The organism is Amycolatopsis sp. WQ 127309, assembly GCF_023023025.1.
Lineage (GTDB): Bacteria > Actinomycetota > Actinomycetes > Mycobacteriales > Pseudonocardiaceae > Amycolatopsis.
In genome coordinates this window covers 1,078,534-1,193,084 of record NZ_CP095481.1, presented here as the reverse complement: position 1 = coordinate 1,193,084, position 114,551 = coordinate 1,078,534, and the positions used below count along the sequence as shown (strand labels likewise).

General features: G+C 71.4%; 101 protein-coding genes and 1 pseudogene (2 of these 102 only partly in view). 57 read left to right on the top strand and 45 right to left on the bottom strand.

Annotated elements, in window-relative coordinates; all coding sequences use genetic code 11:
* Positions 1–2,039, top strand: partial view of a glycosyltransferase family 2 protein gene (locus MUY22_RS04995; protein WP_247057537.1) — the 3' portion only. It extends 1,240 nt beyond the left edge of the window; 2,039 of the gene's 3,279 nt are visible here — the last part of the coding sequence; its start codon lies beyond the left edge, outside the window; the stop codon is at positions 2,037–2,039.
* A 778-nt stretch (positions 2,040–2,817) separates the two neighbouring features.
* Here MUY22_RS04995 and MUY22_RS04990 read toward each other — a convergent pair.
* On the bottom strand, positions 2,818–3,282 hold the full coding sequence (locus MUY22_RS04990) for a metallopeptidase family protein (protein ID WP_247057535.1): 465 nt from the start codon (positions 3,280–3,282) through the stop codon (positions 2,818–2,820).
* A gap of 79 nt (positions 3,283–3,361) precedes the next feature.
* Here MUY22_RS04990 and MUY22_RS04985 point away from each other — a divergent pair, with 79 nt between their 5' ends.
* The 5 genes from MUY22_RS04985 to manA all read left to right on the top strand — a co-directional run bounded on the left by MUY22_RS04985 (position 3,362) and on the right by manA (position 7,830).
* Positions 3,362–3,718, top strand: a complete 357-nt coding sequence (locus tag MUY22_RS04985) for a DUF3499 domain-containing protein (RefSeq protein WP_247057533.1) — start codon at positions 3,362–3,364, stop codon at positions 3,716–3,718.
* Positions 3,719–3,798: 80 nt separating this feature from the next.
* On the top strand, positions 3,799–5,154 hold the full coding sequence (locus MUY22_RS04980; RefSeq protein WP_247057531.1) for a phosphomannomutase/phosphoglucomutase: 1,356 nt from the start codon (positions 3,799–3,801) through the stop codon (positions 5,152–5,154).
* A gap of 89 nt (positions 5,155–5,243) precedes the next feature.
* Positions 5,244–5,468, top strand: coding sequence for a Trm112 family protein (locus MUY22_RS04975; RefSeq protein ID WP_247057529.1), 225 nt, complete (start codon positions 5,244–5,246; stop codon positions 5,466–5,468).
* Positions 5,452–6,546: a hypothetical protein gene (locus tag MUY22_RS04970; protein WP_247057526.1), complete on the top strand. Its 1,095-nt coding sequence runs from the start codon at positions 5,452–5,454 to the stop codon at positions 6,544–6,546. Before MUY22_RS04975 ends, MUY22_RS04970 begins: the two co-directional genes overlap by 17 nt.
* A 54-nt stretch (positions 6,547–6,600) precedes the next feature.
* Complete coding sequence (gene manA, locus MUY22_RS04965; protein ID WP_247063646.1) at positions 6,601–7,830, top strand: mannose-6-phosphate isomerase, class I; 1,230 nt, start codon at positions 6,601–6,603, stop codon at positions 7,828–7,830.
* Between the two features lie 1,228 nt (positions 7,831–9,058).
* On the opposite strand, the gene MUY22_RS04960 is transcribed toward manA, so the two are convergent.
* Positions 9,059–12,010, bottom strand: coding sequence for a BTAD domain-containing putative transcriptional regulator (locus MUY22_RS04960; protein WP_247057525.1), 2,952 nt, complete (start codon positions 12,008–12,010; stop codon positions 9,059–9,061).
* A gap of 237 nt (positions 12,011–12,247) precedes the next feature.
* Here MUY22_RS04960 and MUY22_RS04955 point away from each other — a divergent pair, with 237 nt between their 5' ends.
* From MUY22_RS04955 to MUY22_RS04945, 3 genes are all read left to right on the top strand, one after another.
* A complete protein-coding gene (locus MUY22_RS04955; RefSeq protein WP_247057523.1) occupies positions 12,248–13,165 on the top strand; it encodes a cation diffusion facilitator family transporter in 918 nt (305 codons plus the stop codon).
* 81 nt (positions 13,166–13,246) lie between these two features.
* Positions 13,247–14,782 carry an amino acid permease gene (locus MUY22_RS04950; protein WP_247057521.1) on the top strand — a complete coding sequence of 512 codons (1,536 nt, stop codon included), beginning with the start codon at positions 13,247–13,249 and terminating at the stop codon, positions 14,780–14,782.
* Between the two features lie 269 nt (positions 14,783–15,051).
* Positions 15,052–15,726, top strand: coding sequence for an LPXTG cell wall anchor domain-containing protein (locus tag MUY22_RS04945; RefSeq protein ID WP_247057519.1), 675 nt, complete (start codon positions 15,052–15,054; stop codon positions 15,724–15,726).
* 66 nt (positions 15,727–15,792) lie between these two features.
* Here the strand turns inward: MUY22_RS04945 and MUY22_RS04940 are convergent, their stop codons facing one another.
* Positions 15,793–18,051, bottom strand: coding sequence for a hypothetical protein (locus MUY22_RS04940; RefSeq protein WP_247063644.1), 2,259 nt, complete (start codon positions 18,049–18,051; stop codon positions 15,793–15,795).
* Positions 18,052–18,156: 105 nt separating this feature from the next.
* Between MUY22_RS04940 and ahcY the strand changes: the two genes are divergently transcribed.
* From ahcY to MUY22_RS04925, 3 genes are all read left to right on the top strand, one after another.
* A complete protein-coding gene (ahcY, locus tag MUY22_RS04935) occupies positions 18,157–19,629 on the top strand; it encodes an adenosylhomocysteinase (RefSeq protein WP_247057517.1) in 1,473 nt (490 codons plus the stop codon).
* A 103-nt stretch (positions 19,630–19,732) separates the two neighbouring features.
* Positions 19,733–20,005 carry a toxin-antitoxin system HicB family antitoxin gene (locus MUY22_RS04930; RefSeq protein ID WP_247057514.1) on the top strand — a complete coding sequence of 91 codons (273 nt, stop codon included), beginning with the start codon at positions 19,733–19,735 and terminating at the stop codon, positions 20,003–20,005.
* Positions 20,002–20,421, top strand: a complete 420-nt coding sequence (locus MUY22_RS04925; RefSeq protein WP_247057512.1) for a type II toxin-antitoxin system VapC family toxin — start codon at positions 20,002–20,004, stop codon at positions 20,419–20,421. Before MUY22_RS04930 ends, MUY22_RS04925 begins: the two co-directional genes overlap by 4 nt.
* A 65-nt stretch (positions 20,422–20,486) precedes the next feature.
* Here the strand turns inward: MUY22_RS04925 and MUY22_RS04920 are convergent, their stop codons facing one another.
* The 3 genes from MUY22_RS04920 to MUY22_RS04910 form a co-directional block, all read right to left on the bottom strand.
* On the bottom strand, positions 20,487–22,073 hold the full coding sequence (locus MUY22_RS04920) for an ABC transporter substrate-binding protein (RefSeq protein ID WP_247057510.1): 1,587 nt from the start codon (positions 22,071–22,073) through the stop codon (positions 20,487–20,489).
* A 28-nt stretch (positions 22,074–22,101) separates the two neighbouring features.
* Positions 22,102–23,961, bottom strand: coding sequence for a hypothetical protein (locus MUY22_RS04915; protein WP_247057508.1), 1,860 nt, complete (start codon positions 23,959–23,961; stop codon positions 22,102–22,104).
* Positions 23,962–24,131: 170 nt separating this feature from the next.
* Entirely contained in the window at positions 24,132–25,130 is a 999-nt protein-coding gene (locus tag MUY22_RS04910) for a hypothetical protein (protein WP_247057506.1), read from the bottom strand.
* Between the two features lie 247 nt (positions 25,131–25,377).
* On the opposite strand from MUY22_RS04910, the gene MUY22_RS04905 reads away from it, so the two are divergent.
* From MUY22_RS04905 to MUY22_RS04895, 3 genes are all read left to right on the top strand, one after another.
* Entirely contained in the window at positions 25,378–25,950 is a 573-nt protein-coding gene (locus MUY22_RS04905; RefSeq protein WP_247057504.1) for a papain-like cysteine protease family protein, read from the top strand.
* The gene (locus MUY22_RS04900; RefSeq protein WP_247057501.1) at positions 25,947–26,714 is read left to right on the top strand and encodes a hypothetical protein; all 768 of its coding nucleotides are present in this window, start codon (positions 25,947–25,949) and stop codon (positions 26,712–26,714) included. Before MUY22_RS04905 ends, MUY22_RS04900 begins: the two co-directional genes overlap by 4 nt.
* A gap of 71 nt (positions 26,715–26,785) precedes the next feature.
* Positions 26,786–27,427: a dTMP kinase gene (locus MUY22_RS04895; RefSeq protein ID WP_247057499.1), complete on the top strand. Its 642-nt coding sequence runs from the start codon at positions 26,786–26,788 to the stop codon at positions 27,425–27,427.
* Positions 27,428–27,500: 73 nt separating this feature from the next.
* On the opposite strand, the pseudogene MUY22_RS04890 reads toward MUY22_RS04895, so the two are convergent.
* From MUY22_RS04890 to MUY22_RS04875, 4 genes and pseudogenes are all read right to left on the bottom strand, one after another.
* Positions 27,501–27,662: pseudogene (locus tag MUY22_RS04890) on the bottom strand (DDE-type integrase/transposase/recombinase); the annotation flags it as partial.
* Positions 27,663–27,754: 92 nt separating this feature from the next.
* Entirely contained in the window at positions 27,755–28,882 is a 1,128-nt protein-coding gene (solA, locus tag MUY22_RS04885) for an N-methyl-L-tryptophan oxidase (RefSeq protein WP_247057497.1), read from the bottom strand.
* Complete coding sequence (locus MUY22_RS04880) at positions 28,879–31,068, bottom strand: FAD-dependent oxidoreductase (protein ID WP_247057495.1); 2,190 nt, start codon at positions 31,066–31,068, stop codon at positions 28,879–28,881. Before MUY22_RS04880 ends, solA begins: the two co-directional genes overlap by 4 nt.
* A 63-nt stretch (positions 31,069–31,131) precedes the next feature.
* Entirely contained in the window at positions 31,132–31,605 is a 474-nt protein-coding gene (locus MUY22_RS04875; protein WP_247057493.1) for a hypothetical protein, read from the bottom strand.
* Positions 31,606–31,669: 64 nt separating this feature from the next.
* Between MUY22_RS04875 and MUY22_RS04870 the strand changes: the two genes are divergently transcribed.
* Positions 31,670–32,632 (top strand): YafY family protein, encoded by a 963-nt coding sequence (locus tag MUY22_RS04870; protein ID WP_247057491.1) that lies wholly within the window; start codon positions 31,670–31,672, stop codon positions 32,630–32,632.
* On the opposite strand, the gene MUY22_RS04865 is transcribed toward MUY22_RS04870, so the two are convergent.
* Positions 32,629–33,414: an IclR family transcriptional regulator gene (locus MUY22_RS04865; protein ID WP_247057489.1), complete on the bottom strand. Its 786-nt coding sequence runs from the start codon at positions 33,412–33,414 to the stop codon at positions 32,629–32,631. The genes MUY22_RS04870 and MUY22_RS04865 overlap by 4 nt on opposite strands.
* A gap of 164 nt (positions 33,415–33,578) precedes the next feature.
* On the opposite strand from MUY22_RS04865, the gene MUY22_RS04860 reads away from it, so the two are divergent.
* From MUY22_RS04860 to MUY22_RS04820, 8 genes are all read left to right on the top strand, one after another.
* Positions 33,579–33,896 carry a bifunctional 3-phenylpropionate/cinnamic acid dioxygenase ferredoxin subunit gene (locus MUY22_RS04860; RefSeq protein ID WP_247057487.1) on the top strand — a complete coding sequence of 106 codons (318 nt, stop codon included), beginning with the start codon at positions 33,579–33,581 and terminating at the stop codon, positions 33,894–33,896.
* Positions 33,897–34,074: 178 nt separating this feature from the next.
* On the top strand, positions 34,075–34,752 hold the full coding sequence (gene mtrA, locus MUY22_RS04855) for an MtrAB system response regulator MtrA (protein WP_005150760.1): 678 nt from the start codon (positions 34,075–34,077) through the stop codon (positions 34,750–34,752).
* 7 nt (positions 34,753–34,759) lie between these two features.
* Positions 34,760–36,484: an MtrAB system histidine kinase MtrB gene (mtrB, locus tag MUY22_RS04850; protein ID WP_247057486.1), complete on the top strand. Its 1,725-nt coding sequence runs from the start codon at positions 34,760–34,762 to the stop codon at positions 36,482–36,484.
* Positions 36,481–38,193, top strand: coding sequence for an LpqB family beta-propeller domain-containing protein (locus MUY22_RS04845; protein WP_247057483.1), 1,713 nt, complete (start codon positions 36,481–36,483; stop codon positions 38,191–38,193). The genes mtrB and MUY22_RS04845 overlap by 4 nt, the downstream gene beginning before the upstream one ends.
* Positions 38,194–39,163: 970 nt before the next feature.
* Positions 39,164–39,415, top strand: a complete 252-nt coding sequence (locus MUY22_RS04840) for a hypothetical protein (RefSeq protein ID WP_371827582.1) — start codon at positions 39,164–39,166, stop codon at positions 39,413–39,415.
* A gap of 1,515 nt (positions 39,416–40,930) precedes the next feature.
* Positions 40,931–41,620 (top strand): ribosome hibernation-promoting factor, HPF/YfiA family, encoded by a 690-nt coding sequence (gene hpf, locus MUY22_RS04830; protein WP_247057481.1) that lies wholly within the window; start codon positions 40,931–40,933, stop codon positions 41,618–41,620.
* A 206-nt stretch (positions 41,621–41,826) separates the two neighbouring features.
* The gene (gene secA / locus MUY22_RS04825; protein ID WP_247057479.1) at positions 41,827–44,712 is read left to right on the top strand and encodes a preprotein translocase subunit SecA; all 2,886 of its coding nucleotides are present in this window, start codon (positions 41,827–41,829) and stop codon (positions 44,710–44,712) included.
* 326 nt (positions 44,713–45,038) lie between these two features.
* Positions 45,039–45,977: a cytochrome P450 gene (locus tag MUY22_RS04820; RefSeq protein WP_247057477.1), complete on the top strand. Its 939-nt coding sequence runs from the start codon at positions 45,039–45,041 to the stop codon at positions 45,975–45,977.
* Positions 45,978–46,256: 279 nt separating this feature from the next.
* Here the strand turns inward: MUY22_RS04820 and MUY22_RS04815 are convergent, their stop codons facing one another.
* Complete coding sequence (locus MUY22_RS04815; protein ID WP_247057475.1) at positions 46,257–46,718, bottom strand: Rv3235 family protein; 462 nt, start codon at positions 46,716–46,718, stop codon at positions 46,257–46,259.
* Between the two features lie 211 nt (positions 46,719–46,929).
* Here MUY22_RS04815 and MUY22_RS04810 point away from each other — a divergent pair, with 211 nt between their 5' ends.
* On the top strand, positions 46,930–47,304 hold the full coding sequence (locus MUY22_RS04810; protein ID WP_247063642.1) for an HAD-IA family hydrolase: 375 nt from the start codon (positions 46,930–46,932) through the stop codon (positions 47,302–47,304).
* A 4-nt stretch (positions 47,305–47,308) separates the two neighbouring features.
* On the opposite strand, the gene MUY22_RS04805 is transcribed toward MUY22_RS04810, so the two are convergent.
* A complete protein-coding gene (locus MUY22_RS04805; protein WP_247057473.1) occupies positions 47,309–48,070 on the bottom strand; it encodes an RNA methyltransferase in 762 nt (253 codons plus the stop codon).
* A gap of 34 nt (positions 48,071–48,104) precedes the next feature.
* Between MUY22_RS04805 and MUY22_RS04800 the strand changes: the two genes are divergently transcribed.
* Positions 48,105–49,511: a wax ester/triacylglycerol synthase family O-acyltransferase gene (locus MUY22_RS04800; RefSeq protein ID WP_247057470.1), complete on the top strand. Its 1,407-nt coding sequence runs from the start codon at positions 48,105–48,107 to the stop codon at positions 49,509–49,511.
* Entirely contained in the window at positions 49,508–49,999 is a 492-nt protein-coding gene (locus MUY22_RS04795) for a hypothetical protein (RefSeq protein ID WP_247057468.1), read from the top strand. Before MUY22_RS04800 ends, MUY22_RS04795 begins: the two co-directional genes overlap by 4 nt.
* Before the next feature lie 463 nt (positions 50,000–50,462).
* Here the strand turns inward: MUY22_RS04795 and MUY22_RS04790 are convergent, their stop codons facing one another.
* From MUY22_RS04790 to rsgA, 4 genes are all read right to left on the bottom strand, one after another.
* Positions 50,463–51,326, bottom strand: coding sequence for an NAD(P)-dependent oxidoreductase (locus tag MUY22_RS04790; protein WP_247057466.1), 864 nt, complete (start codon positions 51,324–51,326; stop codon positions 50,463–50,465).
* 51 nt (positions 51,327–51,377) lie between these two features.
* Entirely contained in the window at positions 51,378–52,163 is a 786-nt protein-coding gene (locus tag MUY22_RS04785; protein WP_247057464.1) for a hypothetical protein, read from the bottom strand.
* Positions 52,164–52,232: 69 nt separating this feature from the next.
* Complete coding sequence (locus MUY22_RS04780) at positions 52,233–53,120, bottom strand: hypothetical protein (protein ID WP_247057462.1); 888 nt, start codon at positions 53,118–53,120, stop codon at positions 52,233–52,235.
* Between the two features lie 102 nt (positions 53,121–53,222).
* Positions 53,223–54,245: a ribosome small subunit-dependent GTPase A gene (gene rsgA / locus MUY22_RS04775; RefSeq protein ID WP_247057460.1), complete on the bottom strand. Its 1,023-nt coding sequence runs from the start codon at positions 54,243–54,245 to the stop codon at positions 53,223–53,225.
* A gap of 114 nt (positions 54,246–54,359) precedes the next feature.
* On the opposite strand from rsgA, the gene MUY22_RS04770 reads away from it, so the two are divergent.
* The 3 genes from MUY22_RS04770 (at position 54,360) to MUY22_RS04760 (ending at position 56,053) form a co-directional block, all read left to right on the top strand.
* Entirely contained in the window at positions 54,360–55,118 is a 759-nt protein-coding gene (locus MUY22_RS04770) for an SOS response-associated peptidase (RefSeq protein ID WP_247057459.1), read from the top strand.
* Positions 55,115–55,723 (top strand): alpha/beta family hydrolase, encoded by a 609-nt coding sequence (locus MUY22_RS04765; protein ID WP_247057457.1) that lies wholly within the window; start codon positions 55,115–55,117, stop codon positions 55,721–55,723. Before MUY22_RS04770 ends, MUY22_RS04765 begins: the two co-directional genes overlap by 4 nt.
* Positions 55,724–55,810: 87 nt before the next feature.
* Positions 55,811–56,053 (top strand): hypothetical protein, encoded by a 243-nt coding sequence (locus MUY22_RS04760; RefSeq protein ID WP_247057455.1) that lies wholly within the window; start codon positions 55,811–55,813, stop codon positions 56,051–56,053.
* Positions 56,054–56,057: 4 nt separating this feature from the next.
* Here the strand turns inward: MUY22_RS04760 and ybaK are convergent, their stop codons facing one another.
* Positions 56,058–56,534: a Cys-tRNA(Pro) deacylase gene (gene ybaK / locus MUY22_RS04755; RefSeq protein WP_247057453.1), complete on the bottom strand. Its 477-nt coding sequence runs from the start codon at positions 56,532–56,534 to the stop codon at positions 56,058–56,060.
* Positions 56,535–56,728: 194 nt separating this feature from the next.
* Here ybaK and MUY22_RS04750 point away from each other — a divergent pair, with 194 nt between their 5' ends.
* On the top strand, positions 56,729–57,364 hold the full coding sequence (locus tag MUY22_RS04750; RefSeq protein WP_247057451.1) for a sigma-70 family RNA polymerase sigma factor: 636 nt from the start codon (positions 56,729–56,731) through the stop codon (positions 57,362–57,364).
* Positions 57,361–57,681 (top strand): mycothiol system anti-sigma-R factor, encoded by a 321-nt coding sequence (gene rsrA / locus MUY22_RS04745; protein WP_247057449.1) that lies wholly within the window; start codon positions 57,361–57,363, stop codon positions 57,679–57,681. The genes MUY22_RS04750 and rsrA overlap by 4 nt, the downstream gene beginning before the upstream one ends.
* 67 nt (positions 57,682–57,748) lie before the next feature.
* On the opposite strand, the gene MUY22_RS49695 is transcribed toward rsrA, so the two are convergent.
* A complete protein-coding gene (locus MUY22_RS49695; protein WP_371827656.1) occupies positions 57,749–57,823 on the bottom strand; it encodes a 50S ribosomal protein bL37 in 75 nt (24 codons plus the stop codon).
* Positions 57,824–57,961: 138 nt separating this feature from the next.
* On the opposite strand from MUY22_RS49695, the gene MUY22_RS04740 reads away from it, so the two are divergent.
* Positions 57,962–58,174 carry a biotin/lipoyl-binding carrier protein gene (locus tag MUY22_RS04740; protein WP_247057447.1) on the top strand — a complete coding sequence of 71 codons (213 nt, stop codon included), beginning with the start codon at positions 57,962–57,964 and terminating at the stop codon, positions 58,172–58,174.
* Between the two features lie 2 nt (positions 58,175–58,176).
* Entirely contained in the window at positions 58,177–59,697 is a 1,521-nt protein-coding gene (locus MUY22_RS04735) for a sensor histidine kinase (RefSeq protein WP_247057445.1), read from the top strand.
* Between the two features lie 417 nt (positions 59,698–60,114).
* Here MUY22_RS04735 and MUY22_RS04730 read toward each other — a convergent pair whose 3' ends face one another.
* Together MUY22_RS04730 and MUY22_RS04725 are read right to left on the bottom strand one after the other, a co-directional pair.
* Positions 60,115–60,369: a WhiB family transcriptional regulator gene (locus tag MUY22_RS04730; protein WP_247057443.1), complete on the bottom strand. Its 255-nt coding sequence runs from the start codon at positions 60,367–60,369 to the stop codon at positions 60,115–60,117.
* 274 nt (positions 60,370–60,643) lie between these two features.
* Complete coding sequence (locus MUY22_RS04725) at positions 60,644–61,570, bottom strand: diacylglycerol kinase family protein (RefSeq protein ID WP_247057441.1); 927 nt, start codon at positions 61,568–61,570, stop codon at positions 60,644–60,646.
* A gap of 334 nt (positions 61,571–61,904) precedes the next feature.
* On the opposite strand from MUY22_RS04725, the gene MUY22_RS04720 reads away from it, so the two are divergent.
* Positions 61,905–62,375, top strand: a complete 471-nt coding sequence (locus MUY22_RS04720) for a hypothetical protein (RefSeq protein WP_247057439.1) — start codon at positions 61,905–61,907, stop codon at positions 62,373–62,375.
* 247 nt (positions 62,376–62,622) lie between these two features.
* Here MUY22_RS04720 and MUY22_RS04715 read toward each other — a convergent pair whose 3' ends face one another.
* Positions 62,623–63,105: a GNAT family N-acetyltransferase gene (locus tag MUY22_RS04715; protein ID WP_247057436.1), complete on the bottom strand. Its 483-nt coding sequence runs from the start codon at positions 63,103–63,105 to the stop codon at positions 62,623–62,625.
* A 1-nt stretch (position 63,106) separates the two neighbouring features.
* On the bottom strand, positions 63,107–63,697 hold the full coding sequence (locus MUY22_RS04710) for an acid phosphatase (RefSeq protein WP_247057434.1): 591 nt from the start codon (positions 63,695–63,697) through the stop codon (positions 63,107–63,109).
* 79 nt (positions 63,698–63,776) lie between these two features.
* On the opposite strand from MUY22_RS04710, the gene MUY22_RS04705 reads away from it, so the two are divergent.
* Positions 63,777–64,250 carry a hotdog fold domain-containing protein gene (locus tag MUY22_RS04705; RefSeq protein ID WP_247057432.1) on the top strand — a complete coding sequence of 158 codons (474 nt, stop codon included), beginning with the start codon at positions 63,777–63,779 and terminating at the stop codon, positions 64,248–64,250.
* 9 nt (positions 64,251–64,259) lie between these two features.
* Here MUY22_RS04705 and MUY22_RS04700 read toward each other — a convergent pair whose 3' ends face one another.
* The 4 genes from MUY22_RS04700 to MUY22_RS04685 all read right to left on the bottom strand — a co-directional run bounded on the left by MUY22_RS04700 (position 64,260) and on the right by MUY22_RS04685 (position 66,587).
* Positions 64,260–64,937, bottom strand: coding sequence for a hypothetical protein (locus tag MUY22_RS04700; protein WP_247057430.1), 678 nt, complete (start codon positions 64,935–64,937; stop codon positions 64,260–64,262).
* Between the two features lie 88 nt (positions 64,938–65,025).
* The gene (locus tag MUY22_RS04695) at positions 65,026–65,460 is read right to left on the bottom strand and encodes a MarR family winged helix-turn-helix transcriptional regulator (RefSeq protein WP_247057428.1); all 435 of its coding nucleotides are present in this window, start codon (positions 65,458–65,460) and stop codon (positions 65,026–65,028) included.
* The gene (locus MUY22_RS04690; RefSeq protein WP_247057426.1) at positions 65,457–65,915 is read right to left on the bottom strand and encodes an SRPBCC family protein; all 459 of its coding nucleotides are present in this window, start codon (positions 65,913–65,915) and stop codon (positions 65,457–65,459) included. The genes MUY22_RS04695 and MUY22_RS04690 overlap by 4 nt, the downstream gene beginning before the upstream one ends.
* Before the next feature lie 66 nt (positions 65,916–65,981).
* Complete coding sequence (locus MUY22_RS04685; protein WP_247057423.1) at positions 65,982–66,587, bottom strand: dTDP-4-dehydrorhamnose 3,5-epimerase family protein; 606 nt, start codon at positions 66,585–66,587, stop codon at positions 65,982–65,984.
* 370 nt (positions 66,588–66,957) lie between these two features.
* Between MUY22_RS04685 and MUY22_RS04680 the strand changes: the two genes are divergently transcribed.
* The gene (locus tag MUY22_RS04680) at positions 66,958–68,139 is read left to right on the top strand and encodes an NADP-dependent malic enzyme (RefSeq protein ID WP_247057421.1); all 1,182 of its coding nucleotides are present in this window, start codon (positions 66,958–66,960) and stop codon (positions 68,137–68,139) included.
* Positions 68,140–68,191: 52 nt separating this feature from the next.
* Here MUY22_RS04680 and MUY22_RS04675 read toward each other — a convergent pair whose 3' ends face one another.
* Complete coding sequence (locus tag MUY22_RS04675) at positions 68,192–69,604, bottom strand: bis-aminopropyl spermidine synthase family protein (protein ID WP_247057419.1); 1,413 nt, start codon at positions 69,602–69,604, stop codon at positions 68,192–68,194.
* A gap of 267 nt (positions 69,605–69,871) precedes the next feature.
* Here MUY22_RS04675 and MUY22_RS04670 point away from each other — a divergent pair, with 267 nt between their 5' ends.
* The 4 genes from MUY22_RS04670 to MUY22_RS04655 are packed head-to-tail and all read left to right on the top strand — an operon-like array spanning position 69,872 to position 73,210.
* Positions 69,872–70,957 carry an ABC transporter ATP-binding protein gene (locus MUY22_RS04670; RefSeq protein ID WP_247057417.1) on the top strand — a complete coding sequence of 362 codons (1,086 nt, stop codon included), beginning with the start codon at positions 69,872–69,874 and terminating at the stop codon, positions 70,955–70,957.
* Positions 70,954–71,637: an ABC transporter permease gene (locus tag MUY22_RS04665; protein ID WP_247057415.1), complete on the top strand. Its 684-nt coding sequence runs from the start codon at positions 70,954–70,956 to the stop codon at positions 71,635–71,637. The genes MUY22_RS04670 and MUY22_RS04665 overlap by 4 nt, the downstream gene beginning before the upstream one ends.
* Positions 71,634–72,326 (top strand): ABC transporter permease, encoded by a 693-nt coding sequence (locus MUY22_RS04660; protein WP_247057413.1) that lies wholly within the window; start codon positions 71,634–71,636, stop codon positions 72,324–72,326. Before MUY22_RS04665 ends, MUY22_RS04660 begins: the two co-directional genes overlap by 4 nt.
* Positions 72,323–73,210 carry an ABC transporter substrate-binding protein gene (locus MUY22_RS04655; protein WP_247057411.1) on the top strand — a complete coding sequence of 296 codons (888 nt, stop codon included), beginning with the start codon at positions 72,323–72,325 and terminating at the stop codon, positions 73,208–73,210. The genes MUY22_RS04660 and MUY22_RS04655 overlap by 4 nt, the downstream gene beginning before the upstream one ends.
* Here MUY22_RS04655 and MUY22_RS04650 read toward each other — a convergent pair.
* Together MUY22_RS04650 and MUY22_RS04645 are read right to left on the bottom strand one after the other, a co-directional pair.
* Positions 73,200–74,498: an erythromycin esterase family protein gene (locus MUY22_RS04650; RefSeq protein WP_247057409.1), complete on the bottom strand. Its 1,299-nt coding sequence runs from the start codon at positions 74,496–74,498 to the stop codon at positions 73,200–73,202. The genes MUY22_RS04655 and MUY22_RS04650 overlap by 11 nt on opposite strands.
* An 82-nt stretch (positions 74,499–74,580) precedes the next feature.
* Entirely contained in the window at positions 74,581–75,198 is a 618-nt protein-coding gene (locus MUY22_RS04645) for a LysE family translocator (RefSeq protein ID WP_247057407.1), read from the bottom strand.
* Positions 75,199–75,344: 146 nt separating this feature from the next.
* Here MUY22_RS04645 and MUY22_RS04640 point away from each other — a divergent pair, with 146 nt between their 5' ends.
* From MUY22_RS04640 to MUY22_RS04630, 3 genes are read left to right on the top strand one after another with little or no spacing between them, the layout of a single operon-like run.
* Positions 75,345–75,536, top strand: coding sequence for a hypothetical protein (locus MUY22_RS04640; RefSeq protein WP_247057405.1), 192 nt, complete (start codon positions 75,345–75,347; stop codon positions 75,534–75,536).
* A gap of 1 nt (position 75,537) precedes the next feature.
* Complete coding sequence (locus MUY22_RS04635) at positions 75,538–76,572, top strand: hypothetical protein (RefSeq protein WP_247057403.1); 1,035 nt, start codon at positions 75,538–75,540, stop codon at positions 76,570–76,572.
* Positions 76,520–77,089, top strand: coding sequence for a hypothetical protein (locus MUY22_RS04630; protein ID WP_247057400.1), 570 nt, complete (start codon positions 76,520–76,522; stop codon positions 77,087–77,089). The genes MUY22_RS04635 and MUY22_RS04630 overlap by 53 nt, the downstream gene beginning before the upstream one ends.
* A gap of 12 nt (positions 77,090–77,101) precedes the next feature.
* On the opposite strand, the gene MUY22_RS04625 is transcribed toward MUY22_RS04630, so the two are convergent.
* Both MUY22_RS04625 and MUY22_RS04620 read right to left on the bottom strand, forming a co-directional pair.
* Positions 77,102–78,079 carry an LLM class flavin-dependent oxidoreductase gene (locus MUY22_RS04625; RefSeq protein ID WP_247057398.1) on the bottom strand — a complete coding sequence of 326 codons (978 nt, stop codon included), beginning with the start codon at positions 78,077–78,079 and terminating at the stop codon, positions 77,102–77,104.
* A 17-nt stretch (positions 78,080–78,096) separates the two neighbouring features.
* Positions 78,097–78,615, bottom strand: a complete 519-nt coding sequence (locus MUY22_RS04620) for a GNAT family N-acetyltransferase (protein ID WP_247057396.1) — start codon at positions 78,613–78,615, stop codon at positions 78,097–78,099.
* A gap of 202 nt (positions 78,616–78,817) precedes the next feature.
* Here MUY22_RS04620 and MUY22_RS04615 point away from each other — a divergent pair, with 202 nt between their 5' ends.
* Positions 78,818–80,323: a S8 family serine peptidase gene (locus tag MUY22_RS04615; protein ID WP_371827655.1), complete on the top strand. Its 1,506-nt coding sequence runs from the start codon at positions 78,818–78,820 to the stop codon at positions 80,321–80,323.
* A gap of 66 nt (positions 80,324–80,389) precedes the next feature.
* On the opposite strand, the gene MUY22_RS04610 is transcribed toward MUY22_RS04615, so the two are convergent.
* From MUY22_RS04610 to ald, 6 genes are all read right to left on the bottom strand, one after another.
* The gene (locus MUY22_RS04610; RefSeq protein ID WP_247057394.1) at positions 80,390–84,133 is read right to left on the bottom strand and encodes a multifunctional oxoglutarate decarboxylase/oxoglutarate dehydrogenase thiamine pyrophosphate-binding subunit/dihydrolipoyllysine-residue succinyltransferase subunit; all 3,744 of its coding nucleotides are present in this window, start codon (positions 84,131–84,133) and stop codon (positions 80,390–80,392) included.
* A 237-nt stretch (positions 84,134–84,370) separates the two neighbouring features.
* Complete coding sequence (locus MUY22_RS04605; RefSeq protein WP_247057393.1) at positions 84,371–84,976, bottom strand: DUF4291 domain-containing protein; 606 nt, start codon at positions 84,974–84,976, stop codon at positions 84,371–84,373.
* Positions 84,977–85,158: 182 nt separating this feature from the next.
* Positions 85,159–88,908, bottom strand: a complete 3,750-nt coding sequence (locus MUY22_RS04600) for an ABC transporter ATP-binding protein (RefSeq protein WP_247057391.1) — start codon at positions 88,906–88,908, stop codon at positions 85,159–85,161.
* Positions 88,909–89,004: 96 nt separating this feature from the next.
* Positions 89,005–89,886 (bottom strand): ABC transporter permease subunit, encoded by an 882-nt coding sequence (locus tag MUY22_RS04595; RefSeq protein WP_247057389.1) that lies wholly within the window; start codon positions 89,884–89,886, stop codon positions 89,005–89,007.
* Positions 89,886–90,983, bottom strand: coding sequence for an ABC transporter ATP-binding protein (locus MUY22_RS04590; protein ID WP_247057388.1), 1,098 nt, complete (start codon positions 90,981–90,983; stop codon positions 89,886–89,888). Before MUY22_RS04590 ends, MUY22_RS04595 begins: the two co-directional genes overlap by 1 nt.
* Positions 90,984–91,491: 508 nt before the next feature.
* Entirely contained in the window at positions 91,492–92,607 is a 1,116-nt protein-coding gene (gene ald, locus MUY22_RS04585) for an alanine dehydrogenase (RefSeq protein WP_247057385.1), read from the bottom strand.
* A gap of 172 nt (positions 92,608–92,779) precedes the next feature.
* On the opposite strand from ald, the gene MUY22_RS04580 reads away from it, so the two are divergent.
* On the top strand, positions 92,780–93,715 hold the full coding sequence (locus tag MUY22_RS04580; protein WP_247057384.1) for a zinc-binding dehydrogenase: 936 nt from the start codon (positions 92,780–92,782) through the stop codon (positions 93,713–93,715).
* A gap of 66 nt (positions 93,716–93,781) precedes the next feature.
* On the opposite strand, the gene MUY22_RS04575 is transcribed toward MUY22_RS04580, so the two are convergent.
* Together MUY22_RS04575 and MUY22_RS04570 are read right to left on the bottom strand one after the other, a co-directional pair.
* Entirely contained in the window at positions 93,782–94,681 is a 900-nt protein-coding gene (locus MUY22_RS04575) for a zinc metalloprotease (RefSeq protein WP_247057381.1), read from the bottom strand.
* Positions 94,682–94,829: 148 nt separating this feature from the next.
* Positions 94,830–96,380, bottom strand: a complete 1,551-nt coding sequence (locus MUY22_RS04570; RefSeq protein WP_247057379.1) for a CdaR family transcriptional regulator — start codon at positions 96,378–96,380, stop codon at positions 94,830–94,832.
* 50 nt (positions 96,381–96,430) lie between these two features.
* On the opposite strand from MUY22_RS04570, the gene MUY22_RS04565 reads away from it, so the two are divergent.
* A complete protein-coding gene (locus MUY22_RS04565; protein WP_247057377.1) occupies positions 96,431–97,051 on the top strand; it encodes a class I SAM-dependent methyltransferase in 621 nt (206 codons plus the stop codon).
* 56 nt (positions 97,052–97,107) lie between these two features.
* Here MUY22_RS04565 and rdmE read toward each other — a convergent pair whose 3' ends face one another.
* A complete protein-coding gene (rdmE, locus tag MUY22_RS04560) occupies positions 97,108–98,631 on the bottom strand; it encodes an aklavinone 12-hydroxylase RdmE (protein WP_247057375.1) in 1,524 nt (507 codons plus the stop codon).
* A 190-nt stretch (positions 98,632–98,821) separates the two neighbouring features.
* Here rdmE and MUY22_RS04555 point away from each other — a divergent pair, with 190 nt between their 5' ends.
* Both MUY22_RS04555 and MUY22_RS04550 read left to right on the top strand, forming a co-directional pair.
* Positions 98,822–100,132 (top strand): bifunctional o-acetylhomoserine/o-acetylserine sulfhydrylase, encoded by a 1,311-nt coding sequence (locus MUY22_RS04555; RefSeq protein WP_247057373.1) that lies wholly within the window; start codon positions 98,822–98,824, stop codon positions 100,130–100,132.
* Complete coding sequence (locus tag MUY22_RS04550) at positions 100,129–101,244, top strand: homoserine O-acetyltransferase (RefSeq protein ID WP_247057371.1); 1,116 nt, start codon at positions 100,129–100,131, stop codon at positions 101,242–101,244. Before MUY22_RS04555 ends, MUY22_RS04550 begins: the two co-directional genes overlap by 4 nt.
* Here the strand turns inward: MUY22_RS04550 and MUY22_RS04545 are convergent.
* On the bottom strand, positions 101,241–101,459 hold the full coding sequence (locus MUY22_RS04545; protein ID WP_247057370.1) for a hypothetical protein: 219 nt from the start codon (positions 101,457–101,459) through the stop codon (positions 101,241–101,243). The two genes, MUY22_RS04550 and MUY22_RS04545, sit on opposite strands and share 4 nt — an antisense overlap.
* Before the next feature lie 11 nt (positions 101,460–101,470).
* Positions 101,471–102,349, bottom strand: a complete 879-nt coding sequence (locus tag MUY22_RS04540) for a diiron oxygenase (RefSeq protein WP_247057368.1) — start codon at positions 102,347–102,349, stop codon at positions 101,471–101,473.
* A gap of 79 nt (positions 102,350–102,428) precedes the next feature.
* Here MUY22_RS04540 and MUY22_RS04535 point away from each other — a divergent pair, with 79 nt between their 5' ends.
* Positions 102,429–103,058 carry a TetR/AcrR family transcriptional regulator gene (locus tag MUY22_RS04535; protein WP_247057366.1) on the top strand — a complete coding sequence of 210 codons (630 nt, stop codon included), beginning with the start codon at positions 102,429–102,431 and terminating at the stop codon, positions 103,056–103,058.
* A gap of 73 nt (positions 103,059–103,131) precedes the next feature.
* On the opposite strand, the gene MUY22_RS04530 is transcribed toward MUY22_RS04535, so the two are convergent.
* Together MUY22_RS04530 and MUY22_RS04525 are read right to left on the bottom strand one after the other, a co-directional pair.
* Positions 103,132–103,638 (bottom strand): hypothetical protein, encoded by a 507-nt coding sequence (locus MUY22_RS04530; RefSeq protein WP_247057363.1) that lies wholly within the window; start codon positions 103,636–103,638, stop codon positions 103,132–103,134.
* Positions 103,639–103,684: 46 nt separating this feature from the next.
* Positions 103,685–104,275: a TetR/AcrR family transcriptional regulator gene (locus MUY22_RS04525; RefSeq protein ID WP_247057361.1), complete on the bottom strand. Its 591-nt coding sequence runs from the start codon at positions 104,273–104,275 to the stop codon at positions 103,685–103,687.
* Positions 104,276–104,468: 193 nt separating this feature from the next.
* Here MUY22_RS04525 and MUY22_RS04520 point away from each other — a divergent pair, with 193 nt between their 5' ends.
* The 7 genes from MUY22_RS04520 to MUY22_RS04490 all read left to right on the top strand — a co-directional run.
* Positions 104,469–107,819: a hypothetical protein gene (locus tag MUY22_RS04520; protein WP_247057359.1), complete on the top strand. Its 3,351-nt coding sequence runs from the start codon at positions 104,469–104,471 to the stop codon at positions 107,817–107,819.
* Between the two features lie 128 nt (positions 107,820–107,947).
* A complete protein-coding gene (locus tag MUY22_RS04515; protein ID WP_371827581.1) occupies positions 107,948–108,760 on the top strand; it encodes an SGNH/GDSL hydrolase family protein in 813 nt (270 codons plus the stop codon).
* Between the two features lie 137 nt (positions 108,761–108,897).
* A complete protein-coding gene (locus MUY22_RS04510) occupies positions 108,898–110,511 on the top strand; it encodes a carboxyl transferase domain-containing protein (protein ID WP_247057357.1) in 1,614 nt (537 codons plus the stop codon).
* A gap of 2 nt (positions 110,512–110,513) precedes the next feature.
* Complete coding sequence (locus tag MUY22_RS04505; RefSeq protein ID WP_247057355.1) at positions 110,514–112,499, top strand: acetyl-CoA carboxylase biotin carboxylase subunit; 1,986 nt, start codon at positions 110,514–110,516, stop codon at positions 112,497–112,499.
* A complete protein-coding gene (locus tag MUY22_RS04500) occupies positions 112,496–113,650 on the top strand; it encodes an acyl-CoA dehydrogenase family protein (RefSeq protein WP_247057353.1) in 1,155 nt (384 codons plus the stop codon). The genes MUY22_RS04505 and MUY22_RS04500 overlap by 4 nt, the downstream gene beginning before the upstream one ends.
* 58 nt (positions 113,651–113,708) lie before the next feature.
* Positions 113,709–114,221 carry a GNAT family N-acetyltransferase gene (locus MUY22_RS04495; RefSeq protein WP_247057350.1) on the top strand — a complete coding sequence of 171 codons (513 nt, stop codon included), beginning with the start codon at positions 113,709–113,711 and terminating at the stop codon, positions 114,219–114,221.
* Between the two features lie 59 nt (positions 114,222–114,280).
* On the top strand, positions 114,281–114,551 hold the start of the coding sequence (locus tag MUY22_RS04490) for an SDR family oxidoreductase (RefSeq protein ID WP_247057348.1). 575 nt of this gene lie beyond the right edge of the window; only the first 271 of its 846 coding nucleotides appear in the window; it begins with the start codon at positions 114,281–114,283; its stop codon lies beyond the right edge, outside the window.

Below are 114,551 nucleotides of genomic sequence, written 5' to 3'. Positions count from 1 at the left end.
GGCGGCCGGGCACGCTCGTCGCCGTCACGCTGCCGGAAACCGTGGCGCCGGAACCGGAAACTGCGGAAACCACCGAAGAGATCACCCCGGCGCCCGAGCCGGAGATCGTCTTCGTCGAGGTGAACCGCCGCCGGGTGCTGGGCGCGACGATCTTCGCGCCGCCGGTGGTGCTGCTGGTCGTGATGACGGCGCTGGGGCTGTTCGTCAACCGCGCCCGGCTCGGGCTCGACCTGTTCGGAGGCAAGCTCCTCCCGGTCGGCGGCCTGGGGGAGCTGTGGACGTCGTACCTCACGCCGTGGCACGCGATCGCGGGCGGCACGGGCGCGCCCGCGTCGGCGACCGTGCCGGTGCTGGGCACGCTCGGCGCGGTGTTCGCGCCGATCGGCGGCCCGGCCGCGCTGGTCGCGATCCTCTTGCTCGGGGACATCCCGCTGGCGGCGCTGAGCGCGTACGTCGCGACGCGGCGGCTTCGCGTGCGCCGGTGGGTCCGCGCGGTCGTCGCCGCGACGTACGCGCTGCTGCCGGCCGCGACGGCGGCGGTGGCGCAGGGCCGGCTCGACGTCGTCGTGGTGCACCTGGTGCTGCCGCTCGTCGCGGCGGGCATCGCCGGGCTGCTGGTCCGCGCGGACCAGCGGTGGCTGCACGTGTCGGCGCTCTCGGCGTTCGGCGTCGCGCTGCTCGGCGCGTTCTCGCCGCTGGCGCACGGGCTCGCGCTCGCCGGGCTGCTGATCGGGTTCGTGGTGCTGCCCGCACCGACCGGGCTGGCGCGGCGGATCGCGTCGGTCGGGATCGTCGTCCTGCTGCCGCTGGCGCTGCTGCTGCCGTGGCCGACGGTGTTGCTGAAGCACCCGGAACTGCTCGTGCAGGGACTGGGCGGCGCGGCTTCGGTCGTGTCCGGCACGGATCTGGCCGGGCTCGACCCGGGCGGGCCGGGCGCGTGGCCGATCGGCGTCGCGGTGATCGCGGCGGCGCTGGTGGCGATCGTCGTGCGGCCGACGAAGCTCGCCGCGGGCGGGCTCGCGCTGGGGGTGCTGGGCGTGGGCGGCCTGGTGCTGGTCCGGCTCGTCACGGCGACCCCGATGCAGGGCGGCGCCGCGGCGCACGGCTACGCAGGGGTGCCGCTGCTGATCGTCGGCGCGGGGCTGCTGTGGGTCGTGCTCGGTTCGTGGCAGCGCGGCGGTGCGGCCGGCGTGCCGTCGACGTGGCTGCCGAAGGTGTCGGCGATCGCCGGGGTCGTGGTGTTCCTGGCGCTGGCCGCCGGCGCGCTGGCCGTCGGCGGCCAGGGACCCCTGCGCGCCGGCGGGCGTCCTGCGCTCGCACCGGAGGTCACGGCGGAGCTGGGCGCGTCGGGCCGGTCGGTGCTGGACCTGGCGCCGGACGCGACCCGCCAGATCAGCGGCCGCCTGCCCCGCTACGGCGACGACGAGCTGGCCCCGACCCCCACCACCCCGGCCCGGCTCGCGACGTGGCGCCGTGACCTGGGCCAAGGCGACGCGGCTGCGGTGCAGCGCACTTTCGCCGCCGCGGCGGCGGCGGGCGTGGAGTACGTGGTGCTCCCGCCGGGCGTGGACCCGCAGGCGTACCCACCGCTGGCGAAGGACATGGTCTCGATAGCGGCCCCGACCTCCGACGGCCGTGGTGTGCTGCGCCTGTTGTCACCGGCGGGCCAGGTGATCCTGATCTCCCCGGAGCAGGCGAAAGCGGCGGTCACGGGCGGCGGCGCCCCCGGGAACGCCCCGGGCGTGGCCCCGGTCCAGGCGGGCCTCCCGGACGTCCGGGTCCGGGTGTCGGAGGGCCCGACGGGCCGGTTGCTGGTGCTGGCGGCGGAGCAGGAAGCGGGCTGGAAGGCCTCGGTGGGCGGCAAGAGCGTCCCGATCGTCCCGGCGTGGGGGCACCAGGTAGCGGTGTCGGTCCCGCCGACGACGTCGGAGGTGACGGTGGAGTACCCGGGCACGGAACGGAACCTGCTGCTGCTGGCCCAGCTGGCGGCGGTGCTGTTCACCCTGCTGACGGCGGTCCCGGCCCGGCGCCGCAGCTGAGCTTGCTGCCCTGGGCGGCGCTGCTTTCTCGGGGACGAACGGCCCGTTGGCGTTGTTTCGGGCGCGGGTGGCCCGTTGGCGCTGCTTGAGGCATGAGCGGTGCGGTGGGTGTGGTTGCGGGCGCGGGTGGCCCGTTGGCGCTGTTTCGGGCGCGAGTGGGCCGTTCGCGCTGCTTCAGGCATGAGCGGCCCGTTAGGTATGGGCGCAGTTGCGAGTGGGCCGTTCGTGCTGTTTCGGACATGAGTGGCCCGTTCGTGCGGGCGTGGTCGCGGGCACGAACGGTCCGTTCGTGCTGATTCGGGCGCGAGTGGGCCGTTGGCTACGGATGTGCTTGTCGCCGCGAACGGTCCCTTCGCGGCGAGATGGATGCGAGTGGCCCGTTCGCGCGGCGCCGATGCGGGGGCGGCGATGCGATCGCGGGAGCCGTTGGCGTGGCGTGGAGGTGGGCACGAGAGGGCCGTTGGTGTCGTGATGGGTGCGACTGGCCCGTTCGCGCGATGCGGTGATGTCGACGTGAACGGCCCGTTCGCGTCGAGAAGGTCGCGAGTGGGCCGTTCGTGCGGCGCGGTGAGGTGGGCACGACTGGCCCGTTCGTACCCGAACAAGCACGACTGGCCCGTTCGTGCGGCGCGGTGAGGTGAGCGCGACTGGCCCGTTCGTGCCGAGATGGGCGCGACTGGCCCGTTCGCGCAGCCGAACCACAGGCACGACCGTCCCGTTCGTACCCGAACAAGCACGACTGGCCCGTTCGCGCGGCCGAACCACGAGCAGGCCCGGCCTACTCGCCTTCGATGACGTCCGGTTCCACGCCGAGGTACCCCGCCACCTGCTCCACCAGCACGTCGTGCACCAGCTCGGCCAGCTCCGACGGGTCCTTCGCGCGCGCCTCCAGCGGCCGCCGGTACAGCACGATCCGCGCCCGCGTCGGCATCCCCGTGCGGTCCACCCCCGCCGGGACCAGCCGCGACAGCGGCACCGCGCCGTCGTGCAGGATTCCGTCCGCGGGGGCGTGGCCGTTCTCGCGGACCTCGGGCACGTCGTCGACCGCCACGTCCAGCTTCGTCAGCTCGTGGCGCCAGCGCGCTTCGATCGGCTCCAGCGCGTCGAGCACCAGCGCGTCGAACCGCTCCGCGCGGCTCGCGGCGGCGGGCAGGGTCGCGGGATAGAGCGTCCCGCGCAGGCCCCGGCCGTGCCGGTCCCGTCGCAGGCGCCGCCGTTGTCGGTAGTCACGAGCCGTCGCCACCCCGGAAGTCTATGCGGTCGGCGCGTCTCAGCGCGTGTCGCTCCTACGTCCTTGCGGCGACGCGCTATCGTTTCCGATCGTGCGGAGCGTACGGAAGTGTTCGCGTACCGGCTGTCTCGAGCCGGCTGTGGCCACGCTGACGTATGCCTACAGCGACTCCACCGCCGTCGTCGGCCCGCTGGCCACCGCCTCCGAGCCCCACTCGTACGACCTCTGCGAAGCCCACGCGCTGCGGCTGACCGTCCCCAAGGGCTGGGAAGTCGTCCGGCACGAAGGCGCTTTCGCCGCTCCGGACCCGTCGGCCGACGAGCTGACCGCGCTGGCCGAGGCCGTACGCGAGGCCGGCCGGTCCGACAAGCCCGCGCCGCCGGTCACCGAGCCCGAGGGCCCCTCCGGGCGCCGCGGCCACCTCCGGGTCCTGCCCGGCCGCGCCTGAGCGCGTAACCCACCTCCGGCGCCGGTAGGCTTTCCGCGCGGCGCAGCGGGCGCCGGGACGACTATTCGCGGGGAGACGGCGTGCCAGACCTTTCGGGCATCGTGAAGGCCTACGACATTCGCGGCGTGGTCGGCGAGCAGCTCGACGCGGACCTCGTCCGCGACTTCGGTGCCGCGTTCGCGCTGCTCATCAAGCCCGAGGCCCCCGCGGTGGTGATCGGCTACGACATGCGCGACTCGTCGCCGGGGCTGTCCGCGGCCTTCGCCGAGGGTGTCACCTCGCAGGGCCTCGACGTCGTCAGCATCGGCCTGGCGAGCACCGACCAGCTGTACTTCGCGTCGGGTTCGCTGAACCTGCCGGGCGCGATGTTCACCGCCAGCCACAACCCGGCCAAGTACAACGGCATCAAGATGTGCCGCGCCGGCGCGTCGCCGGTCGGCCAGGACACCGGGCTCGCCGAGATCCGGGACACCGTCGAGCAGGGCGTGCCCGGCTTCGAGGGCCAGCGCGGCACCGTGTCGGAGCGGGACGTCCTCGCCGACTACGCCGCCTACCTGCGCAACCTCGTCGACCTGTCCGGCAACCGGCCGCTGAAGATCGTGGTCGACGCCGGCAACGGCATGGGCGGGCACACCGTCCCGACCGTCTTCGACGGCCTGCCGATCGACGTCGTGCCGATGTACTTCGAGCTCGACGGCAGCTTCCCGAACCACGAGGCCAACCCGCTGGACCCGGCGAACATCGTCGACCTGCAGGCGAAGGTGCGCGAGGTCGGCGCGGACGCCGGTGTGGCCTTCGACGGCGACGCCGACCGCTGCTTCATCGTCGACGAGCGCGGCGAGCCGGTTTCGCCGAGCGCGATCACGGCGCTGGTCGCCGTGCGCGAGCTGGCGAAGGACCCGGGCGGCACGATCATCCACAACCTGATCACGTCCAAGGGCGTGCCGGAGATCGTCGCCGAGCACGGCGGCAAGCCGGTCCGCACCCGGGTCGGGCACTCGTTCATCAAGGCCGAGATGGCCCGCACCGGCGCGATCTTCGGCGGCGAGCACTCGGCGCACTACTACTTCCGCGACTTCTGGCGCGCCGACACCGGCATGCTGGCGGCGCTGCACGTGCTCGCCGCGCTCGGCGAGCAGGACGGCCCGCTGTCCGACCTGACCAGCGCGTACTCGCGCTACGCGGCGTCGGGTGAGATCAACTCCACGGTCGACGACCAGGTCGCCAGGATGATGGCCGTGAAGGACGCGTTCGGCGTCAAGTCCGGCGTCGAGATCGACGAGCTGGACGGCCTCACCGTGCAGCTGCCGGGCGGCGCGTGGTTCAACCTCCGCCCGTCGAACACCGAGCCGCTGCTCCGGCTGAACGTCGAGGCCGCCAACGCCGAGGCGGTGCAGGCCCTGGTGGAAGACGTCCTCGCGATCATCCGCAGCTGATCCCGTCCCGGGGGTGAAGAGCCGTCAGGACCGAACTGTGTCCGAAACTGTGCTCTTCACCCCACCTCATCGCGTGGTATGGAGGAACCATGGCCCTCACGCTCGACGTCCAGCTCCTCGAGATCCTGGCGTGCCCGTCGCCCGATCACGCCCCGCTGCGTCCCGGGACGCCGGGCGACCCGGAGGCCGACGCCCTGACCTGTACCGAGTGCGGCCGGGTGTACCCGGTCCGTGACGGGATCCCGGTGCTGCTGCTCGATGAAGCGACCGGTGGCCCCGCTGAAAGCGAAGCGTCCGATGCCGACGGTGCTTGACGACTCGCTGCTCGACGACCCCGCGCGCCTGGCCGAAGCCGACAGCGCGGGGTTGCTCCGCGCCGCCGCGATGGCGGGCGCCCAGGTGCGGGCGACCACCGAGCTCGCGGCCGAACTGGACCTGGCCGAGCGGCTCGACGTGGGCCGGCCGCGCGCCGTCGTGCTGATCGACCGGCCGGGCGTCAGCCGCACGCTCACGCGGCTGCTGGCGGCGCTGCTGGCGCCGTCGTGCCCGGTGCCGGTGGTCGTCGCCGAGGTGGTGCCGAGCTGGATCGGCGCGCTCGACGTCGTCTTCGCGCACACCGACGACCCGGGTGACCGCGAACTCGCCGCCTCGCTGGAGCGGGCCGCGCGCTTCGGCGCGTCGGTGGTGCTCTCCGCGCCGGCGGAAGGCCCGGTGGCCGCCGCCGTCGCGGGCAAGGGCGTGCTGCTGGCGCCGCGGATCCCGGTGCCGCCGGAGCTGGCGTTCCCGCGCGGCCTGGCCGCCGGGCTGCTCACGGCGAACGCGCTGGGCCTGCTGGTCGCCGACGTCCAGGTGCTGGCCGACCAGCTCGACCTGGAAGCCGAGAAGGACTACCTGGCCCGCGACTCGTTCGCGAACCCGGCCAAGGCGCTCGCGCTGCGGGTCGCCGACCGCGTGCCGCTCCTGTGGGGGCTGGACCCGGTCGCCGTCGCCGTCGGCGAACACGCTGCGCACGCGTTCGCGGCCCACGCTGCTACCGTCTGTGACGTCGAGGATTTCCGTCAGGCGCTGGCGCGCCCCGCGTTGCGGCGGGCGGCGCAATCGAGTGGCGCGGAGCGTGACATCTTCGCCGATCCGGACGATCCATCAGGTGACATCCCCACCCGGGTGCTGCTCCTCTCGGTGCGAACCGGTCCGGCCACGGACGCGGCGCGCTTCCAAGCCGAGGATCTGCTGCCGGGTGCGGACGTCATCGCCCCGGCCGAGGAGTTCGAGGCGGACGAAATCGTGCGGGCCGCGGTGCTGGCGCTGCGGTTCGAACTGGCGGCGGTCTATCTCGGGCTGGCGGCGGGCAGCATCGGCGGCGCGGGCCGCTTCGAGCCCGTGACGGCGTGAGACCCGCCGAGCACCGGCCCCGGCCGGTGCCGAAGGAGTGGAGTTGAGGTGACAGTGGAGCTGCTGCGCAACGCGGTGCGGCCCTACGCCTGGGGATCGCGGACGGCGATCCCCGAGCTGCTGGGCCGCCCGATCCCCGCGCCGCACCCCGAGGCCGAGCTGTGGATGGGTGCCCACCCGGGTGACCCGTCGCACGTCATCGGTCCCGACGGGACCGAGCGGAACCTGCTGGAGCTGGTCGAAGCCGACCCGCTGAACCAGCTCGGCGAGCGCTGCGCGACGCGGTGGGGCGGGCGGCTGCCGTTCCTGCTGAAGATCCTCGCCGCGGAGGAGCCGCTGTCGATGCAGGCGCACCCGTCGGCGGCGCAGGCCGCGGAGGGGCACGCCCGCGAGGAGAGGCTGGGCATCCCGCGGGACGCGCCGAACCGCAACTACCCGGACCCGACGGCGAAGCCGGAGCTGGTCTGCGCGCTGACGGAGTTCCACGCGCTGGCCGGGTTCCGCGAGCCGGGGCGCACGGTCAAGCTGCTGAAGGCGATCGAGACGCCGGGGCTGGCGAAGTACACCGGCCTGCTCGAGGCGCAGCCGGACCCGTCGGGCCTGCGGGCGCTGTTCACGACGTGGATCACGCTGCCGCAGTCGTCGCTCGACGCGCTGCTGCCGGAGGTGCTCGACGCGTGCGTCCGGCACCTCAGGGAGCACGGCGAGTTCACGGCCGAGTGCCGGACGATCCTGGAGCTGGGCGAGACGCACCCGCGGGACGCGGGCGTGCTGGCGGCGTTGCTGCTGAACCGCCTGACGCTGCGCGCCGGCGAGGCGATCTACCTGCCGGCCGGCAACCTGCACCTGTACCTGCACGGCACGGCCGTGGAGATCCTGGCGAACTCGGACAACATCCTCCGCTGCGGTTTGACGCCGAAGCACGTGGACGTCCCGGAGCTGCTGCGGGTGGTCGACTTCGCCTGCGGCGAGATGCCGGTCCAATGCGGCGACGGCGCCGACCGCCTGGCGGTCTACCGCACGGACGCGCCGGAGTTCGAGCTGTCGCGCGTCGAGTGGTCTCCGGGTCAGGACGACGAGCTGACGGTCGACAGCATCGGCCCGCAGATCCTGCTGTGCACGGCAGGTGACCTCCTGGTGACAGCGGACGACGGCGAGAAGGTGGAGCTGCGCCGAGGCCAGTCGGTCTGGCTGCCGGCTGCGGACCCACCGGTGCGGATCCGACCGCTCGACGGGACGGGCGCCCAGCTGTTCCGCGCGACGGCGGGAAACTGCGAGGACTGATTTCGCCGGAAAGCCACCAGGATCCCGTGGTCCTGGTGGCTTTTTCGTGTGCGGGGTGGGGCGTGCGTTCTGTGTGCGTTCCGTGTGGCGGGGTTCGCCAGTATCGGTTGTAGGGGTGGTCCTGGAGCCTCGTGCTGTCGATTTCCGGGGAGGGAGCGGGAGGTCTCGGACGCTGCTGGGGGTGACGCCGGTCGGTTGCCCGGCGTCGGTGAGCGGGGTCTTGCGTTCTGGCGGGGGCGTGGTCGCGCGGGGAGGCGTGGCTGCGGTCGGGAGGCCAGCAGGGGGCGGGTCGCGTGGGGAGGCGTGGCTGAGGTCGGGAGACCGGCGGGGGGCGGGTCGCGTGGGGAGGCGTGGCTGAGGTCGGGAGACCGGCGGGGAGTGCGGGTCGCGTGGGGAGGCGGCGTGGCTGCGGCTTGCCGGGTCGGATGGTGCTGCAAGGGAGTGCGGGGCGCGCGGGGACGTGCGGCCGCGGGGTTGCAGGGGTGGTGAAGGCTGCGGGTCGTGCGGGGAGGTACGGCTGCAGGTTGCGGGGCATGGGGAACCGCGGCCGCGGGTTGCCAGGTCGAGTGGTGTCGCGAGGGCCCAAGTCGCACGGGGAGGTGCGGCTGCGGTGGCGCGGGGCCGGGTGGTGCTGTGAGGCCCAGCGCGGCGCGGGTAGACAAGGCTGAGGTTGTCGGCTGAGGCGGGCGTTGTTCGGTTCCGCTGAGTGGCGGCGGGCTCGGCTGAGTGGTGTCGTGCCGTGTGTCAGTCGTGCGGGGAGGTGAGGCTGCGGTTGCCCGGCTCGGATGGCGCCGCTAAGTGTCGCCGGGGGGCCTTGCCCTGGTGTCGTGCGGGTGGGCGTGGTCACGCGGGGAGGCGTGCCTGCGGTTGCCCGGCGGGGGTGGTGTCGCGAGGGGGCGACACCACCCCGCTTCGGCCCTTCCGCAGCGGGGTGAAAGCTCCGCAGGCCTGTGAAAGTCCAGTAGGCGCGAAAGCCGCCGCGTGTGAAGGCTCCGCAGCACGTGAAGTCCTCACGGGTGCAAAGGCTCCGCAGCACCATGTGAAAGTCCCCACGGTACGAAAGCTCCGCAGGGCGTGAGAGCTCGTGGGTGTGAAGTTCCGTTGGGCATGAAAGCTCGTGGGCGCGAAAGCTCCGCTGGGCGTAAAGCTCCGCTGGTGCGAAAGTCCCGCAGAGCCGAAGGCTCTGCGGCTGCGGCTGCGGCTTGCGGGTCCGGCGCCGACTCGTCCGTCAGACTGGCTCGGTGAGTGCCAGCAAAGCCCGCCGGAGGGTTGCTGCGCTTGCGTCGCGTGGTTCGGTCAATGCTGCCGCCTCTGTGGCTGCTTCTGCCGCCGCTGGCTTGTCGCCCGTCGCCTCGTAGGCGCGGTGCAGGACCAGCCATGTGAGGCTCGTTGCGGGGCGGCCGCCCATCTCGCGGAACTCGTCCAGGCACGCTTGCAGCACCGGGATCGCTTGGGGCGCAAGGCCTTCGCCGATCCAGCTTGCCGCGATTGCTCGGGTGCACGACAGCTCGCGTGGCCGTTCGTCCAGCTCCCGGGCCAGGTCGCGAGCCGCCTCGAAGGCCTCTACCGACCGTCGTCGCTCGCCTCGGGACGCTTCGATCGCTCCCAGCGTGCGCAGGGACTTCGCGAGCGACGATCGGGCCGGTGTTGTCCGCAGCAGCGTCACCGATTCCGTGATTGCCGATGCGGCTTCAGCGGGCCGTCCGCTGAGAAGCAGCGACCACGCGACGCCGTGCAGGGCGATTCCCAGCTCTCGTGGCTCGGCGGATTTTCGGGCCAGCGCAACAGTTTCCTCGTCGACGGCCAGGGCGTCGACGACCCGGCCCAGGCGGTGCAAGGCGGCCGACTCCGCGGCTCGGACCCAGCTCAGTTCGGCCGCGTCACCGTCCACAGTGAACAGTTCGCGTGCGTGCGCGGCGGTGTGCAAGGCCTCTTCCGCACGGCCCAGCCCGATCAGGCAGTGCGCCAGGTTGGCCGACACCCAGGCGTGGGTGCGGCGATCACCGTGCTCCTCCAGCTTCTTCGCGCATTCGCGGTAGCCCGCCGCGGCGTCCTCGTACTGGCCGCGGGCGTGGCGCAGCAGCGTCAGGTTGGCCTCGGCGATCGCCGCCAGCGGGCGGTCTTCGCCCGCGGCCGCCAGCACCGTCTCGTACCCCGCGCGCATGTCGGCGTAGTGCCCCTGCAGGTACAGGTACCCGCTGAGGCGGTCGAGCAGGAGCAGCGCGTCGTGCCGGCGGCCCAGCCCGCACAGCGTGCCGACCAGCAGCAGGAGGTTTGCGCGTTCGGCGGCGAACCAGCGTTCCGGCCGGGCCAGCAGCCGCTCGACGAGCTCGGGTGGCAACGGCTGCGGGGGTGCTTCCCGGGCCAGCGCCGGCATCGGCACGGTGCGCGGCAGCCGCGCCGCCGCTGTGTCGGCCAGGGCGAGCGTGGCCGCCAGCACCGTGCGCAGGCCGCCGCCGTCCGGGGCGTCGAGCTCTGTCGCGTAGAGGCGCACGAGGTCGTGCAAGCGGTAACGGCCTTCGCCGGTCTCGTCCGGGCCGCCGGACTCCAGCAGGCTGGCCTCGACGAGCTCTTCGACGGCTTCGTCGGCCCCCGGGTCGTCGATCAGCGCGGTGACCGCCCAGGCGGGCAGGTCGAGGTTGGTGCAGCGGCCGATCAGCCGGAACGCGCGCCGCGTGAGCGGGCGGAGGCCGTCGTAGCTGAGCGCGATGCTGCCGCGGACGCCCAGGTCGCTGACCGTCAGCTCGTCGAGCCGGCGGACCTCGTCCTCGAGCCGGTCGGCCAGCTCGGCGAGCCGCAGGTGCGGGCGGATGGCCAGTCTGCTGCCCGCGATCCGCAGCGCCAGCGGCAGGTGGTCGCAGGCCGCGATGATGCGCGCGGCGTCGGCGGGCTCCCGCGCCACGCGGCCGCCCGCGAGCCGGGTCAGCAGGCTCATCGCGTCGGCGTCCGGCAGCGGCCCGAGCGGCAGCCGGTGCGCGCCGGCCAGGCCGCTGAGCCGGCGCCGGCTCGTCACCAGGACGGCGCAGCCCGGCGTGCCCGGCAGCAGCGTCCGGACGTGCTCGGGGTCGGTGGCGTCGTCGAGCACCACCAGCACCCGGCGGTCGGTGAGCCGGCCGCGGAACACCGCCGCGCGGGCGCGGACGTCGTCCGGGATGGCCGGGCCGGTGACGCCGAGCGCGCGCAGCAGGTCGGCCAGGACGTCACCGAGGTCACGCGGGCCGGACGGGACGTACAGCTGGCCGTCCGGGAACCGCGCCCGCAGCCGGTGGGCGGCGCGCACGGCCAGGGTGCTCTTGCCCGCGCCCGGCTCGCCGCTCAGCACCGCGACGGGAACGCCGTCACCGCTGCCCAGCACTCCGGTGAGTTCCGCGAGTTCGGCGTCGCGGCCGGTGAAGTCCGCGACGTCCGGCGGCAGCTGGCACACCGGCCAGACCGGGGCGGGCAGCCGCGGCACCGGATCCTCGCCGCGCAGCACGGCCGCGTGCACCCGGCGGGCTTCGGCGCCCGGTTCGACGCCCAGCTCCTCGATCAGCGTGGTCCGCAGCCGCCGGTAGATCTCGAGCGAATCGCCCTGCCGGCCGGCCCGGTGCAGCGCGGTCATCAGCTGCGCGGCCAGCCGTTCGCGCAGCGGGTGCTCGGTGATCATCGCCTGCAGCTCGCCGGTCAGCTCGCCGTGCCGCCCGGCGGTCAGCTCGGCGTCGACGCAGTCCTCGAAGACGGCGAGCCGTTCGGACTCCAGCCGCGCGACGTCGGCCTCGAGCCGCGGCACGGGCAGCCCGGCCAGCACCGGCCCCCGCCACTGCGCGAGCGCCCGCCGGTAGTGCTTCGACGCGGCGACGGCGTCCCCGGCCCGCTTCCCCTCGGCAGCGGCCGCCCGGAACGCCAGCAGGTCCAGCTCGTGCGGCTCGGCCCGCAGCCGGTACCCGAGCGGCCCGTGCTCGACGCGCAGGCCGTCGATCCGCTCGCGCAGCCGCGAGAGGTAGGTGTGCAGGTTCGAGGCGTACGACTTCGGCGGCCGCTCGGGCCACAGCGCTTCGACCAGCACGTCGACGTGGACGTGCTGGTTGGCGTTCAGCAGCAGCACGGCCAGCAGCGTGCGCTGCCGGGCTCCGCGCAGCACCGGCCACTGGCCCGGCGGGCTTTCGATCGCGAGCGCACCGAGCACGGCGAAGTACGCCATGTCACCTTCCTGGACGGGCGAGCAGGGAGGGCCACGGTAGCGGAGGACACCGACAGAATCGGGCGCGATGCTGCCCGGGACAGGGAGCCGTCCAGGCTCCGGCCCCGACGGCATCCGCCGGGCCGCGCACCCCCGGCCGCCGCCATCGCCTGAGTGAAATCACGGCCGGTGGGGACCCTCCGGCGGCTCGCCTATTACGCTCCACCCGGACATTCAGGACCTACCCGGGGAGCGGTCGTGTCAGCTGGAGGCGGAACCAAGGCGATCCTCGCCGCGCTGGGAGCCAATGCCGGGATCGCGGCCGCGAAGTTCGTGGGCTTCCTCGTCACCGGGTCGTCGTCGATGCTGGCCGAGTCGGTGCACTCGCTGGCCGACACCACGAACCAGGGCCTGCTGCTGCTCGGCCAGAAGACGTCGAAGCGCGCGGCGGACAAGGATCACCCCTTCGGCTACGGCCGCGACCGGTACTTCTACTCCTTCATCGTCGCGCTGCTGCTCTTCACCCTCGGCTCGGCCTTCGCGATCTACGAGGGCATCCACAAGATCGGCGAGCCGGAGCCGCTGTCGTCGCCGATCGTCGCGGTGATCATCCTGCTCGTCGCGGTGGGTCTCGAGGGCTACAGCTTCTACACCGCCGTCGGCGAGTCGAAGAAGATCAAGGGTGACGTCAGCTGGTGGGGCTTCATCCGCCAGGCCAAGGAGCCGGAGCTGCCGGTCGTCCTGCTGGAGGACGCCGGCGCGCTGCTCGGTCTCGTCCTCGCGCTGCTCGGCGTCGGGCTTTCGGTGGTCACCGGCAACCCGGTCTGGGACGGCGTCGGCACCCTCGCCATCGGCCTGCTGCTCGGCGTCATCGCGATCATCCTGATCGTCGAGATGAAGAGCCTGCTCATCGGCGAAGGCGCCAACCCCGGGGTCCTCGCGACGATCGTCGACGAGCTGGCCGCGGGCAAGGTCGAGCGCGTCATCCACATCCGCACCCAGTACCTCGGGCCGGACGAGCTGCTCGTCGCGGCGAAGCTCGCGCTGGTGCCCGGCCTCGACACCGCCGAGGTGGCCACCGCCATCGACGACGCCGAGGCGCGCGTGCGTTCGAAGGTGCCGGTCGCGAAGCTCATCTACCTCGAGCCGGACCTGGACCGCAGCCTCGCGAGGTAGCGCTTTCAGCGAGCCGACCACGGCGTGACCCGTTAGGGTGACCTACTGCGAAACACCCAGGCCAGCCGCAGGAGGTCAACCGTGCCCGGAACGGGATTGTGGCGCACCAAATCCATCGAGCAGTCCATTTCGGACACCGACGAACCGGACACCAAGCTCCGGCGGAACCTGAGCGCCTGGGACCTCACGGTCTTCGGTGTCGCCGTCGTCATCGGCGCGGGCATCTTCACGCTCACGGCGCGCGCGGCCGGTGACTACGCCGGCCCGTCGGTCTCGCTCGCGTTCGTGTTCGCCGCGATCGCGTGCGCGCTGGCGGCGCTCTGCTACGCCGAGTTCGCCTCGACCGTGCCGGTCGCGGGCAGCGCGTACACGTTCTCCTACGCCACGTTCGGCGAGTTCATGGCGTGGATCATCGGCTGGGACCTGATCCTGGAGCTCGCCGTCGGCGCCGCCGCGGTGTCCAAGGGCTGGTCGGTGTACCTCGAAACCGTGCTGAGCTACCTGTTCGGCAAGGGCGCCAAGACGACGTTCGACATCGGCAGCGTCACGGTCGACTGGGGCGCGCTGGTCGTCGTGGCGATCCTGACGACGCTGCTGGCCGTCGGCACCAAGCTGTCCTCGCGGGTCTCGATGGTGATCACCGGCATCAAGGTCGCCGTGGTGCTGTTCGTGATCATCCTCGGCATCTTCTACATCAAGGGCGCCAACTACACGCCGTACATCCCGCCGGGCTCGACCGGCGGTGCGGGCGAGACCGGCGTCGACCAGTCGCTCTTCTCGCTGATCGCGGGCGGCGCGAGCAGCTCGTACGGCGTCTTCGGCCTGCTGGCCGGCGCCTCGCTGGTGTTCTTCGCGTTCATCGGGTTCGATATCGTGGCGACCACCGCCGAGGAGACGAAGAACCCGCAGAAGTCCGTGCCGCGCGGCATCTTCGGCTCGCTGATCATCGTCACCGTGCTCTACGTCGCGGTCTCGCTCGTGGTCGTCGGCATGACGTCCTACAAGGACCTGGCCACCTCGGCCGGCGACGGCAGCCACAAGACGCTCGCCACGGCGTTCTCCGCCAACGGCGTCGACTGGGCGGCCAACCTCATCTCCTTCGGCGCGCTGGCCGGCCTGACCACCGTCGTCATGGTGCTGATGCTCGGCCAGGTCCGGATCATCTACGCCATGTCCCGCGACGGCCTGATGCCACGCAGCCTGGCGAAGACCGGCGGGCACGGGACGCCGAAGCGCGCGACGATCATCGTCGGCGGCCTGGTCGCCCTCGCGGCGACGTTCTTCCCGGCGGACAAGCTGGAGGAGATGGTCAACGTCGGCACGCTCTTCGCGTTCGTGCTGGTGTCGGCGGGCGTCCTGATCCTGCGCCGGACGCGCCCGGACCTGCCGCGGGCGTTCAAGGTGCCGCTGGTGCCGCTCATCCCGATCCTGGCCATCCTGGCCTGCCTCTGGCTGATGCTGAACCTGACCGTGCTGACCTGGCTGCGGTTCATCGTGTGGATGGTGATCGGCGTGGTCATCTACTTCGCCTACAGCCGCCGGCACTCGTTGCTCGGCAAGCGTCAGGCCGACGGTGTCGAAGGCGTCGAATCGCCGGCCAAGCCCTCCGGGAGCTGATTCACCCACTCTTTCGTGGTGCGCCCCGCCGACCTGCTTTCCGCAGGTCGGCGGGGTTTTTTGCGGACCGGGGCAGAACGGACGTCACGAGACGATCTTGCTTTTGGTGCCCGAAAGGGGACCCCGTGTAGTGAGCCGAGTGACGTGCGATACCTTTCGATCCTTCGTGTGCCACTGACGGGTGAGTTACAGCAGTGTGATTTCACGCTCAGTGGTGCCGCGATCACAATTTTTCCAAGGTGTCCCCCCGCCTGGCACAGGAGTTCTGAATGCGTAGTCGTACCCTCCGCGGCTCGGCCGCGATCATCGCGCTCACCGCCGCCGCCCTCATCGGCACCGCCGGTTCCGCGCTGGCCTGCCACAGTGACGACAACCGCCCGCACCCGACGCCCGGCAAGGCCACGCCGTGCGCCGAGGGCACCGACCTCGGCCAGGGCGACGTCGTCGCCAAGATCACGAACAACCGCCTGGCCATCACCAAGGTCAACGAAGGCGTCACGGTCAAGCGCATCGTCGTCATCGGTGGCGACGACGGCTTCAACGACTACACCCCGGGCGCCCGCGGCCTGGACAAGAACGCGCCGTGGACCGACCTGCGCGCGCCGTTCAGCCGCAACGGCCACCAGGCCGGCATCGACAAGTGGTACCTCTGTGGCACCAAGACCGTCACCAAGCCGACCGAGACCACCACGGCCCCGACCCGGCCCACCAAGCCGACCGAGTCCACGAAGCCGAGCGCCCCGGCGACCTCGGACACCTCGGTCTCGCCGACCAGCTCGACCGCTCCGGCCGTCGTGCCCGCGGGCAACGAGTCCGGCACCGGCGGCGGCCTGGCCAACACCGGTTTCGACAACATGTGGCTCGTGTGGATCGCCGCGCTGCTGATCCTCGGCGGTGGCGGCCTGCTCGCGCTGCTGAAGTTCCGCCGCAAGGCTTCCGAGTGAAGCTGAACTAGCCCGAAAGTTCCGCGAAGGCCCCCTTACCGGCTCAAGATGCCGGGAAGGGGGCCTTCACGGCTTTCCGGGGAAGTCCGGGAAGAGCAGCCCCTGTACGCCGCCGTTCGGTTTGCCGAGCCCGGCCGCCATCGCGACGGCGTGGTCCCACTCCGCGTCGACGACGTAGTCCTGGTGCCTGAGCACCCCCGGCGCCCAGCGGTGCCGGCCGGTCGGGCCGCGCAGCGGGTCTGGCAGCCAGTGGTCGCCGCCCAGGATGAGGACGCCGTTCTCGTCGGCCTTCGCCTTCAACGGGCCGCAGCCGCCTTCGGCCAGGAAGCCGACGCCGTACAGCTTCCGGTCGGAGACCTCGTGCCGCCACGTCGTCACGCCGCCGCCGAAGATGTCCGTGCCGCGGCACAACGCCCGCCACCGGCCGTCGAGGCTTTCGAAGAGCTGCTCCAGCGACTCCTGCGGCAGCAACGCGGGGAACGCCCGCTGGTAGCCCCACTGCAGCGGTGACCCGGCGGTCAGCACGCCGACGCGTTCGCGGTCGGTCTCCGGCAGCTCCGCCGCGAGCCGCGCGGCGGCCATCACCGTGAGCAGGCTGCCGAGGTTGTAGCCGGACAGCACCACCCGCGTCCCCGGCTCCTTGAGGTGCTCGCGCACGCGCGCGGCCAGTTCGGGGACGACCTTCAGCGCGTAGCACGGTGGCACGGTCGGGTGCGCCGCCCGCGGCCAGAAGCAGACGAGGTCGGCGAGCGCGCCGAGGTGCCGGCTGCGCTGCGGGGTGCGCGCGGCCGTGTAGACGACGCGCAGCAGCCCCGCCGCCAGCGCGCCGAGCGCGACGACGCCGATCGCCGACAGCGGCCCGAACCAGCCGGGGACCAGGCCGAACCCGAACCGCAGCACCAGCAGCGCCGCGCCGCCCGCCGACATCGCGGACGCCACGGTGAGGGCCAGGTGGTGCAGGTGCCGCCGTTCCCACGCCGACCGCGCCCACGCCGCCGCGGCCTGGGCCTCCTGCTGGGCGTCGTGCTCCATCAGCCCGACGATCGCCGGGATGCCCCGCCGCAGCCGGCGCACCGGGACGGCGACCGCGAAACCCAGCAGGGACAGCACCGCCGCGAGCGCCAGCCCGGCGCCCCACAGGACCGTGACCAGCAAGTACGTGTCGGGTACCTGCAGGAGGCCGGCCCCGGAAAGGCGTCGGACGGCTTCCGCGAGCCCGGCGCCGAACCCGCCGCCGAGCAGCCCGGCGAGCGCGAGCACCGGCGCGGCCGCCCAGCCGCCCGCCCACGGCCGCAGCCGGCGCGGCTTGTGCTTCCAGGTGGGCCGGGCCAGCAGCGCGGCCGGCGCCAGGAACAGCGCGAACAGCACGGTGACCGCGACCAGCGCCGCGCCGAGACCCTCGACGACGCCGTTGGTGCCCGGCAGCCGGCCCGGGCCGGGGCGCAGCCGCACCGCCGCGGCGACGACCAGCAGCACGGCGAATCCGATCAGGCCGCGGCGGGCGATCCGGCCCGTGTCCGTGCCGATCGCCGCGGCGACGACGGCGGCGAGCACCAGCGCCAGCGTGGCGATCCAGACGACCAGGTCGAAGACGGCCCCCGGCACCCGGAACGGCCCGCCGAGCAGCAGCAGCGCGACCGACGCGAGCGCGGCGACGGTGTGCAGCCCGCGCAGCGCCGGCGTCCCGGAGCCGGTGCGCATCCGCAGCGGGCCTTCGACGCGGTCGCTCTCGGCGTGCACCGCCCAGCTCGCCGACGAGATCCGGTGCAGCACGAAGATCACCACGAGCAGCGGGAGGACGCCGACCACGATCCGCGCGGGCAGCGTGCGGAGGTCGTCCGGGATCGCGGGCAGGCAGCCCGAGCCGGGGGCCAGGCACTGCGCGGCGAACAGGTCGAGCGCGATCGCCGCGAGCTGGCCCATCAGCAGCATGGTGAGCAGCAGGGCCGCGACGCGCAGCAGGCCGCGGCACACCGCGCCGAGCAGGCGGGGGAGGCGGCGGCCGGGCGGGACCGCCGGCAGCATCCAGAACGCGACGTTGGCCAGGGAGAACGGGAACAGCAGGGCCCAGGTCGCCTTCGCGGCGCCCCCCGACGTCATGCCGTGCCAAAGGTAGCCCTCGAGGGTCCGCGGGATCGACCGGCCCAGTGCCGGCAGCACCGGTCCCGGCGCCGGTCGTCGCAGCCGGTCCGCCGGGCGGATCACGCGGCCCAGCCCGTCGCCGGCGACGTCGACGGTCGCGACCGCGTCGAGCAGGGTCTCGCCGCTGGTGCCCACGAGGCCGGCGACGCGGATTTCGACGACGCGGGTGTCCGGGCCGGGCATGGGCACGGTGAAGGCCTCCTGAGCTGCTGCGAATCGCTTTCTAGGGAAGGTCGAGCGGACAACGGTAGTGTTCGGTAGTCATCGAGTCTTGGAGGAATCGCCACTATGACCCCCGAAAGCGTTGCCAAGCGGCACGAGACCCGCAACGGCATCGAGTTCGCCGTCGCCGACCTCGATGCCGCCGAGTTCGGCCGCAAGGAGATCCGCCTCGCCGAGCACGAGATGCCCGGACTGATGGCGCTGCGGCGCGAGTACGCGGAGGTCTACCCCCTGCGCGGGGCGCGGGTCTCCGGTTCCCTGCACATGACCGTCCAGACCGCCGTGCTCATCGAGACGCTGGTGTCGCTGGGTGCCGAGGTGCGCTGGGCGTCCTGCAACATCTTCTCGACGCAGGACCACGCGGCCGCCGCCGTCGTCCTCGGCCCGAACGGCACGGCCGAGGAGCCCAAGGGCGTCCCGGTCTTCGCCTGGAAGGGCGAGTCGCTCGAGGAGTACTGGTGGTGCACCGAGCGGATGCTCACCTGGGACGGCGAGGGTCCCAACATGATCCTCGACGACGGTGGCGACGCCACCATGCTCGTCCACAAGGGCACCGAGTTCGAGAAGTCGGGTGTCGTGCCGGCCCCGGACGAGAACACCTCGGACGAGTTCCGCGTGTTCCTCGAGCTGCTGAAGGCGTCGGTCGCTTCGGACACCGGCAAGTGGACGAAGATCGGCGAGGGCATCCGCGGCGTCACCGAGGAGACCACCACCGGCGTGCTGCGGCTGTACCAGCTGGCCGCGGCCGGTGAGCTGCTGTTCCCGGCGATCAACGTCAACGACGCCGTGACGAAGTCGAAGTTCGACAACCGCTACGGCATCCGCCACTCGCTGATCGACGGCATCAACCGCGGCACCGACGTCCTCATCGGCGGCAAGGTCGCGGTCGTCTGCGGTTACGGCGACGTCGGCAAGGGCGCGGCGGAGTCGCTGCGCGGCCAGGGTGCCCGCGTGATCGTCACCGAGATCGACCCGATCTGCGCGCTGCAGGCGGCGATGGACGGCTACCAGGTCCAGACGCTGAAGAACGCGCTGCCCAACGCCGACATCGTGATCACGACGACCGGCAACAAGGACGTCGTGCTGGTCGAGGACATGGCCAAGATGAAGCACCAGGCGATCCTGGGCAACATCGGCCACTTCGACAACGAGCTCGACATGGCGGGCCTGCAGCGCTACCCGGGCATCCGGCGGATCACCATCAAGCCGCAGGTCGACGAGTGGATCTTCCCGAACGGCAACACGATCATCGTGCTGTCCGAGGGTCGCCTGCTCAACCTGGGCAACGCGACCGGCCACCCGTCGTTCGTGATGTCGAACAGCTTCTCCAACCAGGTGATCGCGCAGGTCGAGCTGTTCACCAAGCACGAGGAGTACGACAAGGAGGTCTTCCGCCTCCCCAAGAAGCTCGACGAGAAGGTCGCGAAGATCCACCTCGACGCGCTCGGCGGCGAGCTGACCAAGCTCACCAAGGAGCAGGCCGAGTACATCGACGTCGACGTCGAAGGCCCGTTCAAGGCGGACCACTACCGCTACTGAGCCTTTTCGCAGGTCAGGCCGCCCCGGACGTGTCCGGGGCGGCCTTTCTGTTACGTGGCTCGAACAGTGATAGCACGAATGGGTGGCGCGCTATCATGGTGGGGTGAAGCAGCTGATCACCCGGATCGACGACGAGCTGCACGCTCGGCTGAAGGCGAGAGCCGAAGCCGAGGGGCGCAGCATGAACGACCTGGTCACCGAGGCCCTGCGGGTCGTGGTGGCGCAGGGGGAAAGCCCGCTGGAACGACGCGATCGCCTCATCGCCGAAGGCAAGCTGCTCGCCTTCGAGCCGGAGGGCGAGGCGCCGGGGCACGACAAGCTGGAGGAGCTCTCGCGCGGCTGGGGTCCGATCCGCTGGAACAGGGGTGAACGGTGACGATCTTCTACGCTGACCCGACCGCCTTGTTCGCGGCCTATCTCGCCGACGAGCCCGGCCACGCTGAGCTGCGAGAACTGCTCCTCGATGGCGGGCACTTCGTCCTGACCAGCGAACTCACCCGGCTGGAACTGGCCGACGCGATCACCGCGGCCAAGCCCGGCATGACAGATCTCCTCCACCGGTTCGACGAGGATTCGCGGACGGTGCTGGGAGTCGTCCCGCTGAATCCGCGTGTCTTCGCCGCGGCTCGACGGACGGTGATCGGGAGCCCGGTGTCCACGCTCGGCGCGATCCACATCGCGGTCGCGATGCACGACACGGCGGAACTGACCGGCGGCGCGCCGGTGACCTTCGTGACCCGGGACGACCGCCAGGCGGAGGCAGCCAAGGCCAACGGGTTCGAGGTGCTGTGAGCGGCGGACCCGCGTAGCTCGTGTCCCGCCGGCGGGAAACCGGCGGCGCGTCCCCGGCGGCCCGGTCAGCAGGTCGCCGGGTCTCCCGGGCCCGCCGGCACGCTTGTCGTGCGGGCCGGGCGGGATCCGGTCGCCGGTGGCAGGGGGCAGACCCGGACCACGGGCGGGCCGGCGTCGGCCCGGTTGCCGCTGTTGTCGAACGTGATCATGCCGCCCGCGCCGCGGACCGCTTGGCCCGCCGCGGAGAAGCCGCTGATCGCCGTGTTCACCTGGCTGCGCTGGACCGGTTTCGCGGCCGGGAGGGTGCGCAGCGCTTCGGACACCGTGACCGTCGAGTCGTAGGCGTTGACCGCCCAGCCGTCGTCGATGTCCGCCAGGTCGAACCCGGCGGCGGTGAACGACTCCTCCAGATCGGCGAACCCGGGGTTGTCCGGGCGCTTCTTGTCGGCGCCCGAGACGAGCGTCGTGAGCAGGCGCACCCGGCCGGCGGCGAAGCTCGCCGACCGCAGGGCGCGGACCCGCAGGTCCTCCAGCATCGGGTTGTCCTCGACCGCGCGGAGCCGCTGGCCGTCCGAGGTGCTCACCACGGCCACCGACGTCGCCGCGCACTGGCCGCTGCCGAACGCCTCGTCGAGGCTGAACAGGAGCCGGGCCAGGTCGCTGCCGCGGGCGATGTACACGACGGTGACGTCCTTGGCCGTGCCGCAGATCCGCTTCGCCGTCTGCAGCACCGTGCTGGACTCGTCGGCGTCGAACTTCACCTCGGTGACGTCGCCGCCGAACCGGCGCTGCACCATCGGCAGCGCGGTGCAGGTGTACGGGTCGGAACCGCCGGTGGGCACCATGACGAAGTCCGGCCGCGCGGTCACGACGGCGGCGAGCCGGTCGATCTGCACCCGGTTGCGGTAAGCGACGCGGTAGAAGTAGTCCCGCCCGATCCCGCGCTGGTAGGTGATGTCCGGGTCGCACGAGTCGAACTGCGGCTGGTCCTCGCGCGAGCCGGTCTGGTCGAAGCCCTCCGCGGTGATCACGTCGGACACCATCGGGATCTTCGCGCCGGCGAACAGGTCCGCGGTCCGGGCCGCCTGTTCCTGGCTCAGGCCCATCCCGACGACCGCGACGACGTCCGGCCGGTCGGCGAGCGCTTGGGCGACGTCGAGTCCTTCGCTGTCGGGGCCGTACGCGCCGATGTTCGCGACCACCAGCCGCATCGGGTGCACGCAGCCGGTGCCGTTGGCGTGGCGCTGCCCCGCCGCCATGCCTTCGAGCTCGTGCACCGCGCGGCCGCCCGTGTAGCGGTCGGACATGGTCACCAGCACGCCGACGGTGACCGGCGTGCCGTCCGGGTCGCAGCTGTCGGCGGCCGCGTCGTTCTGGTGGTCGATCGTCTGCAGCACCGGGGCGAACCGGTCGAGGCCGAAGGCGTACGAGCCGTCGGACAACCCGACGCACTCGCCGGCGGCGGACCAGGCGGCGGTACCGGGCCAGCCGTCGTTGCAGGTGGCCAGCCGGCCGAGGTCCTGCCGGAAGACGACGACGCCGGTGGCGGTGACGGCCAGCAGGACCACGAGCCCGAGCCGGAGCCAGTCGATCCACAGTTTCGGGAAGCGGTCGGCACGGGGCACGACCACCCAGCGGTAGCGCGAGGGCAAGGTGGGGTCCTTCCGGGAGGTGGGGTGGTCAGCGCCGGGGCCACATGAGGAACGGCGGCCGCTCGTCGCCGTACCCGGCCAGGTGGGTGAGGCTGTGCGAGGCGAGGGTCTGCAGGGTCGTGCGGTTCCACGCGGAGGTGAGGCACGGGTCGTGGAGTGCGGGGAACACGCCGAGCAGCACGACGATGTGGTCCACCGGGGTCGCGGGCTGCTTCGGACCGCAGACGGCCGCGAAGTCCCGTTCCCGGGGGTCCGGGGTGGCGGTGACCTCGTCGAGCAGGGTCAGCCAGTCCGCGGCCCGCAGCTCCCGCAGGAGGCCGGCCAGCTCCTTGGCCACGACCTCCTTGCCGCTCAGCAGCCTTTCGTGGTGCAGCCGGCCGGCCCGGTCGTCGGGCCCGGCGCGGTCCCGCAGCTTCCGGAACACCGCCGTCCAGCCGGTCGCCGGGTCGTCGCGGGCGGCGAGGAGCCGCAGGCCGACGTACCGGGCCAGCGGGTGCAGGCGGCCGCCGTCCGCTCCCGGCGGCGACCACAACGTCGGTGACGTGAACACGGGGGAGCCGATGCCGATCGGGTGCGGCAGCAGCGGGAGCAGCCCTTCGGCTTCGTGCCGATCACGGGCGCCCGACAGGGTCACGAGCGCCTCGAACTGGGGCTCGTCGACGTCCTTGCGCGCGCTCAGGCCGCGGGCGAACGGTTCCAGCAGCCGGTGCTCGATCGGGACGTCGCCCGGTCCGCGGCGGCGCAGCAGGCCGTCGAGGTCGTCGGCCAGCTCGGGCGCGGCGACGAGCGCGCGCAGGACGATGCCCGTCCCCTCCGGGTGGCCGTGGGTGAGGTGGTGGGTGATCAAGCCGTACCGGCGTCCGCCACCCCAGTCGAAGCTCTGGGCCAGCAGGCAGACCTCCTCCTCGCCGAGGTCGGCGGCCGGCACCCGCACCCACGGCCGGGCCGGGTCGGCCCCACCCGCCCAGCCGGTGTCCGCGGTGAGCACGTCGGCCAGCGCGCCGGCGGAGGCGACGGCCACGTTCACCGGGTCCGGCAGGCCGGCGCGCGTGGCGGCCAGCCCGGCCCGGACGCGGATCAGCGAGCCGATGAAGGCCGACGGGCCGGGCAGGTCGGCGTCGTCGATGAGCACGAGCGCGTTCGGTGCGGTGCCGCGGGCCGATTCCCAGCTGTGCCGCAGGTCCGCGAGCAGGGCCGCGACCAGCAGGTCGGTCACTCCTTCGCGCAGGTCGGCACGGTCACTGCGGGCCCGGTTGCTGAGGTCGATCAGGATCTGGGCGGCGTTGTAGCGGAAGCCCTTGTCCTGGTGGCCGAACCAGGCCACGAGGCCGTCCCAGTCGATCTGCCGTTGCCAGGCCCGCTTGCGCAGGGCCGCCAGGACGCCCGCGGCCACCTGCTTCGCGATCGCGGAGGTGACCGCGGCGACGGGTGGGGCGGCCTGGTTCGCGGCCAGCTCTCCACCGGCGGCCACCAGGCCGACGACGAACTTGGTCACCGCGGCGGGCTCGCTGTACGCGGCCAGCACCACCTTCAGCCGGCTCAGCGCCGCGGCCGCGGTCAGCCCGGAGAAGTCTTCGCTGAGGACGATCTGCGCGATCACCGTGCGCGGGAACTTGACGTCGTAACCGCGGATTCCCGGGGTGAGACCGAGCATTACGGCGGTGAGGACGCCGCGCACAGCGGAATCCGCGGGTTCGCCGTTGTCGTGCGGTTGAACCAGTGCTGTCGGCGTCTTTTCCCGGTATTCCTCCAGCGTTTTCCGCAACGCCGTGGAACGGCCGGAGCCGCCGGTTCCTTCGAGGACCAGAACCGGCGACGGCGCTCTTCCGGTGTCGGTGACCTGTGCTTCCACCAGTGCGCCGAGTGTGGTGGAGAGGTTTTCTGGCACTTTTCTCCTTGCCGTCCAGTCTCCCCCGACTGGAAGGCAATACCTTAAACGCCGATCCCGGGACCCGTCCCGGAGTTGTTGTGCTCAAACACACTCTTCACCCATTCGAGTGAAATCGTGCACTCGCAGGGTAATCACATTCCGATCAATTCAGCGGGGCGTTGCGCCAATCAGTTCCACTCCACCGCGACCCCGGCCAAACCCGGACCCGCGTCGTTGAAGAACGCGCTGCTCACGCCGCCCATGTCGCACGCCAGTTCCTCCGCCACCACCGGCAGGGCGTCGTCGCGGGCGCGGACCTGGCGGGTGCAGCGGGCCGGGAGGGCGTTGCGGTCGAACCTCAGCTGGACCAGGTAGCTCGCGCAGCGGTCGCGCAGCATCCGGTAGTAGCCCGGCGACGCCGAACCCGAGTCGTCGCGGACCTCGAAGCAGAACACGTGGATGTCGCCCTCGGCGAGCTTGCGGTCGAACAGCAGCTCCGTCGCCATCGTGTCCGCGTCCGGGTTGCGGCGCATCCGGCCGACCCGGCAGCCCTCGTCCGTGATCAGCTCGACGTCGTCGATCCGGCAGCCCGGATCGCCGTTGTACACCGTCAGGTAGCGGTCCGGGCCGTGCCGGCGCGCTCGCGTCACCAGGCGGGTGCGGAGGCTGACCTGGCGGTGCTCGGCGTCGAACGTGATCGTGTCGTGGACCGACAGCAGTTCGAGGTCGCCGTTGTAGTGGTTCGACGACGGGTACGCGCCGAGCTCGGCGAGCAGGTCCTCGACGATCGATCCCATGTCACCGGAACGGAGGTCGTGGAACGACGCCGCCGGCTGGTGGCCGCGGCGGACCAGTCGCGGGCCGATCAGCACCACGAGGGCGTCCGCGGGCAGCTGGAGGACCGATTCCAGGGCCCGGACCGCCGGCAGCGCCTTGGGTACCTCGGGCTGACGCAACCCGCGTTGCCAGTAACTCAGCGTCGACTGTCCGATTTGGACCCCGCGCAGCGCGAGGTGCGCGCGCAACCGGGCGAGCGAGAGGCCGCGGTAGGCGATCGCGAGTCTCAAGGCATGGTGGAATTCGCCGGTCCGGAGCGCTTCGGTCAGCTCTTTCGGCAGTTCGGCGACCGATGCCCGGGTCGCCCGGGCGCCATCGATGATCAGTGGAAGGTTCCCGTCTTGTGCCACCGCTCGTCCCTTCACCCGACCAGTGTGTGCGCTGGGCGTGAACACCGCGGAACGTTCACGTTAGCAGCGTAGAGTGGGCGTGCCGACCCCCGTTCAGGGTGGTTGGCCACGTGATGGTGACTGTTCCGCGTTCCGGCTACCCCCCGGAACGGTCCGTTCCTCCAGATGGCGTTCTTGCTCCGGGTGATGGCGTTGTTCACCGTGGTGACCACCGCTGGTTCGCCCACGTTCGAGCAGGAGGCCGTCCGTGCTGGTGAAGTCGAGCAGAGTCCACACCGCACTGGCGGTGAGCCTGGCGCTGTGCCTGGTCGTGCCGGCCACCGCCGCCGCGTCCGGCGCGCCGTCGAGCGTCCGGAACCAGATCTCGATGCAGGCGCAGCAGCGGACCCAGTGGTGCTGGGCGGCGTCGGGCAACACCATCGCGGCCTACCACGGCGTCACCGTCAGCCAGGCGCGCTTCTGCCAGCTGGCGCACGACACGACAGGGACCGACTGCGCGAACCTGCCGGGCACGCTCGCCGACCCGCAACGCGCCTTCGCCCGGCTCGGGTTCACCTCGCCCGGCCGCTACCTCGACAGCCGCATCCCCTACGCCTCGATCCGGACGCAGACCGCCGCGAACCGGCCGGTCGAGACCCGGGTCGGCTACCGCTCAGGTGGCGGCCACACGCACGTCCTCTACGGCTACGACACCAGCGGCGACTGGGTGTACTGGGGTGATCCGGGGCCGGCCAAGCGCTACAACTGGTCGACCTACGGGTACTACACGCAGAACTCGTCCTTCACCTGGACGCACACGCTCACGGGGATCACCCGATGAGCAGGCGGGCGCTGGTGCTCGCCGTACTGACCGGCGCGGCGCTGCTGATGACGGCACCGGTGTCAGGCGCGGCCCAGGCCGCCGGCACCAGCAGCGCCGACGCCGCGGCGGCCCGGAGCGCGGCCGCCGCGCCCGGGCTCCAGGACACCCTGGTCCGGTTCTTCGCCCAGGCGCCCGGCGCGTCGGCCACGCCGGTCTCGGTGCGGATCGCGCCGGACGCCTACCCGGTCTACGACCTGTCCCCGGACTTCGTCGTCGGCACGCCGGGTGCGGCGCCGGGCGCGTTCTCCTACTTCGCCGTGCCCGTCCAGGCTTCCGACGGCCGGACCGCGACGCTCTGGTCGGTCCGCGGCGACGACGGCGCCTGGCAGGTCGGCAACATCGCCTCGGGCGACGTCGAGACGTCGTTCGCCCGCAAGCTGCCCGCCGGCGCCCAGCTGCTGCACGAACCGCAGGTCGACGCCTGGTACGCGGTCGGCGACGGCCGCGTCACGCCGCTCGCCGGCGGCGCCGCGCTGAGCGTCGCCGACTACCAGCGGGCGGTCGGGGCGAAGTACGCGGACAAGCTCCCCGGCTCGGCCTACGACCGCGACGGCGAGGCCGGCGGTTACGGCGCCACGGGCTCGGTGATGCCCCGCGGCGACGGCGGCCCGGCACCGTCCAGCAACGACACCGGCTGGGTCCCGCTCCTGATCCTGGCCGGCGTCCTCCTGGTCAGCGGCGCGGGTTACTACGTGCTGCACCTGCGGCGGACGACCGCCTAGCCGTACCGGCGGGCTCGGCGTCGATCCCCTTCCACCGAGCCCGCCGGTCCACCACCGTTACTGTGACGCCCATGGGGCGACTGGTGGTCATCGAAGGACTCGACGGAGCGGGCAAGCGCACGCTGACCGACGGGTTGACGAACGCGTTGCGCGCCAAGGGCGCGAGCGTCGCGAAGCTGGCTTTCCCGCGGTACGGCGAGAGCGTGCACGCGGACCTCGTCAAGGAGGCGCTGCACCGCGGGCACGGCGACCTCGCCGACTCGGTGTACGGCATGGCCGTGCTCTACGCGCTGGACCGCAGCGGTGCCGCGGACGAGATCCGCGCCTTGCGCGGCGCGCACGACGTCGTCCTGCTCGACCGGTACGTCGCTTCGAACGCCGCGTACGCGGCCGCGCGCTTGGGGCAGGACGCGGCCGGCGAGGTCGTGAAGTGGGTGTGGGAGCTGGAGGTCGACCGCTTCGGCCTGCCGCACCCGGACGCGCACCTGCTGCTGCGGGTCGCCGCGTCGGTCGCGGCGGAACGCGCCGAACGCCGAGCGGCGGCCGAGACCGACCGCGAGCGCGACGCCTTCGAGACCGACGACGGCCTCCAGCGGCGCTGCGCGGCGGTGTACGACGAGCTGGCCGCCGCGGCCTGGTTCTCGCCGTGGCACGTCCTGGACGGCGTCGCGGGCGTCGACCTCGAAGCGCTCGCCGAGACCCTGCTCGCCTAGGTGTGATGTCCGGGGAGGGTTGACCAGCCGGGTGATGGGTGGCTTGCCTCCGACGGATGAGTGGGGTCGGTGGTGATTGTCTGGGGCCGGCAGGCCGGGTCCGTTTCGGAGCGATCCCCAGCTCGGCGCAGGTATCGCGCCAGGCGTGGGAGCGGTAGGCCGAACCGTTGTCCGAGGGCACGCGTTGGACGGTCACGCCATGGCTGATGAACCAGGCGACGGCGCGCTGCAGTCCCGCGGCGGCGGCGGTGGCGGCGGACCCATTCCATGGTCACTACAGCTAGGCGCTGTCCGGTGAGACAGCGAGCTTGACTTGCAGGATCACACCTAGAGCAGGCGCGCCGGGTCGAACTGCGTGATCGGGTGCGCGGTCGTCCCGTCGACGACCAGGTCCGCGACGATCTCGCCGACCACCGGCGCGAACTTGAAGCCGTGGCCGGAGAAGCCGCACGCCAGCAGCACCCGCTCCTCGGCCGGGTGCGGGGCCAGCACGAAGCTCTCGTCGGCGGTGTCGGTGTACATGCACGTCACCGCGCGGAGGAACGCACCGGGCAGCGTCGGCAGGTGGCGTTTGACGACCGTGGCGATCTCGTGGACCTCGGTGTCGGTCACCGTCCGGTCGAGGCCGTCGGGTGTGCGCGGCCGGCCGCCGCTGTGGAACGCGACCTTCACGCCGTCGCCCGTCGCGTTGTGCGCGGGGAAGCCGTAGAACGTGTAGCCGTCGCCTTCCCAGATGTAGACCGGGTGCCGGCGGAACGGCTCGACCCCGCCCGAGGGCGCGAACCAGAACTGCACCTGCCGCCGCACGGTGAACGCGACGCCGAGGTCGCGCAGCAGCTCGCCGGCCCACGCGCCGGGGCACAGCACCAGCCGGTCGGCCGTGTAGTAGTTGTGCGACGTCCCGACGCGCACGCCGCCGGCCGTGGTGCTCCAGGTGAACACCTTCTCCTCGTGGTGCAGTTCGGCGCCGCACCGCGCGGCGAGCTGCAGGTGCGCGGCGACGCTGCCCTCGGGTGACACCAGCCCGGCACCCGGCTCGTACAGCGCGACCTCGTCGGGCGCCGGAGACGTCGTCGGGTACCGGCGGCGCAGCTCACCGGCGTCGAGCAGTTCGTGCGGGATGCCGAAGGCGCGAGCCGAGGCGACGCTCCCGGTGATCGTCCGCGACGCCGCCGTGCCGACCATCAGCCCGCCGCAGCGGGTGAACAGCCGGCGTCCGCTGTCGCGCTCGAGGCCGTCCCACAGTTCGTGGGCCCGCAGCAGGAGCGGGACGTACTCGGGGCCTTCGAGGTAGGCCTGGCGCGTGATCCGCGAACCGCCGTGGCTCGACCCGAGGTGGTGCACCGGTGCGAACTGGTCGAGGCCGAGCACCCGTTGCCCGCGTTGCGCCAGCCGGTACGCGGCGGCGCTGCCCATACCGCCGAGGCCGAGCACGATCACGTCGTAGTGCGTCATGTGACCCTCCCGGGAACGCGCGTGCCGAAGTACTCGATCTCCACCCGTGTCCCCGGCACGCTGTACTCCACCGGGAGCCAGGCGTAGGCGATCGATTCGTCCCCGCTGGTGACGTACCCGGCCGCGCGGCCCTCGACGTACACCGGCTCCTTGCCCAGCACGACGCCGTCGACGCGCAACCGGGTCAGCCGGCGGCCGGTGACGGCGTCGCCGCGGCCGGCGAGCGCGTCGCGGCCGAGGAAGTAACCCTTGTCCAGCCGGACGGCGGATCCGAGCCCGGCCTCGTACGGATCGTGCTCGGTGGTGACGTCGACGCCCGGCACGCGCACCCCGGCCGCCAGCCGCAGGCTCGTGTACGCCTGGTGCCCGGCGGCGACGATCCCGCGCGCCCGCAGGGTGTCCCACAGCCGGCGGCCCACATCCGCCGTGGCGTGCATTTCCCAGCCGGGAAAGCCCACAGTGGACAGTCGCAACGCGACGACCGGGACGTCGTCCACGTAGGTCTCCTCGGCCGAACAGTCCGTTGTGGACAGTTCCGGTAGGACGTCGTCGGCGTGCGGTCCCCAGACCCCGACGCAGCAGGTGCCGGGCGTGGTCTCGTGCAGCTGCACGGCGCCGTCGCCCGGCAGGTGGCGCCGCAGCCAGTCGAAGTCCGCCCGGCCGGTGGCGCCGACGTGGAACCGCTCGTCGCCGAGCCGGGCCACGGTCACCTGGCCGCGCACCCCGCCGTCCTCGCTCAGCAGCAGCGTGCGGGTGACCGAGCCCGGCGGCCCGGCCAGGTCGCCGGTCGTCATGGCCTGCAGGAACGGCAGCGCGCCCGGGCCGGTGACCGCCAGCCGCGGCCCGGCGGTCAGGTCGAACATCGCGACGCGCTCGCGAGCCGCGAGCGCCTCCGCGCTCCCGATCGGCGACCAGTGCCGCGCGGCCCAGCCGGTGCGCGCCGAGGCGCCGGGCAGGTCCGCGTTGGCCTGGTACCACTGCGGCCGCGCCCACCCGCCCGACGGCAGGAAGTGCGCGCCCAGCCCGGTTTGCCGCTCGGCGAAGGGACTGCTGCGCAGCGGTGCTTCCCGGGGATCCAGCGGGTGCACGATCTCGTGGACCTCCGCGAACCGGCGGCCCCGCACCGAAACGCGGTCGAAGCGGGCCAGGTCGCAGCCGTGGACGGCCAGCACCGGCTGCCCGTCGACCAGCCAGCGCGCCAGCTCGCGCGCGACCCCGGCGGAGTGCTCGTCCCGGACGGCTTCGGCAACCCAGAAGCCTTCGAGGTCCGGGTGCTCGCCCAGCAGCGGCTGCCCGTCCGGCGTGCCCGGGAGCGTCACGGTGGTGACGGTCTCGGCCTTGGCGTCGCGGAGCGCGGGCAGCAGCGCGGCCGCCGCCTCCCACGCCGCGTCGAACTCGTCCGAGCCGGCGTCGAGCGCGCCGATGCCGAGCCGGTCGACGTGCTCGCGGACGTAGAGCGCGCGGTCGTGGTGGCGCAGCACGGGTTTACCCGCCTGCGCGTGGTCGTCGTTGTGCCCGGCCAGCTCCGCCAGCGGCGACGTCCGCGCGTACCGGTGCGGCAGCGGCACGTGCGGCACCGCCAGGCCGACGAGCCCGCCGGCGCCGGCGCACGACACGACGACGTCGGCGCGCAGCCGCCCGGAAGCCGTGACGACGCCGGTGACGCGCCCGCCGGCGCGGTCGATCGCGACGACGTCGTCGTCGAGGAACTTCGCGCCCCGCCCGGCGGCCCGCCGGGCCTGGGCTTCGGCCGCGTGCCCGGCGTGCAGGAGGCCGTCGCCCGGGACGTGGAACCCGCCCAGGACGCGGGTTTCGTCGAGGAGCGGGTGCAGGTCGGCGCACTCGTGGGGCGCGCGCAGGAAGCCGCGCACGCCCCACGACGTGGCCCAGCCGCGACGCCGCTTCAGGTCCGCGAGCCGCTCGGGCGTCGTCGCGAGCTCCAGGCTGCCCACCGGGTTGAAGCACCACTGGCCGTCGAGCGTGAGGCCGCTGCACTTCGCGGCGGTGTACTTCGCGAACTCCGTCAGCGTGCGGTCCGCGTCGGTGCGGAACACGAGCCCGGGGGTGTCGGGCCGCTCGCCGCCGCCCAGCACCGTGACGTCGGTCCAGCCGCGTTCGGTCAGCTCGTCGGCGAGCGCGCAGGCGACGAGGCCGGCGCCGATGACCACCACCCGGGGCTGTGCCATCGCGGGATCCCTCCGGGCGAAGTTGCGTCTTCGGCAACAACGTGCGTCATGCGCGACTTGCTGTCAAGCGCCCGAAAAGGTGCCGGTTCCGGCCCGGGTGAACTCCATGACCCAGTTGGATTCCCAGGTCTTCCCGCCGTCGGCCGAGAACTCCTGCTCCCACCGCGGCGACGGCCCCGCGGTGCCCGACCAGAGGTAGTGCGCCTTGATCGGCCGGCCCTCGTGGACGTCGTCGCCGTAGAAGTCGCCGCGGCCGTCGGCGAAGGTGCCGACGACCGGCGGCTGGAGCAGCCCGGTGCGGTCGTTGGCCCAGTAGATCGACCACTCCTTCCGCTCGACGTCGAACAGGCGCAGCGTGAACCCGCGGAACCCGCGGGCCGGGAAGCGGATCTCCTCGGTGTTGCCGCCGCCCTCGAAGAGGGTCCGGCAGGTGGTGGTGCCGGGGTAGACGTCCCAGTCGTCGCAGCCGGCGAAGATCGTCTCGAGCCGCCGGCTGACGACGGTCCAGGAGCCGTGGAGGAAGTCGAAGTCGTTCATGACGGCGATCTTGGGGCGTCACCACTGACACCTTCTGTCAGTGGTGGCTGGCAGACTCCGGCGGGTGCGAGCGAGCCGGCTGGTGTCCCTGCTCCTGCTGCTGCAGAACCGCGGCCGGATGAGCGCGTCGCGCCTGGCCGCCGAGCTGGGCGTGACCGCCCGGACCGTCTACCGCGACGTCGAGGCCCTGGCCGCGGCGGGCGTGCCGATCTACGCCGAGCCCGGCCCGAGCGGCGGCTACCAGCTGATGGACGGCTACCGCACCCGGCTGACCGGCCTGACCGCAGACGAAGCCGAGTCGCTGTTCCTCACCGGGCTGCCGCAACCCGCCGCCGAGCTGGGCCTGGGCGCCCAGGTGGCCGCCGCCGAGCTGAAGCTGACGGCGGCGCTGCCGACGCCGTACCGGGACGCTTCGACGCGCATCCGGCAGCGGTTCCACCTCGACGCGCCCGGCTGGTACCGCGAAGCGGACCCGGTGCCGCAGCTGCTCGCCGCCGCGGAAGCGCTGTGGCGGGACCAGGTCGTCCAGGTCCGCTACCGCCGCTGGTCACCGCGCCCCGGCGTCGTGACGCGGCGGCTGCACCCGCTCGGCCTGGTCCTCAAGGCCGGCGTCTGGTACCTGGTGGCGTCCGGGCGGACCTACCGCGTCACGAACATCGAGACGCTGACCCCGCTCGACGAGACGTTCACCCGGCCCGCCGGCTTCGACCTCGCGGAGTTCTGGCGTGAGCACGTCGAGCGGTACGAAGAGGCGGAGATCCCCGACACGGCCGTCGTGCGGCTTTCGGCGGCGGGCATCGCGGCCCTGCCGGACATCCTCGGCCCGAAGGCGGCCCGGCTCGTCTCGCACACGCTCGAACCCGCGGACGCCGAGGGCTGGCGGCGCGCGGCCGTCCCGCTGGAGAGCGTGCCGCACGCCGCCGCCGGACTGCTGCGGCTCGGCGCCGACGCGCAGGTGCTGGAACCCGCGGAACTGGTGGCGCACATGGGAAACACGATCCGGGCGATGGCCCGGCTCTACGGCTAGTCCCGGAAGTAGCCGAGCTGCGCGGACAGGTCGTCCGCCGCCTCGGCCATCGGCCGCACGATCTGCTTGACCCGCTGCTTCGAGAGCCGGTACGACGGGCCCGACGCGCTCATCGCGGCGACGACGTCCCCGCCCGGGCCGTGGATCGGCACCGCGACCGCGTGCATGCCGAGCTCGAACTCCTCGTAGCAGGCCGCGTAGCCGTCCTCGAGGATCCGTTCCAGCTCGGTCATCAGCTCGTCCGGCTCGACGGTCGTGCGCGGCGTGTACTGCTCCAGCTTCCGCTTCAGCACCCGCTTGCGCTCGGCTTCGGCCATGTACGCCAAGAGGATCTTGCCGCTGGAGGTCGCGTGCAACGGCGTCCGCTGGCCGGTCCAGTTCTGCGTGGTGATCGCCGCGGCGCCGCGGGCCTGGCTGATGTTGATCGCGACGCCGTCGTCGGCGATGGCGATGTTCACGGTCTCGCCGAGCTCCTCGGCGAGCGTCAGGCAGCTGGTGCGGCCGAGCTTCGCCAGGTCCATCCGCCCGGTCGCGGCGCCCGCCAGCCGCACGATGCCGAAGCCGATCGCGTACTTCCCGCGTTCGCCGAGCTGCTCGACCAGGCCTCTCGACTCCAGGACGCTGAGCAGGCGCGACGCCGTCGACTTGTGCACGCCCAGCTCGCCCGCGATCTCCGTGATGCCGGTTTCGCCGTTGCGGGCGAGCAGCTCCAGCACGCTGATCGCCCGGTCGACCGATTGCACCTGGCTCTGAGTTGCGTTGCCCGAGTCCTGGTTCCGCATAGCGCAACACTATCCGTTTTGCGCACTCCCTATCGGCTGAGTGGGCGAATCTCTTGACGTGGCCGCCCGTCGGACCGGATTGTTGCGCAAGAAGCGCAGCGTCGCGCAATGCGCAACTTTCACGAACCGTCCCGGCATCCCGCCAGTCGTTTCCGGAGGCCCTGATGATCCGCGCCTGCGCCGTCACCGACCTGCCCGAGGGCGAAGCCCGCCGCCTCGACGGGCCCGTCCCGATCGCGGTGTTCCACACCGAAGCCGGCTTCTTCGCCGTCGACGACACCTGCACCCACCAGGACGCATCGCTGGCCGACGGCTGGCTGGAGGGCTGTTTCGTCGAGTGCCCGCTGCACGCCGCCCGGTTCGACCTGCGCACCGGCGCGCCCACCTGCCTGCCCGCCAGGAAGTCCGTGCGGACGCACCGAGTGGTCGTCGAGGACGGCGTCGTCTTCGTCGACGCGCCGGTCCCGGCCGTCACCCCCTGAGCCCTTTCCACAGGTCCGTGAAGGCTGCCTTGAGGGACCCGGAGTCCCTGAAGGCGGCCTTCACGGACCGTCCAGGGGCACCCGGATGGAGCAGGGACCCGTGCCGATCTTGATCTTTCTGGTGGTCAAACACGCGGGTCGCGCGTACGGGCGTCGGAACTAGTGCGAATATGTGGTCATGAAGGCACGTGTTCTCGTGGTCGACGACGACCCTGCACTCGCGGAGATGCTCACCATCGTGCTCCGTGGGGAGGGGTTCGACACGGCGGTGGTCGCCGACGGCTCACGCGCGCTTCCCGCGCTGCGTGAACTGAAGCCCGACCTCGTCCTGCTCGACCTGATGCTGCCCGGGATGAACGGGATCGACGTCTGCAAGGCGATCCGCGCCGAGTCCGGGGTACCGATCGTCATGCTCACCGCCAAGAGCGACACGGTCGACATCGTCCTCGGCCTGGAGTCCGGCGCCGACGACTACGTCGTCAAGCCGTTCAAGCCGAAGGAGCTGGTCGCCCGGGTCCGCGCCCGGATGCGCCGCACCGAGGCCGAACCGGCGGAGTCGCTCACGATCGGCGACCTGGCGATCGACGTGCCCGGCCACGAGGTCACGCGCGAGGGCAAGGCCATCCCGCTGACCCCGCTGGAGTTCGACCTGCTGGTGGCGCTGGCCCGCAAGCCGCGTCAGGTGTTCACCCGCGAGGTGCTGCTCGAGCAGGTCTGGGGCTACCGGCACGCGGCCGACACCCGGCTGGTGAACGTGCACGTCCAGCGGCTGCGCTCCAAGGTCGAGAAGGATCCGGAACACCCCGAGGTGGTGTTGACCGTTCGCGGCGTCGGGTACAAGGCCGGCCCGCCGTGATGGCTCCATGACCGTGGAGACCGGCAGACGGCTCCCCGCGTTCGCGCGCTCGACGGCACGCCTGGTGCGGCGTGTCGTCGTTTTCGCGCGCCGTCGCGCGGTCGCGTTCAACGAGCTGTGGAAGCACTCGCTCCAGTTCCGCGTGACCGTGTCGACCCTCGCGCTGTCCTCCGCCGTGGTGTTCGTGCTGGGCATGGTCCTGCAGAACCAGATCACCGAGCGGCTGCTGGACACCAAGCGCGACGCCGCCACCGCGCAGACCCGCGCGGCCGCGGAGACCGCCGCCGGTGAGCTCGTCGGCCTCGGCAGCGAGACGTCGGACGCGCTGCGCAACCGGCTCGAGAACGCGCTGAAGAAGATCGCGATCACGCCGACCAGCCAGGACGCGGCTGGCTCGGCGGCCGGCACGTTCATCCCGGTGCTCGCCAGCGGCGGCCACGACCAGTCCGGCAGTGAACCCGAGTTCGCCGGGCCGTTCGAGAACGTGCCGCCGCGGCTGCGGCAGTTCGTCGAAGCCGAGCAGACGAGCTACCTCGAGCACACCGTCCCCGACATGAACGGCGGGCGCACGACGTACCTGATCGTCGGGACGTCGCTCAAGACCGTCTCCAGCCCGCTGCAGCTGTACTTGCTCTTCCCGCTGACGACCGAGCAGAACACCGTCTCGACCGTGCAGAACACGCTGCTGGTCGGCGGCCTCGTCCTGCTGCTCCTGCTGGCCGGCATCACGAACCTGGTGGTGCGGCAGGTGGTGCGGCCGGTCCGGCAGGCCGCCGCGGCGGCGGAGCAGTTCGCCGGCGGCGACCTCGACCAGCGCGTCGCCGTGGTCGGCGAGGACGACCTGGCGAAGCTCGCCGTGTCCTACAACGGGATGGCCGCCAGCATCCAGCGCCAGATCCGCCAGCTCGAGGAGTTCGGCGGCCTGCAGCGCCGGTTCACCTCCGACGTCTCGCACGAGCTGCGGACGCCGCTGACCACCGTCCGGATGGCCGCCGACGTGCTGCACGCGTCCCGCGAGCAGTTCCCGGCCGGGCTCGCGCGCTCTACCGAGCTGCTGGTCGACGAGCTCGACCGGTTCGAGGCCCTGCTCGGCGACCTGCTGGAGATCAGCAGGCTCGACGCCGGCGTCGAGGAGCTGTCCGCGGAGTTCATCGACGTCCGCCCGATCGCCACCCGCGCGGTCGAGCAGGTGCGGGTCATCGCCGGCAACGCGGGCTCCTCGGTCGAGCTCGTGCTGCCCGACGAGGAGATCCCCGCCGACGTCGACTCGCGGCGCGTCGAGCGGATCCTGCGCAACCTGCTCGCCAACGCCGTGGACCACAGCGAGGGCCGGCCGGTGGTGCTCACCGTCGCGGCCAACGAGACCACCGTCGCCATCACCGTCCAGGACCGCGGCGTCGGCCTGCGGCCCGGCGAGGCGGACCTGGTGTTCAACCGGTTCTGGCGCGCCGACCCGTCGCGCAACCGGCGCACCGGCGGCACCGGCCTCGGGCTGGCGATCAGCCTCGAGGACGCGCGCCTGCACGGCGGCGAGCTCGACGCGTGGGGCGCGCCCGGCCAGGGCGCCTGCTTCCGGTTCCGCTTCCCGCGCCACCAGGACGTGCCCATCGGCGAGTCGCCGCTGGGCCTGCCGCCGCCGGAGCGCGTCCCCGGTGAGGTGCCGCTCGGGATCATCGAGGTGACCCCGGCGCCGGAGGCGATCTTCGCCGAGCGTGAGGAAGTCGGTCAGTGAAACGCGTTCTGCTCGCGGTGTTGTGCCTGGTGCTGGTGGCGGGCTGCGCCAACGTCCCGCTCGAATCCCAGCCCGTCGTCGTCCCGGGGGAGCGCCAGGGCCAGGGCCAGAACGCCGAGGCACCCGAGCCGCAGGCGAACATCGACGCGCTGACGCTGGTCCGCGACTTCATCGGCGCGACGCTCAAGCCCGGCCAGAACAACGGCGCCGCGCGCGCTTACCTGGACGACCAGGGGCAGGCGACCTGGCGGCCCAGCCGCAGCCTGACGATCATCCAGGACACCTTCGGCACGGTCTACGACACCGAGCCGCAGCCGGACCCGAACACGCAGGTCGTCAACGTGCGCGGGTTCGACGTCGGCACGCTGGACCAGAACAGCGCGTTCGTCCCTGACTACAGCCCGGCGCTGCTCCACGTGAAGGTGCGCAAGCAGCCGACCGGCCAGTGGCGGATCGTCGACCCGCCCGCCGACCTGTACGCGACCGAGTCCGACTTCGCCGAGAACTACACCGCGGTGCCGGTGGTCTTCTACTCGGAGTCGGCCAACACGTTCGTCCCCGACCGGCGCTACGTCGTCGCGAAACCGCAGGCCGGGTTGCCGGGCCGGGTGATGGACATGCTGGTCGCCGGCCCGTCGACGAGCCTGGCCGGCGCGGTGAAGAACCTGCTCGGCGAACCGGTGGAGATCGACACCAACGTCAAGAGCCTCGACGACGGGACGCTGGTGGTGCCCCTGACCGGGCTGACCGGCGTCAGTGACGACACCCGCATCCTGATCGCCGCGCAGATCGTGCTTTCGCTGCAGTACGTGACGTCGGCGCGGATCCGGATCCTCGCCGACGCCGCCCCGCTGGTGCCCAACCACCCGGACTGGCGGCTGAGCGAGCTGCCCGCGTACGGCGCGGCGCTCTCGCCGAGCCAGGACCTGCTGGGGCTGATGACGGTCGGCGGCCGCGTCCGCTCCCTCGGCGACGGCGCCCCGATCGCCGGCCCGGCCGGCAACGGCGGCTACGACGTCGTCAACGCGGCCCAGTCGACCGACGGCAAGCGCCTCGCGGTGGTGGAGCGCGCGGGCGGCGGCGTCCACCTGCGGATCGGCGACCTCGGCCGCGAGCTGCCGCAGCTCAGCGTGGCCGGCAACACCCTGAGCCGGCCGACGTGGCGCCCCGGCTCGTCCGAGGTGTGGACGGTCGTCGACCAGCAATCGGTGGCCCGCGTCGTGCTGACCCCGAACGGCCAGTGGACCCCTCTGCTGGTGAACGCCGCCGACCTGATCCAGCAGGGCGACATCTCGGAGCTCAGGTTCTCTCGCGACGGCGCCCGGGTAGCGGCGGTGGTCAACGGCCAGCTGTGGGTGGCCTCGGTGGTCGGCTCGGGCGGCGACTCGGTCAGCCTGCGCGAGCCCCGCCACCTGCAGCCCCACGACCTCCAGAACGTCGTCGACGTGGACTGGCTGGCCCAGGACACCCTGGTCGCGGTCACGACGAGCGTGTCCCAGCCGGTGGTCCGCGTGACGGTGGACGGCCAGCGCATGGACGCGTTCAACAGCTCAAACCTGACACCCCAGGTCCACGGCGTCACCGCGGCCCCGGGCCGGCCGATCGTGGTGGCGGACGCGAGCGGCTTGTGGACGGCCTCGGTGCTGGGCGAGGTGTGGCGCCCCCAGAGTCATTCGGCGAAGGACGCGGATCCCTTCTACCCGGGCTGACGGTTTCAGCCGATCGGGTGATCGCTGAGGGCCCGAAACTGTCGGTGGTGGTCGCGACACTTTCCGTGTGATCATCAACGCGCTTCTGGAACTACTGATCCCCAGCCGCTGCGCCGCCTGCGGAGCCCGCGGCGCGCCTTGCTGCGCCCGCTGCGGGGGTGTCTGGGGCACGGTGCGGGAGGTCGCCCGCGTGCCGACGGCGGGGGTGGTCCGGGTGTTCTCCCTGGCCAAGTACAGCGGTGTCGGACGGCGGTTGTTGATCGCGTACAAGGAGCGGGGTCGTCGGGACCTGGCCCCGGCGCTGGGGTCGGCGCTGGCGGAGGCACTGGTCGTGTTGCCGTTGCGGGAACCCGCGGTCGGCGGACGACCACAGGTCGCGGCTGGAGTTGTTTCCGCAGGTCAGTCGCTGCGGGCTGCTGAGAGCGCCGGAACCGTGTCTCTGCGTCGGTCGCCGGGTCTGCCTCCGAGCGCCGGACCCGGTTCCCCACGTCGGCCGCCGGGCCTCTCTCCGAGCGTCGGAACCGATTCCCCGCGATGGCTGACCGGCCTGTCTCCGAGCGCCGGAACTGCTGTTCGCAGTCACCGGCTGCCGGATTCCGGTCGTGCCACCGGAGCCACGTCCATCGACCGGCCATCGGATCGGGTGCGGAGCGCCGGCGAACCTTTCGGGCTCCGGCCACCAGGCCTTGCCTACGCGACCGAAGCCGCTTCCGCCCATCAGCCACCAGACCAGGCCCGGAGCACCAGCGTCGCTTCCGAGCACTCATCAGACATGTCCTGCGCGACCGGAACCGTGTCCGCCCACCGGCGCCCAGGCCCGGCCCCGAGCACCGGATCCGTCCCCGGGCACCGCAAGATCTGCCTGGTCCCGGCACCCAGCCGCCCCTCCGCATCCCGGGTCCGCGGAGGCCCTCACGTCGAACTCCTGGCAGCAGCCGCGGCGAAAGTCTTGGCCACTCGCGGTTTCGAAGTGGCCGTCGCACCGGCGTTGGAACTGGCCGGGAGCGCCCGCGACGCCGTCGGGCTGGGCCACGCCCAGCGCGCCGCCAACCTGGCCGGCCGGCTGCGATTCCGCGAGGCCGGACGCCCACCACCCGGTTTCCCGGTGGTGGTCTTGGACGACGTGGTGACCACCGGAGCCACCGCCGCCGCATGCGTGCACGTGCTGGCCGCGGAGGGCATCGCGGTCGCGGCCGTCCTCACTCTGCTCGCGGCTGGGTGAACTCTTGCGGGCAGGCGGGCAGGCGGGCAGGCGGGCAGGCGGGCAGGCGAGCAGGCGGGCGAGCCGTGCGATCGGCGCCCGAGCCTCGCGGCGGCCGACACCGCCGTCAATCACGCCGGAACTTTGGTGTCCGTCGCTTGCCCCCGACGCCCGCAGCCGGAACTCGGCGCCCGCAGCCGGAACTCGATAGCCGCGGCCGCGGCCGCCGCCCAGCCGGTTTCCGAGGTTTCGGCCGGGTGAACCCATGGAGCACAGAGCCGTGCGATCGGTGCCCGAACCCCGCGACGGTCGACGCCAGCTATCAAGTCATGCCGGAGCTTCGTTGCCCACCGCCTGAACCCGGCGCCCGCAGAACTCCCAAGCCCCGCCGGAACTCCGGTGTCACTGCCAAGACCCCTGGCGTCCACCGCCCCAAACTCCGCCACCCATCGCCAAGACTCCGGAGCCCGCCCGACCGAAAGCGCCCAAACCCGGCGCCGACAAACCGGCGCCGCCGAACCTGGCGCTGCCGAACCTGGCGCTGCCGAACCTGGCGCTGCCGAACCTGGCGCTGCCGAACCTGGCGCTGCCGAACCTGGCGCTGCCGAACCTGGCGCTGCCGAACCTGGCGCTGCCGAACCTGGCGCTACCGAACCTGGCGCCGCCAACCCGGCGCTACCGAACCTGGCGCTGTCAAACCCCGGTGCCGCCAAACCCGGTGCCACCGAGCCCGGTGCCACCGAGCCCGGCGCCGCCGAGCCCGGTTCGCCGAGCCATCCGGCCGGTCCAAGAAAGATTTCCCACCCGGGTGAATCCGCGACATCCGCCCACCAGCCACCGCCCAACCCCACCACCCCGCCCCGGAACCCGACCCGAAACCAGAACGGCGGTTTCACCAGGTCACACCAGTCTCCTCAAGCCCCACCGACCCCATCCGCACCACCAGATCCACAGCCACCGAAAACACCCGCCAAACCCACCCCCGCGGCCGGGTGACCCGGGTGTCACCTGGACGAGTGACTTCCGGTGGGAACGCGAGCGGCGCCGTGGCCGTTGTCCGGGCATGAGGGTGTCGATCAAGGCCACTTGGGTGCCGAACCACTCCACCGGAGTGGTGGCTGTGCCGGACAAGGCCGTCACCCTCGGCGTCCGTGCAGCTGGAGTGATGCGCCGTCCGTGTGATGCCACGGCAACCGGCGAGCGTCCGACCAGCGGGTGTTTTCTGGTGTTCACTCCCCGCTCACTGCGCGGGGTGACGGAGTCTCATTCCCCGACATCCCCCGGCTCGGGGGCTGTTGTAACGGGCGTGAGGAAGCTAACGTGCTCCGCTATCAGCAATCCCCGCAGGCAGGGAGGTGACGAGCCCATGTCCCTGGCGCCGGAGGTGCGCTGAGTCCGCGCTCGGGCATCCGGCACGAGACGTCGTGAACCGATCCGAGTTCCTTCTCAGCCCGCGATCCGGGCTTCCGTCCCCGCTACACCGGCGCCGTGTGTGAACTCAACAGCTCGCAGTCATCTCAGCGAGGGAGGTCGTGTATGGACATCGTCGTTAAGGGCCGCAACGTAGAGGTGCCCGAGCACTATCGGGCACTCGTCAGCGAAAAGCTGGCCCGCCTCGAGCGCTACGACAGGAAAGTCATCCGGTACGACGTGGAGCTGTTCCACGAACCCAACCGGCGCCAGGCCAAGAGCTGCCAGCGCGTCGAAATCACCGGAAAGGGGCGTGGCCCGGCCGTACGCGCTGAAGCGTGTGCCGCCGACTTCTACGCAGCGCTCGATTCCGCAGTCACCAAGCTGGAGAACCGGCTGCGGAGGACACACGACCGGAGGCGCGTGCACTACGGGCGCAGCCGACCGGAGTCGGTCGCCGAAGCGACCTCGGTGTTGCCGGGTGGTACCTCCCCGGCCGCCGCCGCCAGTCCCGCCGCGCGTACCGCGGTGTTGGACGCACCCGAGGCCGAACCGCAGCTGAACGGTTTCGCGAGTGCCGACGAGATCACCCTGCCCCAGCAGCAGAGCTGGGCTGACGACGACCTGGGCCACCAGCCCGGCCGCGTCGTCCGCGAGAAGCAGCACACCGCCGATCCGATGACGGTGGACCAGGCTCTCTACGAGATGGAACTGGTCGGCCACGATTTCTTCCTCTTCAACGACTCCGACGCGGGGCGGCCCAGCGTGGTCTACCGGCGGAAAGGCTTCGACTACGGCGTGATCCGGCTCGGCTGAGCCGGCTCTGAGAAGGCCTTCGCCGATGGCCCGCACGCGCTCGCGTGCGGGCCATCCGCATGTCAGGACGTACGGCGTGTGCACACGGCGCCCCGGGTTCCCTACGATGGGGTGGAACGGTGGCGCCGACCCACGGCGGCCGCCGTGGGAGAACCTGCCCGGGACCGGCCTGGGCGCGCTCATGATCAGCTAGTGAGGTCGACCGGATGGTGCTGAACCGCCTGCTCCGCGCGGGCGAGGGCAAGATGGTGAAGCGGCTGCGCAACATCGCCGATCACATCAACACCCTCGAAGACGACGTCAAGGACCTGACCGACGCCGAGCTGCGGGCCAAGACGGACGAGTTCCGCAAGCGGCACGCCGACGGGGAGTCCCTGGACGACCTGCTGCCGGAGGCTTTCGCGGTCGCCCGCGAGGCCGCCAAGCGCGTGCTCGGCCAGCGGCACTTCGACGTCCAGCTGATGGGCGGCGCCGCCCTGCACCTGGGCCAGGTCGCCGAGATGAAGACCGGTGAGGGCAAGACCCTGACCTGTGTCCTCGCGGCGTACCTCAACGCCATCCCCGGCAAGGGCGTCCACGTCGTCACGACGAACGACTACCTGGCCAAGCGCGACTCCGAGTGGATGGGCCGCATCCACCGCTTCCTCGGTCTCGAGGTCGGCGTCATCCTGTCGGAGCAGCAGCCGGACGTCCGGCGCAACCAGTACAACGCCGACGTCACCTACGGCACGAACAACGAGTTCGGCTTCGACTACCTGCGCGACAACATGGCGTGGAGCCTGGACGACTGCGTCCAGCGCGGCCACAACTACGCCATCGTCGACGAGGTGGACTCGATCCTCATCGACGAGGCCCGGACGCCGCTGATCATCTCGGGCCCGGCGGACCAGTCGTCGCGCTGGTACGTCGAGTTCGCGCGGCTCGCCCCGCTGATGAACGGCATCGACACCACCACGATGGGGTCGCGCGAGCGGGTCGAGAAGACGAACCTGATTAACTCGAAGTACCACTACGAGGTCGACGTCCGGAAGCGCACCGTCGCCGTCACCGAAAAGGGCGTCCGGTTCGTCGAGGACCAGCTCGGCATCGAGAACCTGTACGAGGCCGCGAACACCCCGCTGGTCGGGTACCTGAACAACGCGCTGAAGGTGCAGGAGCTCTTCCACCGCGACAAGGACTACATCGTCCGCAACGGCGAGGTCGCGATCGTCGACGAGTTCACCGGCCGCGTGCTCCACGGCCGCCGCTACAACGAGGGCATGCACCAGGCGATCGAGGCCAAGGAAAAGGTCGAGATCAAGGCCGAGAACCAGACGCTCGCCACGATCACGCTGCAGAACTACTTCCGCCTGTACGGGAAGCTGTCCGGCATGACCGGTACGGCCGAGACCGAGGCCGCCGAGTTCCACCAGACCTACAAGCTGGGTGTGGTGCCGATCCCGACGAACCGCCCGATGGTCCGCGCCGACCAGCCGGACCTGATCTACAAGACCGAAGAGGCGAAGTACGAGGCGGTCGCCGAGGACATCGCCGAGCGGCACGAGAAGGGCCAGCCGGTCCTGGTCGGTACCACGAGCGTCGAGAAGTCCGAGCGGCTCTCGAAGCTGCTGGTCAAGCTGAGCGTGCCGCACGAGGTGCTCAACGCGAAGCACCACGACCGGGAAGCGCTGATCGTCGCGCGCGCCGGCCAGAAGGGCGCCGTCACGGTCGCCACGAACATGGCCGGCCGCGGTACCGACATCGTGCTGGGCGGCAACCCCGACCTGATCGCCGACCACGTGCTGCGCGAGCAGGGCCTGGACCCGGTCGAGCACTCCGAGGAGTACGAGGCCGCGTGGCCCGGCATCCTCGAGAAGGTCAAGGAAGAGTCGAAGGCCGAGGCCGAGGTGGTCCGCGACGCGGGCGGCCTGTACGTGCTGGGCACCGAGCGGCACGAGTCGCGCCGCATCGACAACCAGCTCCGCGGCCGCTCCGGCCGGCAGGGCGACCCGGGCGAGTCCCGGTTCTACCTGTCGCTCGGTGACGAGCTCATGCGCCGTTTCAACGCGACCATGGTCGAGCGCGTCATGACGACCATGCGGCTGCCCGACGACGTGCCGATCGAGCACAAGATGGTCTCCAAGGCCATCAAGAGCGCGCAGACCCAGGTCGAGCAGATCAACATGGAGCAGCGCAAGGACGTCCTCAAGTACGACGAGGTCATGAACGAGCAGCGCAAGGTGATCTACGCCGAGCGCCACCGCGTGCTCGCCGGCGAGAGCCTGCGCGACCAGATCGAAGAGATGCTCGTGGACGTCGTCAACGCCTACGTGGACGGCGCGACGGCCAACGGCTACGCCGAGGACTGGGACCACGAGAAGCTGTGGACGGCGCTGAAGACGCTGTACCCGGTCAGCCTCGACTGGGACGACCTGCTCGAAGACGGCGACCTCGACGCGAACACCCTGCGTGAGGCGCTCGTCCAGGACGCCCGCGACGCCTACGACAAGCGCGAAGCGGAGATCAACGCGCTCGTCGGCCCGGAGGGCATGCGGACCCTGGAGCACCAGGTGATGCTGACCGTGCTGGACCGCAAGTGGCGTGAGCACCTGTACGAGATGGACTACCTCAAGCAGGGCATCGGCATGCGGGCGCTCGCGCAGCGCGACCCGCTGATCGAGTACCAGCGCGAGGGCTTCGACATGTTCCGCGCGATGCTCGACTCGCTGAAGGAGGAGGCCGTCGGCTTCCTGTTCAACCTGCAGGTCGAGCGGGCCGAAGCGCCGCCCGCGGAAGACGCCGCCGCGCTGCCGGCGGGTGTCGGCAACGGCAACGGCCAGGCCGTGCCGGAAGGCCGGCACGCCCGGCCGGCGCCGCCGCAGCCGCCGACGACCGACACCGATTCCGTCCCGGCCGCGCTGCGCGGCAAGGGCCTGGGCGGCAACAGCCAGCAGTCGGGGCTGACGCTGTCGGGCCCGGGTGAGGACGGCGAGGTCGAAGCGCACGCCGAGGAAGCGGGTGACGGCGCGGGTGGAAGCGGAGCCACCCGGCGGGACCGCCGGGCCGCCCAGCGCGACGCCGCCAAGAAGGGCAAGAAGGGCCCGCGTCGCTGACGTGAGCCGCTGATGTGAGCCGGAACCGGGGCGCGTGGACAACTCCACGCGCCCCGGTTCTGTGAACGGGGGATGGTCGTGTCGACGATGTCGGCGGAGATGCAGGAGTTCTTCGCGCTGTTCGGCGCCGAGCGGCGGCCGGACCCGTACCCGCACTACCGGCGGTGGCGCGAGCGGCTGCCGGTCGCGCTCCTGGCCGAGGGGATGTTAGCGGCCTCGCCGAAGCCACGCAGGTCCTGCGCGACCCGGCGTTCGGGCACCCCGAACCGGAGTACCTGGACCCGGCGGACCGGCGGCCGGACCAGCCGGTCGACGAGTCGGGACGCGTGGTCCGGGCGTTCCTGTCGCTGAACCCGCCCGACCACACGCGGCTGCGGCGGCTGGTGGCGAAGGCGTTCACGCCGCGGATGGTCGAGCGGCTGGCGCCACGGATCGACGCGATCACCGCCGACCTGATCGACCGCGCGCCGCGCGAGTTCGACCTGATGACGGCGCTCGCGAAGCCGTTGCCGGTCGAGGTGATCGCCGAACTGCTCGGCGTCCCGCTGGACGACCGCGAGCAGTTCGCGGAGTGGTCGCACGCGATGGCGCGGGCGCTGGACCCGCCGTTCCTGCAGAGCCCCGAGACGGTCGAACCGGCGATCCGGGCGCGCCAGTCCTTCATCGCGTACTTCCGCGAGCTGGCCGCGAAACGGCGGAGCGAGCCGGGGGAGGATCTCCTGTCCGCGCTGGTGGCGGTGTCCGACGCGGGCGACGTCCTCAGCGAGGGCGAGCTCCTGGTGACGCTCACGCTCCTGCTCATCGCCGGCCACGAGACGACGACGAACCTGATCGGCAACGGCGTGCTGGCGCTGCTCCGCCACGACGGCCTCGGGCCGGCCGCGGCGGCGCCGGACCGGGTGGTCGAAGAGGTGCTGCGCTACGACTCGCCGGTCCAGCTGACCTCGCGGACGGCGGTGCGCGACACGACGCTCGGCGCGCTGCCGGTCCCGGCGGGCAGCCAGGCGATCGTGCTGATCGGCGCGGCCAACCGCGACCCGGCGAGCGGCCCGGAGACGTTCGACCCGGCCCGGGCGCCGGGCAAGCACCTGGCGTTCGGCCAGGGCATCCACTTCTGCCTCGGCGCGCCACTGGCCCGGCTCGAAGCCCGCGTCGTGTTCCGTGAGCTGGCCCGCCGCCGCCCGGACCTGGCGCTGAACGGCACCCCGGCCTGGAACCCGACGACCACCCTGCGCGGCCTGGCGACTCTGCCGGTCCGGTCGTGAGCGGCGAAGAGGGTCAGGACCCGAACCACCACTCACGACCGTCCCGCCAGGACTAGGCCCGGTCCGGTCGTGAGTGGCGAAGAGGGCCAGCCCCCGAACCACCACTCACGACCGTCCTGCCGGGATCAGGTCCGGTCCGGCCGGCTGCGACCGTCGAGGCGAAACAGCCCGGTCGGCTGAACGACGCAAGCGACCGTCGAGACGGGACTGTCCCGACCGGCCGCTCACGACTGTCGCGCTGGGACGGTCCCGGCGGGGCTCGTGCCGTGCCCGCCCGCTTCACGCCGCTGCCCGCTGGGGCGGGTGGTCCAGCCGCCTCGGTTTCAGCAGCGCGAACCGCACGCACTGCCACCCCGTCGTGGTGCGGGTGAAGCGGGCCGCCAGCGCGAACGACCGGCCGTCGGCCTCCACCCGGGCGCACGCCTCGATCACACCCGCCACCGGGTTGCACGTGTGGACGGTGTGCGTCCGGTGCCGCGGCTGCGGCAGTCGTGGCCCGCTCAGCCCGGCGTACACCTCCGGCGCCACCAGGCCCCGGATCTGCGGCACCGGACGACGGCCGTCGTAGGCCTCCAGCAGCATGTTCAGCAGGTGGCCCACTTCGGACGCCTCGAGCTGCCGCGACGCCGGCCAGCGCGCGCCGGCCCGGCGGTGCTCCTCCGGTGTCACGGCCGCGAGCCGTTCGGCCCGGCGGGGCGCCTCGTAGCGGATCAGCGTTCTCAGGCGATGTTCCTCGGTCATTTCCTCCCCTCCCGGTCGCGGCATTTCGCCGCTTCCGCAGGCTTAGAGGGACGCGCGGCCCGAATCGCGTCAGGAATCGCACGATTCGGGGGAGAATCGCCGAAGCGATGGCTTCGCCGGTTACCGTGCGCTAGGGGCACATCGCATTGTCGGACTCCGAGAGACAGCGCCCCGTTACCCGGCTATGGTGTGCCGGGTGCTGAAGGGGTTATTGGTCGATTTCGCCGGAGTTCTCACCGATCCCGACGCCGACCGCTTCTACGAATACCTGATGACCGCGCGCAAGCGGGGCGTCCGTACCGCGTTGCTGTCCAACGCACCCGGGGCGTCGGAGCAGGTCAAGAAAACCATGTTCGACTATTTCGACGCGCTGGTGTTCTCCGGCGAGGTCGGCGTGGCCAAACCGGATCCGGCGGTCTACCTGATCGCGGCGGACCGGCTGGCCCTGCCCGCCGTGCACTGTGCGTTCGTCGACGACTCCGCAGCGAACATCTTCGGCGCCGTCGAAGCGGGCATGGTCGGGGTGCACCACCGGTCGGTCGGGGAAACGCTCGCCGAACTCGGTGTGCTGTTCCCCGATCAGTGAACGATCAACGCGCGCGGCGGACCAGTTCGAAGGAAAGCACCGCCGCGGCGGCCGAGACATTGAGCGACTCGACGTCACCCGGCATCGGGATCGACACCCATTCGGTGACGAGCTCGCCGACGTCCGCGCCGACGCCGTCCGTTTCGCCGCCGAGCACGAAAGCCGCGCGCTGCGTCAGGGTTACGTCGAACAATGCGGTCTTCGAGGACGCGCCCAGCGCGTAGATGCCGTAGCCCGCTTCGGTCAGCATTTCGGCCGCCTCGCGCGCGGAGCCGCAGCGCAGCACCGGGGCGCGGAACGCGACCCCGGCCGAAGCCTTGACCACCAGCGGGTCCAGCGCCGCGACGCCGCGGCGCGGCACGATCACGCCGTCGAGCCCGGCCGCGGTCGCGGTGCGCAGGATCATGCCGACGTTCGCCGGGGTCGTGATGCCGTCCAGCAGCAGCACCCGCGACGGCGGCTGCCGGTCCTCCAGCGCCGAGGCCAGCGCGCGCATCCGCGGCGCGACGACGTCGGCGAGCACGCCCTGGTCCTGCTTGCCGTTGCCGGCGAGCACCTTGACGCGGTGGGCGCTGGCGCGCTGCACCGGCACGCCCGCGTCCTTGGCCGCGCGCTGGATCTCGGCCGCGCCCGGCCCGCGGGCGGTGTCGGCGAGGATCACCTTGTCCACGCGCAGGCCGCCGTCCGCCAGTGCCTCGAGCACCGGCTTCCGGCCGTACACGGTCAGGAAGCGGTCTTTCGGCGAGACAGTCGACTCATCACCCACACCGGGCAGTCTCGCATTGTGTAAGGATCGGCCCATGCCCGACCGCCTTTCCGCGCTGGACGCCTCGTTCCTCTACGTCGAGGACCACGCGACCCCGATGCACGTCGGCGGCGTGGCGATCTTCGAGCGGCCACGTTCCGGGTTCAGCTACGCGCAGCTGCTCGACCTCGTCGGGGCGCGGCTGGCGTACCTGCCGCGGTACCGGCAGCGCGTCGCGGAGGTGCCGGGGCACCTGGCGCGGCCGGTGTGGGTGGACGACGTCGACTTCGACCTGAACTACCACGTCCGGCGCTCGGCACTGCCCCAGCCGGGCCGCGACGACCAGCTGTTCGACCTGGTGGCGCGGCTGATGTCGCGGCGGCTGGCGCCGGAGCGGCCGCTCTGGGAGGCGTACTTCATCGAGGGCCTGTCCGGCGACCGGATCGCGCTGGTCACCAAGACCCACCAGTCCGTTGTGGACGGTATCGGCACGATCGAGCTCGGCCAGCTCATCCTCGACCCGACCCCGGCCGAGCCGGAGCCGTTCGAGGACATCTGGACGCCGCGGCGCGAACCGAGCCGCACCCAGCTGGTGCTCGACGCGGTCAGCGAGGGCGTCCAGCGGCCGGCCGAGGTCGTCGAGAACGTCCGGTCGGCGGCGAACGACGCCGTCGCGGCGGCCGGGAAGTTCGCCGAGACCGTCGGTGGCGTGGCGTCGGCGCTGCGCACGCTGGTCAACCCGGCGCCGCCGGGACCGCTGAACGTCCGGGTGTCCGGCGGGCGCGTGTTCTCGGTGGTCCGCACGCGGCTCGAGGACTTCCGCAAGATCCGCGCGGAGCACGGCGGCACGGTCAACGACGTCGTCCTCGCGGCCATCACCGGCGCGTTGCGCGAGTGGCTGCTGTCGCGCGAGGAGACGCTGACCCCCGACGCGACGGTGCGGGCACTGGCACCGATGGCGGTGCGCGACGCCGAGACGGCGGAGTACTCGACGCCGGGCCTGGTCGGCAACCAGGTGGCCGCGTACCTGGTGGACCTGCCGGTGGGCGAGCCCAACCCGGTGCTGCGGCTGCAGCACATCGGGCACGCGATGACCGAGCACCTCGACTCGGGCCGGTCGGTCGCCGCGCGCGGGTTGCTCAAGGTCGGCGGTTTCGCCCCGGCTACCCTGCATTCCCTCGGCGCGCGTGCGGCGGGGTCGTTGTCGGGGCGGATCTTCAACGTCATGGTGACCAACTCGCCGGGCCCGCAGGTGCCGATGTACGCGGGAGAGGCGAGACTGGTCGAGATGTTCCCGGTGATGCCGCTGATGCGCACCCAGGCGCTGGCGATCGGGGTGACGTCGTACCACGGCGGCGTCTACTTCGGACTCAACGGCGACCGCAAGGCCGCGTTCGACGTCGACCTGCTGGCCGGGATGATCGAAGAATCCTTGGAAGAGCTGAAGGGTGCGCACTGGTGAGGGTCTATCTGCCTGCGACCATCGCGATGCTTCGCGACTTGGAAGCGTCGGGGGAGTTCCGCGCGCGCAACGGGACGGCGTTCGCGCTGACCCCGGCGCTGCGCGAGACGTACGTGAGCGGGTCGGACGAGGAGCTCGAGTACGCGGCGCTCCTGGACGCGGCCCGCGCTTCGCTGCGCCTGATCGCGGCGGAGGAGAAGGGCGAGCCCCGCCGGGTGGTGGTGTCGGCGGACGTCGAGGGCATCACGTTGCGCCCGGACCTGGATGCCCCGGTGGTCCGCATCGGCGGCCCGATCCCACTGTCGGCGGTGGCGGCGGTCCACGTGGACAGCCCGGAGGCGGCGGACGCGGTCTCCGCGGCGGCGGGCGTGATCGACGCGGCGGACCTGGGAGACCTGGACGCGGAGTTCATCCTGGGCGACGCCGAGGATCACGAGCTGGCTTGGTACGCGCCGCAGGAGCTGCCGTTCCTGCTGGAACTGCTCTGAGCTGTCGGGCTTGAGCTGGCTGGCTCGACCTGTGCGGGTTGAGCTGGCGGGTCGAGTTGCCCGGCTCGGTCTGTGCGGCGCGAGCCGTCCGGCTCGAAGTTGTCCAGGTCGAGTTGCCCGGCTTGACCTGTGCGGTTGAGCTGTCGGGCTTGGGCAGTTCAGCTTGAGCTGTTCGGGTCGAGTTGCCGGCTTGAATCGGGAAGCTCAAATTCGTCGGGCTTGAGCTGTCCGGCGACGACCGACGCGGCCCGAGTTATCCGGCTCGACCTGCGCAGCAGGAGTTGTCCACAGGCTTGTGTGCATGTGGACAACTTCCGCGCCAAGTCGCTGATCTGGGGTTTCCGTCAGGGTGGGCCGATAGACTGGACCTGGGCACGCCCCCCAGGGATCGGGTGGGGGCCGGTCTTCGCCGGCCCGGGCCCGAACCCCTCAGCGCGGCTCGATCGTCAGCGCGTCCCGAACCTCAGCGCGGCTCGAACCACTCCGGGCCCGGCTCCGGCAGCTCGCACCGCCAGCCCGTCGCGTCCGCCAGCTTCCGTGAGACCACCCGCTGCGACCGGGCCATCGGTTCCGCCAGCGACAGTCGCGATGCCAGCCACTTCGGCACCGTCCGGGCCCTCCGGACCCCCGCCGCGTCGGCCATGACCCGGCCCAGGCGCTCCTTCGGCACCGGCGTCGCCCCGACGTTGTAGATCCCCGAAGGCGCCCCCAGCGAAGCCACCGCGCCCGCCGCCGCGTCGGTCGGGTGGATCGCCGTCGTCCAGTCCTTTCGGGAGCCCAGGACGAGCGGCGACAGCAGCGCGCCCGCCCCCACCAGGTTCGCGATACGCAGCCTGATCACCGTCCGGCCCGAAGCCTCCAACGCCGCCACGTTTCCGTGCGCCCGCACCGAAGACGCCGTCACGCCCCGTGGCGATATGGGCGCCTCTTCGTCCAGTTCGTGGTCGCCGCCGTCCGCGTAGACGAACGAAATGCCCTCCTGGACCACGGTCCGCAGCTCGTCCACCTGCCGCACCGCCGCCGCCAACGTCGCGCTGCCCGCCAGCCGGACGTGGTCGTTCTCCGCCCAAGCCGCCTTCCGGGTCATCTCGCGTGGGCTCGGGATGCGCGTCGCGAGGTTCAGGACCGCGTCGTGGCCCCGCAACGCCGTGGCCAGTGACGTCTCGTCGAACAGGTCGCCCAGCACCGGCTTTGCGCCCGTCTCTTCGACCGCCGGCACGCGATCCGCGCCGCGGGCCAGCCCGCTCACCTCGTGGCCGGCCTCCAGCAGCCGCGCCACCGCCGGGACGCCCAGTACGCCCGTCGCCCCGATCACCATCACCCGCATGTCCTGACTCCCTTCGTCCCCGCCTGGACGAGGCGGTCGGCGGGAACGTGACTACGGTGTGAGCGTCCCCACCTGGTCCGGCGGCGGTGCCTGGACGTCGCCCGGGCCGCCCCACTCCGTGTAGCGGGTCGTGATCTTCGCGCTGGAGCCGGGGGAACCACCCTGGCCCGCCAGGATCGGCGACAGGTCCAGCACGATCTGCAGCGGCCGGTGGGTGTCGTCCAGCCACAGCTCGACCGGGAACTTGCCGCCCAGCTGCGCCACCTCGTCCGCGGCCAGACCCGCGGGCAGGTCCGCGCCGAGCTTCGCCAGGTCGAGGTCGACGCGGTAGTGCTCCGCGGCCACCCCGCCGAGATCGCTGCGCTCGGCCGAGACGATCGTGCCCGCCGCCGCGACTTCGCCCAGCGTGTGCGCCGGGTCGTTCTGGGCCGCCAGCTGCCCGAGGCTGCCGCCGAGCACCTGGGAGAACGGGTCGGTGCCGTCCGGCGCGACCACGACCCACGGCTTGGCCGTGCCGACCTGGTCGCGCGAGCCCTCCGGCACCTTCGCGTACAGCTTCCCGGCCACCAGCCGCAGCTCCATCGGCTCGCCGATGAAGTCGGTCGTCATCACCTGGGACGTCCCGCCGGCGCCGAACCGCGCCTGGCCCTGGCCCTTCGACCGGACCGAGCCGACGGCGACGTCCGTGGCGAACTTCGCCGACCCGCCGCTCGTGGTGGCCGCCGTCGCGGCGTCGGCCAGCGCGCGGGCGTCGGTGAACGTGGGTGGCGGTGAAGCCGAGCTGTCGCACGCGCCGGCGAGCAGGGCGAGCAGCAGCACGACTGCGGCTTTGCGCATGCGCCAACCAAAACACAGCGGCTCCCCCGAACCCGTTCGGGGGAGCCGCTGGTCACCCACGGTCGCTGGTCAGCGGCCGCCCTTGAGCAGCTCGCCGAGGTCGGCCACCTGGTCCGCGGGCGGGGCCGCGACGTCGACCTGGGTGCCCCAGTCGGTGTACTTCATCGTGAACTTCGAGCCGTCCGCGCTGGGCACGCCCATGGCCTGCATCAGCGGGCCCTGGTCCATCGTGACCTGCACCGGCAGGTTGTCCTTGTCCAGCCAGAACTCGGCCGGGATCTTGACGTCCTTGCCCTTGAGCGACTCCGCGACCTTCGCGCGGCTCGCCTCCGGCATGGACTTCGTGAACTCGTCGATGGACTTGGCGACGTCCATCTCGACGACGTAGTGGTTGACCTTCTGGCCGTTCAGCTCGGTCTGGTCCGACGAGACGATCCGGCCGGTCTTCGAGACCTGGTCGAGGATCTTGCTCGGGTCGCTCTGCTCAGCGGACTGCGAGCTGCTGCCCAGCATCTGCGAGAACGGGTCGTCGCCGCCCGGCGCGAACTTGATCCACTCCTTGCCCGCACCGAGCTGCTTGGCCTGCTCGGCGGGCATCTTGATGTAGAACGCGCCGTCGACGATCCGGATCTCGCTCTGCTGACCGGCGGCGTTGGACGTCATCGACATCTTGGTGTTCGCGCCGTCGAAGCTCATCGCACCCGAGGCGGTCATCGACTGGCCGCCGACCGAGCTCTCCATGGTGAACTTCGCGGACTTCGACTTCTCGGTGCCCTGCTTGGACGCCGAAGCGAGCTGGATGGCGTCGGTGAACGGCGACGCGAGGCCGCTGCCGCCGTCGGCCTGGGACTGGTTGCTGCCCGCGGCGGCCGGCTCGGCGGTGCCGGAGTTGCCGCTGCACGCCGTCAGCGTGAGCACCAGCGCGGCGCCCGCGGCGACCAGGGTGGTCTTGCGCATCGAAATCCCCTCAGGAGTTGGATCTTCCGCTCGGCATATCGCCTGATCGGGTGATTGGTTACCGATGTGACGATGACGGTGCGGAGCCGGTTCCCGGTTGTCTCAGGATTCCGTGGGGCGGGTCACATCGAGGCCGCCGCGCGAGGCCAGCAGGCGTCGCAGGGACGCGAGCCGGTCGGCCCCCGCCTGGCCGTCGGTGACGACGTCGTCGAGCGCGCAGTCCGGGTCCTCCGGCGGCCCGAGGTGGCCGCAGCCCGACGGGCACTCCTCGGCGGCCGCGGCGAACTCCTCGAAGGCGTCGACGATGTCGTCCGCGGTCACGTGGGCCAGCCCGAACGAGCGGACGCCCGGGGTGTCGATCACCCAGCCGCCGTCCGGCAGCGGGAGCGCCACCGCGGCGACGGACGTGTGCCGCCCCTTGCCGACCCCGCTCACCACGCCGACGGCCAGGTCGGCGTCCGGCACCAGGCGGTTGACCAGGGTGGACTTGCCGACGCCGGAGTGCCCGACCAGCGCCGTCACGTGGTCCTTGAGCATCTCGGCGAGGCCTTCGGGCGTTTCGTCGTGCCGGGAGACGATCGCCGGGATGTCGAGGCCCGCGTAGCTCGCGAGGAGCTCGTCCGGGCTGGCGAGGTCGGCCTTCGTCAGGCACAGCACCGGCTCGACGCCGCCCGCGTAGCAGGCGACGATGCAGCGGTCGATGAACCCGCTGCGCGGCGGCGGGTCGGCGAGCGCGGTGACAATCAGCAGCCGTTCGGCGTTGGCCACGACCAGCCGCTCGAACGGGTCGGTGTCGTCGGCTGTGCGCAGCAGGGAGCTGCTGCGCGCGTCGACGCGGATGATGCGCGCGAGGGTGTCGGGCTTGCCGGAGACGTCGCCGACCACCCCGACCCGGTCGCCGACCACCACCGGCGTGCGGCCCATCTCCCGGGCGCGCATCGTGGTGATCACCCGGCCGGGGTCGGCGTCGATCGCGCAGGTCCAGCGGCCGCGGTCCTTGCCGATGACCATCGCGGAGACGGCGTCGGCGTGCTCGGGACGGCGCTTGCTGCGGGGGCGGGTGCCCTTGCCGGGGCGGACTCGGACGTCGGACTCGTCCAGCTTGCTCCAGTCGTTGCTCGCCAAACCGTCCGCCTTCCTGTGCACCGGTGCCCCGAATGATCCCATGCCGCTCGCCAGGGCCCTGGCCTGCGTGTAACGATGGCGTCCCGGACGCTCGAAGCACGAGGGAGGTCGGCCATGTGCGGCCGTTACGCCGCCACGAAGGACCCGGCGAAGCTGATCGAGGAGTTCGAGGCGATCGACCTCACCGAAGGGCGGGCGCGGACCGACCACAACGTGGCGCCGACGAAGAACGTCGTCACCGTCGTGCAGCGGCACCCGCGTGACGACGAGGGCCAGGTCCTCGAGGACGAGCCCGCCGAGCGCTCGCTGCGGCTGATGAAGTGGGGTCTGGTGCCGTTCTGGGCCAAGGACCCGTCCGTCGGCTCGCGGATGATCAACACGCGCGCGGAGACGGCCGCCGAGAAGCCGGCGTTCCGCCGCGCGCTGGTGTCCCGCCGCTGCCTGGTGCCCGCCGATGGCTGGTTCGAGTGGCGCCGCACCGGCAAGGAGAAGGAGCCGTTCTACATGACCGGCCCGAGCGACGCGTCGCTCACGTTCGGCGGGATCTGGGAGAGCTGGCACCCGAAGGACGACGACAACGCGGCGCCGCTGATCACGTTCTCGATCATCACGACCGACGCCGCCGGGCAGCTCACCGACGTCCACCACCGGATGCCGCTGATCGTGCCCCAGACCCACTGGGACGGCTGGCTGGACCCGGACCGCGACGACGTCACCGACCTGCTGGTGCCCACGCCCGACGACATCGTCGCGTCGCTGGAGCTGCGGCCGGTGTCGAGCCTGGTCAACAACGTCCGCAACAACGGACCCGAGCTGCTCGACCGCGTCGACCCGCAGCACGAAGCCGCCCTCTTCGACGCGCCGAAGTCATGACGGCCCTGCCGATCGAGACCGCGCACGGCCCGGCCCGGGTCTACCTGCACTGCGCCGAGGAAGGCGTGGCGGTCCTGATGCTGGGCCACGGCGCGGGCGGCGGCATCGGCGCGAAGGACCTGGTGGCGGTGACGCGCGCGGCGACGGCGGCCGGGGTGCACGTGGCGCTGGTCGAGCAGCCGTACAAGGTGGCGGGCCGCCGCGCGCCGGCCCCGGCGAACCAGCTGGACGCGGCGTGGCTGACGATCGCCGACGAGCTGTCGGAGCGCTTCGACGGCCTCCCGTTCGTCTTCGGCGGCCGGTCGTCGGGAGCCCGGGTGGCCTGCCGGACGGCGTCGGCGGGCCAGGCCGTGGCGGTGCTGTGCCTGGCGTTCCCCGAGCACCCGCCGGGCAAGCCGGAGAAGACCCGCCAGCCGGAGTTCGACGCGGTGGAGGTCCCGACTCTGGTGATCCAGGGCGAGCGCGACCCGTTCGGCCGCCCGAAGCCGGGGCCGCACCAGGAGCTGGTCCTGGTGGACGGCGACCACAGCCTGGGCAAGGACCTGGAGAAGGTCTCCCGGGCGGCGACGGAGTGGCTGTCGCGGGTGCTGCGCCCGCTGGCCTGAAACCTTCCCGAGGACGACTTCGATGGTTCCGGGCATGAGTGGTAACCCGCACGACGAACTTCGGCGCACTCTGCAGATCGTGAGCGAGTGGATCCGGACGGCCGGTACGAAGGCGGGAGCTGCCTTGGCCGTCGACGGCGCGCTGCTGGCGGTCGCGGCGACCCGGCCGCCTTCGGTTCGGCCGCCGAGTACCGGGCCGTCGCGCTCACCACGTTCACCGACCCTGATGAGCCGGCCAAGCAGCTCACCCAGCACATCCGGATGTTCTCCCAGGCGGCCGTGCGCGAGTACCAGCTCGTGATCCGGGCGATCTGGCTGTTGCTGCCGTAGCAGGTCAGGCCGCGATCGGGGCCACCACCGCGCCGGTCAGCCGGATCAGCTCCCCGGGTGCCAGCTCCACTTCCAGCCCTCGCCGGCCGGCCGAGCAGAACACCGTCTCGAACTTCTCCGCCGAAGCGTCGATCACCACCGGCAGCCGGCTTCGGTGCCCCAACGGCGAGATCCCGCCCAGCACGTAACCAGTGGCCCGCTGGGCCGCCGCCGGGTCGGCCATCTTCGCCTTCTTGCCGCCCGCCGCGGCCGCCAGGCCCTTCAGGTCCAGCTGGCCGGTGACCGGGACCACGCCCACCGTCAGCTTGCCGTCGACCTCCGCCACCAGGGTCTTGAACACCCGGGCCCGGTCCAGGCAGAGGGCCTCCACCGCCTCCAGGCCGTACGACTCGGCGCGCGGGTCGTGGTCGTACGCGTGCAGCGTGTGCGCCACCTTCTGCTTCGTCAGGAGCGCGGTCGCCGGGGTGCCCTTGCCAGCCATGGCACGGAAGTCTAGGGAATGCCCGGGTAGTCCGATCGGTTGTACCGGACGTGACCACAACCCTCGCCACCACACGCTCTCGCAGCAGCCGCCGCCCTGAGGCACCGGCGACCCGCGGCGTGCCCGGCCCCCGCGTAAACTCGACGTCGCCGTATGCGTACACGCGCATCGACGCCGAGCGGGAAGGGAACGGTTTGCCGAGCACGCAGAGTTCAGCGCCGGAAGAAGCGACCGAAGCCGAGCGCGCCGAGCGCTTCGAACGGGACGCCATGCCCCTGCTCGACCAGCTGTACTCGGCCGCGATGCGGATGACCCGCAACCCCGCCGACGCCGAGGACCTGGTCCAGGAGACCTACCTGAAGGCGTACGCCGCCTTCGCGTCCTTCAAGGCCGGCACGAACCTCAAGGCCTGGATGTACCGCATCCTGACCAACACCTACATCAACGGCTACCGCAAGCGGCAGCGGCAGCCGGTGCAGCAGCCCACCGAGGAGATCACGGACTGGCAGATCGCCAAGGCCGAGGCCCACACCTCGAGCGGGCTGCGGTCGGCCGAGGTCGAGGCGATGGACAATCTCCCCGACACCGACGTCAAGGCCGCCCTGCAGAAGCTGCCCGAGGAGTTCCGGCTGGCCGTCTACCTGGCCGACGTCGAGGGCTTCGCCTACAAGGAGATCGCCGAGATCATGGAAACGCCCATCGGCACCGTGATGTCCCGCCTGCACCGCGGGCGCGCCCAGCTGCGTGACCTGCTCGCCGACGTCGCGCGCGAGCGCGGGTTCATCCGCGGCACCAAGGAAGGCGCCAAGGAAGAGGTGGCCGGGCGATGAACGACATGTGCGAGGGCGCGTCCGACAAGGTCCGCTGCGAAGAGGCGCTCGCCGACATCTACCTGCTCCTCGACCGGGAGTGCAGCGCCGAACGTGACGCCGCGCTGCGGCACCACATCGAGGACTGCCCGCCGTGCCTCGAGGAGTACGGCATCGACGAGCACATCAAGCAGCTGCTGGCCCGCAAGTGCGGTGGCGACCACGCCCCCGCCGAGCTCAAGAGCCGGCTGCGCGCGTCGATCCGCCAGACCGTCGCCACGCGCGGCGGCGTGACGGTCGAGCGCACCGAGATCAGCATCGAGCAGCGCTCCGAGTAAACAGCGCCCGAGCACGACGAAGGCCCCCGCGCAGGAGTGCGGGGGCCTTTGCGGTGTCGACGCCGGTTCAGGAGTTGGGCTTACCGCCGTGGTTCGCGCTGTTCTTCTTCCGGCTGCGACGCTTGCGGGCGCGCTTCGACATGTTTACTCCTCGTCGTCAAAAGTGGCCACGGCCGCGGCGCTGGCGCCTGCCGGGCTGGGGGCAACCACTCAAGTGTGTCATGACGTCCCGTTCTGGTTGGATGGGGCTGGTCCGGGTGCCGCGCGAGGAGGGGTGTCGATGGCCGAGATCAGGGCCGAGATGGTCGGCACCGTGCTCCAGGTCGTCGCGGAGCCGGGCGCATCGCTGAACGCGGGTGACACCGTGCTGATCCTGGAGTCGATGAAGATGGAGCTGCCGGCCGTGAGCGAAAAGGCGGGCACGCTGACCAGCCTCGTCGTGGCGAAGGGTGACCGCGTCCAGCAGGGCGTTGTCCTCGGGACGGTCGAGTAACCGTGTCGACGCTCGCCGAACTGCTCGCCGACAACACCGGCCTCCCCGGTGAGGCCGCGGACCACCTCCAGACCGTCGTCGCCGAATGGCAGCTGCTGGCCGACCTGTCCTTCGCGGACTTCCTGCTCTGGGTCCCGGTCAGCGAGGAACTGCAGCCCGACGGCGGCGACTTCGTGTGCGTCGCGCACGCGCGCCCGACGACGGCGCCGACCGCGCACCCCGAGGACGTCGTCGGCACGCGGTTCACGGTCCAGGAGCACCCGCAGCTGGCGAAGGCCATGCGTGACGTGCGGATCTGCCGCGAAGAGGACCCGCACTGGTACCGCGACCTGCCGATGCGGCGGGAGGCGATCCCGGTGACGTTCGCCGGCACCGTCGTCGCCGTGCTGAGCCGCGAGACGAACCTGGCCGCGCCGCGGGTGCCCTCACCGCTGGAGATCGCCTACCTGGGCAGCGCCGGCGACCTGTGCCAGATGATCGTCGACGGCACCTTCCCGCCGAGCGGCACCAACGCGACCGACACGCACACGTCGCCGCGGGTGGGCGACGGGCTGATCCGCCTCGACTCGAGCGGCACGGTCGTGTTCGCCAGCCCGAACGGCCTGTCCGCCTACCACCGGATGGGGCACGAGTCCGACCTGGTCGGCACGCGCCTTGCGCCGTTGACGCGGTCGCTGATCCGCGATCCGTTCGACGCGACCGAGGTGTCGCACCGGATCATCGAAGCCCTCGACGGGAAGCCATCGAGCCGCACCGAGGCCGATTCGCGGCGCGGCGCCGTGGTGCTGTTCCGCGCGCTGCCGCTGCGCCCGGCCGGGCAGGCGGCGGGCGCGCTGGTGCTCGTCCGCGACGTCACCGAGGTGAAACGGCGTGACCGCGCGTTGCTGTCGAAGGACGCGACGATCCGCGAGATCCACCACCGGGTGAAGAACAACCTGCAGACGGTGGCGGCGCTGCTGCGCTTGCAGTCCCGGCGGACGTCGTCGGAGGAGGCGCGGCTCGCGCTGGCCGAGTCGGTGCGCCGGGTGACGTCGATCGCGCTGGTGCACGAGGCGCTGTCCATCTCGGTCGACGAGCGCGTCGACCTCGACAAGCTGCTCGACAACGTGCTGCCGATGGTCGGCGAGGTCGCGACGGCGGAGTCGCAGGTCGGGCTGTCGCGCAAGGGCTCGTTCGGCGTGGTGGTCGCGGAGATCGCGACGCCGCTGGTGATGGTGCTGGCCGAGCTGGTGCAGAACGCGATCGAGCACGCCTTCCCGGCCGGCCGGTCGGGCAAGGTCGAGCTGATCGTAGAACGCTCGGCGCGCTGGCTGGACGTCGTCATCCGCGACAACGGCCGCGGTCTGCCCGCGGGCTTCTCGCTGGAGCGGTCCGATGGCCTGGGCCTGCAGATCGTCCGCACCCTGGTGGAGTCGGAGCTGCGCGGCTCGCTGTCGCTGCGGAAGGTGCGCACGGAGGAGGCGGCGACCCGGGTGACCGGGACGGAAGCCGCGTTGCGGATCCCGCTTTCCCGCCGGCTCTGAATCACGCCTGGTGAATCAGCCGCTTTGAATCAATCGCTTGAATTGACCTTGCCGCTCGATCGGGTGGGTTTCGCGATGATCAACACCGGGCATTTCCCGTCAACGGCGTGATTCTGGGCGTTTCTGGCGTGATCGGGTGCGGATCTCGCGTGATTGAAGGCGTAACTCACGTGATTGGGGGGACGACACGATGACGGCCCGGCACCTGGGTGCAGGTGCCGGGCCGTTCAGCGTCTCGCGGGAGGACTTGAAGTCCTGGTGAGGTTTCACCGCACCCGTTGCCGGGTGGTTTCACCCCACTTGTTAAGCTGGAGCCGGGTAGGTATCACCACAGAAGGCCTGGACACGACAGTGTCAGCCCGGGTGAATTTCCCTGGTGGCTCGGGTGTAGCTTGTGCGATGTAGCCAGATGAAGAGTCAGGCGTTGGTACGCGTGCCGATGTGCGTGCGGCGGCGCTTGACTGCGCGTCGCTCGTCCTCGCTCATGCCGCCCCACACGCCGGCGTCCTGGCCGCTGGCCAGAGCCCAGGCCAAGCAGTCGGAGGCGACGGTGCAACGGTGGCACACGGCCTTGGCCTGACTAACCTGCGACAGAGCAGGACCGCTGGTTCCCACCGGGAAGAACAGCTCGGGGTCCTCGTCTCGGCAGGCCGCGTCGTGGCGCCAGTCCATGTTCGTGAGCTCCTTCATATGACGCGGGAGGGCCGCGCCACAGTCGTCAATGGCGGTCGTCTTTTTGGGTGCTTGTGAATGCTTTCACGAAGCACCGCGTTGGACAAGTGTTTCTTGAAGATCGGTGAGTCAGCTCACCCGGCCGAGCGACACGTCTGACCTGCGGTTTCTCTCCGACACGGCCGCTCGAAGGGAAGGCTGATGCGGTGAGTGGAGCTTCTGCGTCGACGAACGGCAGATTGCACTTTGCCGCAGGCGATCAGCTGTCCCGTCGTCACACGATTACTGTGAGTGCATCCGGGACGCTGAAGAACTCGACCCGGGCCCTCTGGCCGACGAGGTCGCCGTCCACCTGGAAGTTTACCGGTTCAGCAGCGTCGATGCGGATCATCGGCAGGTCGTCGTGACGCACGAGACGTTTGCCCTTTTGGTTGCTCTTCGTAGCCAAAGCACGCCGTACATGCTTGAACACCGTGGGCAACCCCAGACCGTTCAACGCGAACAGACCCAATCCCGTCTCGAACGAGCAACCCGGGTTGAGGTGGATCGGACGCTCGCCCAGGTAGCTCCACGGATCGGTGTTCGACACGAAAGCGGTCAGCGCTTCGGCGGGTTCCTCACCCGGGACGCGGATCGTCAGGGCCGGACGGCCCAGCGGCGGCCGGAAGTAGGAGCGGACGGCGGCCCGCAAGTAGAGCCCGGCCGTCGTCTGCTTGCCCCGGCGCTTCGCGACGCGGCCGACGACGTCGGCGTCCCAGCCGAGGCCGGCGTTGAAGGTGAACCAGTGCCCGTCGGCCAGGCCGAGCCCGACCCGGCGTGAGCGGTCGTTCTCCAGCGCGTTGAGCAGCTGGTGGGTCGCCTCGACGGGATCGGCCGAGATGCCGAGGGCGCGCGCGAACACGTTGGCCGAGCCGCCGGGCACGACACCCAGCGCGGGCACGCGCCCGATTTGCGACGGATCGCCGTCGGCGTCGGCCAGCAGGCCGTTGACGACCTCGTTCACCGTGCCGTCGCCGCCGTGGGCCACGACCAGGTCGATGCCGTCCCGTGCGGCCGAGCGCGCGACGGCCATCGCGTGGCCGCGGTAGTCCGTCTCGACGACGTCGAGCTTGACCTGGCTGGCGAGCGCGTGGGCCAGGACGTCCCGGCCACCGGCGGTGGTCGAGGTGGCCTGGGGGTTCACGACGAGGATTGCGCGCACCACCGCAGGGTAGGTGACGCCTGCCGCCCCCGAGAACCTCTCGGCGGCGCAAGGTGACCGGAAGCACCGGTCCGGCAACGCTCCGAACAGCACCTGTGACCCTGTGCCGGGCGGCCCTCCTTCGCGTGACGAGTGTCCGCTCGTCGTGACAAGTGCACCCGGGCCGACCGCCCGCTCATCGACGACACCTGGATTTTCGACGCCCGGGCGGTCCCGCGAAAACGGCCGTCCGGGTGGCATACGATCCAATCAGCTCACGCACGGTTACTCGCCCTGGTCGAGTCCGCTGTGCTCCCGCAAAGCACTCGGCCAGCACTCCCGGAAGGTCCCCGCTGTGAAGCTTTCGCCCGCTCCCCGTGAGGTCCGGCTGGCCGGCGTGGTCACCGGGGTGCCGTCGCTGGCCCTGCTGGTGTTCGGGGTGATCGTGCTGGTGAACGGCCTGGGCACGCCGGCGCGGCCGGGCAACAACGTCTACGTCGAGGCCGGCACGTTCATCGTGGTGGCGCTGGCGTTCCTGGCCGCGTCCGCCGGGCTGGTCCTCGGCCAGACGTGGGCGCGCTCGCCGGGCGTGGTGATCGCGCTGATCGTGGTCGGCCTGGGCTGGTACCTGCTGGGCCCGTCGGGCGAGCCGGCGTGGGGCGTCCCGATCGCGCTGTTCGGCATCGTCACGCTGGTGCTGCTGTTCCGCCGCCCGTCCCGCGAGTGGGCTCTGGGCCTGCGCGAGGGCGAGTCCGAGACGGAGGCCGCCGAACGCGGCGGCTTGGCCGGCCGACGCGCGGAGCGCGAAGGCCAGGACGAGGACTGACCCCGCAACTCACGTGACTGGGGCCGTGACTCACGTGGTTGGGGCCGTGACTCACGTGGTTGGGGCCGTGACTCACGTGGTTGGGGCCGTGACTCGCGTGGTTGGGGCCGTGACTCGCGTGATTGGGGCCGTGACTCGCGTGATTGGGGCCGTGACTCGCGAGTTACGGCTTGGATCACGCTGGATCCGGCTTGGATCACGCGAGTTCTGGCCTCAATCACGTGGGATCCGGGGCTGATCACGCGAGTCAGGCCTGGGCGGCCAGGGCTTTCAGCGGTTCGTCGGCCAGGCGGTCTACTGTCCACTCGTCCATCGGGACCGCGCCCAAGGCCTTGTAGAACTCCGTCGCCGGGTTCCAGTCGAGGACCGACCACTCCAGCCGGCCGTAGCCGTTGGTGACGCACTCCGCCGCGAGCGTCGCCAGGAGCGCTTTGCCCAGGCCCGAGCCGCGGTGGTCCGGGAGGACGAACAGGTCCTCCAGGTAGATGCCGTGCACGCCGCGCCAGGTGGAGAAGTTCAGGAACCAGAGCGCGAAGCCGACGATCTCGCCGTCCGCTTCGGCCACGTGCCCGAACAGCTTCGCCGACTCGCCGAACAGCGCCGTGTGCAGCTGGTCCGTCGTCAGGTGGCACTCGTCCGGAGCGCGTTCGTACTCCGCGAGGGCGTAGACCAGCCCGACGGCGGCCTCGACGTCGTCGGGCCGGATGCGGCGGATGCGGTCGTCGGGCACGTCAGTCCTCCAGCGAGGGGGGCAGGTTGAGGTGTTCGATCTGGGGTTCGCCGCGCTCGTCGCCGAGCACCGCGATGCCGGCCGCGTCCAGTCCGAAGTGGACGCCGGACGTCGCGGGCAGGCCGATCCAGCGGGCCACCAGCACCCGGCTGAAGTGCCCGTGCCCGACCAGGATCACGTCGCCGGCCTCGGTGTCACGGCGGGCGCGCTCGAGCACCTTGTCCGCGCGGGCGCTGACCTCGTCCGCGCTCTCGCCGCCGAGGACCGGGTGCGTCCACACCGTCCAGCCCGGCACGGTCTCGCGGATCTGGGGCGTCGTGATGCCCTCGTAGTCGCCGTAGTCCCACTCGGAGAGGTCCTCGGTGACCTCGTCGACGCGCAGGCCGGCCAGCGCGGCCGTGCGCAGCGCGCGCTTGCGCGGGCTCGACAGCACCAGCGACGGCCCGCCGAGCAGGCTCCGGAGCGTGCCGCCGGCCGCGAGGGCTTGGCCTTCGCCCGCCGGGGTCAGCGGGATGTCCGTGCGTCCGGTGTGCCGCCCGTCGACCGACCATTCGGTCTGGCCGTGGCGGAGGAGGAACAGCCGATTTGCCACGCGCCGACTATAGGCGGCCGGTTGCGGCCCGGCCGGGCGCCTGCTTAGCTACTGGCCAGTAGGCAAGCAAGGGAGACGCATGGCCGAGACGCCGACGTTCGCGCTGTGGCACAAGCTGGCCGCCAAACCCGGCGGGAAGCAGCTGTTCAGCGCCGCGATGTGCCTGCGCGTGCCCTACTTCGGCACGGTGCTGCCTTCGGTGCGCGAGCTGCGTCCGGGGCACTGCGAGGTGAGCGCCCCGAAGTGGTGGGGTGTTCACAACCACATCCGCACGTTCCACGCCATCGCGGCCTGCAACCTCGCCGAGATCGCGATGGGCATGCTCGCGGAGGCGACCATCCCCGCGACGCACCGCTGGCTGCCGAAGGGTATGGACGTCCGGTACGTCGCGAAGGCCGAGACGGGCCTGCGCGCGGTGGCGTCGCTGCCCGAGCTGCCGGAGTTCGGTGACGAGGGCTTCGAGCTCCCGGTCCCGGTGACCATTTCCGACGCGCGTGGCAAGCCGGTGGTCACCGGGACGATCACCATCTGGGTGACCCCGAGAAGCTCGTAGCGGCCGGGCTCAGAGCGGCTTGTACTGCACGTACGACGTCTGCTCGAACGTGTTCTCGCCGGACGGCGACGGGAGGCCGAGGCGCCGGTCGACGAGCTTGCCGAGCGGGCCGCAGCCTTGCGTGGCCGGCAGCGCCAGGTCCGGGTCGATGACACCGCGGTAGGCCGTCACCGGGTTCTGGGAAATCACCTTGGGCGGGACCGCCGGGTCGTCGTGGACGACCGTGTGCAACGGCTTCGCCGCGGTGCCGATGCTGCAGTCGTTGCCCAGCAACGGGTTCCGCAGCACCGCGTAGATGTCCAGCTCGCCGCGGCGCTCGTCGTTGCTCTGGAAGTCCGAGAAACCGCCGTAGCGCAGCTGGATCGTCGTGCCGGGCAGGCCGGGGACGCGGGCCGGAGCGTGCCGCAGCGCGCCGAACGCCTGGGCGTACTGGCCGTCGATCCGGCCTTCGCTGAACGTCAGCCGCACCTCCCCGAGCGGGATCTCGTAGCCGTCGATGGTCAGTTTTCCCTGGGAGACAAAGGCTTCACAGCGCCACGTGCCGGGGTCGGCGGTCGCGGGCGGGGCCGGGCATTCGGTGAAGTCGAACGTCGGCAGCTCGTCGGCGCGTGCCGGCGAGGCGAACGCGAGAGCAGACCCCAGTGCGGCCACGGCGACCCCGGTCGCGGCCAGTGCGAGAAGTTTCATGGGAGCCAGCCTGGCGAGGACGGCCGAGGAGGACATCCGGGATCGCCCCCAGGGGATGTCCCGAAATTTCGCTCGATCGAGTGCGTCCTCACGGGCTGAGTTTTGCCAGTGAGTCGGTGAAATCACTGTCGACGCCGTCGAAGAACGACGCGTCGGCGGCCTCGACGTCCTTCAGTGCCTTCGCGACCAGTTCGAGGCCCGGCGCGGTGATCCGGAGCCGCTTCGCGCGGGCGTCGGCCGGGTCGTCCGCACGCTCCATGAGCCCCCGCTCGGCGAGCTTGCGGACGACCTGGCTGGTCATCATCGTGTCGGTGCCGGCCTGCTCGGCCAGCTGTCGCTGGGTCGGTGGCTCACCCGAGCGGGTGAGCCACCACGTGGTGGTCAGCAGCACGAACTGGACGTGCGTGAGGTCGTGCGGGGCCAGCGCGGCCCGCATCGCCCGCTGCCAGGCCAGCGTCACGCGCCACAGCAGGAAGCCGGGGCTGCGCTCGGGGCCGGGCAGGCGGGACTCCGGGGCGGTCATGCCCGCGAGGATGCCGTGACGCGTGGGCCGGGGGCGCCGCCACCCGGACCCCCGGAAGCCTCGGCCAGCCGCGTCAGCGCGCGCATCGCGTCCGGGGTGTCCTCGGTGACCTGCGGGCCCAGCTCGTCAGGCCCGTCGATGGTGACGCGGTAGGTGATCGCCGTGCCGCCGTCGATGTCGGTCAGGACGTGCTCGAACCGCAGCAGCGCGTCCGGCAGCCGCGTCTCGTCGGTGAAGCTCCGGCCGTCGGTGACCTCGGTCAGGGTGAACGGGATGGGCGGCAGGCCGTCCATCGTCATCGTGCCGCCGCTGCCGACGGCGAACGGGCCGTCGAGGGCCACCGACCGGACGGCGGTGTCCCACTCCGGCCAGCGGGCGGTGTCCGCCCAGAGCGGCCAGATCGCGGCGGCGGGGGCGGTGGACGTCTCGGTGTGCTCGTACTCGTAAAGTGCCATGCGAGCAGACTATATGCGCGCATACTAAATGTGCAAGGGGACCGCCGGACCCGGTCCGGGCGGCGGTCAGTGGGCCGAGCGCAGCTTGTCGTAGTAGGCGACGCAGTCGTCGTACGCCGGGAGCAGGCCCTGTTCCGCGGCCTCGGCCAGCGTCGGGGCGGCGCGGTCCTTGTCGGACAGGATGTGCGTGATGTCCGACGGCCACGGCAGGTCCAGCGCCGGGTCGAGCGGGTTGATCCCGTGTTCACCCGTCGGGTTGTACGGCTCGGAGCAGAGGTAGGCCATCGCGGTGTCGTCCTCGAGCGCGATGAAGCCGTGCCCGAGGCCCTCGGCGAGGTACGCGGCGTTGAACTTGCCGGCGTCGAGCCGGATGGCGTCCCACTTCCCGAAGGTCGGCGAGCCGACGCGCACGTCGACGACGACGTCGAGCAGCGAGCCGCGGGCGCAGTAGACGTACTTCGCCTGGCCGGGCGGGGTCTCGGCGAAGTGGACACCGCGGATCGAGCCGCGCTTGGACACGCTGTGGTTGGACTGGCCGAGCCGCAGCCGGTGGCCGACGGCGGCGCGGAAGGCGTCTTCCTGGAAGGGGGCGGTGAACAGGCCCCGGTCGTCGGGGAACGCCCGGGGGGTGAACTCGAAGGCGTCCGGGACGCTCAGCCGGCGGAATTGCATGGCGTCACCTTATCGGGCGCCAAGAAAACCGGACGGACGTCTTGGTAATTGGGGAAAGCCGGGAATGTGTGACGTCAACCGCACCGAGGGGTCACCGGCGGCAAGGGTCCTGTCACAATGAGGGGACCGCCGCGTCCGCGGCCATCGCCACACCCACGGCACCGATGGCCGACGAGACGCTTCGCCGACAGGCCGGCGCTACCGCGCTGGGCTGCCGTGCCGGAGGAGAAGCCCAGGTAGTGGGTGTGCCTTCGCCTGCTGCCCTGGTCCCCCCGCTCGCAGGCCCAGGAGAATCCGAGTGACCCACGTTCGAACCGCGAGTTCCGTCATTCCTACTGAGGGAAAGCCGGAAACGACGACAGGAAACCCCATGAACGACCCCACCGGCACTGTTGCGCCGGTCACCGACGAAGAGATCTTCACCGGGCACGAGGGCGGCAAGCTCTCGGTGGCGGCCACCCGCCCGATTTCCAGCCCGCGTGACCTTTCGATCGCCTACACCCCCGGTGTGGCGAAGGTGAGCCGCGCGATCGCGGAGGACGCCGCCAAGGCCAAGCGGTACACGTGGGCGGACCGGCTGGTCGTGGTGGTGAGCGACGGGACCGCGGTGCTCGGCCTCGGCGACATCGGCGCCAGCGCGTCCCTGCCGGTCATGGAGGGCAAGTCCGTGCTCTTCAAGACCTTCGGCGGCCTCGACTCGATCCCGCTGGTGCTGGACACCACCGACGTCGACGAAATCGTCGAAACCCTGGTCCGGCTGCGCCCGTCGTACGGCGCGGTCAACCTCGAGGACGTCTCCGCGCCGCGCTGCTTCGAGCTGGAGGACAAGCTCAAGGAAGCGCTCGACTGCCCGGTCATGCACGACGACCAGCACGGCACGGCGATCGTCACGCTGGCCGCGTTGCGCGGCGCGAACCTGGTGCTGGACCGGGCGATCGCCGACCAGCGCGTGGTCATCTCCGGCGCCGGCGCGGCCGGGGTGGCCTGCGCGCGGATCCTGCAGGAGGCGGGCATCGGGGACGTCACCGTGCTCGACTCGCGCGGCATCATCCACACCGGCCGCGACGGCCTGAACCCGGTCAAGGAGCAGCTGGCCTCGACGACGAACAAGGCCGGTCTCCGTGGTTCGCTCGCCGACGCCCTCGAAGGCGCCGACGTCTTCCTCGGCCTGTCCGGCGCGACGATCGACGAGACGCTGCTGGGCCGGATGGCGGGCGGCGGCATCGTGTTCGCACTGTCCAATCCGGACCCGGAGGTCCACCCGGACGCCGCGGCGCGCTACGCGTCGATCGTGGCCACCGGCCGCAGCGACTTCCCGAACCAGATCAACAACGTGCTGGCGTTCCCCGGCGTCTTCCGCGGCGCGCTGGACTCCGGCGCCCGGGCGATCACGGAGAACATGAAGCTGGCGGCCGCCGAGGCGATCGTCTCGGTGGCGATGGACGACCTGGGCCCGGACCGCATCGTGCCGAGCCCGCTCGACCCGCGCGTGGCCCCCGAGGTCGCGGCCGCGGTGGCGAAGGCCGCGGAGGCGGACGGCGTCACGGCCTGACAGTCCCTGTCAAAAGCGGCACTTTCACGTGAAAGTGCCGCTTTTGGCGCGTTCAGAGGCCGAGCAGGGCGGGGAGGCGGTGGCGGGGGACGTCGACCAGGCGCAGGTCCTGGAGGTCCGCCGGGACGTCCAAGGAGACGTTCGCCAGGCGGGCGTGGGCGCGGGTCAGCACCTCGCTCTGGTGCTCCACCGCGTCCGCGACGACCACGGCGTGCCGGTTGTCCGGCGTGCTCCGCAGGTACCGCAGGGTGTACTTGCCCGCGACCAGCGCCGCGAGCGCCGTCTGGGACGCCTGGTCCGCCAGGTCCGGGTGCGCGTTCGGCAGCAGCAGCGCGAGCCGGCGGGCGTTCGTGCCCAGCAGCGCGCGCAGCAGCCACGGGCCGGGGTCGGCAGAGAGGTCCATCGCGACCGCGTCGCCCTCGGGGCCGGAGATCGACCAGTCCACCGGGCGTGACTCGAACGAGAGCCCGCTCGCGACGGCGATCTCCTTCAGCTTCTCCAGCAGTGCCGGTTTCGTCCCGGCGGCCTCGACCGACTGCGGCCCGTGCGTGTAGATCGCCTTGCCGCTGCGGACTTTCCTGGCCTTCGCCGTCGGCTGGCAGACGTACAGGTCCGCCGCGCTGCCGATCGCTTGCGCGCCGAAGTAGCTGTTGAAGCCCGGCAGGATCGCCTCGAACGTCAGCCCGAGCGTGGCCAGCGAGCGCTGCACCTGCGCGCCCAGCGCCGGGTGCCGCGGGCTGTAGCCGTAGGCGAACAGCAGCCGCCCCTCGCTCGGCTCCCGCAGCGCCTGCACCCCGCGCGCGGCGAACAGGCCCATCCCCTCCGGCGTGTACGGCGGGTCGCTGAACACCAGGTCGGCGCGCCCGGCCACGGCGGGCGGCAGGCCGACGCGCAGGTCCGCGTGCGCGGTCCTGATGTCCCCGGCGCCGCGGTCGTCCAGGTAGGCGAGGACGCGCTCGTCGAGGTCGACGACGGTCAGGTCCGCCGCCGGGCAGACCGCCCGCACGGCCAGCGACGTCAGGTCGTGGTCACCGAGGAACAGCAGGCGCGCGGACGACAGGTCGTAGCGCGCGTCCAGCCACAGCGCGCGGCGCAGCACCGTCTCCGGCGTGGCCTGCACGTGGTCGAGCGCGGCCAGCGGCGCCGGCACCTCGGCCACCCACTCGGCGACCTTCGGCAGCAGCTCGTGCGTGGCCACGGCTTCGTCGAGCGGGTCGGCGTAGCGGGGGACGCTGTACTGCAGGTACGACGCGGCGACGCCGGGAGACAGGCGCAGCCGGTCGCCGCTGCGGTCGAGGTCGTCGCCCAGCGCCGCGAGGACGTCCTCCACGCTGCGGCGCGGCGCGGTGCTCAGCCGGACCAGCTCACCGAGGTCGTGGTCGCCGGTGCGCAGCAGGTCGATGACGCGGTACAACGGGCGGACGCCGACGCCGTGCGCGGCGAGGACGTCGTCGAGTGCCTTCACGGGCTCCGAGCTTAGGCGGTGTCCTGCGAGTCAAAGCTCGCGGTCTTCGCGCCCAGGCGGCCCCTGGCGGCACGGGCGGATCGCCCGAGTACAACCCCGGTACGAGGGCGCCCCGCCCGCGCCGCCAGGAACCACCTGGATCACGAAGCCCATCGAGCAGACTCACAGGACACCGCCTAAGCGCCCGGTCCCCACCTGCCGGAACAGCGTGCCAACCACCGCCGACTCGGCTACGGTCGATGCGGACCTGACACGGGGAGTGGGCAAGTGACGATCGAATTCCGCGACGTGACCAAGCAGTATCCCGATGGGACGGTCGCCGTCGACAAGCTGAACCTGACGGTCGAGGACGGCACGATCACCGTGTTCGTCGGCCCGTCCGGCTGCGGCAAGACGACGTCGCTGCGGATGATCAACCGGATGATCGAGCCCACCGGCGGCCAGGTGCTGCTGGACGGCAAGGACGTCGCCGAGGGCGACCCGGCGCTGCTGCGCCGCGGCATCGGCTACGTCATCCAGCACGCCGGCCTCTTTCCACACAGGACGGTCCTGGACAACATCGCCACCGTGCCCCTGCTGTCGGGCTGGGACAAGGCGAAGGCGCGCAAGCGGGCGGCCGAGCTGCTCGAGACCATCGGCCTGCCGGTCGAGGTCGGCAAGCGGTACCCGGCCCAGCTCTCGGGCGGGCAGCAGCAGCGCGTCGGCGTCGCCCGCGCGCTCGCCGCGGACTCGCCGGTGCTGCTGATGGACGAGCCGTTCTCCGCGGTCGACCCGGTGGTGCGCGAAGGCCTGCAGGACGAGCTGCTGCGGCTGCAGTCGCAGCTGGGCAAGACGATCGTGTTCGTCACGCACGACATCGACGAAGCCGTCCGGCTCGGCGACAAGGTCGCGGTGCTGCGGGTCGGCGGCAAGCTCGCCCAGTACGGCACCCCCGCCGACGTCCTGCGCCACCCGGTGGACGACTTCGTCTCGTCGTTCGTCGGCCGCGACCGCGGCTACCGCGGCCTGTCGTTCCTCTCCGCCGACGGCGTCGAGATCAAGGACCTCGAGCTGGTCGAGATCGGCTCCTCGGTGCCGGCGAGCGACGGCTGGCGCCTGGTCGTCAACGCCGAGAAGCAGCCGCGCGGCTGGCTGCCGCCGAACTCCACAGTGGACGGCGAGCTGTCCGAAGACGACCTCGTCGCCGGTGGTTCCCTGTGGATCCGCGGCACCCCGATCCGCGGCGCGCTCGACGCCGCGCTGTCGTCGCCCGCCAGCCTCGGCGTGGTCGTCGACGACGACCACCGCGTGCTCGGCGGCGTGCTCGCCCGGCAAGTGCTCGACGTGATCGAGGCGACCCCGCAGGCGTCATGAGCTTCTTCGACGAGCTCGGAACGTACCTGAGCAGCGGCAACAACCGCGAGCAGATCCTCGGCGACCTCGGCGACCACATCTACCTCGCGCTGCTCCCGCTGGTCATCGGCATCGTGCTGGCGATCGCGGCCGGCTGGCTCGGGCACCGCTGGGCGCCCGCGCGCTCGGTGCTCATGGTGCTGGCCAACCTGCTCTACACGATCCCGTCGCTCGCGCTGTTCGTCGTCATCCCCGGCCTGATCGGGTCGAAGATCCTGGACAGCATCAACGTCGTCGTCGCGCTGACGATCTACACCACCGCGCTGCTGGTCCGCCCGGTGCTCGACGCGCTGGACGCGGTGGCGCCGTCGGTGATCGCCGCGGCCACCGCCGTCGGCTACAAGCCGGTGCGCAAGTTCTTCGCCGTCGAGCTGCCATTGGCGGTCCCGGTGCTCGCGGCCGGCGTGCGGGTGGCGTCGGTCAGCAACATCAGCCTGGTCAGCGTCGGCGCGCTGATCGGCACCGGCGGTCTCGGCGTGCTGTTCACCGACGGCTTCCAGCGTGAGTACTTCTCGCCGATCGTCGTCGGCATCGTGCTGACGCTGGTGCTCGCCCTGGTCGTCGACCTGCTGCTCGTCGGCCTGCGGAACCTGCTGACACCCTGGGAACGCGCCGGGAACACGGGGGTGGCCGTCGCATGATCACGGATCTCTTCCACTGGTTCGGCGACCCGGCCCACTGGTCCGGCCCGGACGGCATCCCGCAGCGGCTGCTGGAGCACCTCGGGTACACGGTGCTGGCGCTGGTGATCTCGCTCGTGATCGCCGTCCCGCTGGGGCTGTTCGTCGGCCACACCGGACGCGGCGGCGTCGCGCTGGTGAGCGTCGGCAACGCGATCCGCGCGCTGCCGACGCTGGGTCTGGTCACGTTCCTGTTCCTGCTCTTCACCGAGAGCGTCACCTCGACGATCATCGGCCTGGTCGTGCTGGCCGTGCCGCCGATCCTGGCCGGCACCTACGCCGGGCTGCAGGCGACCGACCACGGCGTCGTCGACGCCGCCGAGGGCGTCGGGATGACCGGCTGGCAGCGGCTCTGGAAGGTCGAGGTGCCGATCTCGCTGCCGCTGGTGCTGGGCGGCATCCGCAACGCCGTGCTGCAGCTCGTGGCGACCGCCGCGGTGGCCGCGTACGTCGGACTCGGTGGCCTGGGCCGGTTCCTGCTCGACGGACTGGCCATTTTGGACTATTCGGAGGTGATCGCCGGCGCGCTGCTCACCACGCTGCTGGCGATCGTGCTCGACGTCCTGTTCGCACTGCTGAACCGCGCGCTGGTGCCCAAGGGCGTCCGGCTGGCGACGGCCGCGGCGACCGGCAAGAAGGTGACCGCATGAAACGGCTGGCTCTCCTCGCCGCGGCCGCGCTGCTGGTCGCCGGCTGCGGCAACCCGCTGGCGGGCGGCGGTGAGGGCGGCTCGAACGGCGACATCATCATCGGCGCGTCCGACGTCGGGGAAAGCCTGCTGCTGGCCCAGATCTACGCCGGGGCGCTGAAGAACGCCGGGGCCACGAACGTCACCGTGCGGCCGCCGGTCGGCAGCCGCGAGGTCGTCGTCAAGGCGCTGCAGGACAAGTCGCTGTCGGTCGTGCCGGACTACAGCGGGAACCTGTTGCGGTACTTCGACAAGGACACCCAGGCCACGAAGCCGGAAGACGTCTACACGCAGCTGAAGGCCAAGGTGCCCGCCGGGTTCGAGGTGCTGGACCAAGCGCCGGCCGAGGACAAGGACCTGCTCGTCGTCGGCAAGCAGCTGGCGGATTCCGGCGTCAAGACGTTCTCCGACCTGGGAAAGCGCTGCGGCGAGCTGGTGTTCGGCGGGCCGGGCCAGTGGAGCAGCCGCTGGAAGGACAAGATCAAGACGCTCTACGGCTGCGAGTTCAAGGAGATCCGGACCACCGACACCGGCGGCCCGGTGACGGTGGCGGCGCTCAAGTCCGGTGACGTCCAGGTCGCGGACCTGTTCAGCACGTCGTCGACGATCGCCGCGAACGGGTTCGTGCCGCTCACCGACGACAAGAACATGTTCCCGGCGCAGAACATCGTGCCGCTCATCGCCAAGGGGACGCTGTCGGAGCAGGAAGCCGCGGCGCTGAACCGGGTGTCGGCGGCGCTGACCACCGACCAGCTCACCCAGCTGAACGTCGAGTTCACCGAGGAGAAGCGCAACCCCCTCGACATCGCCGAAGACTTCCTGGCCCGCAACAACCTCAAGTCCTAGCCATCGCCGCTTCGCGGACGTCGTGGAGGTGGATGAGCAGGTCGTAGGACCGCGCGAGCGCGATGTCCGCCGGGTCGACGGGGGACGCCGTCCCGATGTCGTACGTCGGGCGGGCGACGTCCAGCCACGCGCGCGCCGCGGCCGGGGCGGTCCGGAGGTCGAGGTAGTAGTTCTGGTACCGGACCCGGTCGAGGGTGTCCTCGTTCGATCCGGAGCCGGCGGCGCCGACGGTGAACTTCCGCCAGGTCCCGGCCTCGTCCTGTGACAGGAACGAACCGCGGTCGAAGGTGAAGCCGGTGGCGACGTAGTTCGCGCCGAGCGTGTCGCGCAGGAACGAGCCCTGCGTCTTGGGGTAGCGCGCGGGATCACCGGAGGCGTAGCCGACGTGGCCGTTGTGGGCCGAGAGCAGGATCTTGGCGCCGGTGTGGCGTTGCCACCACACGACGTTCTGCGCCATCACCTCGTCGCGGAAGCGCTGGGACGTCGCCACCGAGGCCGGGTCGGCGAGGTCGATCGTGAGGAACTTCGTGGTCTGGGCGATGGACCGGGCGTTCTGCGCGGCCCCGTCGTCGCCGAAGCTCTGCACCAGCTCGAGGGCCGCCTGGGCCTGAGCCGCGAGCCGCTGCCGCTCCGCGAGCGGCTTGGCGACGTAGGCGAAGACGTCGTCGATCGGGCGCAGACCGGTGTAGAGCTCGTTCAGCCGGGCCAGCGACTCGGGGTGGGTCCGCTGGACGTAACCGGTCACCCGGCCGAAGAACGCGTCGTCGAGCGTCGGGGCGCCGAGGTCGTCGCCGAGGAAGTGGACGGGCCGGGCGGGGTGGGCGCGGTTGTAGCCGCGCATCCACTCGATGAGGTGAACGAACTCCTCGCGGTCCCACGGCGAGCCGGCGAGCGTGGCCTTGGCGACCGTGTGCGCGTCACCGATGCCGGTCTGGACGAACTCGTCGATCTTCAGGCCCGCGGACCAGCTCACTTCGAGGGCGAAGGTGGTGAAGCCCTTCTGCTCGACGAGGTAGCGGAAGAGCCGCTCCTTCATGGCGAAGAACTCGTGGGAGCCGTGGGTCGCCTCGCCGAGGCCGGTCACCTGGGCGTCGCCGATCATCGCGCCCAGGGCCCGCAGGTCGGCGGTGTCCCGGCCGGGTTCGGTGGTGCGCAGGGGAAACGCCGCCTGCGTCAGCGCGCGGACGGGGCCGGGCTGGGCCGCTTCGGCGGTCGCCGGGGCGAAGAGCGTCCCGGTCGCGATGGCCGCGACGGCGAGGACGGCCGTGGTTTTCCGGTTCCTGGTCATGGAAAGGATCCTGGCCGGGGCCCGGGTTCCCCACCCTGGGGCCGGCCGCCGACTTCGGGGTAGCGCAGGCGCTACCTCCCGGTCAGTGGTCGAGGGCCAGCCGGACGCCGAGGCCGATGAAGATGCCGCCGGTGGCGACCTCCAGGCGCTGCCGGGCCTTGCGCTTGCGGCGCAGCCAGCCGCCGATGCGGCCGGCGAGGACGCCGACGGCGCCGTCGACGAGGAACTCGAACACGATCATGATCGCGCCGAGGATCGCGAACTGCAGCCCGATGCGCCCGAGCGCCGGGTCGACGAACTGGGGGAGGAACGCGATGGTGAAGGTGACCATCTTCGGGTTCAGCAGGTTGGTCAGCAGCCCGGAGAGGTAGGCGCGCTTGGTGCCGGGCGCGGTGTCGTCGAGGATGCTCCGGCGCTTCCGGATGGTCTGGACGCCGAGGTGGATGAGGTAAGCCGCGCCGACGACCCGCACGACGGTGAAGGCGACGGGCACGGCGGCGAACAGCGCGGCCAGCCCGGCCGCGGCGACGGCGACGTGGATCGCCTCACTGGTGGCGACCCCCGCGGTGGCGAGCAGCCCGGCGCGCGGACCGCCGCGCATGCCGCAGCCGAGGACGAACAGCATGTCCGGCCCCGGCACGACCATCGCGATCACGGTGGTGACGACGAAGGCCAGCAGGAGGTGAGGGTCGACGGGCATGGGCCGATCCTGACACGCGGCCCGCGCCCGGCGAACCCCTTTTCCGGCGGGCCACGAGCACTCCGTCACGCAGCACCGCGGTGTAACGAGGCCGCGCGGGGCAGCGACTTCGCCGGGGAGAAGGACCCGGTGACAGGAGGCCTCCCATGCCCGAGAGCGCGTTCGAGAACCTGCGGGGATCCGGGCCGGCGTTCGCCGGTCTCGCCGAGATCCCCGCGGCCGCGGAGCCGGGGCACTACTCGACCGCGTTGCAGGTGTGGGTGCACGAGGAGCGCCCCGTGGCGCATTCGTCGCTCAGCCACCTGAAGTCCGACACCATCGAGGGGAACGAAGACTGAGATGCCCCCTCGGCCGGTCTACCTGATCAGCCGCACGACGGACCGGGCCGACGACCTCATCGCCCTCGAGCTGCACCGCCGGGAGGTGGTCTTCCAGCGGTTCAACGTCGACCTGTTCCCGCGGCGCGCGTCCGTGGTCTTCGACCCCGTGGCCGGTTCCCTGACGCTGGACGGCCAGGACGCGTCCCCGCTCCTGCGCGGGGAAGCCGCGGCCTGGTCCCGCGGACTCCGGTTCTCCCGGCGTGCCGAGGACGACGCGTCCCGGTACGTGCTCGACGAGTCCGCCGACCTCCTGGCCGGCGTCTTCGCCTGCTCGCCGCGCGCGGGGTGGGTGAACCACCCGGACGCCGTCGCCGCGGCGTCCGGCAAGGCGCGGCAGCTCCGGGTGGCGGCCCAGCTCGGGCTCCCGGTCCCCGCCACGGTCCTGACGAACGACCTGACGGCGGTGCGGAACCACGGCCTGGCCCACCCGGACTCGGTCGCCAAGCCGATCACCGGCCGGCTCTTCACCGTCGGCGACCGCCGGGCGTCGGTGTACACCGCGCCCCTGACCGTCCCGGACGATCCCGCCGGCACCACGACGCCGTTCTGCGCGCAGGAACGCCTGACCGGCGAAGACGTGCGGGTCACGGTCGTCGGCCGCCGGTGCCACGCCGTGGCGATCCGCACCCGGTCGGCCGAGGTGGACTGGCGGCTCGTCCCGGACGCCGACGTCGAGTACCGGCCGGTCACGCTCCCGCCTGAGGTCCGGGACGCCGTGCTCGACCTGGTGGCCGCCTTCGGTCTCCGGTACGCGGCGGTCGACCTCTTCCACGCGCGCGGGCGGCACCACTTCCTGGAGCTCAACCCGGGTGGGCAGTGGGCCTGGCTGGAACACGCCTGCGGCTTGCCCCTCACCGGCCTGATCGTCGACGAACTGCTCAGCGAGGAGCCGCACCGTGCCCAAGCCGACGCCGAGCGGGCTGCTCCGGCACGTGGTCCCCGTGCTGCGGAGCGACGCCCGGATCAACCCGCCGGACGTCTTCCGGCGCTATGAGACGAGGATCGCCGAACTGCGCGAAGACACGCGCGTCCCGGACGGCGAACTGCTCGACCAGGTGCGGAAGATGTGGGCCGACCAGGAAGCCCGGTTGTCCTCGATCGACAGCCGCGCGGGACAGCTGATGGCGGCGGCCGGTATCGCCGCGTCGCTGACGACCACCGCGGTGGGGCAGAAGGGGATCCTGGCGTTCGGCACGGGCAAGCCCCTGCTGGTCGTCACGTACCTGCTGGCCTTGGGGTACTTCGCGTACTGCATCATCGTCGCGCTGCGCGTGCACGGAAGGCGGCGGCGGTACAAGATCGGGCCGGACGAGCTGCTGCCGCCCCCGGTCACGGAGGCGTCCCCGGCGGTCTCCTACACCCGGCACCTGGCGCTCGAGCTGCTGGATTCGCTGGTCAAGAACTACCGGAGCGACAACCGTCAGGTCGAGGCGCTGCACATGGCGCAGTGGGCGTTCCGCAACGCGGTCATCCTCCTCGTGCTCGGCGGAATCGCCACCATCTGGTCCTGATCCCCCGCGGACTCAGCGCAGGGCGGCCGCCACCCGGCCCGCGGCCTCGATGCCTTCCTCCGGCGGCTCCTCCGGCAGCGGCAGCAGCACCACCGAGCCGCTGCCGGCTTCGTGCAGGGCGCGGACGCGGGCCACGCACGAGGCCAGGTCGCCGCAGACGGCCAGCTGCTCGATCCACTCCGGACGCAGACCCGCCGCCAGTTCGTCCACTGTGGACGCCGAGTCCACCAGCGCCAGCAGCTCGTCGGCGAACGGCAGGTCCTGGACCTGCACCCGCGCGCCCGGCGTCAGCGACTCCGCCACCGTCAGCCGCGCCCGTTCGGGGTCGCCCAGGGCCAGCCAGTTGTACGTCACCACCGTGTGGCTCGCCGGGGCGCCGTCCCGCTCGCGTCCCGGGGCGATGGCCGCGAGCGCCGAGCGGACGTACTCCGGCGGGGACGGCTCGGCGAGGATCGTGCCGTCCGCCGTCGCGCCCGCGATCGCCAGGGACTTCGGCCGGCGGACGCCCGCGACCAGGGGCGGCGGCGACGCCGGCGGGAACACCAGCTCCACCTCGTCCAGCGAGACGTACCGCCCGGACACCGAGACCCGGTCGCCCGCCAGCAGGCGCCGGACCGCGACGAGCGTCTCCTCCAGCGCCGCGAGCGGGGACGCCGGGTACGCGCCGATCTGCTTCATCCACGCCGGCACGCCGTGGCCGAAGCCGGCGATCAGCCGGCCCGGGTGCAGCTCCGCCAGCGCCGCGAGCTCCATCGCCGCGATCGCCGGGTTGCGCGCCACCACCGGCATCACGCCGATGCCGATCTTGATCGTCGACGTCGTCTCCAGCGCCGTGGCGACCGTCGAGATCCCGGCGGCCCAGAAGCAGTCCTCGACGAGCCACAGCTCGTCGAGCCCGGCGGCCTCGGCCTGCCGCGCCAGCTCACGCAGCCGGGACGGCGGCTGCTCGCGGTTGATCCGGACACCGACCGACGAACGGGGTGCGTACATGCGTGCGGGGCTCCTGTTCAGATGCGGGAAAAGGCCGGCGCGTAGGTGAACGCGCCCTGGTGCGTGGCTTGGTACGCCGCGAGCGGGCGGGCCTGGAAGTGCTCGGCCCAGCCCGGTTCCGGCGGCGTGACGCCGAGCGTCGCCGCGAGGACGAAGCCGAAGCGCGAGTAGTAGCCGGGGTCGCCGAGCAGCACGACGAGGCCGTAGCCCAGGGCGTCCGCCGCGCCGAGCACCGTGTGCACCAGCGCCGAACCGACGCCGTCGCGGTGGTGCGCGGGCCGCACGCCGAGCGGGCCGAGGCCGACCGAGACGCCGGTGTCGTCGCCGAGCCGCGCCGGGCTGCAGCAGACGTGCCCGACGACCTCGCCGTCGCGGACCGCGACGAACGACAACGCGCCGATCAGGTCCCCGTCGGCCCGCAGGTCGTCGACGAGCGGGGCTTCGACGGGAGTCACGCCCGGTTCGCGGCGGAAGGCTTCGGCGTGCACCGAGTGGACGGCGGCCTGGTCACCGGGTGTCTCGCGGCGGATGAGCATGACCGTCAGCATGCCGTGGGACGCGGTTCGGGGCGACGCAGTTTCCGGCCGACTTTGGTAGGGGACCGTTCGAGTGGTTCCGAAACCGGACAAACAGGTCGATCTTCCTATTTTGACCAGGGTCGACCTACAGTTCGTGCACCTTTCACCCCTGCCCAGAAGGGACGAAACCTTGCGGAGCTCTCGGGGAATCTTCAGGAGAATCGGTGTGGTGGCAGCGGTCTCGGCGGTGACCGTCCTGGGCGGTACCACCGTCGCGACCGCGCGGGAAGGCACGATCGCCGGCGCCGGCGGCGCCGACGCCGTCAAGGACAGCTACATCGTCGTGCTCAAGGGTGGCACGGCCCAGGGCGTCACCGGCCGGCACGGCGGCACCGTCGAGCGGACGTTCTCGGCGGCCCTGCACGGCTTCACCGCCGCGATGTCCGAGGCGCAGGCCAAGCGCGTCGCGGCCGATCCCGATGTGTCCTTTGTGGAGCAGAACCGGGTCGTGCGGGCGAGTGCCGACCAGCTGAACCCGCCGTCGTGGGGCCTGGACCGGGTCGACCAGCGGAACCTGCCGCTGGACCAGAAGTACAGCTACAGCACCACGGCATCGAACGTGCGCGCGTACGTCATCGACACCGGCATCAACCTGACGCACAGCACCTTCGGCGGGCGCGCGACGTCGGGCTACGACTTCGTCGACAACGACAGCGACGCCACCGACTGCCAGGGGCACGGCACGCACGTCGCCGGCACCATTGGCGGCGCGCAGTACGGCCTGGCCAAGGAGGTCAAGCTGGTCGGCGTCCGGGTGCTGAACTGCAGCGGCTCCGGCACGACGGCGGGCGTGATCGCCGGCGTCGACTGGGTGACGGCGAACGCGATCAAGCCCGCGGTGGCCAACATGAGCCTCGGCGGTGGCGCGTCGAGCACGCTGGACGCCGCCGTCCAGCGCTCGATCGCGTCGGGCGTCACCTACGGCCTCGCGGCGGGCAACGACAACGGCGCCAACGCGTGCAACGGCTCCCCGGGCCGCGTCCCGGCGGGCATCACGGTCGGCGCGACGACGTCCACGGACGCTCGCGCGAGCTACTCCAACATCGGCACCTGCCTCGACATCTTCGCGCCGGGCAGCGGCATCACGTCGTCGTGGATCGGCAGCACCACCGCCACCAACACGATCAGCGGGACGTCGATGGCGACCCCGCACGTCGTCGGCGCGGCGGCGCTCTACCTGGCCGCCAACCCGGGCGCGACGCCGCAGCAGGTCCGCGACGCGCTCGTCGCGAACGGCACCACCGGAAAGGTGACCAGCCCGGGCACGGGCTCGCCGAACGTCCTGCTCTACACGGGCACCGGCACCACCCCGCCGCCGACCTGCGGCACCGTCACCAACGGCACCGACGTCGCCATCCCCGACCGCGGCGCCGCGGTGACGAGCAGCGTGAGCGTCTCGGGCTGCGCGCGCAACGCGTCGGCGACGTCGGCGGTGGAGGTCCACATCGCCCACACCTACGCCGGCGACCTGGTGATCGACCTGGTCGCGCCGGATGGTTCCGCGTACCGCCTGAAGAACTCGAGCGGTGACTCGTCCGACAACATCAACACGACCTACAGCGCGAACGTCTCCGGCGAAGCCGCGAACGGCACCTGGACGCTGCGCGTCCAGGACGTCGCGTCGGCCGACACCGGGCGCATCGACACCTGGTCGCTGACCGTCTGACCGGCCCCACCCGCGACGAAGGCCCCCGCACACCGTGGTGCGGGGGCCTTCGCCGTGGTCAAGCGATCAGTCGAACGCCTTCGAGATCAGCGCCTTCTGCTCCACCTCGTGGACCTTCGACGAGCCGGCCGACGGCGCCGCCATCGGACGCCGCGACACGACCTGCAGGCCCGAGAGCACCTCCGGGAACTTCCGGGGCAGGTTCAGGCCGAAGAACGGCCACCCACCCTGGTTTTCCGGCTCCTCCTGGACCCACGCGACCTGCGTCGCGTTGGTGTAGCGCTCCAGCGCCGCCAGCAGCTTCTTCTTCGGCAGCGGGTAGTACTGCTCGATCCGCACGATCGCGACGTCGTCCGCCTCGCGCTTCGTCCGCTCCGCCACCAGCTCCCAGTACAGCTTCCCGGAGGTCAGCAGCACCTTGCGGACCTTCGCCGGGTCCGGCGTCACGTCGTCGATGACCGACATGAACCGGGACTGGCCGGTGAAGTCGCCGGTCGCCGACGTCGCGGCCTTGTTGCGCAGCATCGACTTCGGCGTGAAGACGACCAGCGGGCGCTGGATGCCGTCGAGGGCGTGCCGGCGCAGCAGGTGGAAGTAGTTCGCCGGGGTGGAGGGCACCGCGACGGTCATCGAGCCTTCGGCGCACAGCGCCAGGAAGCGCTCGATGCGCCCGGAGGTGTGGTCCGGGCCCTGGCCCTCGTGGCCGTGCGGCAGCAGCAGCACGACGTCGGAGCGCTGGCCCCACTTCGCCTCACCCGAGGAGATGTACTCGTCGATGACGGTCTGCGCGCCGTTGACGAAGTCACCGAACTGCGCTTCCCACATCACGAGCGCCTCGGAGTTCGCCACCGAGTAGCCGTACTCGAAGCCGACGGCCGCGTACTCCGACAGCGCCGAGTCGTAGATCATCACGCGGCCCTGGCCGTCGGCCAGGTTCTGCAGCGGCGAGTACTCCTGGCCCGTCTTGCGGTCGATGAACACCGAGTGCCGCTGGGTGAACGTGCCGCGCCGCGAGTCCTGGCCGGACAGCCGGATGAGCCGGCCTTCCAGTGCGAGCGACCCGAACGCCAGCAGCTCGCCGAACGCCCAGTCGATGTCGCCTTCGCGGGACATCTTGTGGCGGCGCTCCATGACCGGCTTGACGCGCGGGTGCGGCGTGAAGCCCTCCGGCACGTTCACGAACGCGTCGCCGATGTGCTCCAGCGTCTCGCTCGAGATCGACGTCGTCACCTTCGCCGGGACCTGCTGCTCCTCCTCGACCGAGGGGCTCGCCTTCGCCGGGTGCTTCTCCAGCTCGCGGACCTCGTTGAAGACGTGCTCCAGCTGGCTCGAGAAGTCGCGCAGCGCGGCCTCGGCCTCCTCGACGGAGATGTCGCCGCGGCCGATCAGCGACTCGGTGTAGCCCTTCCGGACCGAGCGCTTCGTGTCGATGATGTCGTACATCGCCGGCTGCGTCATCGAGGGGTCGTCGCCCTCGTTGTGCCCGCGGCGGCGGTAGCAGATCAGGTCGATCACGACGTCCTTGTGGAACGCCTGCCGGTACTCGACGGCCAGCTTGGCCACCCAGTGCGCGGCCTCCGGGTCGTCACCGTTCACGTGGAAGATCGGCGAGCCGATCATCTTCGCGACGTCGGTGGCGTACTGGCTGGAGCGCGAGTGCTCAGGCGCGGTGGTGAAGCCGACCTGGTTGTTGACGATCACGTGCACGGTGCCGCCGGTGCGGTACCCGCGCAGCAGCGACAGGTTCAGCGTCTCGGCGACGACGCCCTGGCCCGCGAAGGCCGCGTCGCCGTGCATCAGGACCGGCAGCACGGTGTAGCCCTCGCCGCCCTTGTCCAGGAGGTCCTGCTTCGCGCGGACGATGCCCTCGAGCACCGGGTCCACGGTCTCCAGGTGCGACGGGTTCGCCGTCAGCGACACCTTCGTCTCGCCGTCGCCGAACATCCGGAAGTACTTGCCCTCGGCGCCGAGGTGGTACTTCACGTCACCGGAGCCGTGCGCCTGGCCCGGGTCGAGGTTGCCCTCGAACTCCTGGAAGATCTGCGAGATCGGCTTGCCGACGATGTTCGCCAGCACGTTGAGCCGGCCGCGGTGCGGCATGCCGATGACGACCTCGTCGAGCTCGTGCTCGGCGGCCTTGTCCAGCAGGGTGTCGAGCAGCGGGATCGCCGTCTCGCCGCCTTCGAGGCTGAACCGCTTCTGGCCGACGTACTTGGTCTGCAGGAACGTCTCGAACGCCTCGGCGGCGTTCAGCTTCGAGAGCACGTACTTCTGGACCGCGGGGTCCGGCTTCTCGTGCGGGATCTCGACGCGCTCCTGGATCCAGCGGCGCTCCTCGGGGTCGAGGATGTGCGTGTACTCGATGCCGACGGTGCGGCAGTACGAGTTGCGCAGCACACCGAGGATGTCGCGCAGCTTCATCCGCTCCTGGCCGGCGAAGCCGCCGACCGGGAACTCGCGGTCCAGGTCCCAGAGCGTCAGGCCGTGGGACAGGACGTCCAGGTCGGCGTGGCTGCGCTGGCGGTAGTTCAGCGGGTCCGTGTCGGCCATCAGGTGACCGCGCATCCGGAACGCGTCGATCAGCTCGATCACGCGGGCGGTCTTGTCGACCGGGCCCTCGGGGATGTCGGCGACCCAGCGGATCGGCTCGTACGGCAGGCGCAGGCTGGTGAAGACGTCGTCGTAGAAGCCGTCTTCGCCGAGCAGCAGCTGGTGGATGCGCTTGAGGAACTCGCCGGACTCCGCACCCTGGATGATGCGGTGGTCGTAGGTCGAGGTCAGCGTCATGATCTTGCTGATGCCGAGGTCGACCAGCGTCTTCTCGCTGGTGCCCTCGAACGCCGCCGGGTACTGCATGGCGCCGACGCCGATGATCGCACCCTGGCCGGCCTGCAGGCGCGGCACCGAGTGGTTGGTGCCGATGCCGCCCGGGTTGGTCAGCGAGATGGTGGTGCCGGCGAAGTCGTCCGCGGTCAGCTTGTTGTTGCGGGCCTTCTTGACGATGTCCTCGTAGGCCTGCCAGAACTGCAGGAACGACATGTCCCCGACGTTCTTGACCGAGGCCACGACGAGGTTGCGGGAGCCGTCCTTGCCCTTCATGTCGATGGCGAGCCCGAAGTTGACGTGTTCCGGCGTGATCGCGAACGGCTTGCCGTCGATCTGCTGGTAGTGCCGGTTCAGGTTCGGGTAGTCCTTCAGCGCCCGCACCATGGCGAAGCCGATGAGGTGCGTGAAGGAGATCTTGCCACCGCGGGTGCGCTTGAGGTGGTTGTTGATGACGATGCGGTTGTCGGCCATCAGCTTCGCCGGGACCGCGCGCACGCTGGTCGCGGTCGGCACGGACAGCGACGCGTCCATGTTCTTGGCGATCGCCGCCGCGGCGCCGCGGAGCTGCTTCGACTCCGGTTCGTCCTTGGCCTGCGGCTTCACCTCGGTCTTGGCCGGGCTGGTCGACGCGGCCTTGGGCGCGGTCTTCGAGGCGCTCGCCGCGTTCGCGGCGGGCTTCGGAGCCGGCTTGGCGGGCGCGGTGGTGGTGGCGGGCGTCGACGTCTGCTTGGCCGCGGACTCCGCGTTCTGCACCGCCTTCGTCGACGGCGCCGTGGCCTGTCCGTTGGTCGCGGGCTTGGCGCCGGCCTGCTGCTGCCGGGCGTTGTCCGCCTTGGTCTGAGCGTTCTGCGTCGGCTTGAAGTCCGCGAAGAAGTCGTGCCACGCGGCATCGACTGAAGATGGGTCAGCGAGGAACTGGTCGTACATCTCTTCGACCAGCCACTCGTTGGGGCCGAACTGTGACGCAGGGCTGCTGCTGGACACGGCTTGGGCTCGCCTCTATCCGTCTCGATCTCGATCTTGGATCCGTTGATGCGCCTACCAGGCTAACCCCCTCGATGAGTGCGATGTGATGGAACCGGCCTGTGTGAGGCGTGGCGCACTAGGGCATCGGTCACTGACACGATCAAGATGTGCTAAGAGAACCTTAAGCAATGGACCGGGTACAGGGTTTTCGCCGGGGTTGGCGGGCTCGTCGCCGAGGGCCGGCCTGGTCCGGGTTCAGCCGTCGGCGTCGATGGCCCGCGCGAGGTCTTCGGGGAGCTCGTACGGCGGCTCGTGCGGGACGAGTTTCACGGCCTTGTGCAGCTCGTAGTCCCGCAGGTGCTGGTGGATCCGGTGCATCACCGGCGTGACGTCGGTGACGGCGGTGATCCACTCGTCGACGTAGCGGTCGACGGCCTCGCCGCTCAGGCCGACCTGGATCGCCCGGAAGTTCTGCGCCTGGTGGTTGAGGTCACGTTCGGGGTCCCACTGGATCCGGACGGGACTGGTCTTGACCTGTGCTTCCCAGGCTTCTTTCTCCTGGTCACGGCCGGGGTGGCTCAGCGCCGCGTGGGCCAGGGCCCACTCGAAGCCGTCGCGGGTGATGTCGATCGCCAGGACGACCTCCTGCCCCGGCTTGGTCCCGTAGCCGCACCGGTAGGCCATCCACCGGAACGACGGCTTGATCCACGTCATCCGGTCCCGCTTGAACGGCGCGACGAACGTCTGCTCCGCCAGCGCCGGCTCGGCGATCGCGGGCGAGTAGGCCTGGTAGACCCGGACGGTGGTCTTGGTCTGCACGGCACGGATCTGCCGGTCGGGCGCCCGCTGTTGTTCGAACATCCCGCCATGCTCCCGCGCCCCGGCGGCCCCGGCGAGTCCTTTCCCGGCGGGCGAACCCGCAACTCGTGTGATTCCCGACGTAAGTCGCGTGATCGGGGCCGGAACTCGCGTGATCGGGGCCGGAACTCGCGAGTTACGGGTCCAGTCACGCGAGTTACGGGCTCAGTCACGCGTGTTACGGGTCAGCCGAGGGACCAGAGGCGGGCGTAGTAGCTTTCCGCGGCCAGGAGCTCTTCGTGGGTTCCGGTTTCGACGATCCGGCCGTGGTCGAGGACCACGATGCGGTCGGCGCGGGCCGCCGTGGCGAGGCGGTGGGCGACGACGAACGTCGTGCGGCGGCGGGCCAGGTGTTCGGTCGCGCGCAGGACCGCGGCCTCGGTGGACGGGTCCAGGGCCGCCGTCGCCTCGTCGAGCAGCAGGACGTCCGGGTCGACCAGCTCCGCCCGGGCCAGCGCCACCAGCTGACGCTGCCCCGCCGACAGCGACCGCCCGCGCTCGCCCACCGGCTGCAGGAACCCGGCCGGCAGCGCCGCGACGCCGTCGAGCGCGCCCACCGCGCGGACCGCGGCCTCGACCTCGGCGTCCGTCGCCGCAGGGCGGCCGTACCGGACGTTGTCCGCCACCGTGCCGGAGAACAGGTGCGCCTCCTGCGGCACCACGCCCATCCGGTGCCGCAGGCCGGCGAGCTCGTACTCGCGGACGTCGGTGCCGTCGATCCGGACCGTGCCGCCCGTGGCGTCGTAGAAACGCGCGACCAGCTTCACCGCCGTCGACTTCCCCGCGCCGGTGGCGCCGACCAGCGCGATCGTCTCTCCGGCCGCGACGTCCAGCGAGAACTGCGCCAGCGCCTTCGCCTCCGTGCCCGCGTAGGCGAAGTCGACCTCCTTGAAGCTGACCTCGCCGCGCAGCCGCTCCGGGATCGCCAGCGGGTGTTCCGCCGGCGGGACGGACGTCGGCGTCCGCAGCAGGTCGCCGATCCGGTTCAGGCCGACGCGGGCCTGCTGGTAGCCGTCGAACACCGAGGACAGCTGCTGGATCGGGGAGAAGAACTGCTGCAGGTACAGCAGGAACCCGAGCAGCACGCCGGCCGACAGGGTCCCGGCCGACACGCGGTTCGCGCCGGCGACCAGCACCGTGGTCGTCGCCAGGTCGGACATCAGCGCGACCAGCGGGAAGTACGTCGCCACGTACCGCTGCGCCCGCAGCCGCGAGCGGCGGTAGTCGTCACTGCGTGACGCGAACGCCTCGGCGGAACGCTCTTCGCGGGTGTAGGCCTGGGCGACGCGCAGGCCGCTCATGTTCTCCTGCATGTCCGCGTTGACCAGGCTGACCCGCTCGCGGGCCTCGTTGTAGGCCTTCGACGCCGCCCGCCGGAAGATCACCGTCGCGACGGCCAGCACCGGCACCATCGCCAGCGCGTACAACGCCAGCCCGGCGTCGGTGACCAGCAGCGCCACCGTGATCCCGGCCAGCGTCAGCGCGCTGACCACGGCGGTGGCCAGCCCGGTCTGCAGGAACGTCGAGAGCGCGTCGACGTCCGTCGTCATCCGGGTCATGATCTTCCCGGACAGCTCCCGCTCGTAGTAGTCGAGCCCGAGCCGCTGCAGGTGCGCGTAGCTGCGGACGCGCAGCGCGTACAGCACGGTCTCGCCGACGCGCGAGGTCAGCCGGGTCTGCGCGAGCACCACCAGCCAGTCGGCCGCGATCACGGCGGCGCCGATCCCGGCGGCGAGCCAGATCACCCACTCCACGCCGGTGCGGACGCCGTGGTCGACGCCGAACTGGTAGAGCCCCGGCAGTGCGATCGAGGCCAGCGCGTCCGCCGCGACCAGCGCGATCACCACCGCGAGCGGCCAGCGGACCGGCCGCAGCAGCCCGGCCAGCCGGAACCGCGGGTCCGGCGCCGTGACGTCCACATCGGACAGCCGCGGCTCGTCGGTGGCCGGCGGCAGCCTGCGGACGCCTTCGATCAGCTCCGGTGTCGGCGGCAGGTCGAGACCGCCGCCGCCCGGGCCCGCGAACCCGCTGCTGTTCGGGTTGGCGCGGCGCTGCTGCGCGGCCTCGGCCAGGTGGTCGACCTCGTCCTTGCCCTCGTCACGCGGCCAGAGCGCCGCGGTGACGCCGGCCGGGCCGCGGTCGAGGCCCTCGCGGCGCACCTTCTCCTCGACGCCGTCACCCGGGCCCGCGACCAGCTCGCGGAACAGCGGGCAGCGCGCCATCAGCTCGGTTTCGGTGCCGACGTCGACGACGTGGCCGTCGTCGAGCACCGCGATCCGGTCGGCCAGCGCGAGGGTGGAGCGCCGGTGCGCGATCAGCAGGGTCGTGCGGCTCGCCGTGACCGAGCGCAGCGTGTCGTGGATCGCCGCCTCGGTGACGGTGTCGATGGCCGACGTCGCGTCGTCGAGGACCAGGATCCGCGGGTCGGTGATCAGCGCCCGCGCCAGCCCGAGCCGCTGCCGCTGGCCGCCCGAAAGGGTCAGGCCGCGCTCGCCGACCAGGGTTTCGTAGCCCTCCGGCAGCTCGCGGATGAACTCGTCGGCCTCCGCCGCGCGCGCCGCCGCGACGATCTCCTCGTCACTCGCGTCGGGCCGGCCGTAGGCGATGTTGTCGCGGATCGAGGAGGAGAACAGGAACGCCTCCTCGAACACGACGCCGATCGCCTGGCGCAACTGCCGCAGCGGCACGTCCCGGACGTCGAGCCCGCCGACGCGGATCGCGCCCGCGTGCACGTCGTAGAAGCGGGGCAGCAGCAGCGAGATCGTCGACTTCCCGGAGCCGGCGGTGCCGACCAGCGCGAGCGTCTCGCCCGGGTGCGCGGTCACCGAAAGGCCGTCGAGCACCGGTTCGCTGCGGGTGTAGCCGAACCGGACGCCGTCGAGCTCGATGCCGAGCGGGCCCGCCGGCAGCGGGCGCGCGCCGGCGGCGTCGACGACTTCCGGCTGCGCGTCGATCAGCTCGTAGACGCGCTCGGCGCCGGCGCGGGTCAGCTGGGCCTGCACGACCAGGCCGGACAGCATCCGGGCCGGGCCGATCAGGGTCGCGAGGTAGGTCGCGAAGGCGAGGAAGGTGCCGAGCGTGATCGAGCCGTTGAGCGCCAGGACACCGCCGATGCCGAGCACCGCGACCTGGCCGGCGGCGGGCAGCGCGGCCGTGGTCGCCGTCGGCACCGCGGACAGCTTCGCCGCGCGAAGGCGCTCCCCGAACAGCTTGCGCGCCGTGCGCTCCAGCCGGCCGACCTCGCGCGACTCCTGGCCGAAGCCCTTCACGACGCGGACGCCGGTGACGGTCTCCTCCACCTGCTGCGCGACGTCCGCCGCACGCTGCTGCGCCGACCACGTCGCCGGGAACAGCCGCTTCCGGCTGCGGGTCACGACGATGCCGACCGCGGGCGTGACGACCAGCGCGATCAGCGTCAGCACCGGGGACATCCACAGCATCGCCACGAACGACAGCAGCGCGAAGATCACCGAGCCGAACGACAGCGGGATCTGCATCAGGATCCCGGTGACCAGCTGCAGGTCCGAGATCGCGCGCGAGACGACCTGGCCGGTGCGCAGGGCGTCCTGCTTGCCGCCGTCGAGCCGCGAAACCGCGTTGAACACCCGCTGGCGCAGGTCGTGCTGGACGTCGAGCGCGAGCTTGCCGCCGAAGTACCGGCGCAGGAACGCGGTGGCGAACGCGACCAGCTGCAACGTCACCAGGACGACCGCGATCCCGGGCAGCGCGCCGGTCTGCCCCGCCACCGCGTCGTCCACCGCCGCGCGCACCAGCAGCGGGCTGGCGGCCTGGACGCCGACGCTCAACATGGCGGCGACCAGCGAAAGCACGACTGTCGCGCGGTGCTCCCACGCCGCGGCGGACAGCCGGCGGACCCAGCCGACGGTCTCGGCAGGTGGGAGCTCTTGACGGGGACGAGGCGGAGCGATGGTCACGTAGCAACACTAAGCGCCGCCACCGACAGAATATTTCCCGAAAGCCGTGAGGGCCCCTTCCCGACGTCGGGAAGGGACCCTCACGGGATCGCTCGATCAGGTGATGTCGCGCTTCTGGTTGCCCAGCCAGCCGAAGCCGAAGAAGACCATCGTCCAGGCGAAGAAGATGAGCGCCGACACCCACCACGAGATCACGCCGGGCGCGCCCGCCGCGAGCTGCAGGCCCAGCTGCGACCAGTGGTCGACGCCGCCCGGCAGGTTCAAGGTGTTGATGCCGAACGCGCTCGCCGCGATGCCGCCGACGATCCCGTTCGCGGTGCCGTTCGGCAGGATCCCGCCCAGGATGTCGGTGGTGTTCCAGAACGCGATCACCAGGACGTTCTCGACGATGAGGAACCACACCACCAGCAGCACGACCGCGAGCGGCACGTTGCGGAGCACCGCGCCGAACCCGATGCCGAACAACGTCACCAGCACCGCGGCCAGCACGGTCCCGCCGAGCGCGGCCAGCCACTGGCCGGCGCTGGGCCAGCGGCCCGAGTCCACCGACACCATCACCGCGATCGCCGAGACGCCGAAGCTGACCAGGCCGTAGATCGCGCCCCACGCGACGTAGGTCAGCATCTTCGCGGTCAGCGCCGAGATCCGGTTCGGCGCGGTGAGGAACGTCGTCGTGATCGTCTTGCTGCGGTACTCGCCGGCCAGCGCGAACACCCCGAACAGCGCCGGGATCAGCTGCGCGATGTTCACGCCGTGCGCGAACGCCAGCAGGCCCACCGGCAGCTTGCTCGCGTCCAGGCCGACCGCGCCCGCGACCTCGCGGGCGTCGCTGGAGCCGATGAAGTCCGCGAAGTCGTTCGTGATCTTGCCCCACACGTAGGTCAGCCAGAAGGCGACCAGCACGAGCGGGATGAGCAGCACCCACCACGTCTTCAGCGAGAGCGTCTTGCGGAACTCCGCCTTGATCAGGTTCCCCATCACTGCTGCGGACCTCCCCAGCCCTGCGGCGGACCTTGTTGGTACTGCTGTTGTTGCGGGCCCGACGGCGGACCCTGCTGGTACGGCCCCGGCGGGTACTGCTGCGGCGGGTACCCGGGCGGCGGCGGGTACCCGGGCGGCGGCGGGCCCTGGTACTGCGGCTGCGGGGGATAGCCCTGGGGGCCACCGCTGAACTGGCCCTGGGTCAGCTGGAAGAACATCCGCTCGAGGTCGGCGTGCTCCTCCTGCATCCCGTAGACGGCGATCCCGGCCTTCGCGGCGAGGTCACCGATCTGCTGGACGCTCGACCCGGCGACCGCGACCCGGCCGTCCGGTGTCGGCGAAACCTGGGTGACGCCGTTCTCCTGCAACGCCTTCACCAGCGCGGCGGCGTCCGCCGGCTGCACCAGCACCCGCGACTGCTGGCCCTTGCGCAGCTGGTCGAGCGACCCGTTGTAGCGCGTCACGCCCTGGCTGATGATGACCACCTGGTCGATCAGCTGCTCGACCTCGTTGAGCAGGTGGCTCGACACCAGCACCGTGCGATGCTGCTCACGGGCGTAGGAGCGCAGGAAGTTGCGCAGCCAGAGGATGCCCTCCGGGTCCAGGCCGTTCGTCGGCTCGTCGAGCACCAGCACCTGCGGGTCGCCCAGCAACGCCGTCGCCAGCGCCAGCCGCTGCCGCATGCCGAGCGAGAACCCGCCCGCCTTCCGGTCGGCGGCGCTGCCCAGGCCGACCAGGCCCAGCACCTCGTCCGCGCGGGTGTCGGGCACCCCGATCGCGGCGGCGTAGACGCGCAGGTGGTTCCGCGCCGTCCGGCTCGGGTGGAAACCCTCGTTCTCGAGCACCGAGCCGACCACCCGCGCCGGGTTCCCCAGCTGCGAGTGCGGCCGCCCGTTGATCGTCGCCGACCCCTGGGTCGGCGTCACCAGCCCGAGCAGCATGCGGAGCGTCGTCGTCTTGCCGGCACCGTTCGGGCCCAGGAAGCCCGTCACCGAGCCCGGCTCGACCGTGAAACTCAGGTTCTGCACCGCGTTCACCGTGCCGAACTGCTTGCTCAGGTTCTGCACCACAATCCGGCCACTGCCGTCGTGCATACCGTCCCCTTACGTTCCCGCTGATGGGGCGCATCCTGCCCTACTCGGGCGAGACGTGCGCCCGGAACGGGCGAATCGGCGGAGAGCGACCTTCGTCACGTTCCGCAACCGGTTCCGGGCACCGGGGGTAGCGGCGGCGAGCGTCTGACCAGAGGGTTTGCTCCCGCCCTCGCGGGGCCGCCGGACCGAGTTGATAAAGAATTTGCCAGACTTGCCGACCCGGTGCAGCAAAGTCCTCCGAAGCCCTCTAAGCTTGTCAGTGGCGGCCCGCTCCCAATGACCCCCAGGTTGGTTGAGCGGGCCGCCGCTATGTCTTCGCTTCGCTTCGACTCGCTTTGTTGTGTCTCCCGGGGGCCGAGCCCCCGGACCCCCACGGTGCCTCTTGCTCGGCTTCCAGCGTGGCTGGGTCTGTCCGCGTGCGGTGCTTGCTTGCTTCGGCTTCGCCTTTGGCTTGTGCAAAGGAGCGGGCCCCTGTCTTGTGACAGGGGCCCGCTTCTTGGTTCTTTGGTCAGGCTAGGACTGTGGCCAGGGGGGTGTGCGGGAGGTCGTGGGCTATTGCTACTGGGGCGTTCGTCAGGGCGCCTGCTTGGGTGTTCAGGCCCTTTGCCAAGGCTTCGTCTGCCTGTAGTGCTGCCTTCCAGCCCTTGTCGGCCAGTTGGACTGCGTACGGCAGCGTTACGTTTGTGAGGCCGTAGGTTGAGGTGCGGGGGACTGCTCCCGGCATGTTTGCCACGCAGTAGAAGACTGACTCGTGGACCGTGTAGGTCGGGTTGTCGTGGGTTGTGGGGTGGGAGTCTGCGAAGCAGCCTCCCTGGTCGATTGCTATGTCGACCAGGACGCTGCCCGGCTTCATGCGGGAGACCAGCTCGTTCGAGACCAGCTTTGGTGCCTTTGCTCCCGGGACCAGTACTGCGCCCACCACCATGTCGGCCTGCAGGACCGACTCTTCGACCGAGAGGCGGGTCGAGGTCACTGTGCGGATGCGGCCGCCGAAGTCGTTGTCGATCTGGCGTAGGCGGTCGACGTTGGTGTCCAGGATCTCGACGTCCGAGCCCAGGCCCAGCGCGACGCGGGCGGCGTTCAGGCCGGCCACGCCGCCGCCGATGACGACGACGCGCGCCGGGTGCACGCCGGGGATGCCGCCGGGCAGCACGCCGCGGCCGCCGCTCGGCTTCATCAGGGAGTACGCGCCGACCTGCGGGGCCAGCCGGCCCGCGACCTCGGACATCGGGGCGAGCAGCGGCAGCGCGCCGTTGGCGGTCTGGACGGTCTCGTAGGCGATCGCGGTGGTGCCCGCGGCCAGCAGCGCGTCGGTCAGCGGCCGGTCGGCGGCGATGTGCAGGTAGGTGAACAGCACCTGGTCGGCGCGCAGACGCGGGTACTCCTCGGCGATCGGCTCCTTGACCTTGAGCACGAGCTCGCCCTGGGCCCAGGTCTCGTCCGCGGTGGCGAGGATCTTCGCGCCGGCGGCGACGTACTCCTCGTCGGAGATCGACGAACCGACACCGGCACCGGTCTCGACGAACACGTCGTGCCCGCGCCCGACCAGCTCGTGCACGCCGGCCGGGGTCAGCGCGACCCGGTACTCGTGCTTCTTGATCTCACGGGGAACGGCGATACGCACGGTCGGCCTCCTGGGTCGGTCTGCGTCCGGAAACGGTGCGGTGGTGTCCTTCACGGTGAGCCACCCGGACGGCGGTGTCATCGTGCTGAGCGGACAGTTGTTCGACGCATTCATGGTGCTGAGCCGACAGGCCGTTGACTTCGACCGCGCTTGAGGTTGCAGCCTGTGCGACATGCGCGTGGTGTGGATGCGGGAGTTCGGCGGTCCGGAAGTGCTCGTCCCGGGGGAGGCCCCGGACCCGGTCGCGGGGGACGGCCAGGTGGTGGTCGAGGTGGCGTTCGCGAACATCACGTTCGTCGAGACGCAGTTGCGGGCGGGCGGCCCGGGGCCGTTCCGCCTCGAGCTGCCGATCGTGCCCGGCAACGGCGTCGGCGGCGTGATCAGCACGGTCGGTGCGGGAGTGGACCCGGACCTCGCCGGGCAGCGGGTGGTCACCTCGACCGGCGGGTCCGGCGGGTACGCCGAGCGCGTCGCGGTGGACGCGGCGGCGGTGTTCCCGGTGCCGGAAGGCCTGGCCCTCGACGCGGCGGTGGCGCTGCTCGCGGACGGCCGCACCGCGACCGCGTTGGTTCATGCGACCAGTGTCCGGCCCGGCGATCGAGTGCTGGTCGAGGCCGCGGCCGGCGGCGTCGGCGGTCTGCTGATGCAGCTCGCGAAGGCCGCGGGCGCGACGGTGGTGGGCGCCGCGGGCGGCCCGGCGAAGGTGGCCCAGGTGCAGGGCGCCGACGTCGTCGTCGACTACCTGCGGCCGGACTGGACGTCCGCGGCCGGCGAGGTCGACGTGGTCTTCGACGGAGTGGGCGGCGCCATCGGCACGGCGGCGTCCGGCCTGCTGCGTCGTGGCGGCCGGATGGCGATCTACGGCCTGGCGAGCGGTTCGTGGGCGGAAGTGTCCGAAGTGGACGCTGCCGCCCGTGACGTCACGCTGGTGCGTTCGCTCGGCGGCCCCGAGGACATGCGCACGTTCACGAAGTCGGCGTTGACGGAGGCGGCGGAAGGCCGCCTGACCCCTGTGATCGGCCGCCGTTTCCCACTGGCCCAGGCGTCCGAAGCCCACGCGGCCATGCAATCCCGCACCACGGTGGGCAAAACCCTGCTGGTGCCCTGAAGTCCGTGAATGCCACATTGAGAGACCTAGTGTCCCTCAATGTGGCATTCACGGACTTGCGGAGTGTCAGGCGCGGTAGGCCGACCAGGAGCTGGTCATGCGCGTGCCCTGGCCCGCGGTGAACTCGTACATGCAGCCGTCGTAGCTGTAGTCCATGAAGTTGTGGATCGGGTCGCTGTCCGCCGCCGAGCAGGTGTTCTTGCTCGCCGGGCAGCCGGACGTCGCGGTCGCTTCGGCCGGGGTGTCGGAGACGTAGTCGCCCGAACCGGAGCAGCCGCCCTGGAACGTGTGGTAGAGCCCCATCCAGTGGCCGACCTCGTGGGTCGCCGTGTCGCCCTCGTTGTAGTTGGTCGCCGAGCGGCCCGGGAGGGACTCGTCGAGGATGACGACGCCGTCGAGCTTCGGCGACGCGGTGTAGTTCCACGGGAACGTCGCCCAGCCGAGCAGGTCGTCACCGAGGTTGGCGGTGTAGATGTTCAGCGCGTTCTTGCCGCCCTTGCGCAGCGCGTTCTTCATGTTGCGCTCGGCGGACGTGCCGTCGGTGATGCCGTTGTACCAGGTGGAGTTGTTCGTGTAGTCCGTGCTCACCAGGCTGAAGCTGAAGCCCTTGCTGCCGTACGCGCTGTTGAGCACCGAGATCTGCTTGGTGATCGTGGCGGCCGGCAGGTTGCCGGTCGAGCCGCTGGTGATCACGTGGAAGTACACCGGGATCGACGTCGCCGCGGGTGCGAGCGCGGCGCGCTTGCCGGCCAGCTTGCTCTGCATGTCGGCTTCGACGCGGGCGGCTTCGGCCGGCGACAGGCTGTCGGCGTGGCCGTCCTTGCTGCGGTCCGCGGACTGCGTGGGCGTGAAGCAGTCGCCGCTCGGCGCCGCGACGGCGCTCCCGGCAGTGGCGCCCGGGACGGCCAGGGAAACCAGGGAGAGCGCGGACACCGCGCCCAGCTTCAGGGCCCTGCGAAAACTCATGGACGACTCCTCTGCGACGACCCGGCTACCGCGGGTGGTGCAGCGAAAATGCGCCGGACAATCGCGAGAATCCACCTTCTTTCGGTGGGAAAGGACAATTCGTACGATCGGCGCCATCCATGCGGGCTAATGCATAAGCCAGATCGGCTCAGCTCCAGCGCAACGCCACCAGCTGGGTGATCAGCGCGAGCCGGACGTCGGGGTCGTCGAGGTCCAGCGGGACCAGCTCCAGCAGCTTCCGCATCCGGTAGCGCAGGGTGTTGGGGTGGATCCGCAGCTCGCGCGCCGCCGCGCGCGGGTCGCCGGGGTGCCGCAGCCATTCGTAGAGCGTGTCGGTGTACCCGGCTTTGCTCGTCTCGTCGTGGGCGCGCAGCGCGCCGAGCGGCCCGAGCTCCGCGACCTTCGCCGCGACCGCCGCCGTCGCCCCGCGGTGCAGCGCCAACGCCGTCCAGGCTTCGTCGAAGGTGATGACGCGCTCGTCGAGGATTTCCGCGCGCAGCAGGCCGAGCGCTTCGTCGGCTTGGGCGCGCGACGTCGACAGGTCGCCGATCTCGCCGGGGGCGCCCGCGGCGGCCCGCAGGGTGCCGCCGCGCTTGGACGTCGGCTGCGTCACCAGGGCCTCGCGCAGTCCGGCCCAGCCGCGGTCCGGGACCACGGCGTAGAGCAGCCCGCCCAGCTCGGTCGCCACCGGACGGCGGCCGATGCCCTGGGAAAGCCGTTCCAGCAACGCGAGCCGCAGGCCCTCGGCGTCCCGGCCGTCGCCGCCGGTGACCTCGATGACGACCACGCGGTGCGGCTCGTCGGACAGGTCCAGCTCCGCCATCGCCTTGCGCGGGTTGGCCCGGCCTTCGAGCACACCGCGCAACAGCTCGGCCGACGCGCGGCGCTGCGCGTCCGTGTAAGCCCTGCGGCGCAGCAGGTGCAGCGCGACGACCGGCGCGGCGTCGGCGAAGGCGGCCGCGCGCTCGTCGGACACCGGCCCGGCGACCACCGCCCACATCGAGCCGAGCAGCTCCCCGCCCATCCGGATCGGCACGATCAGCCGCGGCAGCGTGCCGTCGCGCTGGGCCGGCACGAAGATCGTCTGCCGCCCGCGCGACAGCTCCCGGAACACACCGCGCGAGCGGAACCGCGCGAGGACGTCGTCCGGGATGCGCCGGCCCATGATCGTGGCGACGCGCGCGGGGTCGGTGAGGTCCTGGCGGGCGGAGTAGGCGAGCACGCGCGAGTTGGTGTCCTCGATGGTCACCGGAGCGTCCACAACGGACGCGACGGCGTCGGCGAGCCGGAACAGGTCGCCGGAGCCGGTGTCGTTCTCGAGGTTCTCGGACTCGTCGGCGAGCGCGTCGAGGACGGTCCGCAGCAGCCACACGAGCTGCGCCCACGACGTCGCCGCGTGCACCTGGATCAACGCGATCCCGGCGGCCTTCGCGGCCCGCTTCACTTGGATTTTCCCAGCGACGGGCGGCTTGAGCAGCACGGCGGCCGCACCCTGTTCGGCGCTGTGTTTCACCAGCTCGGCGGCATCTTCGGGCCCGGTGGTGGCCACCCCGAGCACCAGATCCCCGGCGGCGAGGGTGAGGCCCCCACCGGGCTCGGCGATCACGACGTCGGCAACGGCGGGCGAGTCGTCGGGCACCTGGAGCGCGTGGAGCAGCGTCGGCCCCACCCGGTCGACCACGCTGCGCACCGACACCACGGCCTCATTCTGGCCGAAAACGGATCGCCCGGCTCGCTAGGGTCGCAAGGGTGAGCGAACCCCGGCGGATCGTCGAATCCGGCTACGACAGCTCGGCGGAGCGCTACCTCGAGTGGAGCGCGCGCATCACCGACGACCCGCGGCTGCGGTTCCTGGGGGAGCTGACCGGCCGGCTCGCCGACGGCGCCGCGGTGCTCGACCTCGGCTGCGGCGCGGGGGTGCCGTGCACGGCGTTGCTCGCCGAGCGGCGCGAGGTCCTCGGCGTCGACGTCTCCGCGGCGCAGCTGGATCTCGCGCGCCGGAACGTCCCCGGCGCGCGGTTCGAGAAGGGCGACATGGCGGAGGTGTCGTTCCCGGGCGGGAGTTTCGACGCCGTCACGGCGTTCTACTCGGTGCTGCACGTGCCCCGCGAGGAGCAGGGCGACCTCTTCAAGCGGATCGCCTGCTGGCTGCGGCCCGGCGGCTGGTTCCTGGCCGCGCTGGGCTGCAGTGAGGCGAACGGCGTCGAAGCCGACTGGCTCGGTACGCCGATGTTCTTCAGCAGCCACGCCCCGGCGGAGAACCGGCGGCTCCTCGAAGCCGCCGGTTTCACGCTGGTCGTGGACGAGCCCGTGACGATCCACGAGCCCGAAGGCGAAGCGACCTTCCACTGGGTGCTGGCCCGGTCGTGAGTGTTCAGGGCGGTTCTAACCGCCCTGAACACTCACGACAAGCCGCGACAGACCGGCTAACGCGACAGGACCGCGTCCAGGACCCGCTTCAGCTCGGCCGCCGGGTCGTCGACCGGTTCCTTCGCGCGCCACGCGACGATGCCGTCCGGCCGCACCAGGGAGGCGCCCCCGGCGGAAAGGCCGTACTTCGCCGCGAACTCCTCGCCCTTGATGGCGTGGCAGTCGACGTCGGCGGCGGACGCCCACCGCGAGGCGTCACCCGCGCACAGCAGGACCCACGAGTGCCCCAGCAAGTCCACTGTGGACGCCGTGCCCGGCGCGCGGAACCCGGGCCGTCCGGTTGGCGCGTGGACGTCTTCGACGCGTGCGCCGTCGTCCGGTTCCTCCGAGAGCACCGCCGTCGAGCGGTAGCGGAAGCCGAGGACCGCCGCCAGGGGGTCCTCGGCCTTCGTCAAGCCGGAGACGTCCAGGTCCGGGTGCATGCGCTGCTTCAGGTTGTGCAGCGACATGTCGACAATCATCCGTGCGATCGGCTTCCGCTCGGCCTCGTAGGTGTCCAGCAGCGCGTCGCCCGCGTCGCCGCGGAGGACCGATGCGAGCTTCCACGCGATGTCCGCGCCGTCGCCTACCGCGGTGTTGCCGCCCTGGCCGCCGGACGGCGGGGTCACCTTCGCCGCGTCGCCGGCCAGGAAGACGCGGCCGGCGCGGAACCGCTCCGCGATCCGCGCGGCGATCTCCCACGAGCCCGTCCAGACGATCTTCGGGTCGAGCTCGGGCAGGTCGGTCGCGGTGCGGATCATCGCGACCAGCCGGTCGTGGCCGAAGTCGTCCGGGCTCTCGCCGCGTTCCGGGTGGTAGTCCGGGGCGAAGACGTACCGGCCGGCGACGTCGGTGTTCGACAGCCCGGCCGTGAACTCCGGGTTCTGCAGGTAGAAGAGATCGGTCACGCCCGCCTTGACGCGGTCGCCGAGGTCGGCGTCGAACACCACGCCCAGGCAGTGGCTGAGCCCGTCCAAGCCCTCGGTCGGAATGCCCAGCCCCTGCCGGATCCCGCTGCGCCCGCCGTCAGCGGCGACGACGTAGTCCGCGCGCACCACCGTCTCCGCGCCGGAGTCGCGGTGCCGCAGCGTCGCGGTGACGCCGTCGTCGTCCTGGGTCAGCTCGATCAGCTCGGTCCGGAACCGGACGCGCGCGCCCGCCTTTTCCGCGGCCGCCAGCAGGATCGGCTCGACGACGTCCTGCCCGGCCATGCCGTGCGGCATCGTGGTCGTGGCCGAGACGTCGAACTCGCTGCCGTCTTCGGTGAGCCGGTGGAAGACCTGGCCGGCCAAGCTGGTCGCGACCGTGATCCGCAGGCCCTGCGACGCCCGCGGGCTCGCGTGCAGCACGTCGTCGTCGATGCCCGCCCAGTGGAACAGCTCCATCGTGCGCCAGTTCTGCCCGGACGCTCGCGAGTGGACCGACGTTCCGGTGTGCCGCTCGACCGTCAGCACGTCCACTCCTGCCTGCGCCAGGAACATCGACGCCGACAGCCCGCCGAGCCCGGCCCCCACGACCAGCACCTGTGTCCGTTCCGCCATGACAACCTCCCGTGAAGTCTCCCTGTAAAAAGTATCTTAGATAAAAAGAGATCCGTCTTGCAAGATAATTTCGGCGGCAACCCCAGGTAGCCTGTCTCCCAGGACGTGGGAACGGTTGGGTACTCCGTTCGGCCGAAGTAGCTTCGGACAAGCAGCCCTCCAGCACCCCCTTGAGCCGCAAGGAGAACCGATGAGCGCGGACGACACCTCGGCGTGGTCCTTCGAGACCACGCAGATCCACGCGGGCGCCGCGCCGGATCCGGCGACGGGCGCGCGGGCGACGCCGATCTACCAGACGACGTCGTACGTCTTCCGCGACAGCCAGCACGGCGCCGACCTGTTCAGCCTGGCCGAGCCGGGCAACATCTACACGCGGATCATGAACCCGACCCAGGACGTCCTGGAGCAGCGGGTCGCCGCGCTCGAAGGCGGCGTCGCGGCGCTCGCGTTCGCGTCCGGTTCGGCCGCCACCACCGCGGCGATCCTCAACCTGGCCAACGCCGGTGACCACTTCGTCTCCAGCCCGTCGCTCTACGGCGGCACCTACAACCTCTTCCACTACACGCTGCCGAAGCTGGGCATCGAGGTCTCGTTCGTCGAGGACCAGGACGACCTCGAGCAGTGGCGCGCCGCCGTCCGCCCGAACACCAAGCTGTTCTTCGCCGAGACGCTGGCCAACCCGGGCAGCAACGTCCTCGACATCCGCGGGGTCGCCACGACCGCGCACGAGGCCGGTGTCCCGCTGGTCGTCGACAACACCGTGCCGACGCCGTTCCTGCTGCGCCCGATCGAGCACGGCGCCGACATCGTCGTCCACTCGGCGACGAAGTACCTCGGCGGCCACGGCACCACGGTCGCCGGCGTGCTGGTCGACGGCGGCACGTTCGACTTCGGCAAGGACGCGGCGAAGTTCCCGGGCTTCAACGAGCCGGACCCAAGCTACCACGGTCTCAAGTACTGGGAGGCGCTCGGCCCGGGCGCGTACGCGGCCAAGGCGCGCGTCCAGATCCTGCGCGACACCGGCGCGGCGATCTCGCCGCTGAACAGCTTCCTGATCCTGCAGGGCATCGAGACGCTGTCGCTGCGCATCGAGCGGCACGTGTCGAACGCGCAGGCGCTCGCCGAGTGGCTCGAGCAGCGCGACGAGGTCGAGAAGGTCTACTACGCGGGCCTGCCGTCCAGCCCGTTCTACTCCGCGGCGCAGAAGTACCTGCCGCGCGGCGCCGGCGCGGTCCTGTCGTTCGACCTGCGCGGCGGCGTCGCGGCGGGCCGGAAGTTCGTCGACGGCACCGAACTGCACAGCCAGCTGGTGAACATCGGCGACGTCCGCAGCCTGATCGTGCACCCGGCGTCGACCACGCACAGCCAGCTTTCGCCGGAGGAGCAGCTGGCCAGCGGCGTGACGCCGGGCCTGGTCCGGCTCGCCGTCGGGCTGGAGGGCATCGAGGACCTCAAGGCCGACCTGGAGGCCGGATTCCGGGCGGCCAAGGCGGATCTGTGACGGCTGAGCCCGTCACCGGGGCCTGGCGGATCGGTGATCCGCCAGGCCGCCGGCAGTTCGTCACCGGCCCCGAGCTCGCGCTCGAGGCCGGTGGTGTGCTGCCCGGGTACAGCCTGGCCTACGAAACGTGGGGGACGCTGAACTCCGACGCGTCCAACGCGATCCTCCTCGAGCACGCGCTGACCGGCGACAGCCACGCCGCCGGCCCAGCGGAGCACGGCCACCCCAGCGCGGGCTGGTGGGACGGCCTGATCGGGCCCGGGAAAGCCTTGGACACCAAGGAGTTCTTCGTCGTGGTCCCGAACGTGCTCGGCGGCTGCCAGGGCTCGACCGGGCCTTCTTCGCTCGATCCCGACGGGACGCCGTGGGGCAGCCGCTTCCCGGTCGTGACGGTCCGGGACCAGGTCGCGACCGAGGCCGTGCTGGCCGACGCGCTCGGGATCACGCGCTGGGCGGCCGTCGTCGGCGGGTCGATGGGCGGGATGCGCGCGCTCGAGTGGGCGGTTTCGCTGCCGTCGCGAGTGGCGACGGTGCTGGTCCTGGCGTCGACGGCGCGCGCGTCGGCCGAGCAGATCGCCTGGGCGGCCCCGCAGCTGCACGCGATCCGCGCCGACCCGGACTGGCACGGCGGTGACTACTACTCGGCGCCGGCCGGGCCACACCGCGGCCTCGGCGTCGCGCGCCGGATCGCGCACGTGACCTACCGCAGCGAGCCGGAGCTGGCCGACCGGTTCGGCCGGAGGTACCAGGACGGCGAGGATCCGTTGCGGGGCGGGCGGTTCGCCGTCGAGTCCTATTTGGACCACCACGCGGAGAAGCTGGCCGGCCGGTTCGACGCGAACAGCTACCTGGTCCTGACGGAGTCGATGAACACCCACGACGTCGGCCGTGACCGCGGCGGTGTCGCGGCGGCCCTCGGGCGCGTGACGGCTCGCGCGGTGATCGGCGGGGTGGACAGCGACCGGCTCTACCCGCTGTACCAGTCGGCGGAGATCGCGGCCGGGATCAAGGGCACGACGGAGCCCGCGGTGGTGACGTCGCCCTACGGCCACGACTCGTTCCTCATCGAGACCGAGCAGATCGCCGCGCTGGTGAAGGCGTTGCTGGGCTAGCGGCCCGCGACCCGTTCGCCCAGCCGGACCAAACGGTTCGCGACCCGGCGGGACGCGCCGGCCGCGACGTCGCCGAGGCGCTCGGCCGCCTTGTCCGACAGCTTCGCCACCCGCCAGGCGACGTCGTCGGCGCGCTCGCCCGCCTCGTCGCCCGCCGTGCTGATCCGGTCCGCGAGGCGGCCGGTACCCGCGACGAGAAGATCCTTGAGTGCCATGGCTTTCCCTCCTAGAGCATCCCGGCGCGGCGCCAGAGCACCGCGCTCGGCCCGCCGATCAGGTCGTTCTCCCGCAGGAACCGCACCAGCTTCCGGGCGCCGAAAGAGAGCGTCTCCCGCCGGTGCGCGCTCGACCGCGCCGCCGCGACGGCCACCGCGGGGTCGAGCCCGGCGCGCTGGTACTGCCGCGGCCGGGACAGCAGCCGCGACATCAGCAACGCGCCCGCGGCAACGACAATGCGCGTGAACTCCTTGCGCCACCACGGTGCGCCGGCCAGCGAACGGACCAGGTCGTCACGCGCGTAGCGGACGTGCCGCGCCTCTTCGGTGACGTGGATCCGCATCACCGCGCGCACCACCGGCTGCACCGACTCGTCGTCGAGGTGCTCGCGCTGCAGCGCGTCGAAGATCTCCTCGCCGATCAGCGTGGCCACCCACATCGCGGGCCCGTGCAGGATCAGCGGCAGCGCCTGCGCGGACCGTTGCAGCCAGCGGTTGTTGCGGTAGGGCCGGCCGCCGACGCGCTCGATCAGCGTCGCGAACATCGTGGAGTGCCGGCATTCGTCGGCGACCTCGGTCAGCGCGTAGTGCACGTGCCGCGTCGTCGGGTCCTGCCGGTAGGACGCGCGCAGCAGCATCTGCATCAGGATGATCTCGAACCAGATGCCGACGCTGACGGTGTTGACCAGCTCTTGGCGTGACAGCTCGATCCGCTGCGCGCGCGTCAGCGTGTCCCACAACGGCGTGCCGTACAGCGAAACCAGCCGTTCGGGGATGAAGAACTGGTCCTCGTCGAGCGGCGCGGCCCAGTGGACGTCGACGTCCGGGTCGTAGGAGAGCCGGGCGCTCGACTTGAGCAGCCTCTCGGCCGTCGCTTCACGATCACCCATACGTGCCTCCCCGTGTCCTGAAACAGGAGAACGCATGAAACAAGTTCCGTCAAGTTGTAAAGCAGCCTAGGGTTGCCCCATGCGCAACCTCCTGCAGCACGCGCTCGACGCCGAGCTGCCCGGTGACGAGACGTCCGAGCGGATCATGGGCGCGGCCCTGACCCAGGCCGAGGACTTCGGGCTGCGCCGGTTCACCGTGGACGACGTCGCGCGCCGCGTCGGGCTCTCGCGCGTGACGATCTACCGGTACTTCCCGAAGAAGGACCAGCTGCTCAACGCGCTGATCCTGCGGGAGATGAAGCGGTTCCTGACGAAGGTCGACGCCGTCCTCGAAGCGCAGCCGACGCCGGAGGAGAAGCTCATCGAGGGGTTGAGCTTCTCCCTGGTCTACTTGCGCGGCCACCGGCTGCTCAACCGCCTGCTGCGCACCGAACCGGAGCTGATCCTGCCGCACCTGACGGTGCAGGCCGGCGGCCTGTTCGCGGCCGCGCGGGCCCGGATCGCGACGCACTTCCGCGCGGAGGTCGCCGCGGGCCGCCTCAGCCTGCCGGACGACGACATCGACGGCATGGCCGAGCTGCTCATCCGGATCGTGGTCTCACTCGTGCTCACGCCCGAGACGGTGCTGCCGGTGGACGACGACGTCGAACGCCGTCGCGTCGCGGAGCTGTACCTGACCCCGATCGTGCGATCCCTGCGCCCGGCGTAGACACGTCACTTTCCCAGGGAAAGATGCGTCCGGACCCCCCTCCGACGTATCTTTCCTTGCGAAAGTGACGCCCTCAGTCCGAGACGGCTTCCGAGATCCAGGGCGCCACGGGCAGGTCGCGGTCCAGGCACTCCACCGACAGCCGGATCGTCCAGCGCAGGGCCTGCAGCACCAGGCTGTCGACCTCGTCGGGCGCCGCGTTGGCCAGGGCGATCTCGACCTGCTCCTGCGCCGCTTCGGTGTTGCCGTGCACCTCGGCGAGCAGCGTCCGCACGGCCGTCCGCACCGGCGGGTCGGCCTGGTCGATCGAGACCTCTTCGCCGTCCTCGTCGAAGACCTGGACCTTGACCGGCGCGCTGCCGCCGTCGCCCAGGGTGGCGACCATCGCGCTGCACTCGCCGAACAACAGCAGCATCAGGTCCTTGGTCTCGTCCGCGCGGGCCTGCGGTTCGGCGGCCGTGGGGGCGAGCTCGCCGAGCGCCACGGCGTCGTTGCCGAGGCTCAGCGCGGTCAACGCGCGCTGCGCCTTCTCTACGAGCTGCCGTTCCGGCTCGCTCCAGTCCGGGTCCACGTGCCCCATCAAACACCAGCGACGGCGCTCATGGGGATACCTTGATCCGGGTCGGTCATCCGGCCGCGCGCAACGCACCCAGCGCGAGGCGGCAGAGCAGTTCCGCGAGTTCGGCATCACCGAGATGGCGGTTGTACGGCGTCGAGTTGATCAGTCCGAACACGGCGTGCGCCGCCGACCGGGCCTGGCGTTCGCCCAGCTCCGGCAGCGCGTCGCGGATCGCGCGGACCCACACCTCGACGTACTGCCGCTGCAGCGCGCGCACCTGCTTGCGGTCGGTGTCGGTGAGGTTCGCAAGGTTGCGCTCCTGGACGGTGATCAGCGCCGGGTGCTCGAGCGCGAAATCGACGTGGAACCGGACCAGCCCGCTCAGCGTGTCGTCCGGTTCACCGGGCCGGCTCGCCCGCGCGGTGCCGCCGTCGAGCAGGTAGCGGCTGATCGAGTTCAGCATCTCGCCGAGGATGGCGTCCTTGCTGCGGAAGTGGCGGTAGAGCGCCGGGCCGGAGATGCCGACCGCGGCGCCGATGTCGTCGATGCCGACGCCGTGGAAGCCGTGGTGGGCGAACAACTCGGCGGCCGCGGACATGATCTGTTCGCGTCTGTTCGCCTTCTCGCCGTTCACGAGGGGGGTCGGGTTCGCCGCCATCCGGCCATATTAGGGGTGGCCGGTTAGCGGTCGCTAACTTCCCTGGTGAGCGTCTATGACGCAGATCACAGGCCGTGGCGTTCCCCGGCTGATGTAGCGCTGGTGGATCGCGGATGGATCCCGCCGGACCACGCTGCCGCTCGAGCACAGGTCGCCGGGTTCGGCGGCCCGGACGGAAGCCGGAGGAGCGTGGATGGAGCCGATCAGCACGGGGTCGAAGGTCAGGGACTGCGCGGAGGTGGCCGGACAGGTCGCGGTCGGAGCGGCGATGGCCGCGCTCTTCGCGGTGTGGTGCTCGGGAACCGCGGACGCGCGCCCGATCCCGGTGGGCCCGATCGACGGCAGCCCGGCCACGACCGCCCCCAAACCGGCCGCGAAGGCCCCGGTCAAGGCCGAGACGCCGAACGAAGCGGCGGACCGGGAGACGCGGAAGTTCCAGAACGACATCAAGCGCGATGAGAAGCAGCAGGAGAAGAGCAAGGACGCGGATCGCGAGACGCGGAAGTTCGAGAACGATGTCAAGCGGGGCGCGAAGCAGGAGAAGAGCAAGGCGGACGAGCGTAAGTCGGACGACGATCGTGAGACGCGGAAGTTCGAGAACGATGTCAAGCGGGACGTGAAGCAGGAGAAGAGCAAGGCGGACGAGCGTAAGTCGGACGACGATCGTGAGACGCGGAAGTTCGAGAACGATGTCAAGCGGGATGCGAAGCAGGAGAAGAGCAAAGCGGACGAGCGTAAGTCGGACGACGATCGTGAGACGCGGAAGTTCGAGAACGATGTCAAGCGGGGCGCGAAGCAGCAGGAGAAGGACAAGGCGGACGAGCGTAAGTCCGACGATGACCGTGAGACGCGGAAGTTCGAGAACGACGTCAAGCGGGACGCGAAGCAGGAGAAGGACAAAGCCGACGAGCGTAAGTCCGACGACGATCGCGAGACCCGGAAGTTTGAGAACCAGATCGTCCGGGACGCGAAGCAGCAGGCCGAGAACAAGGACGCCGACCGGGAGAACGATCGCTTCGCCGCCCAGATCGAGCGTGACCGGCCGAAGGACACCGCGCCCGACGGCACCACGCGCTCGGTGAAGGCCTGGGAAACCGCGCAGCAGGTCGCGAAGGACGCCGGCCGGGCGCGGGACGGTGCCTACGACCTCGCCGCCACCCGGGACAAGGGCGCGACCGGTTCCGTGCGGGCGTGGGAGACCACCGCGCGCCTCGCCGACGAGGCCGAGGTCGCCGCCCAGCAGCTCGAGTACGTCCGCGACGTCGGCCGGCCCGAGACCGCGCTGCCGTCCTCGACGTTCGAGTACAACAAGAACGTCGTCTCGCCGAACTACGCCGGTGACGCCGCCGAGACGCTCGAAGGCGTCGAGTGGCAGCGGTTCCCGGGGGCACCCGGCGGCATCCCGGTCGGCCTCACCCCGGACGGTTCGAAGGTCGTCGTGGTGAAGGACCCGATCACGCCCGAAGCGCCGCTCTCGCCGGAGATGATGAAGTACCTCGGGGCCGGGAACTTCGTCGACCGCGGTCAGACCGCCGACGGCCGGACGGTGCTCGTCCTGCACCCGCGTACCCACATCGACGACAACGCCGACGCCCTCGCCGCGCAGTGGGACAACGTCGTCAACGGGCGGATCGAGGGGCTGGACGACGTCGGGAAGGCGCTCGGCGGCACCGTCGCCCTCACACTCGACCGGACCATCGGTCTCGGCCAGGGCGACCTCTACGGCGCCGGCGAGAAGTGCCAGGACACCGGCGACTGCGGCGACTCCCTGAAGGAGGGCGTGACCACGGCGTTGTCGGTCGCGCCGGTCGGCAGGCTCGCCGGGCTCGTCGGCAAGGGCGCCGCGGCGACGGGCCGGGCCGCCGAGCGGATCCTGCCGCCGGCGCTCACCGCCGTTCCCGGGCGGATCGTGCCGCCCGCGATCACGGCCATCCCCGGGCGGGCCGTCGACGGCGCGAGCGCGGCGTTCGCCGCGGCCAAGGCCAGTCCGATCGCCACCTACGTGCCCGAGGTCGCCCGGGCCGCCGCGACGAAGGCCAAGGGCGCGGCCGCGCGGGTGCCCGGGGTCCAGGCCGGTGCCGCGCTGGTGCGGCCGGTCGCGGCGAGTGTCCTGCCCAAGGCCCAGCGCGCCTTCGACGCCGTCAACAAGGTGCCGCCGGCCCGGTACGCGCTGTACCAGCACAACGTCGGCAACGCCTTCGACGAAGCCGGGCACGTCGAGGACTGCGTCCGCGGTGACGGCTGTGCGCCCGCCGCGACCGGCGCCGGGCTGCTCGCCTTCGACCTGGCCAAGGGGCGCGGCCTGACCGACGCCTACCGCGACGCGCCCGGCTGCGCCGACGGGCACGCCGACGCCTGCGTGCTGACCGGGCTGGACGCGCTGGCCGTGCCGCCGGTCAACCGGCTGGCCAAGACGCCGGCGAGCACACCGCCCGAGTCGTGGTACCGCGCGCCGGAGCTGTCGAAGCCGCGGCTGGAGGCCGATGAGCCCGCACAGTTCCTCGCGCGGCCCGACGTCCAGCGGTCGCTGGCGAACTCGACCGAGAAGGTCGAGGTCGAGCTGCCCGGTGGCACCCGCACCGAAGTTCCGGTCGGGCAGTACATCCAGGAAAACCTGCCGGGGAACCCGGAGCTGGCCGCGGTGCTCCACGACCCGGCCAACGAACACCTCGCCGCGCCGCTGATCGAGAACCCCGAGAGGCTGGCGAGCGTGCTGGCCGCCCGGGACTCGATCGCCGTCCTGCGGTCCGCGGTCGAGGACGCCGCCGCGCCGCTGCGCACCCCGGTGCGGGCGGCCGCCACGCCGCGGCTGCCGCACCGCGCGGTGTCGCGAGCCGTCGGCCGGCGGGTGGCCGGGCTTCCGCCGGGCGCCGCCCGGCAGCAGGAGTTCCGCGGCACGCCGGGCGACGACGCCGCGGTGCAGCGGTACCTCGACGACCGGTACGAGGAGGCGGAACGGGCGATGGTCACCCTGGGCACCGTCGGGAACCGGGTGGCCGGCCGGGTCGGCGGGACGTACAAGCCGCGGCCGGCCCTCAAGGAACGCAAACGGGTCATGGAGAAGATCGACGAGAAGTACGACGGCAACCCCGCCCCGCTGGTGGACATCGCCGCCGGGACGATCGTCGTGAAGTCGGTCGACGACGCCTACGCCGCGCTCGCCCGGGTCGCCCGGGACAAGGACCTCGACATCGTCAGCTTCGACGACCGGTTCGCCAAGCCGCAGTCATCCGGGTACCGGGACCTGCAGATGAACGTGCGGATGCCGGACGGGCACGTCGCCGAGATGCGGATCCAGGTGGACGCGCTGCAGCGGGTCAGCGACGACGTCGACCACGCCCTGTACGAGATCCACCGCACCTTCACCGAGCCCAAGGACGGCGGGATCACACCGGCCCACCGCAAGCAGCAGGAGCTGAAGGCGGCGCTGCAGGGCCGCGCCCGGGACCTGTTCGCGTACGCCTTGCCTCGCGACACGACCGGCCTCGCCGGGCTGCCGTCGGGCGTGACCGGCCTCGTGGCCGACCGGGAGGGTGACGGCTGACCGGTGCGAATTCCACCCACCTGACTTAAGTAGTGGGCCAAGAGGGTTACTTGCGAGTAATCGCTCTTCCTTGTGAAGGCTTCACCTGGTGTGCTTTTCCCATCGGTTCTGTCACAAAGGAGTGGCCCATGGGGGTTCCGATCCGTACCGCGCGACGTTTTCTCCTGCGGCTGACCACAGCACTGGGTGCCGTCGCCCTGTCCACCCTCGGCGTCGTGGGCACCGCTCATGCCGCCGGGGCCGTCTACGCCGCGCTCGGCGACTCCTACTCCTCCGGGGTCGGGGCCGGCAGCTACGGCAGCTCCGGGAGCTGTTACCGCAGCTCGAACGCCTACGCCCAGCTGTGGACCAACGCCCACGCCGGCACGGCGCTCACGTTCCTGGCCTGTTCCGGCGCGAAGACGCCGGACGTCATCAGCCAGGCCGGCTCGATCCCCGCCAACGCGACCCTGGTCACCGTCACCGTGGGCGGCAACGACGCCGGCTTCACCGACGTGATCCAGACCTGCACCCTCGGCAGCGACGCGGACTGCACCAACCGCGTCAACACCGCGAAGACCTACGTCAACAACACCCTCCCGGCGCTGCTGACGAACACCTACAACGCGATCAAGGCGAAGGCGCCGGGCGCGCGGCTCGTCGTCCTGTCCTACCCGCGCTTCTACACCGTGCCCGGCTCCTGCTGGGTCGGGCTGAGCGACACCAAGCGCACCGCGATCAACTCGGGCGCCGACACGCTGGCGTCGGTGACGGCGTCGCGCGCGGCGGCGGCGGGCGCGACGTTCGTCGACGTCCGGTCGGCGTTCACCGGCCACAACATCTGCTCCTCGGCCGGCGACTACCTGCACAGCCTCACCTGGCCGGTCATCGAGTCGTACCACCCGACGGCGGCCGGCCAGTCCGGCGGCTACTACGCCCCGCTCCGGGGTGCCATCGGCTGAACCCGGTCCCCTCCGGTCGTGAAGGCCATCCCGGTGCGTCCGGGGTGGCCTTCACGGCGTCCGGGCGACTGGACAGTCAGGTTAGCGGTCGCTAACATCGGGACGGAGGTTAACGACCGCTAACTTCGAGGGAGCCCATGGACACGCCGGCTCTGGGGACGTCTGCCGCCCCGGACAGCGAGGCTTACGCCCGCAACGCCACATCCCACGCGGAGCTGGTCGAAGACCTCCGCAAACGCCTCTCGAGCGCCCGCCTCGGCGGCCCGGAGAAGTCGCGCACCCGGCACGTCGAACGCGGCAAGCTGCTCCCGCGCGACCGCGTCGACACGCTGCTGGACCCGGGTTCGCCGTTCCTCGAGCTGTCGCCGCTGGCCGCGAACGGACTGTACGACGACGAAGCGCCGTCGGCGGGCATCATCACCGGGATCGGGCGCGTCTCCGGCCGCGAGTGCGTGATCGTCGCCAACGACGCCACCGTCAAGGGCGGCACCTACTACCCGATGACGGTGAAGAAGCACCTGCGCGCCCAGGAGGTCGCGCTCCACAACAACCTGCCGTGCGTCTACCTGGTGGACTCCGGCGGCGCGTTCCTGCCGCGGCAGGACGAGGTCTTCCCGGATCGTGAACACTTCGGCCGGATCTTCTACAACCAGGCGACGATGTCCGCGCGCGGCATCCCGCAGATCGCCGCGGTGCTCGGCTCTTGCACCGCCGGCGGCGCGTACGTCCCGGCGATGAGCGACGAGGCCGTGATCGTCCGGAACCAGGGCACGATCTTCCTCGGCGGCCCGCCGCTGGTGAAGGCCGCGACCGGCGAGGTCGTCACGGCCGAGGAACTGGGCGGCGGCGACGTCCACTCGCGCCAGTCCGGCGTCACCGACCACCTGGCCGACGACGACGCGCACGCGCTGCGGATCGTCCGCTCGATCGTCTCGACGCTCGGGCCGCGCACGCCGCGCCCGTGGGACGTCCTCCCCACCGAGGCGCCGGCCGTCGACCCCGCCGAGCTGTACGGCGTCGTGCCGACCGACTCGCGCACACCGTACGACGTGCGCGAGGTGATCGCGCGGATCGTCGACGGCAGCCGCTTCGGCGAGTTCAAGAAGGAGTACGGCGCGACGCTGGTCACCGGGTTCGCCCGGATCCACGGCCACCCGGTCGGCATCGTCGCGAACAACGGCGTCCTGTTCGCCGAGTCCGCGATGAAGGGCGCGCACTTCATCGAGCTGTGCGACAAGCGCTCGATCCCGCTGCTGTTCCTGCAGAACATCACCGGCTTCATGGTCGGGCGCGCCTACGAGGCCGGCGGCATCGCCAAGCACGGCGCGAAGATGGTCACCGCGGTGGCCTGCGCGCGGGTGCCGAAGCTGACCGTCGTGATCGGCGGCTCGTTCGGCGCCGGCAACTACTCGATGTGCGGCCGGGCGTACTCGCCGCGGTTCCTCTGGATGTGGCCGAACGCGCGGATCTCGGTGATGGGCGGCGAGCAGGCGGCGTCGGTCCTCTCGACGGTCCGTCGCGACTCCATCGAGGGGCGCGGCGGCGAATGGTCCACAGAGGACGAAGAGACGTTCAAGGACCCGATCCGCGAACAGTACGAGGCGCAGGGCAGCCCGTACTACTCCACCGCGCGGCTGTGGGACGACGGCGTCATCGACCCGGCCGACACCCGCACGGTCCTCGGTCTCGCGCTCTCGACCGCGGCGAACGCTCCCTTGTCCGATGTCAACTACGGCGTCTTCCGGATGTGATCATGTTCGACTCAGTGTTGGTCGCGAACCGTGGCGAGATCGCGGTGCGGGTCATCCGCACGCTGCGCGACCTCGGCATCCGCGCCGTCGCCGTGTACAGCGACGCCGACGCCGAGGCGCGGCACGTCCACGAGGCGGACACCGCCGTCCGGATCGGGCCCGCCGAAGCCGCTCGCAGCTACCTCTCCATTCCGGCCATTGTGGACGCCGCCGTGTCCTCGGGCGCGCAGGCGGTGCACCCGGGGTACGGCTTCCTGGCCGAAAACGCCGCGTTCGCGCGGGCCTGCGAGGACGCCGGGCTGGTGTTCATCGGCCCGCCGGTCGCCGCGATCGACGCCATGGGCGACAAGATCCGCGCCAAGGCGACGGTGTCGAAGGCCGGTGTCCCGGTCGTGCCCGGAGCGTCCGATGTGGACATCCCGGCCGGCGGGTTCGCCGCGGCCGCGGCCGACGTCGGGTACCCGCTGCTGATCAAGCCGTCCGCCGGTGGTGGTGGCAAGGGCATGCGGCTGGTGCACGCTCCCGATGAGCTGGACGAGGCCATCGAGTCGGCGCGGCGCGAGGCCAAGAGTTCGTTCGGGGACGACACGCTGCTGATCGAGCGGTTCGTCACGACCCCGCGGCACATCGAGATCCAGGTCATGGCCGACACGTTCGGGCACGTGATCCACCTCGGCGAGCGCGAGTGCAGCCTGCAGCGGCGGCACCAGAAGATCATCGAGGAAGCGCCGTCGGTGCTGCTCGACGAGGCGACCCGCGACAAGATGGGCACGGCGGCCGCCGAGGCTGCCCGCTCGGTCGGGTACGTCGGCGCGGGCACGGTCGAGTTCATCATGTCGGCGCACAACCCGGACGAGTTCTTCTTCATGGAGATGAACACCCGGCTGCAGGTCGAGCACCCGGTCACCGAGCTGGTCACCGGCCTCGACCTCGTCGAGTGGCAGGTCCGCGTCGCGGCCGGCGAACGGCTTTCCGTTACACAGCAGGACGTTTCGCTGCGCGGCCACGCCGTCGAGGCGCGGGTCTACGCCGAGGACCCGGCGCGCGGGTTCATCCCGACCGGCGGCACGGTGCTGGCCGTGCACGAGCCGTCCGGCGACGGCGTGCGCGTCGACTCGTGGCTGGCGCCCGGCGCGGTGATCGGCTCGAACTACGACCCGATGCTGGCCAAGGTCATCGCCTGGGGCCCGGACCGCGCGGCCGCGCTGCACCGGCTCGACCGGGCGCTGGCCGACACGGCGGTGCTGGGCGTCGGCACGAACACCGCGTTTCTGCGGGGATTGCTGGCTGATGCGGACGTGCGCTCCGGACGTCTTGACACCGAACTCGTCGATCGCCGTCTGTCCACATTGGTCTCGTCGGAGGTGCCCGCGGAGTTCTTCGTCGCGGCCGCGTTGGATCGCCTGCTGGAGCTGCAGCCGTCGGGATCCGTTGTGGACCCGTGGGACGTCCCGGACGGCTGGCGGATGGGCGCGGCCGGCGGCGTGACGTTCCGGCTGAAGTCCGGCCAGGCGTCGGCTGTGGTCCGGGTGGAAGGAACGCCGTCGTCCGCGAACGTCTTCGTCGACGACGCGGCGCCGGTGCGCGTCTCGGCTCGCCGTGACGGGTCCCTGCTGGAGGTTCGCCAGGGCGGCGTGTTCCACCGGTACCGGCACGCGTCCGGTCCCGATCGGACGGTGTGGCTGGCGCGCGACGGGCAGAGTTTTCCCTTCGGGGAACAGGAGTTCGCGCTCTCGTCGCGCGGCGAGGCCGCCGGCGCCGGGCCGGTCGTCAGCCCGATGCCGGGCACGGTGCTCGTCGTCAAGGTGGCCGCGGGTGACGTCGTGCGCGCCGGGACGCCGCTGCTGGTCGTCGAGGCGATGAAGATGGAGCACACGGTCACCGCGCCGATCGACGGCGTCGTCAGCGAACTCCCCGTCCGGGCCGGCCAACAGGTCGCGCTCGACGAAACCCTTGCCGTAGTCACGCCCCAAGAGGAGCAGCAGTGATCGACTTCCGCCTGGACGAGGAATACGAGTCCCTCCGCAAGACGGTCGAGGACTTCGCGCACGCCGAGGTGGCGCCGGTGATCGGCGCGTTGTACGAGAAGGAGGAGTTCCCGTACGAGATCGTCGCGAAGATGGGCGAGATGGGCCTGTTCGGCCTGCCGTTCGCGGAGGAGTTCGGCGGCATGGGCGGCGACTACTTCGCGCTGTGCCTGGCCTTGGAGGAACTCGCCCGCGTCGACTCGTCGGTCGCGATCACGCTGGAGGCGGGCGTTTCCCTCGGCGCGATGCCGATCTACCGCTTCGGAACGCAGGAGCAGAAGGAAAAGTGGCTCCCGTCGCTGTGCGAGGGTACTGCCCTGGGCGGCTTCGGCCTGACGGAGCCGGGCGGCGGCTCGGACGCGGGCGCGACCCGCACGCGAGCGCGTCAGGACGGTGACGACTGGGTCGTCAACGGCAGCAAGGCGTTCATCACGAACTCGGGCACGGACATCACCCGCCTGGTCACGGTCACCGCCGTGACGGACGTGATGGAGAACGGCCGCAAGGAGATCTCGGCGATCCTCATCCCGTCGGGCACGCCGGGCTTCGAGGTCGCGCCGAAGTACTCGAAGGTCGGCTGGAACTGCTCGGACACCCACGAACTGTCCTTTTCGGACGTCCACGTCCCGCTGGCGAACCTGGTCGGCACGCGCGGCCGCGGGTACGCCCAGTTCCTGTCCATTTTGGACGAAGGCCGTGTCGCGATCGCCGCGCTGTCGGTGGGCCTGGCCCAGGGCTGCGTCGACGAGTGCCTGGGGTACGTGAAGGACCGTGTCGCGTTCGGCAAGCGCATCGGCGAGTACCAGGCGATCCAGTTCAAGATCGCCGACATGGAGGTCCGCACCCACACGGCGCGCCTGGCGTACTACCAGGCGGCGTCGAAGATGCTGCGCGGCGAGCCGTTCAAGAAGGAGGCGTCGATCGCCAAGCTGGTGGCCTCGAACGCCGCGATGGACAACGCCCGCGACGCAACCCAGATCTTCGGCGGCTACGGGTTCATGAACGAGTACCCGGTGAGCCGCTTCTACCGCGACGCCAAGATCCTGGAGATCGGCGAGGGCACGAGCGAGGTCCAGAAGATGCTGATCTCCCGCCACCTCGGCGTGGGCTGAGCCGCTCGCCTTCGCCGAACGCCGCCCGCGCGTGCGCCCGGTCCGGTAAACAGGGGGCATGGACAACATCGTCATCCGATCGGGTGACTCCGGGGACGCCGACATCCTGCTGCGCTTCTTCGACGAAGCCGTCGAGTGGCTGGTCGCGCGGGGCAGCTCGAAGCAGTGGGGGACCGAGCCGTGGAGCGGCGTTCCGAAGCGGGTCGAGCGCGTCCAGGGCATGGCCGCCGATCCCGGGCTGCGGATCGCGATGGTCGAGGGCAAACCCGCGGGCGCGCTGATCGTCTCCGAGGACCACGATCCGCACGTGCCCGCCGTCGACGAGCGTGAGCTGTACGTGCGGCTGCTGATCACCTCCCGGCGGTTCACCGGGCAGCGCGTCGGCGGGCGGCTCGTCGAGTACGCGCTCGACGAGGCCAAGCGCCGCGGCATCGACCTCGTGCGCGTCGACTGCTGGGCCGGCGGCGACGGCGACCTGCAGCGCTACTACGAGAGCCAGGGCTTCAAGCCGACCGTGCGGTTCGACGTCGACGGCTGGACCGGTCAGGTGCTGGAGCAGCGCGTGGGGTAGCGCGATCGCGGCCGGGGAGCGACACTGTTGACGTGTTGCCAACAGACGAAGGAGTCGCCGTGGCCGAGAATCTCGCGGGCAAGGTCGTCGTCATCACCGGCGGTGGGCAGGGGATCGGCGCGGCGACCGCGTCGGCGCTCGCCCGGCTGGGCGCACAGGTGGTGATCGGCGACCTCGACCAGGTCCGGGCCGAGAAAACGGCCGGTGAGCTGGGCGCCGACGCGCTGCCGCTGGACGTCACCGACATCCGCGGCTTCACCGGGTTCCTCGACGAGGTCGAACGCCGGCACGGCCGCATCGACGTGCTGATCAACAACGCCGGGATCATGC

Bases quoted from the DNA above. Each gene is read 5' to 3' on its own strand.
- MUY22_RS04975 (WP_247057529.1), top strand. From the start codon at position 5,244: ATGGCCCTCACGCTCGACGTCCAGCTCCTCGAGATCCTGGCGTGCCCG.
- MUY22_RS04970 (WP_247057526.1), top strand. From the start codon at position 5,452: ATGCCGACGGTGCTTGACGACTCGCTGCTCGACGACCCCGCGCGCCTG.
- MUY22_RS04960 (WP_247057525.1), bottom strand. From the start codon at position 12,010: ATGGCGTACTTCGCCGTGCTCGGTGCGCTCGCGATCGAAAGCCCGCCG.
- MUY22_RS04945 (WP_247057519.1), top strand. From the start codon at position 15,052: ATGCGTAGTCGTACCCTCCGCGGCTCGGCCGCGATCATCGCGCTCACC.
- MUY22_RS04940 (WP_247063644.1), bottom strand. From the start codon at position 18,051: ATGCCCGGCCCGGACACCCGCGTCGTCGAAATCCGCGTCGCCGGCCTC.
- ahcY (WP_247057517.1), top strand. From the start codon at position 18,157: ATGACCCCCGAAAGCGTTGCCAAGCGGCACGAGACCCGCAACGGCATC.
- MUY22_RS04900 (WP_247057501.1), top strand. From the start codon at position 25,947: ATGAGCAGGCGGGCGCTGGTGCTCGCCGTACTGACCGGCGCGGCGCTG.
- MUY22_RS04895 (WP_247057499.1), top strand. From the start codon at position 26,786: ATGGGGCGACTGGTGGTCATCGAAGGACTCGACGGAGCGGGCAAGCGC.
- solA (WP_247057497.1), bottom strand. From the start codon at position 28,882: ATGACGCACTACGACGTGATCGTGCTCGGCCTCGGCGGTATGGGCAGC.
- MUY22_RS04880 (WP_247057495.1), bottom strand. From the start codon at position 31,068: ATGGCACAGCCCCGGGTGGTGGTCATCGGCGCCGGCCTCGTCGCCTGC.
- MUY22_RS04875 (WP_247057493.1), bottom strand. From the start codon at position 31,605: ATGAACGACTTCGACTTCCTCCACGGCTCCTGGACCGTCGTCAGCCGG.
- MUY22_RS04865 (WP_247057489.1), bottom strand. From the start codon at position 33,414: ATGCGGAACCAGGACTCGGGCAACGCAACTCAGAGCCAGGTGCAATCG.
- MUY22_RS04860 (WP_247057487.1), top strand. From the start codon at position 33,579: ATGATCCGCGCCTGCGCCGTCACCGACCTGCCCGAGGGCGAAGCCCGC.
- mtrA (WP_005150760.1), top strand. From the start codon at position 34,075: ATGAAGGCACGTGTTCTCGTGGTCGACGACGACCCTGCACTCGCGGAG.
- mtrB (WP_247057486.1), top strand. From the start codon at position 34,760: ATGACCGTGGAGACCGGCAGACGGCTCCCCGCGTTCGCGCGCTCGACG.
- hpf (WP_247057481.1), top strand. From the start codon at position 40,931: ATGGACATCGTCGTTAAGGGCCGCAACGTAGAGGTGCCCGAGCACTAT.
- secA (WP_247057479.1), top strand. From the start codon at position 41,827: ATGGTGCTGAACCGCCTGCTCCGCGCGGGCGAGGGCAAGATGGTGAAG.
- MUY22_RS04815 (WP_247057475.1), bottom strand. From the start codon at position 46,718: ATGACCGAGGAACATCGCCTGAGAACGCTGATCCGCTACGAGGCGCCC.
- MUY22_RS04800 (WP_247057470.1), top strand. From the start codon at position 48,105: ATGCCCGACCGCCTTTCCGCGCTGGACGCCTCGTTCCTCTACGTCGAG.
- MUY22_RS04790 (WP_247057466.1), bottom strand. From the start codon at position 51,326: ATGCGGGTGATGGTGATCGGGGCGACGGGCGTACTGGGCGTCCCGGCG.
- MUY22_RS04785 (WP_247057464.1), bottom strand. From the start codon at position 52,163: ATGCGCAAAGCCGCAGTCGTGCTGCTGCTCGCCCTGCTCGCCGGCGCG.
- MUY22_RS04780 (WP_247057462.1), bottom strand. From the start codon at position 53,120: ATGCGCAAGACCACCCTGGTCGCCGCGGGCGCCGCGCTGGTGCTCACG.
- MUY22_RS04770 (WP_247057459.1), top strand. From the start codon at position 54,360: ATGTGCGGCCGTTACGCCGCCACGAAGGACCCGGCGAAGCTGATCGAG.
- MUY22_RS04765 (WP_247057457.1), top strand. From the start codon at position 55,115: ATGACGGCCCTGCCGATCGAGACCGCGCACGGCCCGGCCCGGGTCTAC.
- ybaK (WP_247057453.1), bottom strand. From the start codon at position 56,534: ATGGCTGGCAAGGGCACCCCGGCGACCGCGCTCCTGACGAAGCAGAAG.
- rsrA (WP_247057449.1), top strand. From the start codon at position 57,361: ATGAACGACATGTGCGAGGGCGCGTCCGACAAGGTCCGCTGCGAAGAG.
- MUY22_RS04740 (WP_247057447.1), top strand. From the start codon at position 57,962: ATGGCCGAGATCAGGGCCGAGATGGTCGGCACCGTGCTCCAGGTCGTC.
- MUY22_RS04730 (WP_247057443.1), bottom strand. From the start codon at position 60,369: ATGGACTGGCGCCACGACGCGGCCTGCCGAGACGAGGACCCCGAGCTG.
- MUY22_RS04705 (WP_247057432.1), top strand. From the start codon at position 63,777: ATGGCCGAGACGCCGACGTTCGCGCTGTGGCACAAGCTGGCCGCCAAA.
- MUY22_RS04700 (WP_247057430.1), bottom strand. From the start codon at position 64,937: ATGAAACTTCTCGCACTGGCCGCGACCGGGGTCGCCGTGGCCGCACTG.
- MUY22_RS04695 (WP_247057428.1), bottom strand. From the start codon at position 65,460: ATGACCGCCCCGGAGTCCCGCCTGCCCGGCCCCGAGCGCAGCCCCGGC.
- MUY22_RS04690 (WP_247057426.1), bottom strand. From the start codon at position 65,915: ATGGCACTTTACGAGTACGAGCACACCGAGACGTCCACCGCCCCCGCC.
- MUY22_RS04685 (WP_247057423.1), bottom strand. From the start codon at position 66,587: ATGCAATTCCGCCGGCTGAGCGTCCCGGACGCCTTCGAGTTCACCCCC.
- MUY22_RS04680 (WP_247057421.1), top strand. From the start codon at position 66,958: ATGAACGACCCCACCGGCACTGTTGCGCCGGTCACCGACGAAGAGATC.
- MUY22_RS04665 (WP_247057415.1), top strand. From the start codon at position 70,954: ATGAGCTTCTTCGACGAGCTCGGAACGTACCTGAGCAGCGGCAACAAC.
- MUY22_RS04660 (WP_247057413.1), top strand. From the start codon at position 71,634: ATGATCACGGATCTCTTCCACTGGTTCGGCGACCCGGCCCACTGGTCC.
- MUY22_RS04655 (WP_247057411.1), top strand. From the start codon at position 72,323: ATGAAACGGCTGGCTCTCCTCGCCGCGGCCGCGCTGCTGGTCGCCGGC.
- MUY22_RS04650 (WP_247057409.1), bottom strand. From the start codon at position 74,498: ATGACCAGGAACCGGAAAACCACGGCCGTCCTCGCCGTCGCGGCCATC.
- MUY22_RS04645 (WP_247057407.1), bottom strand. From the start codon at position 75,198: ATGCCCGTCGACCCTCACCTCCTGCTGGCCTTCGTCGTCACCACCGTG.
- MUY22_RS04640 (WP_247057405.1), top strand. From the start codon at position 75,345: ATGCCCGAGAGCGCGTTCGAGAACCTGCGGGGATCCGGGCCGGCGTTC.
- MUY22_RS04635 (WP_247057403.1), top strand. From the start codon at position 75,538: ATGCCCCCTCGGCCGGTCTACCTGATCAGCCGCACGACGGACCGGGCC.
- MUY22_RS04625 (WP_247057398.1), bottom strand. From the start codon at position 78,079: ATGTACGCACCCCGTTCGTCGGTCGGTGTCCGGATCAACCGCGAGCAG.
- MUY22_RS04620 (WP_247057396.1), bottom strand. From the start codon at position 78,615: ATGCTCATCCGCCGCGAGACACCCGGTGACCAGGCCGCCGTCCACTCG.
- MUY22_RS04605 (WP_247057393.1), bottom strand. From the start codon at position 84,976: ATGTTCGAACAACAGCGGGCGCCCGACCGGCAGATCCGTGCCGTGCAG.
- MUY22_RS04595 (WP_247057389.1), bottom strand. From the start codon at position 89,886: ATGGGGAACCTGATCAAGGCGGAGTTCCGCAAGACGCTCTCGCTGAAG.
- MUY22_RS04590 (WP_247057388.1), bottom strand. From the start codon at position 90,983: ATGCACGACGGCAGTGGCCGGATTGTGGTGCAGAACCTGAGCAAGCAG.
- MUY22_RS04580 (WP_247057384.1), top strand. From the start codon at position 92,780: ATGCGCGTGGTGTGGATGCGGGAGTTCGGCGGTCCGGAAGTGCTCGTC.
- MUY22_RS04575 (WP_247057381.1), bottom strand. From the start codon at position 94,681: ATGAGTTTTCGCAGGGCCCTGAAGCTGGGCGCGGTGTCCGCGCTCTCC.
- rdmE (WP_247057375.1), bottom strand. From the start codon at position 98,631: ATGGCGGAACGGACACAGGTGCTGGTCGTGGGGGCCGGGCTCGGCGGG.
- MUY22_RS04555 (WP_247057373.1), top strand. From the start codon at position 98,822: ATGAGCGCGGACGACACCTCGGCGTGGTCCTTCGAGACCACGCAGATC.
- MUY22_RS04545 (WP_247057370.1), bottom strand. From the start codon at position 101,459: ATGGCACTCAAGGATCTTCTCGTCGCGGGTACCGGCCGCCTCGCGGAC.
- MUY22_RS04540 (WP_247057368.1), bottom strand. From the start codon at position 102,349: ATGGGTGATCGTGAAGCGACGGCCGAGAGGCTGCTCAAGTCGAGCGCC.
- MUY22_RS04535 (WP_247057366.1), top strand. From the start codon at position 102,429: ATGCGCAACCTCCTGCAGCACGCGCTCGACGCCGAGCTGCCCGGTGAC.
- MUY22_RS04530 (WP_247057363.1), bottom strand. From the start codon at position 103,638: ATGGGGCACGTGGACCCGGACTGGAGCGAGCCGGAACGGCAGCTCGTA.
- MUY22_RS04525 (WP_247057361.1), bottom strand. From the start codon at position 104,275: ATGGCGGCGAACCCGACCCCCCTCGTGAACGGCGAGAAGGCGAACAGA.
- MUY22_RS04520 (WP_247057359.1), top strand. From the start codon at position 104,469: ATGGAGCCGATCAGCACGGGGTCGAAGGTCAGGGACTGCGCGGAGGTG.
- MUY22_RS04515 (WP_371827581.1), top strand. From the start codon at position 107,948: ATGGGGGTTCCGATCCGTACCGCGCGACGTTTTCTCCTGCGGCTGACC.
- MUY22_RS04510 (WP_247057357.1), top strand. From the start codon at position 108,898: ATGGACACGCCGGCTCTGGGGACGTCTGCCGCCCCGGACAGCGAGGCT.
- MUY22_RS04505 (WP_247057355.1), top strand. From the start codon at position 110,514: ATGTTCGACTCAGTGTTGGTCGCGAACCGTGGCGAGATCGCGGTGCGG.
- MUY22_RS04495 (WP_247057350.1), top strand. From the start codon at position 113,709: ATGGACAACATCGTCATCCGATCGGGTGACTCCGGGGACGCCGACATC.